The organism is Microbispora siamensis, from assembly GCF_016863095.1.
GTDB lineage: Bacteria > Actinomycetota > Actinomycetes > Streptosporangiales > Streptosporangiaceae > Microbispora > Microbispora siamensis.
Map to the genome: position 1 here is coordinate 167,431 of NZ_BOOF01000012.1, position 94,726 is coordinate 262,156.

Sequence of the window (94,726 nt, forward strand, 5' to 3'; positions counted from 1 at the left end):
CGAACGGCTCCTGCGGTTCCTGTGCCTGCATGCCGCACAGGTGCGCGACGACGTCGAGGACCGGTGTGTCGGTGCGGTCGAGCAGGAACTGCCGGGCGAGCGTGGCGCGGTTGAGGGCGCGGCTGTCGAGGACCGTCATGGTGTCAGGCCGCGGCCCGGTCGCCTGCCGGGCGTCTGCGCAGCGCCGGGTGGGTGACGGGCGGCGGGTCGTAGGAGATGTCGAGGGGGCCGACGTCGGTCCCGGGCGGGACGATTTCGTCGATCTTGTCGAGGATGTCGTCGCCGAGTGTGACGGCGGCGCCCGCCAGCAGGTCCTCGAGCTGCTCCATGGTGCGGGGGCCGATGATGGCCGCGCTGACGTCGGGGTGGGTGGTGGCGAAGGCCATCGCCATGTGGGCCAGGGACATGCCGGCTTCTTCGGCCAGGGTGATGAGCTGTTCGACGGCGTCGAGCTTGCGCTCGTCGGTCAGGTGCTTGGGCACCCAGTGCATCCTGGCGTTGTCCTCCCGGGGGGCGCCCTTGCGGTAGCGGCCGCTCAGCAGGCCCGACGACAGCGGGCCCCACACGAGCACGCCCAGGCCGTAGCGCCGGCAGACGGGCAGGACCTCTCGTTCGATCCCCCGGTTGAGGATGGAGTACGTCGGCTGCTCGGTGCGGAGCCGGTGCAGAGCACGCCGCTCGGACACCCACTGCGCCTCGACGATCTCGGAGGGCGGCAGGTTCGAGGAGCCGATGACGCGGACCTTGCCGCTGCGCACCAGATCGGTCAGCGCGGACAGGGTCTCCTCGATGTCGGTGCGGGGGTCGGGGTGATGGATCTGGTAGAGGTCGATGTAGTCGGTCTGCAGGCGGCGCAGCGAGTGCTCGACCTCGGCGATGATCCACCGCCGTGAGCTGCCGTGGCGGTTGGGGCCCTCCCCCATCCGGCCGTTGAACTTGGTGGCCAGCACGACGTCGTCACGCCGTCCTTTGAGGGCCTTGCCGACGATCACCTCGGTCTCGCTGTAGCCGTACACGTCGGCGGTGTCGACGAAGTTGATGCCGGCGTCCAGCGCCCGGTGGGTCATGCGGACGCAGTCGTCGTGGTCGGGGTTGCCCACTGGGCCGAACATCATGGTGCCCAGGCAGTAGGCACTGACCTCGATGCCGGTTCGCCCCAGCTCGCGCATTCTCACAGTGGTCCGATTCCTCTTCGATTCAGGGGAGGAGAGGGGTGCGGCAGACGGGCGGATGCACCGCCGCACCCCTCCGTGGGGGTCAGTCGTTTGTGTTCAGCCGTTGTGCTCAGCCGTTGTACGGGGCCGCGACGTCCAAGACCCAGACGACGCCGAAGCGGTCCTTGAGCATGCCGTAGAGCGGCGCCCACTGCGCGGGGCCCAGCGGCTGCACGATGGTCGCGCCGACGGCCAGCTTGCCCCAGAGGGCGGTGATCTCGTCGGTGTCGTCGCCGCGTACGGAGACGAAGACGGCGTTCTCGCCCGGGTTCCATGGCATGTGGGAGGGCACGTCGTAGGCCATGACGTGGAAGCCGTTGCCCGCGAGCACCTGGCCCCACATCACCCAGTCCGCCTCGTCCGGGTTCTGTACGTTGCCCGCGTCCTTGTAGGTCACGGCGACGAGGTCTCCGCCGAAGACGGAGTGATAGAAGTCGAGCGCTGCGCGGGCGTCGCCGCGGAAGTTCAGGTGGGTCGTGGTGGTGACGGACATGATGGCTCCCAGCATTCGATCAGTTGGAAAAGCGCCGGACGAGCTCGGGTCAGAAGCGGCCGGGCGCGCGCCGCTGGCGATCCCCGCTGTCGTCACCACCCCCGGAGTAGCGGACGGGCGCTCTCTGCCCGGGAGGATGGCGACCTGCGGTGATCGTGCTTCTGTTCGACCTCGGTCGGCGTCGATGACCTCACAGTTCCATGCGTAGAGGACAGGAAGTGTCCTCTACCGGGGCAGGATGAGATTCATGCCGAAGACGTCCGCGCGACTGCTCGCGCTTCTCTCGCTGCTGCAGACCCGTCGTAACTGGTCGGGCGAGGACCTGGCCGCGCGGCTGCAGATCAGTGCGCGCACGGTCCGCCGTGACGTGGACCGTCTCCGCGAGCTCGGTTACCCGATCACGACCTTCAAGGGGCCCGACGGCGGATATCGGCTCGACGCCGGTTCGCAGTTGCCTCCGCTGCTGTTCGACGACGACCAGGCCGTCGCCCTCGCCGTGGCCCTCCAGACAGCCGCCGCGACCGGCGCCGGCATCGAGGAGGCCGCCGCCCGTGCGCTCAACACCGTGCGGCAGGTCATGCCCGCACGGCTGCGCCACCGGATCGACACCCTCCAGGTCACCGCCGTCGAGCGGCCCGCGACGCGGCCGGAGGCACAGGTCGACAGCGGCGTGCTCATGGCGCTCAGCGCCGCCGTCCACGCCGGTGAGGTGCTGCGCTTCGACTACGCGGCCGCATCTCCGCCGGGGGCGGACGACGACGGTGTGCTGACGCCGCCGCGCCGGGTGGAGCCTCATCATCTCGTCACCTGGGGCGGGCGCTGGTATCTCGTCGCCTGGGACCTCGACCGCGAGGATTGGCGTACCTTCCGCGCCGATCGGATCACCCCGCGCTCCCCCACGGGGCCGCGTTTCATCCCGCGCGAGCTGCCCGGCGGTGACGTGGCCGCCTTCGTGACCGGCAGGTTCCGGGGCTTCGACGGCTCCGGCGACTGGCCCTGCCGCGGTGAGGTGATCCTCGGGCTGCCCGCCGCCACCGTGTCCCGATACACGCGCGACGGAGTGGTGGAGGAGCTCGGCCCGGACCGCTGCCGGCTCGTCCTGGGCTCGTGGTCATGGGTCGGCCTGGCCGCCGCCGTCGGCAGGTTCGACGCCGACATCGAGGTCGTCGGCCCGGCCGAGCTCAGGGAGGCTTTCGCGCATCTGGCCCGCCGCTACGCCAGGGCCGCGAGCGACGCTCGCCTCAACTCCGGGCGTGAGTAGTTGAGGTACAGGACATCCGGGTGAAACTGATCTCGGTTAGTCATCACACTTCGCGGTGCTGATTGCGAACCGGCTGATCAACCTCGCCCGGCGGGCCTCGGACCGGGGCCGTCTGGCGAGGCTGCCCCAGTCGGAGACAGGCGGCCCGCATTCTTGGCGAAGGTGTCGAATCCTGCAGAACCTCGACGGTGGGGTTAAGCCAGAGATGGTCGCGACCGACAACGCCTCGTACTCCGACATGGCCTTCGGCCTGTACAAGATGCCCGGCTTCCGCTTCGCCTCGCGCTTCCGGGAGCTGGACGACCAGCGGTCCTGACGTGCAGACCTGCCCGACGGGAGGGCCCGGTCGCCGGGTATGGGCCGCTGGAGGCCGTCGCCTGCACCAAGGTGAACCTCAAGCGCCACCCCTTCCGAGGACGAGCTCAACCAGACGGCACGACCGAGGACCACACGCCGAACCACTGCTCGGCGCCGTACTCCTCAAACCGCTCCACCTCGGTGAACCCCAGCTTCGCCGCCAGGCGCATCGAGCGGTCGTTGGCGGTCTGGGTGCAGAGCACCACCGGCTCGCCGGGAAGCGCGCCGGCGAACCAGTCGAGTGCCGCCGCGCACGCCTCGGTGGCGTACCCACATCCCCACGCCTCCGGCAGGAACATGTAGCCGAGCTCGGCCTCCCCGGCATCCGGACGGACGTGACCCGGACGCTCCGCGTCGCGACGGTCGAACGTGATGATGCCGATCATCGCTCCGTCGAGATCGACCACGAAAAGGCCGGGGCGCCGCCTGGGCACCTCAGGCACCGCGCGCTCGAACTCATCACGCGGTCGAGGGCCACCGATGTAGGTGCCCACCTCTGGCGAGGTGAACAGCTCGATGATCGCCTCACGGTCCTGGGCCTCGGGCTCACGGAGCAGGAGCCGCTCGGTCCGTATCGGGGCAGGTGGCCAGGCAACGGGTCCAAGGTCAGTCATGGCGGGCAACCTATCGGCAGCATCCCTGGCCGACGCCCGCCGTCGCCTGACGTCCCTGCTCAGCGCGCGCGTCCCACGTTGCCCGAGTCAGGGCAGGGGTGCGACCTCGACGCCCGGAGCCACGATGCGCAGGTCGACCAGGCGGTCGCTCACAACCGGCCAGCCATAGTGGACCCTGAAGGCGACGTGCGCGAGCGTCGCGTCAGCCGCGCCGAGGTCGGCAAGCGCAACGATCCGGAGCGGTGGCGTCGGCTGGACGAGGCCGCGGCCGCCGCTATCGCTGCGGGGGCCAGGAGCGAGGGGTGTCGGAGCGAATAGGGGCACCGGGCGCCGGATTGGTGCCTTTGTCTCATAACGGGTAAAGCGGAGGTGCCGCCGCCGAGAACCCGGCCGTCGAGCACTTTTTCATTCCGGCGCGAGCGCTGTCCCGGATTCCATTGATAGATCTTCTGCCGGGTGTCATATTCGCCATGCAGGCCGCTACGCGAGTGCCGTGGGAGCAACATGTCGTGGACTCCATGGACGGAAATCGACGGACTCTGGCAAAGTGCTCCGGCGGCCGCGCGGGAGCGCACGGCGGTCGTCCATCTGTTCGCCAAAGAGCACGAACCCGGACAGAACTGGTGGCACAGGGAGTTTCCCTGGGACGACAGCCGATGGGAGAACATCGGCCAGCCGTACGCGGTTTCCACATACGCTCAGGGTGCCGCGGCGGCCTGGGGCGAGCAGTTGATGCTGTTCGTCAACGGCGGATCGAGACTGCAATACGTGTACCGGGACGGCGGCTGGCACGGCTGGCAGGATCTAGGCAGACCGGCCGAGGCCTGGCTCGCCTCCTCACCGGCCGCGTGCTCCTGGGAGGGGCGCTACGACGTTGTCGCCGTGGGTTCCGACCTCGCGATGTATCACCGGACGTATGCCAACGGATGGTCCGATTGGGAGAACCTCGGCGGGCACTTCCGGAGGGCCACGCCGGCGATCGCGTCGTGGGGACCCGGCCGCCTGGACGTATTCGCGGTAGGCGACGATCGCGGTATTCACCACAAGTGGCGTGACGGCGGCGGCTGGTCCGGCTGGGAGTTCATCGGCGGCATCACCGACCTGGGATTGGCCGCCTGCTCCTGGGGACCCGGGCGTATCGACGTGTTCCACACCGGTACTGATCAAGCTGTCTATCACAAATGGTTCGAGAACGGCTGGTCCGGCTGGGAGAACCTCGGCGGGATCACCTTCCAGGGACCGACGTGTGTTGCTCCGTTCTCGCAGGGACTGCAGGTGTTTCACCTGGGCCGGGAGAGCACCATCTGGCGTCGGTCTTTCCCTTTCTAGAGCCCTCGCTCACGATCGAGGTCCTCACGAGGAAGGCGTCGGCCTGGCCCACCCTGTTGGCTTGAACGCGGCCACGGTGATGGCGGTACGGCCGGGGCCGGCGCGGGCCGTTCCGGGGATGACAGCCCCGGCTACTCGCTCCGGGACTTCGTGGGCGCCTCGCCGGGAACGGCCGCGCTCGCCTGGATGCCGTCCAGGAGCCACTGGAGGCCGAGGGCGAAGCTGGTGTCCCAGTCACCGTCCACGACCAGGGGACCATGGGCGGCGAGGACGGGATACCGGTCGCTCTCGGCGCGGAACCGCTCACGGGCGGCCTGTCCTGTGGCCTGCTCTCCCCCGGCCGTCCAGGTCGCCTGCATGAGCGCGGACCCGATGACGTAGTTGGACAGCCCGTACGCCGCGGCGGTCAGGTGGGGTTCGGCGACCCCGGCGTTCACGAGGGTGGCGTACAGGAACTCGCTGCGGGCGAGCACGTTGGGGCCGAGCATCGGGCGGCCCAGCAGCGCCGCCGACCAGGGGTGGTCCAGGAGGACGGCGCGCCACCGGGTGATCAGTGCGGTGACGGCGGCACGCCAGTCGCGGCCGTCGTCCGCGGGGATCTCGACCGCCGCGAAGATCGCGTCGAGGGCGAGGTCGAGGACGTCGTCCTTGGTCTTCAGGTGCCAGTACAAGGTGGTCGAGCCGGTGCCGAGGCGCTCGGCGAGCCGGCGCATGGTCAGCCGGTCGGTGCCCTCCTCGTCCAGGAGTGCGACGGCCTCCTCGATGATCCGTTCCCGGCTGAGCGGGGGTGCCTCGCGCGCCGCCCGCGCGGGCGGCCGCAGCCACACGTCCCCGGCCGATCCCGAACCTTTCCCCGCCACTTCGCTCCTCCTCCTCGCTCCGAGGCGAGTCTAGTATGGTGATCGAGCACTGGATCATTGATCCGGTGACTGGAACGTCGGTCCGGATGGTGGGGAGGAACGACGGTGGCGGGACATGTGGAGGTGGACCGGCTCACCTACGTGCTGCCGGACGGGCGGCTACTCCTGCACGAGGTGTCGTTCCGCGTCGGCGAGGGCGTCAAGGCCGGGCTGGTGGGGCCGAATGGCGCGGGCAAGACCACGCTGCTGCGGCTGATCGCCGGAGATCTGCGCCCGGACGACGGCCGGGTGAGCCACTCGGGCGGGCTGGGGGTGATGCGGCAGTTCATCGGTGGTGTCCGTGACGACCGGACCCTGCACGACCTGCTGTTGTCCGTGGCTCCGGAGCGGGTCAGGACCGCCGCGGTGGCCCTCCGGCGGGCGGAGTCGGCGCTGGCGGAGCGTGACGACGAGGCGGCGCAACTGGCCTACGCGCAGGCGATCGGCGACTACGCCGACGCCGGCGGCTACGACATGGAGGTGGTGTGGGACACCTGCGCGACGGCGGCGCTGGGCCTGCCTTACGATGCGGTCCGGCGGCGGCCGGTGAGCACCCTGTCGGGCGGGGAGCAGAAGCGGGTCGTGCTGGAGGCGCTGCTGCGCGGCCCCGACCAGGTGCTGCTGCTGGACGAGCCGGACAACTACCTGGACGTGCCCGCCAAGCAATGGCTGGAGGGGCGGCTGCGTGCCACGTCGAAGACGGTGCTGCTGGTCTCCCACGACCGGCGGTTGCTGGCCGAGGTCGCGGACCGCATCGTCACGGTGGAGTCGCGCGGCGTGTGGGTGCACGGCGGGGGTTTCGCCACCTACGCCCAGGGCCGCCGTGACCGCATCGACCGGCTGGAGGAGCGGCGGCGCCGCTGGGACGAGGAGCACGCCAAGCTCAGGCGCCTGGTGCAGACCCTCCGGCAGACGGCGGCCAACAACGACGCGCTGTCGTCCGCCTACCGGGCCGCCCGCACCCGGCTGGAACGGTTCGAGCAGGCGGGGCCGCCCGAACGCCCGCCCAGGCGGCAGAACGTGCGGATACGGTTGCGCGGCGGCCGGACCGGCAAACGCGCCGTGGTCTGCGAGGGCCTGGAGCTCACCGGGCTGATGCGGCCGTTCGACGTGGAGATCTGGTACGGCGAGCGCGTGGGCGTCCTCGGGTCGAACGGCTCGGGCAAGTCGCACTTCCTGCGGCTGCTGGCCGAGGCCGCCGACAGCGCGGTCCCCAGAGGCGCGGCTCCCCCGGTGCGCCACAGCGGTTCCGTACGGCTGGGCGCGCGGGTGGTGCCCGGCCACTTCGTGCAGACCCATGCCCGGCCCGAGCTGCATGGACGCACCCCCGCCGAGCTGGTGACGTCCGGGCATGCGCTCACGCTGAACGATGCGATGGCCGCGCTGGCCCGCTACGAGCTCGCGCCGGCCGCCGGGCAGCCGTTCGAGACCCTGTCCGGCGGGCAGCAGGCGCGGTTGCAGATCCTGCTGCTGGAGCTGTCGGGGGCGACCCTGCTGCTGCTCGACGAACCGACCGACAATCTCGACCTGGCCAGTGCCGAGGCCCTGCAACAGGGGCTGGCGTCCTTCTCCGGCACGGTCCTGGCCGTCACGCACGACCGCTGGTTCGCCGCCGACTTCGACCGCTTCCTCGTCTTCGGCGCTGACGGGACGGTGTACGAGAGCGCCGAGCCGGTGTGGGACGAGGCCCGGGTCAGGCGTGGACACTGACGCCGTGCCGTCAGGACGGGCAGGCGCGCGCACGGCCGGCCGGGCACACCGTGCGCGGCGGGCCGGGCGCGGGAACCGCGGCCAGGGCCAGCTCGTTCCGCGGCCGCGTCAGGAGACGCAGACGCAGAACTCGTTGCCCTCGGGATCGCGCCAGACCTGCCAGAGGTTCTCGTGCATCTCCCCTACCGGTGTGGCTCCGAGCGCGGCGGCGCGGGCGACGGCGCCGGCGAAGTCGTCGGCGACCAGATCCAGGTGGATGCGGTTCTTCACGGTCTTGGGTTCGGGGACCCGTTGCAGGGCCAGATCGGGACCGAGACTGATCCAGTCGTCCTCGCGGCGGGTGATGTCCCGCTCCAGCAGCCGGCTCCAGAACCCGGCGAGCCCGTCGAGGTCGTTGGCGTCGATGACCACGCCACCCAGGCGAATGCTCATTCTTCCCCCTCGGCGTACCGATTGATCGTGGCTGGACCCGTTGTCCAGGCCGGTACGGATCTCGACCATGGCAGAAGGAGGATCTTCCGAGGAAGAGGCAGGGATCGCACGCATGAACCCGGTTGTCATACGCCGTCTCGGCGGCGAGGACTGGCCTACCTGGCGCCGTCTGCGGCTGGCGGCACTCGCGTGTCCCGGCGGACCGGGCCGGGGCCGTCGAGCTCTTCGGCATGTGGGTGCGTCCCGAGGTCATACCAACTCCATCCGCGCGACCCGGGCCTGCGCAAGTACGTCATGGTCAAGGGCGTCGGCGAACGCTGACGCCTGTTTCCCCGGTGGCTCGCACGGGTGGTGCCGTCGATGCCGGGCAGTGCGCCGTCCGGGCATGGGGCTGTGGGCGGCAGTCGCGCGGCCGGGTTGGCCTGCGGGCGTACGTCTCCGGGCCGATGCCGCCTCTGCGGCGGCCGGTTAGTCTCGCGGCATGGACCCCCTAACGGCCACCCCGTCGCCTGCGCGCGCCGCTCGCCGCGGCGTTGTTCGCGAGAGGGCACACCGGCGATGACGAGAACGAAGGCCGCGGCCTGGGCGGGGGGTGTCGCCTACCTCCTCATGGTGGGCCTGCTGGTGGGGGGCGCGACGGGGGCGCCGGGCACGGTCCAGGCTGCCGGTTCCCTGCTCGCCGTGAGCCTGCTCGCCGGTATGGTGCGGCGGAAGCCGCTGCTGGCACTGGCGATGGCGCTGTTCGGATCCACTGCTGTGGTGGTGGGCAGTCGGGGCTCCGTCTATGAGAGCCTGGCGACGGCGTACCAGGGCCGGTTCCTGTCGTATCTGGCGGTGGAACTCGTCCTGGGCTTCGTCGTCGCCACCTGCGCACGCCGGGCTTCGATCGTCGCCTCGGCCGTGTCTTTCACCGTGCAACTCCTGGTGATCGGCGGCTTCTCAGGCGGGAACGACCTGACCGTCAACGGGGTCATCGCGCTCCTGGCGATGGCCGCATCGTGCATGGCCGGCCTCCTGATTCGCGAGCGCCGCGAACACGCGGCGGCGCTGCGTGCGCAGGAGGTGGCCGAGGCCGTGACCGCCGAACGGCTGCGGATCGCACGGGAGCTGCACGACATGGTCGCGCACAGCATCGGCATCATCACCATCCAGGCCGGTGTGGGGAGCCGGGTCATACAGACCCAGCCGGCGGAGGCCGGCGAGGCGCTGCGCGCCATCGAGGCCACCAGCAGGCAGACCCTGTCGAGCCTTCGGCGCACGCTTGTGGCGCTCCGTCAGGCCGGCGGGGGCGCGATCGGCTCGGAGCGGTCGCCGCTCGCACCCTCGCCGGGCCTGGCAGACGTCGAACAACTGGCGGCGGTGACCGCGGACGCGGGGGTGCGGGTCGACGTGCGCCGTAGTGGGGAGCAGCGTCCTTTGCCGGCGGACATCGATCTGGCCGCCTACCGCATCGTGCAGGAGGCGCTGACCAACGTGGTCCGCCACGCGGGCACCGGCCACTGCCGGGTGGCCATCGACTTCGGGGACGAGGAGCTGTCGGTGGAGGTCGTCGACGACGGGTGCGGCGCCACCGGAAACGGATCGGCGCACGGCTTCGGCATCGTCGGCATGCGGGAGCGGGCCGGCCTGCTCAACGGCCACCTCAGCGCCGGGCCGCGCCCCGAGGGCGGCTTCCGGGTGGCGGCCCGGCTGCCGCTGCCCGAACCCGCCCCAGTCGCGGTGGAGGCCCCATGACCGTCCGGATCCTGCTCGCCGACGACCAGCCGCTGGTGCGGTCCGGGCTGCGCGTGCTCATCGCCGACCACCCCGACCTGGAGGTCGTCGGTGAGGCCGCCACCGGCGCCGAAGCGGTGCGGCTGGTCGGCGACCTCGGCCCCGACGTCGTGGTGATGGACATCAGGATGCCCGGCATGGACGGCATCGAGGCCACCCGCCGGATCACGGCCGGCCCGGCGACGACCCGCGTCCTCGTCCTGACCACATTCGACGAGGACGACCACGTGTACGGCGCGCTCCGGGCCGGCGCGAGCGGCTTCGTGGTCAAGGACATGGCGCTGGACGACATCCTCGCGGCGATCCGCGTGGTCGCCGCCGGCGACGCGCTCATCGCGCCGAGCGTGACGCGCCGTCTGATCGCGGACTTCGTCCGGCGCCCCGGAGCCGCCCCGGGGCGCTCCCAACGGCCGATCGAGGGCATCACCGAGCGGGAACGCGAAGTGCTGACCCTGGTCGGGCGGGGCCGGTCGAACACGGAGATCGCGGAGGACCTCTTCATCACGGTGGCCACCGCAAAGTCGCACGTGTCACGGCTACTCACCAAGCTGGGCGCCCGCGACCGGGTCCAGCTCGTGATCACAGCCTATGAGCTGGGGCTCGTGACGCTGCCGCGCTGACGGCGTCCCCGGGCTCATGGCGGAGTCCGGACGCGGGTGTTCCTCAATCCCCGTCCTCGCCGGGACCGGGAGGTGGCGCGGAGGCGGTCATCCGTTCGATGATCTTCTTCAGCGCGCTGTGCAGGTGGCGCCGCTCCTCGTCGGTGAGGGTGGCGGTGGCGTGTTCGGCCAGCAGGCGCCTGGCCTCGGCGATCGGTTGTTCCGCGGCGCGGGCCTTCGGGGTCAGGTGGAGCCGGACGAGCCTGCCGTCCGCCGGGTCGCGGCGCCGTACGAGCAGTCCGGCCGCCTCCATGCGGGTGGCGGTGTTGACGACGGTCGGGGTGGTGACCTGCAGGCGGGCCGCCAGCTCCCCCGGCGTCAGCCCGTCGGTCTCCCACAGGACCTCCAGCACGAGGTTCTGTCCCACGCGCACGCCGTGGCGGCTCATGGCCTCGTCCGCCGCCGCACGTAACAGCTTCTGCGCCCGTGTGAGCAGCCTCAGCACTTCGGTCACCTGGCCATCCTACGATTCGTTTGCCTGCTAGCGATCTCGCCGTTACGCTGATCATTAGCTTGCTATCGAATGGGAGGGATCCGGATGATCCTCGTGACGGGCGGCCGCGGCTTCATCGGCGCGCACACCGTGCGGGCCCTGCTCGACCTCGGCGAACGCTGCGTGCTCGGCCAGCGGGCGGCGGGACCGCCGCCGGCCCTGGTGAACGAGCGGGAGGTGCGGGACGGGCGGGCCGTGGTGGAGCCGATGGACTGCACCGACCCCGGCAGCGTCCTGGCGGTCGGCAGACGTCACCGCGTCACCGGCATCGTGCACCTGGCCGCGGCGGGAATGGGCGCATCGGCGCCACTGGACGAGCTGTCGGCGAACACGGCCGGGCTGTTCACCGTGCTGCGCGCCGCGCGGGAGTGGGGCGTCGGCCGCGTCGTCGTCGCGAGCACGATCGGCGTGTACGCGGGGGTCGCGGGCCCCGCCCTCCGCGAGGACACCCCGTTGCCGGTCGGGAGCCCGCATCCGATCCCGGCCGGCAAGAAGATCGCCGAAATCGTCGCCGACGTCGCCGCATCATCCGGGCTGGACGTGGTCGCCGCCCGGATCGGGGCGATCTGGGGTCCGCTGGGCAGGCCGTCCTCGCCATTCTTCGCCGCGCCCCGGCTCGTCCACGCCGCCGCGCGCCACGCGGCGGCCGACGGCGGCGCGAGCGTCTCCGCCGTCTCCCCTGCCGCCCCCGGCGAGGGCGGCACCCCAGGCGAGGCGGCGCCCTCCTACGCGGGGGACGCGATCGACATGTGCTACGCGCGCGACTGCGGGCGGGCGCTCGCGCTCCTGCAGACGACCGCGGCGCTACGCCACCGCACCTACAACATCGGCGGCGGGCGGGCCGTCGCCAACCAGGAAGTCGCCGCCGCCATCGGCAGGGCCGTGCCGGGGGCGGCACCCGTACTGCTTCCCGGGCGCTCCCCGGGAGCGCCCGCCGTGGACGCCTGTCTCGACATCTCCCGGCTGCAAGAGGACACCGGCTACGCCCCCGGCTACGACCTCGACCGGGCCGTGGCCGACTACGTCGGCTGGCTGCGGGCGGGCAACTCCCGCTGATCGCCACGCGCGCGGGATAATGCCGGGCATGTACGGGGAGAGGGCGTCGCGTGTGCGGGACGCGGTGCTGTGGTGGAGCACCTCCCCCGGCTCCGGAGCCGCCGAGCGGCGCGTGCTGCCGGACGGGTGCATGGACGTGATCTGGGCGGACGGCGTGCTGCTGGTGGCGGGGCCGGACACCGCCGCACACGTGGTGACCGACCGGCCCGGCGCCCGCTACGTGGGGCTGCGCTTCGGCCCGGGCACCGGCCCGATGGTCTTCGGGGTCCCGGCGCACGAGCTGCGCGACCGGCGGGTGCCGCTGGCCGACCTGTGGCAGGGCGCCGAGGCACGGCGGCTGACCGAGCGGGCGGGCGAGGCCGCCGATTCGGGCCGTTGCCTTGGCGCGGTGTTGGAGGAGGAGGCGGCGCGCCGGCTGGGCGCTGCACCCCGCCCTGTGGACGCCGCTCTCGTCGGCGCCGTCATGGAGGGCGTGCGTGCGGGACTGCCGGTGGCGCAGATCGCCGCCGGCGCGGGGATCGGCGAGCGGCGGCTGCACCGGCGGTGCCTGGAGGCGTTCGGGTACGGGCCGCGGACGCTCGGCCGCATCCTGCGGATGAACCGGGCGGTGGACCTGGCCCGCGGGGGCACGCCGTTCGCCACGGTGGCCGCCGTGGCCGGGTACGCCGACCAGGCCCACCTGTCTCGTGAGGTGAGGTCGCTGACCGGCGTGACCCTCGGCGCGCTGATCGGCTGACGCCGTCAGCCGGCGGGCAGGGCGGCGAACAGGTCCACTCCATTGCCGTCCGGGTCGTGCACCGTCGCGTAGCGCTGCCCCCAGAATGCGTCCCACGGCGGCAGGTGTCCCTCGTATCCGGCCTTGACCAGGTCCTCGTACAGGCGGTCGACCTCCTCCGGGCTGTCGCAGCGGAAGGCGAGCCCCATGCGCGGCCCGCCGTACGCGGGAGACCAGGAAGGGTCGAACGAGCGGACGGTCGCGACGGTGTCCCAGGCGAGGCGCAGCCCGCCGGGAAGGGTCACCTCGACGTGGGGCTCGGTGTCGGCGGAGGGCGGGATGTCCAGCCCGAGCCGCCGGTAGAAGGACAGGGAGGCGGCCATGTCGGTCACGACCAGGCCGATGAGATCGAACGCAGGTGCCATGACGGCCACGGTAGGAGGCGGCCGGGTCCGCCGTCTTGAACGTATCGGACACTCAGCGCAGTCGTGGCCGTCAGCGTCCCCCCGCCGGGGCGGCCGTGGCGGCGGCGCGTCGCCAGGCGGTACCGCGCAGGAGGCGCAGGCCGTTGAGGCCCACGATGACGGTGGAGCCTTCGTGCCCGGCGACGCCGAGCGGCAGTGGCAGGTCGCCGAGCAGGTCCCAGGCCGCCAGTACGGCGATGAACGTGGCGGCGATGGCGAGGTTGGCGATGACCAGGCGGCGGGCGCGGCGGGCCAGGGCGATCACCGCGGGGATGGTGGCCAGCTCGTCGCGGGTGATGACGGCGTCGGCGGCTTCCAGGGTCAGGTCGGCGCCGGTGTGGCCCATCGCGATGCCGGTGTGTGCGGTGGCCAGGGCGGGGGCGTCGTTGACGCCGTCGCCGACAAGCGCCACCCGTGTCCCTTGCTGTTGCAGGTCGCGTACGGCGTCGACCTTGTGGTCGGGCAGCAGGCCGGCGCGGACGTCGGTGATGCCGGTCTGTGCGGCCAGGTGGGCGGCGGCGCGGGGGTTGTCCCCGGTCAGCAGCACCGGCGGCGCCGGGATGAGGGCGCGAAGGCGGGCCACGGCGTCGGGTGCGCCGGGCCGGATGCGGTCGGCCAGGGCCAGCACTGCGGCCGGGCGGCCGTCCAGCAGCATCACCACGGCGGTGTGCCCGCCGTCTTCGAGCTCGGCCGCCAGGGCGCGGGCCGGGCCGGCCTCGGCGTCCCCCTCGGGGAGCAGGTGCGCGGGGCTGCCGATCTCGACCAGGTGACCGGCGACGTGGGCGCGCACGCCCCGTCCGGGCACCGCGGTGAAGCCGGTGGCCGGGGGCAGGCGCAGCCCTTTGCCGCGGGCGGCGGCGGTGACGGCCCGGCCGAGCGGGTGTTCCGAGCCGTCCTCGGCGGCGGCCGCGAGCGTGAGCAGTTCGTCCTCGCTGAGGCCGCTGCCGGGCAGGGCGCGGATGTGGGTCAGGTGCGGGCGCCCCTCGGTGAGCGTGCCGGTCTTGTCGAAGGCCACCTGGGTGACGTCGGCGAGCTGTTCCATCACCACCGCCGATTTGACCAGCACACCGTGGCGGCCGGCGGTGGCGATGGCGGCCAGCAGCGGCGGCATGGTGGCCAGCACCACCGCGCACGGCGAGGCGACGATCATGAACGTCATCGCGCGGAGCAGACTGCCCTGCAGGTCCTGACCCAGCGCGAGGGGGATCGCGAACAGCGCGAGGGTGGCGGCGACCATGACCACCGAGTAGCGCTGCTCGACCTTCTCGATGAACAGTTGCGTGCGGGCCTTGGTGGCGCTGGCCTGCTCGACCATGGCCACGATCCGGGCGATCACCGTCTCGCCGGCCGGGCGGCCCACCCGCACCCGCAGCATCCCGGCGCCGTTGACGGTGCCGGCGAACACCTCGTCGCCGGTCTGCTTGTCCACCGGGATGCTCTCGCCGGTGATGGTCGCCTGGTCGACGTCGCCGGCCCCGTCGACCACCAGACCGTCGGCGCCGATGCGCTCCCCGGGCCGGACCACGATGACGTCGCCGACGGCCAGATCGGCGGTCTCGACGACCTCCTCCTGTCCCGCCGGATCCAGCCGGTTGGCCTTGTCGGGGGCGAGGGTCAGCAGGGTGCGTACCGAGTCGGCGGTGCGCTTGGTCGCCACGGCCTCCAGCGCACCGGAGGTGGCGAAGATGACGATCAGCAGCGCGCCGTCGAAGACCTGTCCGATCGCGGCGGCGCCGATCGCCGCGGCGACCATCAGCAGGTCGACATCCAGCGTCCGCTCACGCAACGCCCGCAGCCCGGCCAGGCCCGGCTCCCACCCACCGGCGGCATAGCAGGCCAGATACAGTCCCCACCACAGCCAGGAGGGCGCCCCGGCCAGCTGGCAGACGCCGCCGGCGGCGAACAGAACGGTCGCCGCGATGGCCCAGCGCACCTCGGGCAGTGATCCGGCCCCGGACTGCCACCAGCCCCTTGGGCGGCCGGGTGCGGCGTCGGCCCGGGGAGCGGGGCGCGTGGTCAGGTCTGTCGTCACCCTTCCAGCTTATATGCGCAGTCATGCAGGTACGCAAATAGCAGGGTTCGGGGCTATGCTGGCGGCATGCACACCTCGCTGCCCGACTTCGAGATGCCGAACGAGGAACAGGTGCACCTGGCCGCCGAGTCGTTCCGGCTGCTGTCCGATCCCACGCGCATCAAGATCTTGTGGGCGCTGCTGCAGGGCGAGTCGTCGGTGGCGTGCCTGGCCGAACTCGCCGGCGCCGCCCCGACCGCGGTCAGCCAGCACCTGGCCAAGCTGCGCCTGGCCGGACTGGTCAAAGGCCGGCGCGAGGGAACCTTCGTCTACTACAGCGCCGCCGACGAGCACGTGCGCCGCCTGCTGGCCGAAGGCCTGTTCCACGCCGACCACATCGACCGCGGCGAAGACCACGACCACGAGCCGTCGTCCGCCACTGCGGCACGGCCTGCCCGCGCCGCCTCCTGACACACCCGCCGCCGAAACCGCTCCTCCCGGTCAGCGGACCAGGGCCTCGGACGAGGCATAGGGCGTAGTGCCAGGGGCCGCCGACCGGAAGCCCCGACCGGTGGCTGGAGTCAGACCGAGAAGGGCGTGACGGCCGTGACGGCGGTCACCGGGATCGGCCCGTAGATGTGGGGGAACGCCTCGTCCGCCCCCTCGGGCACCTCCAGTCTGACCGGGCAGCCGAGCCGCTCCTCGTCGATCTGCAGCAACACCAGGGGCTCGGTGACGTGTCCGTAGTAGCGGCCCGCCACGCCGCGCGCCTGGGCCGGGTTCGCCGATGCGTGGATGTAGCCCTCCTCCTCCAGGGTCCGGCCGAGGGTCGAGACGCGGTACTCGCCCGCCATGACGGCCGCGTCCCAGTCGGCGGCCAGCGCGAGATGGAAGATCATGGGCCGACCCTAGCGGGAGGTCCGAGCGCGGCCAGCGCGCGGGCCACCGCCTCCCGGGCCCGCTGCCTGCCGTCGGGGCGGGCCTCGACGACCTCTTCCACCCACAGTCCCGACAGCAGGCCGGCGACCAGGCGGACCTCCCCCGGCCCGCAGGGGTAGCCCGCGCCGTCCAGCACCGCGGCGACGATGCCGTCGCAGCCGTCGGTCCAGGCGCGGGCGATCGCCTGCAGCGCCGGGTCGCGGCCCGCCTGCAGGTACAGCTCCCACAGGCCGAGCTGGCGCAGCCGGTCCGAGGCGTACACGCCGGTGAGCGTCTCGGCGACCGCCGGCGGCGTACGGCCCGCGAGGTCGTCCACCGCCGCCCGCATGCGGGCGAGTTCGCGCTCGACGAGCAGGGCGAACGCCTCGGCCAGCAGCTGGTCGCGGCTGGTGAAGTAGTAGGAGGTGGCGGCGAGAGGCAGACCCGCCCGGCGGGCGACGGCGCGGTGTGTCACGGCGGCGAAGCCGCCGCCGCCCAGCAGGTCGACGGCCGCGTCCAGCAGCGCCTCCCTGCGGCGTACGGCTCGCTCCTGCGGGCGCCGCGGCTGGGGTGAGGCGGCCCGCACGGCGACCCCGCGTGCGGGGGCCGCCGCCGGGACGGGCGCGGGCAGGTCCTGATCGGGCACGCCGTGATCCTCCCCTGGATCGTCGGGCTCCGCCGTCGGCCGCGGAGCCGTCCGGATCACTGATGAGTCGTCTGACAAATCATGCCCTGCGGTGGCCGGCCCAGGCGCCGCCTCACCGTGAGCCGAGCGCGTGCCCGGTCGTCGCGTCGACGTGGTCGGGGACCTCGGCGTGGCGGTCGCCGACCGTCGATGTCCCGGTGGGCTCGAACATGAGGATCGCGGCTCCGGTGGGAGCGGACGGCTTGTGCTGCGTACCGCGGGGGACGGTGAACACCGCGCCCCGGGGGAGCCGGACCGTGCGCTCCCCGCCGGGCTCGCGCAAGGAGATGCGCAGCTCCCCGTCGAGCACCAGGAAGAACTCGTCGGTGTCGTCGTGGACGTGCCAGATGTGCTCGCCCTCGACCTTGGCGACGCGTACGTCGTAGTCGTTGACGCGGGTGACGATGCGCGGGCTCCACAGGGCGTCGAAGGAGGCCAGGGCCTCGCCGAGGGCGATGGGTTCGTTGCTCACGAGGCAATCCTGGCCGGTCGGGAACGATCGGCGTGAGTGCTAGGAATAGCACATGGCGCAAGGATCCTCGCACGTCGCCCGTACGGCGGGCCTGCACCGGGTCGTCGTGATCGTCGACGCGAACTCCAACCCCTTCGAGCTGGGCTGCGCGACCGAGATCTTCGGGCTGCGCCGGCCCGAGCTGGGGCGTGATCTCTACGACTTCCGCCTGTGCTCCCCCGAACCGCGCACGCCGATGCGGGACGGGTTCTTCACGCTCGGGGGTGTCGCGGGCCTGGAGGCGGCCGAATCGGCGGACACGTTGATCGTCCCCAACCGTCCCGACGTCGAGGTGCCCCGCCGCCCCGCCGTGCTCGATGCCGTCCGGCGGGCGCATGCGCGCGGTGCCCGCCTGGTCGGCTTCTGCAGCGGCGCGTTCACCCTGGCCGAGGCCGGGGTTCTCGACGGGCGCCGGGCCACCGCCCACTGGCAGTGGGCCGATTCCTTCCGGGCCCGCTTCCCTTCCGTCCGCCTTGAGACGGACGTGTTGTTCGTGGACGACGGTGACATCCTCACCTCCGCGGGGAGCGCCGCCGCGCTCGATCTCGGCCTGTACATCGTCCGCCGCGACCACGGCACGGAGGTCGCCAACTCCGTGAGCCGGCGGCTCGTCTTCGCGGCGCACCGCGACGGCGGGCAGCGGCAGTTCGTGGAGCGGCCTGTGCCCGATGTGCCGGACGAGTCCCTGGCGCCCGTCCTCGCCTGGGCGCAGGAGCGGCTGGACGCGCCGCTCACGGTGTCCGACCTCGCGGCGCGCGCCTCGGTCAGTCCGGCGACGCTGCATCGCCGCTTCCGTGCGCAGCTGGGCACCACGCCGCTGGCGTGGCTCACAGGGGAACGGCTCGCCTTGGCGTGCCGGCTGATCGAGCGGGGCGAGTCGCGCTTCGAGATGGTCGCGCGGCACAGCGGGCTGGGCACCGCCGCCAACCTGCGGGCGCTGATGCGTCGCAGGATCGGGCTCACTCCGATGGAGTACCGGCATCGATTCGGCCCGGGCACGGCCTCCTGAGGGCGGCGCCCGGTCGAACGATCGGGGGCGACCGATCAGTGCGCGCCGGAGAGGTTGAGCACCGCGACCCCGGCGATGATCAGCGCGATGCCGGCGGCCTTGACGAGGTTCATGTGCTCCCCGAGGAAAAACGCGCCGATCAGCGCGATCGCGGCGGTCCCGGTGCCCGCCCACACCGCGTATGCGATGCCGACGGGCATGCGGAGCTTCAGCGCCCAGGCCAGCAGGATGAACGAGGCGATGTACCCGGCGGCGACCACGATGGTCCAGCCCCAGCGGGTCAGGCCGTCGCTGAGTTTGAGCGCGGAGGTGGCCAGGACCTCCGAAGCGATCGCGGCGACGAGCAGGAGCCAGGCCATGAGAACCTCTTCGGTAAAAACTGTACGCTTGTCCCAATTTTACGCGGCACGGCTCCGCAAAGCCATGGGCGGGACGACCAGGTGCTCCAGGTGTGTGAACCGATCGTGCGCCGACGGCGCGAGCGGCGCGGGTCAGCGGATGACGGCGCGGGCGAGCAGGCGCCGCAGGACGTCCTGCTCCTCGGAGGCCAGGGGGGCCAGCGGGGAGTCCTCGGAGAGCAGGCCGAGGAGGCGTTCACGGAGCTCGGCGCCCGCGGGGGTGAGGACGAGCTGCTTGGCGCGGCGGTTGCCGGGGTGCGGGTGGCGTTCGAGATAGCCCTGCTCTTCGAGGCGGTCGGCGACGAAGGTGGCGTTGGAGGGCTCGCAGCTCATCCGCTCGGCGAGCTCGCGCAGGGTCATGGGGCGGGTCAGCTCACGCAACGCGGCACCCTGCGAGGCGGTCAGGCCGAGGGTGGCCGCGCGAACCCGCAGGTGGGCCTCGATCTGCTTGGCGAGACCGTTGATCAGCCCGCACAGCTCTCGATCGGTCTGGGCTCGGGTCTCGCGCTCGGTGGTCACGGCAGGAGTCTACTGCAACTCGAATGATTGCAATTAGAATAGTTTGAGTTGTAGCTTTTGCTTCGCGTCGCCGCCCGGCGGCGATCCATCGAGCGCAAGGCAGGGTCCATGACCACGACCACCGTTTTCGACCGGGCGCGGCTGAGCAGCGCGCCGCGCATCCGTACGCTCCGCCTGGGCGAGCTGACGATCAGCTACGTCCCCGACGGGCTGGTCCGGCTCAAGCCGCGCGGCTGGCTGCCCGCCGCCACCGCCGCCGACTGGGCGGCCGACCGCGACCACCTCGACGACGGCGGCTTCCTGGTGGCGGGCATCGGCGCGCTGATGGTCGAGCGAGGCGAGCACGCGCTGCTCATCGACACCGGATTCGGGCCGGAGTCCCACCCCGATGACCCGGCCAACCCGTTCCTGGGCGAACTGTACGGCGGGCGGCTGCTGGACAGCCTGCGGCGGCTGGGCCGGGAGCCGCGTCAGATCGACGCCGTCGCCATCACCCACCTGCACACCGACCACCTGGGCTGGGCCTGGAGCGCCGCGCCCGGCACCGGCACACCGCCCTTCGCGCACGCCACCCACTTCGTCGCGGCGCCCGAGTGGGAACGGCGCGACCTCGCCGCCGAGGGCGGGGCGACCGAGGAACGCCTGGCCGTCTTCGCCTCCCGCGTTCACCCGGCCGCGGACGGCGAGGAGATCTTCCCCGGCGTCCGGGCCTCGTTCGCGGCGGGGCATACCGTCGGCCACACCACCTACACCATCACCGGCGGCGGCCGGCGGCTCATCGCGTTCGGCGACGCACTCCACTCCCCCGTCCAGGTGACCCACCCCGAATGGTCCTGCGGCATCGACCACGACCCCGGCGAGTCCGCCGAGCATCGCCGCCGCCTGGTCGAGGAGCTGAGCCGCCCGGACACCGTCGGTTACGGCGGCCACTTCGCCGACGTGGTCTTCGGGCGCGCCGAGCGCCGCTCCGACGGCCGGTTCACCTGGATCCCCGTCGCCTGACCCGGTGGTGAACCGGCGCGTCGCCCGCTCCCGGCCGCCGAGCGGGCGCCGCGCCGCGGGCCGTTTCTCACAGGGTCACCGGGAGCGCGGCCAGCCGCCAGGTGCCGGGGTCGGGGGCGCGCAGCTCGTCGGGCGGAGCGGCCATGGCCAGGCCGGGGAAGCGGCGCAGCAGCGCGGTGAGCGCGGCCTGGGTCTGCACGCGGGCGATGGAGGCGCCGAGGCAGAAGTGCGGGCCGTGGGCGAACCCCAGGTGGCCGGCGCCGGGGGCCCGGGTGACGTCGAGGCGGTCGGGATCGGCGAACACCCGTGGGTCGCGGTTGGCCGCGGCGACCAGGGCGGTGATCTTGGCGCCCCGGGGCACGGTCGCACCGTACAGGTCGACGTCCTGGCGGGCGTGGCGCGGGATCGCCAGCAGTGTGGGGCCGCACCAGCGGATGAGCTCCTCGACGGCCCCCGGCATCAGCGCGGGGTCGGCGCGTACAGCGGCGAGCTGGTCGGGGTGGGACAGCAGGGCGGCCACGGCGTTGGCGATGAGGTTGGTCGGGGTCTGCCCGGCGAGGACCAGGTGCCAGACGAGGGTGACGATCTCGGTGTCGCTCAGCCGGTCGCCGTCCTCGGCCTGGACGCGCACCAACTCGCCCAGCACGCCCCCGCCGGGCTCGCCGGAGTGATCGGCGCGGGCAGCGGCGACGGCGTCCCTGGCCCCCGCCATGATGCCCGGAATGGCCCGCGCGAAGTCCGGGCCCGCCCCGGCGGCGACGGTGGCGCCCCATTCGCGCCAGCGCGGGCGGTCCTCCTCGGGGATGCCGACCAGCGCGCAGATGACGTCCATCGGCAGCGGCCGGGCGAAGTGCCGCAGCAGGTCGACCTGTCCGCCGTCGGCCCGGGAGGGCAGGTCCTCGAGCAGGGCGTCGACGATGCCTTCGATCCGGGGGCGGAACTCGGCGGCGCGCCGGGGGGAGAAGGCCGGGGCGACCAGTCTGCGCAGCCGCGCGTGCTCGGGGCCCTCCATCTCGCTCATGGTCCGCATGTACGGCAGGCAGTCGTCGGGGACCTGCGGACGCATGAAGCTGTCGGCGGTGAGCTCGAAACGGGCGTCACCGAGCATCGCCCGAGCGCCGTCGTGCCTGGTCACGGCCCAAATCTGGCCGAGGCCGGGGATCAGCAGCCGCGCGAGCGGCCCGCGTTCGCGCGCCCGTCCGTACGCGGTGAAGGGGTCGCGCAGGACCTCGGGGTCGGTGAGGTCCACCTCGGGCAGGGTGATCACGGGCAGCTCCAGATGTTGATTCCAGATGTTCATGTCATCTGAGTGGTGACGGTATCTTGGGTCCCGCCGTACGGCAAGCGGGCGTACGCGGACGAGGAGAGGGATGGAACGCCTCACCAGGGCCGAGCTTCAGGCGCGCAACCGGGCCAGGGTGCTGGCCGCCGCCCGCGACGAGTTCGCCGAGCGGGGGTTCCGCGACGCCAAGGTGGACGCGATCGCCGACCGGGCCGGACTCACCCGCGGCGCCGTCTACTCCAACTTCCCGGGCAAGCGGGCCCTGTACTTCTCGGTGCTGGCCGACCTGGCCGAACGGGAGGCCGGGCCGGACGGCGGGTGGCGGCCCTCCCCCGCGTCCGGCGAGACACCCGGCGCGGCCACGGCCCGGGAGGCGCTCGCGGCGTTCGCCCGCGCCTGGGTCTCGCGGCTTCCGCTGGCCGGCGACGGCCCGGCCAGGCTCGGCATGGACCTGATGCCGGAGGTGCTCGCCGACCAGCGGGTCCGCCAGCCGTTCGCGCAGCTCATGAAGCTGAACGCGATCGTGCTCGGGCTCGCGCTCGAACGGCTGGACGGGGACGACTGCGCGCGGCGCCGGGTGCGGATCGCGGAGACGGCCCTGACCACCCTGCACGGTGCGAGCCAGATGGCCGACGCGGCGCCCGGGTTCGCCGAGCCGTTCGACATCGTCGCGGCGTGCGCCGCGCTGGCGGACCTCGATCTCGGCGACCGGTGGGACGCCCCTCACCTGCCCTTCGTCCCCCGTGCGCGGCCCGCGGGCGAGCCCTGGTCGCCGCCGCCCGCGGTGGACGCGCTGCGCGGCGAGCCGGCCCCGCTGACGGGTGACGGCGTGGTGGCGGTCCTCGGGCTGCACCGCCTGGGGGCCGTTGAGGAGGCGGTGCGGGCCGCGCCGCCGGGCGGCGAGGTCACCGCGGTACTGGTCACCGGCGACCCCGGCGAGCTGGGGCCGCTCGCCCGGCTGACCCTCGCCGGCCTGCGCGCCTGCCTGCGGCAGGCGCTGCCCGCGCCGGCCTGGCCGCGCCTGCGCGTGGTGCACGACGACGAGGGGGCCGTCGCGGCGGCGGCCGGGGTGACCGCCGTGAGCGACGGGACCGAGGCGGCCGTCCGGGTGCGGTCGGGCCGCGTGGTCGCGCGTGCCGACGGGTACGGCGCCTGTCACGCCGCCGCATCCGCCGAACCCTGACCGCCGCGTGGCCCCGTACGGGCGGGGACGCGCGGGCGTGGACACTTGGCGCGGGGGTCGAATGCGTGTTCTACTGAACCTCATGCGTCGCGACGCCACTTCCCGTGCGGAGGACCAGCCCGCTGCGCGGCCCCGGGAGCAGCAGCAGGCGCGGCAGCCCGAGCAAGAGCAGGAACAGCAGCCCAGGCAGCCCGTGCCGCAGCCTGGCCAGCCCGTGCGGCAGCCTGCAGGAAAGTCCGTGCAGCAGTCGCTCGTCGGTGAGGGCCCCACCCGCCCGCGCATCGAGCGGCAGGCCGTCACGCGCGTCTTCGACGGCATCACCTGCTTCGAGGTGCCGGCCCGCGCGGCGCTCGAGCGGGTGCCCGAGGCCGCCGAGCTGCCCTTCACGTGGGGCGCGAGCCCCTATCGCGGCTGCGAGGCGGGCTGCGGCTACTGCACCGCCCGGCGCGGTCACCGCTACCTCGGCCTGGACCCGGGCCGCGACTTCTCCACGAAGATCGTCGTCAAGACCGACCTGGCCCGCCGCCTGCGGCGCGAGCTGGGCTCCCCCCGCTGGGGCGGCGAGCCGGTCGCGCTGGGCCTCACCGGCGACTGCTACCAGCCGGCCGAGGAGATCTACCGCCTGATGCCCGGCGTCATCCGGGCCCTGGCCGACGCGGCCAACCCGTTCACCGTGCTCACCAAGAGCCCCCTCGTCCTGCGCGATCTGGACCTGTTACGCGACGCCGCGAAGGTGACCCAGGTCGGCGCCCTGGTGTCGGTCGGCTTCGTCGACGACCGCCTGCGGCGCGCCGTGGAGCCGGGAGCCGCCACACCGCAGCGGCGCCTGGAGATCTGCGCCGCGCTGAACGAGGCCGGCATTCCCTGCGGTGTGCTGATGGCGCCGATCCTGCCGCTCATCACCGACTCCACCGATCACCTCATGGCGACCGTACGGCGGGCGGCCGAGGCGGGCGCGGTCAGCGTGACGCCCGTCGTGCTGCGCCTGCCGGCCGGCGCGCGGGAGTGGTACATGGGGTGGCTGGAGCGAGAGCATCCCGGTCTCGTGCCGCGCTATCAGGCGCTGTACGGCAGGGGCCAGGTCGCCGAGGACGGCTACCGGCGGCGGATCGCCGAGCAGGTGCGCGTCCTCGCCGAGACCTACGGCATCGGCAGGGACGCCCGGCGCTGGCGGCGGCGCCGCTCCCCCGACCGCCAGCTCGCCCTCGTCTGACCGGAGCCGCCGCCGCGGCGGAACTCCTGTCACCGCTGTACGGCCGCACTGGTTAAGCGGTCGGACAGCTTGCGAAGGTGCCGGGCGAGTTCCGGCGGCGACTCGACGTCGAAGTCGAAGTCGACGTCGAGCATGCCTGCCACGAGCGGAACCGGTTGGCGATCTCCAGCGCGGTGAGAGGGCCCGGCGCTGTAGCTGTGTGACCTGGCGTTTGCGAGGGTGAAATCGAGATCCGGTCGGTGGTGCTCGAGGCCGCCGAGTACGCCGTGCTGAGTCCGGAACGCGAGGACCACCTGCGGACGCGGATCGCGCACCGATTAGGTTTCCGCGCCGCGCCCGTCTGTATGTGTGCGATCGACTCACGAGAGGCTGGCACGATGCGGAAACTGATCTTCGCCATGAACGCGACCCTGGACGGCTACATCGCCGCGCCCGGCGACGACCTCGGCTGGAGTGGAGGGGAGGGACCGGACTCGTCGCCGAGCGACGAGCTGTTCCAGTGGTGGTCCGACCGGGTGGACGCGACGGGCCTGGCGCTGTACGGGCGCAAGCTGTGGGAGGCGATGAGCTCCCACTGGCCGACAGCCGACAAGCAACCGGATGCCACACCGGCGGTGATCGAGTACGCCGGCCGCTGGCGGGACATGCCGAAGGTGGTGTTCTCCTCTACGACCAGCACGGTCGACTGGAACACCCGCCTGGTCACCGGCGACGCGGTCACCGAGATCACCAGGCTCAAGGCCGACGACGGCGGCCCCATGGACATCGGCGGTGCCACACTCGCCGCGGCGGCCATGCGGGCCGGACTGATCGACGAGTACGCGATCGTCACCCATCCGGTCCTGGTGGGCGGCGGCACGCCGTTCTTCACAGCCCTGGACAACTGGGTGAACCTGAGCCTGGTGGAGACCCGGACGTTTCCCGGCGGCGTGGTGCTGACCAGGTACGAGACGAGGCGATGAGCACGGGCCGAATGCTCGGCTCGTGAGGCCAGGTCGAAATCCTTCCTGGCGTGCTCACCGTGGCCCTCGGCTATGAGGGAACCTTCCCCGGCCCCTTCCTCGCGTGCCAAGTGAGCTGTTGACCGACTCGCCGGAGATGAGGACGACGGCGTCGTTGATCACGATGATGATCTTCGGGCATGAGGATGCCCCGCCGGCAACGCCGGCGGGGCTGTGGTGTTCGCGTTGCCGCGTTGGTGTTCAGCTGGTCGGGGTGCTCATTCCGCGGTGACTTCGGTGACGGCGGCCCCTGCATTGGACTCGTCGACGACGGGGACTTGCCTGATCACAGTGTCGGGGGCAGGCCCAGCCATGGTTTGTCGGTGGCGTCGAATCCGGTGAGCTCGGCGATCTTCCTGTCGACGATGTGCAGGACCGCGATGTTGAACAAGCGGTATTCCGGGTCGCCGGGGGTGCGGAGGTACAGCGCGGCGGCAGGCATGCGGTTGACCGTCGTGGTGATACAGCGCCAGTCGTCGTAGCCGCGCTGGAAGAGCCCATTGGAGACCCAGCCGTCCACCGCGTCCTTGGCCGTCATGATCAAGGTGCCCGGCTCGGGCAGCATCGCGAAGCGCAGGTCGTCGCGCAGCAGGGCCATCAGCCCGTCGAGGTCGTTGCGCTCATGGGCGTCGATATACGACTTCACCACGCTGCGCTCGTCATTCGACAGCTCGTGGGTGGCGGGGCTCCGCCAGTCGAGGCGGCGGTCGGGCAGCTGCTCGCGCATCGTCACGCGCGCCCGCTGCAGTGCGCTGGTCACCGATGCGACGGTCAGCTCGAGGGCGTCGGCGGCCTTCGACGCGGGCCAGCCGAGGACGTCGCGCAGGATGAACGCCGCCCGCTGCCGCGGCGGCAGGTGCTGGACGGCGACGATGAACGCCAGCTCGATCGTCTCCCGCGCCACCACCGATTCCTGCGGGTCCTCCGGGAGCATCCGGTCCGGGTAGGGCTGCAGGTACGGCACCTCGGAGCCGGGGTCCGGCAGCTCGGCAGGTGCGGGTGTGCGGTCGTTGCGCTTCTCCAGGAAGTCGAGGCAGGCGTTCGTCGCGATCCGGTACAGCCAGGTCCGCAGGGCCGCGTGGCCCTTGAACGACTCCCGCTTGTTCCACGCCCGCAGGAACGTCTCCTGCGTCATGTCCTGGGCGTCCTCGTAGTTCGCGAGCATCCGGTAGCAGTGCACCTGCAGCTCACGCCGGTGGCGCTCCGTGATGAGCGCGAACTGTGCTGGGTCCGTTGAGCGGGCCGCCGCGATGAACGCGGCCTCGTCGTCGCCCAGCAGTCTGGCGTCGGTCATGGTCGTCAATCCTTACGCAGGTGGCGAGGGGCTACCAGAACTGACGACGTGGCGGAGGATTTCTGAGCGGTGAAGCCGCTGACACCGGGCCGTTCGTCAGGCCGGATGGGTCGGGTCGATCCAGGGGACGTGTTCGGGTCGGGCACACCCTCGATGTCGAGGTGGGGTCAGCACGGCCAAGCGTTGTTTTTCGGCGCCTGCTACGCCGGGAGGGGTGCCGACCGCGGAGGCGCTCGCCTTGTTCCTGCGCCACCTCGCTGGCCGACGCGGCCGGTCCGGCCGAATCACCTCGCCGGAGACCGTGCGCGCCTGCACCTCGGCCCTGCCGACCGCGTTCACCGGGATCGTGCACCTCGGCGAGCTCGCCGGCGTCGGCCGAGAGCGGCTGCACGCCAACATCCGCGTCCACGGTGGGCCCGCCGCGCGCAGTGGGCCGGGGTTTGCAACGTTCGTCCATGGTGACGGATGTTTAGGACCGGAACTGTCCTACACGGGCGGGAGGCTGACTGGCGTGAGCACACCAGAACCGTTTCGCATCGACATTCCGCAGGCCGAGCTCGACGACCTGGCCGGCCGTCTGGCCCGCACCCGCTGGCCGGACGAACTCCCCGGCGTCGGCTGGTCCTACGGGGTGAACAAGGACTACTTGATGGAGCTGGTCGAACACTGGCGCACCGGCTACGACTGGCGCGAGCACGAGGCCCGCCTCAACAAGGTCCCGCAGTTCACCACCGAGATCGACGGCCAGAACATCCATTTCCTGCACGTACGCTCCCCCGAGCCCGACGCCACACCGCTGATCCTCACGCACGGGTGGCCGAGCACGGTGTACGACTTCCTGGACATCCTCGGACCGCTGACCGACCCGCGGTCGTACGGCGGGGACCCGGCGGACGCCTTCCACGTCGTCGCGCCCTCGGTGCCGGGCTTCGCGTTCTCCGGCCCGACCCGCGAGACCGGCTGGGGCGCCGGCCGGGTGGCGCGGGCCTGGGCCGAGCTCATGCGGCGCCTGGGATATGAGCGTTACGGCGCTCAGGGGGGCGACTTCGGCAGCATCGTCTCCCCGGAACTCGGCCGGATCGCGCCGGAGCGCGTGATCGGCGTCCATGTCAACGCGCTGGCCACCGCCTCGACACCGATCGACCCCGGCGAGCTGGACAGGCTTTCCGACGACGAGCGCGAACAGGCCAGGCGGAATCAGGCGTGGTGGCAGGCCCACTCTGGCTACGCCATCCAGATGTCCACGCGGCCGCAGACCCTGGCGTACGCGCTCAACGACTCCCCGGCCGGGCAGCTGGCCTGGAACCTGGAGTGGTTCGTGGACTGGGACCCCACCCGCACCGAGCGAACCCCCGTCGACCGCGACACCGTCCTGACCAACGTCACGATCTTCTGGCTGACCGCGACGGCGGGATCGGCCGCGCGGCTGTACCTGGAGATCGGGTCGCAGGCGTGGGGCCGGCGCCCCGCGCCTTCGCCGGTGCCGACGGGGGTGGCGAACTTCCTCGGCGACCGGGCGATCCGCGGGCTGGCGGAGCTGTCGAACACGGTCGTGCACTGGTCGAGCTTCTCCCGCGGCGGGCACTTCGCCGCGCTGCAGGCTCCGGACCTCCTGGTCACCGACATCCGGGACTTCTTCCGGAAGCTGAGAGCCCAGTAGGGGCGGCCGGGAAGCAAGGCAGAGACACCCCCCGGGGGGCTGACGGCGGGATCGTCAGGGTGATCGTCGTCTTGCCGGTGGCGGTCGTGAACGTCGGCGGTCTTGGCGGTTGGCGGCGCCACCGTGGCCCGGTCGCGCCCGGTCGTGGCCCGGCTCCGGTCCGTGGGCTAGCATCCTGCTGTGCCCATCGCCATCCGCCTCGCCCCTGGGTGCCGTCCGCGCGGCTGCCGTGCCCCCGCGCGGCGTGTGCTCGGACGCAAGGTGCGGTATGTGCTCGGCGCCGAGGCTGGCCAGGTGAACGGGATGCGCTGGTCCGGCACTCCCTGTGCCGTGCGAGGTATCTGAGCGAGATCGCTCTCCTCGGCTCCGTCGTTCCTGTCGAGGATCCGGGACGACGAGGCTCACTCACACATCCCCTTACCAGCCACCTAGAGCCGGGCGTGGCCCGTGCCAGGAGCGTATGCGCGATGAACAGCCAATTCTTCTTCCCGGCGTTGCCGGGTGAATCCCCCAGTGAGCACGGATATTTCGGTGCGTTCGGCGGCACGTTCATCCCGGAGGCGCTTGTCGCCGCCGTGGACGAGGTCGCCGTCGAGTACGAGAGGGCCAAGGCGGATCCCGCGTTCGCCGCCGAGTTCGAGCAACTGCTCGCCCACTACGCAGGCCGTCCGAGTGCGCTCACCGAAGTGCCCAGGTTCGCCGGCCATGCCGGCGGCGCACGGGTGTTCCTCAAACGCGAGGACCTCAACCACACCGGCTCACACAAGATCAACAACGTGCTCGGGCAGGCCCTGCTGACCAAGCGGATGGGCAAGCCGCGCGTGATCGCGGAGACGGGAGCCGGCCAGCACGGGGTGGCCACCGCGACGGCATGCGCGCTGTTCGGCCTGGAATGCACCATCTACATGGGGGAAACCGACATCCGCCGGCAGGCGGTCAACGTGGCACGGATGGAAATGCTCGGCGCCACGGTGATACCGGTCACCTCTGGCTCCCGCACCCTCAAAGACGCCATCAACGAGACGTTCCGGGACTGGGTCGCCAACGTCGAGACCACGCACTACATCTTCGGCACGGTCGCCGGGCCCCATCCCTTCCCCGCCATGATCCGCGATTTCCAGCGTGTCATCGGCGTGGAGGCCCGCCGCCAGATCGTCGAGCGGGCCGGCCGCCTGCCCGATGCCGCGATCGCGTGCGTCGGAGGCGGATCCAACGCCATCGGCCTGTTCCACGCTTTCCTCCCGGATACCGACGTACGCCTCATCGGCTGCGAGGCCGCCGGGCATGGCGTGGAGAGCGGGAAGCACGCGGCGACGCTCACGGCGGGCGAGCCCGGCATCCTGCACGGCTCGCGCTCCTACGTGCTGCAGGACGACGAAGGCCAGATCACCGAGCCCTGGTCGATCTCGGCCGGGCTCGACTACCCGGGCGTCGGACCGGAGCACGCATTCCTTCACGACACCGGCCGCGGCGAATACCGCCCGGTCACCGACGCCGCCGCGATGCGGGCCTTCCGGCTGCTCGCGTCGACCGAGGGCATCATCCCGGCGATAGAGAGCGCCCACGCGCTCGCCGGCGCCATCGACGTCGGCACCGAACTCGGACCGGACGGGCTCATCGTGGTGAACCTGTCGGGCCGGGGCGACAAAGACATGGAGACCGCAGCGCGGTACTTCGAGCAGGACGCCGAGGCGGCCAGGGCAGGGAGAGTCCAGAAGTGAGCGGAAACCTGCGGCTTCTGGCCGACACACTGGCCCGGGCGAAGCAAGAGAACCGGGCCGCCCTCATCACGTACATGACAGCCGGCTTTCCGACCGTCGACGACGGCATCGCCGCAACCCAGGCGATGCTGAACAGCGGAGCCGACATCGTCGAGATCGGCCTGCCGCACAGCGACCCGGTGCTCGACGGCCCGGTGATCCAGACCGCCGACGAGATCGCCCTGCGCGGCGGTGTCCGGATCGCCGACGTCATCCGCACCGTGCGAGAGGCGTACCAGGCCACCGGCAAGCCGGTCCTGGTCATGTCGTACTGGAACCCGATCGACAGGTACGGCGCCGAGCGCTTCGGCGGCGAGCTGGCCAAGGCAGGCGGCGCAGGATGCATCCTGCCCGACCTGCCCGTGCAGGAGTCCGCGCTGTGGCGCGAAACCGCGGCCAGGCACAGTCTCGCCACCGTCTTCGTGGCCGCGCCGAGTACGACCGACGAGCGGCTGCGGGAACTCACCGCGGCGGGAACAGGGTTCGTCTACGCCTCGGCGCTGATGGGAGTCACCGGCGTCCGGGACGCTGTCAGCACGGCCGCCGGCTCGCTGGTGCGGCGCATCAGGGCGGTCACCGAACTCCCCGTCTGCGTCGGAATCGGAATCTCCGACGCCGCACAGGCTGGCCGGGTGGCTCGCTTCGCCGATGGCGTGATCGTCGCGTCCGCACTGGTCAAGGCCGTCCTCGACGCACCCGATGCCGCCGCGGGAACCGCCACCGTGGCGGAACTCACCACCGAACTCAGCCGTGCGACCCGCCGGCACGCGGATTGACCGGCGACTCACTCCGGGTCCGGCAGGTCCATCGCCGCGAGCCTGGCCGGGTTGGCCACGACCGCGATGTCGGTGATCCGGCCGTCGGTGACGGTGAACGCCATGACCGACAGCGGGGTGCCGTCCTCGCGCCATGCCACGAGCCCGGGAAGGCCGTTGACGAGCACCGCTCGGCCTCGTGCGGCCGCGCCGGCGCGCAGACGGAGTTGCGCGCCGGCGGCGACCTCGGTGGCGCCGAGGACGACGACCACACCGCCGGGGGTGTCGGCGGTCAGCTTCACCTCGGGGTCGAGCACGCGCAGCAACCCCTCGAAGTCGCCGCGGCGAGCCGCCGACAGGAAGGCCTGGATCACCTCGCGCTGCTCCGGCCGGGCGGACGTGGGGTGCTCGGCCGTCTGCACCTTCCTGCGGGCGCGGCTGGCGAGCATCTTGGCGGCGGCGGTGGACTTGCCGAGGATCTGGCCGATCTCGTCGAACGAGACCGCGAACAGGTCGTGCAGCACGAACGCCAGCCGCTCGCTCGGCCCGAGCGACTCAAGGACGACGAGGAGCGCGAGCCCGACGGTGTCGGCGAGCGCCACGTCGTCCTCGGGCGCGGGGCCGTCGTCGACCGTCACGACGAACTCGGGCAGCCGGTCGTCGTAGGACGCCTCGGGGCGGGCCTGGCGCGATCGCAGGACGTCGAGGCTGATCCGGCCGACCACCGTGGTCAGCCAGCCGGCGAGGTTGTGGATGGCCGCCGTGTCCTGGCGGGACAGCCGCAGCCAGGCCTCCTGGACCACGTCCTCGGCGTCGGCGTGCGATCCGAGCATGCGGTAGGCGACCGCGCGCAGCCGGTCGCGCTGGGCCTCGAACGTCTTGGTCACCAGGTCCGCCGGGCTGGTGTCGGACATGTTTGTTACCTTCCTCGAATCTGCTCCGTCATGGGGATGACGGGCCCGGACGGGCCGAGGTAACCGATGAAGGAGCAGTACAGATGGAAGCACGTATGAAGAGCCCGGCGAACCCCGACGTGACCACGGCGATCCAGCACCTCTACAAGGCGATTCACTCCGGTGGCGCCGACCCGCGCGTCCTCGAGCTGGTCCACCTGCGCGCCAGCCAGATCAATGGCTGCAGCCCGTGCGTCTTCGCCGGGGTCGCGTCGGCGAAGAAGCGCGGAGAGACCGACGAGCGGCTGCACAACGTGGTGACGTGGCGCGAGACGCCGTTCTTCACCGAGGCGGAGCGGGCGGCGCTCGCGCTGACCGAGGCCGCCACCCGGATCCAGGACGGCGCGCCGGGAGTGACCGACGAGATCTGGGACGCCGCCGCCGCCCACTTCGACGACAAGCAGCTGTCCGCGATCATCCTGAACATCGCGATGACCAACTTCTTCAACCGGATCAACCGTACTATCCGGGAGCAGGCCGGCAAGACCTGGTGAACCGGGCGGGGCGTCATCCGCCGGGATGACGCCCCGGCCCTCACATGCCCTGGGGCGGCGTCCTGCCGGATCCTCGCCGGCGGCTCGCCTTCCAGGTCTCGGCGTTCCGGCCCTTGCCGAGATCACGGGCCGGCTGTGCCGGGATTAAATCGATCGACACCCGTGCGGGAGGTCGTTAGCGTCCGGCCATGGCTGTTTTCACCGACGCCGACCTCGACCGGTTCGTCACCGAGGGCTTCCTCAAGGTGGAGGAGGCGTTCCCGCGCGAGACCGGGGACCGGATCAGGGATCTGCTGTGGCGGCAGATCGGGCTGTCCCCCGACCGGCCGGACGACTGGACGCAGCCGGTGGTGTGGGCCGCCCCCGACCCGGCGGGGCGGGGCCCGTTCGGGGAGGCGATGCGCGGCCCGCGCCTGACCGAGGCGCTGGACCTCGTCGCGGGCAAGGGCGGATGGGTGCCGCGCGGCACCATCGGCAACACGCCTGTCCGCTTCCCCCACCCCTCCGACGCCGGGGACACCGGCTGGCACATCGACCAGAACGACCCCGGACCCGACGGCGCCTGGGGGACCGTCACCCTCAGGTCCCGCACAATGCTCGTGCTGGTGCTGCTGTCGGAGGTCGGCCCCGACGACGCGCCGACCCGCATCAGGATCGGCTCACACCTCGACACCGTCCGCGTCCTGGAACCGTACGGCGAGCAGGGGCTGGAGTTCTTCGCCTCGGGCCCGGTGCTGGACGAGGCGACCGCGCACCGGCCCGAGACCCGGGCCACGGGACTGCCCGGCGACGTCTACCTGTGCCACCCGCACCTCGTCCACGCCGCGCAGCCCCACCACGGCGCCCGGCCTCGCTTCATGTCCCAGATCCCGCTCTTCCTGACCGAGGCGCTGGCCCCCGGCGACGCCACCCCCCTCGCCCGGGCCGTACGGCTCGGGCTCGGCGGCTGACCGGCCGCACCGTCGCGATCCGATACCTCCGGTGAGCTAGGCTGAGTTTAGGCCTAAACTCAGAGAGGGGATCGCAATGACGCGCACGATAGTGGTCAGCGGCGGCGGCACCGGCATCGGCAAGGCCGTGGCGGCGCGCTTCGCCGCCGACGGGGACCGGGTGGCGATCATCGGCCGCCGCGCCGACGTCCTGGAGAGGACGGCGAAGGAGATCGGCGGCACCGCACTGGTGGCCGACCTGAGCGAGCCCGCGGAGGTCGAGCGGGTGCGCGCCGACCTGGCCGGGCGCTTCGGCACGATCGACGTGCTGGTCAACAACGCGGGCGGCAACATCGAGAGGCACGGCGGCTCCGGCGGCTCCGACGGCGTCGCGGAGCGGTGGACCGGAAACTTCCGGGCCAACGTGCTGACGGCGGTGCTGCCGACCGAGGCGTTCCGCGATCTGCTGAACCCGCACGGGCGAGTCGTGTTCATCAGCTCGATCGCGGCCTTCCGCGGGTCGGGCGGCACCTCGTACGGCCCGATGAAGGCGGCTCTGCACCCGTACGCGTTCGACCTCGCCTCCGCCCTCGGGCCGCGCGGCATCACGGTGAACGTGGTCGCCCCGGGGTTCATCGAGGACACCGAGTTCTTCCGCGACACCATGGACGACGAACGCCGCACGATGCTCGTCGGGCAGACCCACACCGGCCGGGCCGGGACGCCGCAGGACATCGCCGAGACCGTGCACTGGCTCGCCTCCCCCGGCGGCGGGCACGTCACCGCGCAGATCATCCAGGTGAACGGCGGGGCCGAGCGTGGCCGCTGAGCCGCCACGCGACGGCGCGGACGCCATCCAGGACGCCTGGCGGCGGGAGCTGCCGGGCGTCCCGGTGGAGTCGATCGGGGTCATCACCCGGATCTGGTGGGCCGCCAAGTTCTTCGGTGACGAGCGCCGCCGTCTCCTCGCGGACCTGGGCGTGGACGTCGCGACCCTGGATCTGCTGTCCACGCTGCGGCGCTCCGGCCCGCCCTACCGGATGAGCCCGGGCGAGCTGGCCGAGGCGTGCATGGTGACGCGCGGCGCGATCACCCAGCGCGTGGAGCGGGCGGCCAGGGCCGGGCTGGTCGAACGGACCACCGCCGGGTCGGGCTACCACGCGCGCGCGGTCGCCCTCACCGACGCGGGCAACGCCCTGCTCGACCGCGTCGTCGCCGACCTGCTCGTGGCCGAGGACCGCCTGGTCGGCCATCTGTCGCCCGAACGCCGCGAGCAGCTCGCCGGCCTGCTGCGCGAACTGCTCGCCGGACTCGGCGGCCCGAGCCTGACCGGGCAGGTCGGGGACTGACCCGTCACGTCTCCTTCCACGTCGGGCAGCCGACAGCGCCGGGTGCTGTAGCGGCGATACAGCCGGCGGCCGCCGAGCCGGTGGAGCGTCGTCACGGCGCTACCGCCGCCGCTCCAGTCCAGTCCAGCAGCGCCTGCTGCTCGGCCTCGATCGGCCCTGCCCAGGCGAGGTGCCCGTCCGGCCGGACGAGTAGCGCCTCGGCCTCCTCCAGGTCGGGCGAGGGCTGCCAGGCCGTGGCGGTGACCGTCTCCACGCGGTCCTCCCGGCCGGACGCGCCGGCCTGCTTCCCCGTACGGACGAGCAGGAACCGCCCGTCGTGCAGCAATTGGTACAGGCGCTCGACCCCGGGCCGCTCCGCGACGCTGATCGCCAGGTCGGGTAGCCGAGCCCCGGCCGGGGAGCCGTCGCCGTAGTGGGTGCCGATCGCCGAGACCGACGCGGCCAGGTTGCGGTTGACCTCCCCGATGCGCAGGAGGCCGTCGAGCATGCCGCGCAGCGCCATGACCGGCCGGTGGTACTGCGGCACCAGCGTCAGTTCCATCAGCAGCGTCTGCACCTCGGTGTTGGCGGTGACGGCCGCGCCGACCGGCCGGCGCTCGGCGTCGTAGGAGTCCAACAGCCCTTCCGGGGCCCAGCCTTTGACCTGGGCGGCGAGCTTCCAGCCCAGGTTCATGGCGTCCTGCAGACCGGTGTTGAGGCCCTGCCCCGCCGCCGGGAAGTGGATGTGGGCCGCGTCACCCGCCACCAGGAGCCGGCCCTGCCGGTACCGCCCGGCCAGGCGGGTCGCGTTGCCGAACCGCGACAACCAGTGCGGCTCGGCGACGTCGAAGTCCGTGCCGGCGACGTTCGTCAGAGCCTGCCGGAACTCCTCGTACGTCAGGGGCTGGTCAGACGGCACCCGCATGCGTTCGGGATCGACGACCACGAACCGGGTCAGCCCGCCCTCCAGCGGCACGGCCAGCACGCCGTGGGCCTCGGCCGAGCGCGCGGCGTCCGGACCGGTGACGGCGAAGTCGCCGAGCATACCGGACAGCGTCTCGTCGGTGCCGTCGAAGGGGATGCCCGCCGCCTGCCGGACGATACTGCGTCCACCGTCGCAGCCCACGACGTACGAGGCGCGTAGCGCCTCTCCCCGCGCTGTTTCGACGACGACGCTGTCCGGCTCCTGCCGCACGGCGGTGACCTGACAGCCGCGGACGATCTCGGCGCCCAGCTCGCGGGCGCGGGCGTCGAGTAGTTCCTCGGTACGGGCCTGCTCCAGGAACAGGGTGTAGCCGTGCCGGGTGTCCAGGGCGGTGAAGTCGAGGCGGGTCTTCAGACCCGCGAAGTGCCACCCGGGCAGGGTGTGACCGCGGGCCAGGAAACGGTCGGCGATGCCGCGCAGGTCCATCACCTCGATGCTGCGCGGATGCAGCGTGAGCGCCCGCGACTGGCTGGTGGGCGCGTCGTTTCGTTCGAGTACGCGGACCCCCACGCCCGCCAGGGCCAGCTCCGCGGCCAGCAGCAGCCCGGTGGGGCCGGCTCCCACCACGATCACGTCGGTGTGCACGGTTTGCGTCCCTCCCATTAAATGAACATCGTTCATAAAATCGAGGTCATTAATATCACTAGGCATGGGACCCACGTCAACCTCCCCGTCCGCCCAGCGCTCCCGGGGCCGCCCCCGCAAGTTGGCCGTGCCGGAGGCGGTCGCCACCGCCCTGCGCCTGGTGGACGAGGACGGGCTCGACTCGCTGACCATGCGCCGCCTGGCCGCGGCCCTCGACGTCCAGGTGGGCACGCTCTACCGGCACTTCGCCACCAAGCAGACGCTGCTCGCCGCCATGGCCGAGGAGATGCTCGCGGGCTGCGCCGGCCCGCTGCCCGACGGGCTCACCTGGCGCGAACAGATCACCGAACTGGCCGGGCGGCTGCGTATGGCGTTGCTGCGTCACCGCGACGGCGCACGTGTCTACGCGGGCACCCACTCCGTCGGCCCCAACACGCTGAGCTATACCGACACCCTCGTGGGCGTGCTGCGTGAGACATGCCTGAGTCCTGAGGCGGCCACCCGTACGGCACTCACCATCGTCCACTTCATCGTCGGCCACACGCTGGAGGAACAGGCCGCCCAGGCTCTCGCCGAGTCCGAGTTGCCCGCCACGCTGGCCCTGCTGCACGCGGCCCTCGACCCGGGTACCTACCCCAACCTGGCAGCCGCCGAGGCCACGCTGACCAGCACCGACTTCGTCGGCCACTTCGCCCACGGCCTGAACCTGATCATCAAAGGACTGGCCGGTGAGTGACGCCGCTCGATTGGCTTCCGGCCATGGTCGTCACGCGACCGGCTCTCGGCCCGCACGCGGTGGACCTACTGGAGCGCTTCCCGGAGATCCTCGCCGGCCATCCGGCGCCCGTCTCGCGCAAGCGGGAGGCGTTCGGCCTCCTCAACGCGATGACCGCGATGTTCGTCCAGAACGAACTGGCCGCGGTGCGCAGTCGGGCAGGTTCGACCGGTGTCAGTCGCCGTCGAGGATGAAATCGGCTATAGCGGCAGCGACGGCTTCGGGCTGCTCATCGGGGATGAAGTGTCCAGCGTCGGGCACGACGACTCCGGTGACATCGTCGGCCCATGGGCTGATGGAGGCCGCCATGTCCGGGATGGAGCCATGGCTGCTGGAGATTCCGAGGATGGGCACAGTCAGGTGCTGCCGCTTGAGCGCCTCGTGGTTCTTGCGCGCCGACTCGGCGGCGTCTCGGTAGTAGGCGAGGGAAGCGCGGAGGCCACCGTCGACGGCGACGGCCGCTGCGTAGTGGTCGATCTCGGTGTCGTCGAACGTGTCGGGAGAGAGGGCCTTCATTTTCAGGAACCAGCCGACGTAGTCCCGTTCGCGGCCGGCAAGCAGCGTCTCGGGCAGGTCGGGCACAAGGTGGAACGCGAAATGCCAGGTCTTCCACGCCCGATCCGGGTCGGTGGGAATCGCTTCGGGGAGGGTGATGCCGGGAATTCCGGCGTCGAGCAGAGCGACGCCGCGCAGTTGGCTCTCGAATTCGAGTGCGAGGGAGAAAGCGACCCAGGCGCCGATGTCGTGGGCGACCAGCCAGTAAGTCGGCACTCCGAGAGCCTTCACGGCGGCGTGGACGTGCGCGGCGACCGTGTGCGTATCGTAGCTGCGCTCCGGACGCTCGGAGTGGCCCTGACCCGGCAGGTCGATCGCGATGACGTGGAAACGGCCGGCGAGGCTGGGCATCACCTTCCGCCAAGCCCACCAGGTTTGCGGGAATCCGGCGAGCAGGACGACAGCCGGGCCGGCCGGCTGGCCGCCTTCGACGGCATGAAGGCGGACGCCGTCCGCGTCGACCCAGCGGTGAGTGAATCCCGCCAGGTCGTGCAGGGGCAGGTCGCGGACAGGGTTACTTTCGCAGACATGCCAAGCGCTGGTCGCCGGGTCAGTCACGGGATCCTCCATCGGTGTTAGGTGTGCTGGTTCGATGCTTCGCACGAGGGTTAGGCCCACGAGCGCGGTACAGATGACCAGAGCGGCCAGCGTGGTGCTCGAAATCCGGGTCCCGACGGCCCGGCCATGACCATGCTTGGACGCTAGCACATCTTGAACTGATTGGTTCAAGATAGGATGGTGTGCAGCGCAGCCCGAGACATCGACACACCGGCAAGGAAGCGCCACGTGGCAGGCAAGAAGCAATTCGACATGGAGACGGCACTTGACGCCGCGATGATCCAGTTTTGGCGCGCCGGCTACGCCGACACGTCAGTGGACGATCTGTCCCGGGCAACCGGCCTCAACCGCAGCTCCATCTACTCCTCGCTCGGCGACAAGGACACGCTCTTCCTACGCTGCTTGGATCGCTATGCCGCGCGCTACGGCGAAAAGTACGACGCCGCCCTGTCGTGTGCGGCCTCCGATCTCCTTACAGCCGTTCGTGCGTTCTTCGACGTCACCCTCGAACGCATCGCCGATCCCGAACTGCCGGATGGATGCCTGGTCGCCCAGTCGGCCATGGCAATCCCGGTGCTGAGCCCGAGCGTCGCGGCACACGCGAAGGAGGCGTTGGGCTTCCAGCGCTTGCGTCTACGCGCCGCACTGAAGGCAGGCCGATTGACCGACCAGGACGCCGAGGCCTTCGCTGAACACGTGGCGGCCGTGAACCAGTCTCTTGCCATCATGAGCAGAGCTGGGGCGAGCCCGGCGCAGCTCCTGGCCATTGTGGGCGTAACCGTCGACGCGCTCTCACAGGCGTTGCGCACGCGCGAATAGCACCCAGGGCAACATCAGCCGGACCAACCACCCGCGAAGTACGGGACCAGCTGCCCGAGCCTGTCGCCTTCCTGGAGGGTCCCATGCCGATCGAACGTGATCAGGCTCGACATCAAGGAACACGCTAATGCCCGGCGGTCAGGTCACCGTGGGTGTCGAGACGGCCGTTCGGCTCAGCCGTTTGTGATCCGACGCCCGTCCCGGTGGGTGTTGTCCCGGCCATGGAGGCGAGGAGGCGTAGTTTCTCGTCGCTCTCGCTACCCTGATCGGCGTAGTAGAGGACCAGGAGGAGGTCGTCCACAGGGAGCTTGTCTCGGTGCAGGCGCAGCTCCCCGACGACGGGATGGTTCACGGTAGTGGTGCCGCCCTCGAGGTTGCGGATGTCGTGGCGCGCCCAGAGGGTTCGGAAGCGCTCGCTCGCCAGGGAAAGCTCGCCCACCAGTTCCACGAACCGCGGGTTGTCGATGTCGTCCCCGACGGACTTCCTGAAGGCGGCGACGAATCCTTCCGCGGAGCGCGTCCAGTGCTGCTGGAACGCCTGTTCCTCGGGATCGAGCAGCAGCGACCGCAGACGGTTGTACCCGGGCTGGAGGCGCGGCGACAACGCGACCGCGAGCCGGTTGGACGCGAGCACGTCGAACGCGCGCCCCTCCACGAAGGCGGGAACCTGCACGCTCGCCAGGAGCTGGTGCAACCGTGCGGGGACACGTTCGGGCTTCCTACGCCGCTGAGGCCTGGGGCGCGCGGCGGCCAGGCCGAGAAGGTATTCCTGTTCGAGCTCGTCGAGGTGCAGGACCCGCGCGAGCGATTCGAGGACCTGCGATGAGGGATTCTTGTCGCGGCCGCGTTCCAGCCGCAGGTAGTAGTCGGCGCTTATGCCCGCGAGCATGGCGACCTCTTCACGGCGAAGCCCCGGAACGCGCCGGTTCGTACCCGGCGCGAGCCCGACCTGCTCCGGGGTGACCAGGGCGCGCCGGGCCCGGAGGTAACTGCCGAGCAGGTTGGCGCGTTCGTCGTCGCTCATATCCGCCATCGTATTTCGGGCTCTCCCGGCCAAGGGGGCCCTGACAGGACCCCGGAAGACGGGGGCACTGCCTCCAGCCGGAGAACGGCTCAACACTGAAGGTGCCGCCGCGGTACCGGCGTACGCGGCCCCGATCGCGACGTGCGTTCAGGCGGGCGGCAACGGCCGGTTTTCCGTCCGCGTGACGCGGCCGACGGAACCACTGGCGTGTCGCTGACCGGCGCGCCCTGAGCAGGAGCAATCAATGGACATCACCAACCGCACCGTCTTCATCGCCGGCGCCACCTCGGGAATCGGTCTCGAGCTCGCCCGCCGCTTCGCCGCGGCCGGCAGCTCTGTCGTCGTCGGCGGCCGGCGAGCCGACCTGCTCGACCGACTCGCCGCTGAGGGGTTCGGCACCGTTCCCATCGACGTGACCGACCAGGACAGCGTCGGCCGTGCCCGCGACACGATCCTCCGCAGCCACCCGGGTCTCGACACGATCGTGACGATGTCGGGGATCATGGTTCCTGAGGATCTGCGCGATCCCGCTCACTTCGGTGTCGCACAGCAAACGATCGACACCAACCTCCTTGGCACCATCCGCGTCATCGACGCGTTCACCCCGCACCTGGTCGGGCGCGGCGCCGGCACCATCATCACGGTCACCTCCGGCATCGGGTTCCTGCCGTTCCCGCCCATGCCGACCTACGCAGCCTCGAAGGCCGGCGTGCACGCCTACTCCGAGGCGTTGCGCGCGCAACTGGACGGCACAGGCATCGAGGTGTCCGAACTCGTCCCCCCGGCTGTCGCCACCACGCCGGAGCAGGCTCAGCTCAACCCCCGTGCGCTCGACCTGGCCGAGTTCGCCACCGAGGTGATGGACCTGCTCCAGACCAACCCCACTCCGCACGAGCTCCTCGTCAAGGGCGTGCTGATGCACCGGTGGGCCGAGCGCGACGGCACCTACGCCGATCTGGTCGCCCAGCGGTCGCAGGCGCTCGCGATGCTTCCGAGCCGTCAGTAGGCACGACAACCGCGCGGGGCGCCGAGACACGGCCTCAATGCGGCCGAGGGCGGGCCCCCGGCGCCGGTCGGGGATGTTACTTCTCGGCGGTGCCGGGTTTCCCGCTGATGGACTCCTGATAGACGTCCGCGAAGGTGCGCGAGTCCTTCATCAGATTGTCACAGAAGGCGGCGACATCGTTGCCGAGGAGTTCCAAGACTCCTTTGTCGGCCGCGACGCCCTCCTCGAAGAAATCGACGATCCCTGAGAGCAGAGGCCCGTCAAGCAGATCGATCGGTCCAACCTTGAAGATGTACCTCTGAATCTCCTTGTAGACGATCTGATAATCCGGCGGAAGCGCCTTGACCCGCGCCATGTGCGCCCGCCACTGCTTCTTGCCCTCGATGATGTCGCGGATGCCCACGTCAGCCTCCTAACCGGCCCAATTTCTTCGCGACGTTCCTGTTCAACTGCTCGCGCCACCGGTCGCGATAGCTCCGAGCCCCTTCTCCACCGGCCAGCGCCGCACAGAAGCCCGCGATGTCGTCACCCAGCACCTCGCGAACGCTCTGCCCATCGGATGCCGTCTCTTCGAGCAATCCCAGAGCGTTGTCGAGAATCGGCATCAGGTTTCGACCTGTGAAGTCCGAGTAGGGAAAAAGACGACCCTTGATCTCTTCCCACGCCGCCCGGTAGTCAGCCGGCAATGCCTCGGCCCGGGCTTCAAACGCCTTCCATTCCCTGGTGAGATCGCTGCCTGTCACGGTCTCCCAGAAGTTCATCTCCCGCCCTCCTTGAGCTTGTCGATCCGTGATGTGATGTACTCCCACTTGGCCCAGAACGTTGCGAGTTCTTCGCGCCCCGCATCGGTGAGCGCATAGAACTTGCGCGGCGGGCCCAGCTCGGACGGTCGTTTCGTCGCCTGGACGAGCCCGTTCTTCTCCAGTCGCAGCAGAATGGTGTAAACCGTCCCCTCGACGACGTCGGCGAAGCCGAGTTCGTTCAGCCGGCGCGTGATGGCGTACCCGTAGGTCTCCTCTCCGCTGATGATTTCAAGCACGCAGCCTTCAAGCGTGCCCTTCAGCATCTCCGTCAGGTCGTCCATCGTGGGTCCTCTTCGGTCTCCTGGTACTTTGTAGTACCGAGTACCACTACAAAGTATCACAGAGTAGTGGATCACGGAAGCGATCATCGGCCCGCGACGTTGGCCTGCCCGCTCGGGCGGGGACTGCCGGGCGGCCAGACCTTGGCCACGCAGGTCACCTCGGAAACGCGGCTCTCGGCGTGGTCGACGAGTACCGGCTGTGGGTGCTGCCCGCCGTCACCGGCAAGGGTGCGCCGCTGTTCCCCGAGCTGGATCAGGCTGTGAAGCTGCGTTTGGTGAAAAGCACGGCATTCCCGTCGGGAATCCTCGAGCTGGTGTACGCGCCAGCCGACAAGTGAGACCCAGCAAGCGACACACAGTCACGGTGGTGCCCGGGGCGGGCGCCTGCGGGGAGGCGAGGGGCCTGGCGGCCGAGGTCAGGCCGAGGTCGTCAGAGGGGCCGAGCGACGCGGGCAGTAGTGTGCGTTCATGTTCCACCGCAAACCCCTCGAAGAGCGCATCGCCGAGCGCGTCGCCAAGCGCCCTCCGCTGAAGGAGGGCAAGCACTTCGAGCACCGCCCCGCGCTGATCGTGTTCTGTGTGATCATCGCGCTCGTCGCGCTGAAGATCGTGGGCGCCTTCGTCCTCATGAAGTGGGGCGTCCAGTAGGACCGCGGCCTCTTCTCATGCCGTGGATCGGACGCCGGCGCCCTGGTACACGTCACGGGGCAGCAGGGCGTCGCCGAGCATCCGCCAGTACGGCATCGCGGACCGCCCCGGCTCGATCCCGATGACCTGGATCGCGACGTGGTCGGCGCCGGCGTCGAGGTGGGCACGAAGTTTGGCCACGACGGTGTCCACGTCGCCCCAGAACACCAGGTCGTCGATGAGACGGTCGCTGCCGCCGCCCGCGATCTCCTCGTCCGTGTAGCCCAGCCGCCGGAACTTCGCGATGTTGTACGGCGTGTTCAGGTAGGGGTGGAGGTGCTCGCGTGCGGCCGCACGGGCCCTGGCGGGGTCCGACTCGAACAGCACCGGGTGCTCGACGCCCAGGAACGCCTCCGGCCCGAGGATCTCCCGCGCCCGCGCGGTGTGTGCCACGGTGACGTGATAGGTGAGGGCGCCGGCGGAGCGGTCTCGGGCCAGTTCGAGCATCTTGGGCCCGTACGCCGCCAGGATGCGGCGCATCGGCGTCTGCGGCAGAGGGTTGGACGTCTCCAGCCCGTCCATCTCGTCGAGGTATCCGGCCATGGCCGCCAGCGGCGTGATCCCCGGCCGCGGCACGCCGCCGAATCCCAGGCCGAGCACGTGCCGCCCCGGGTAGGCATCGGCCAGGAGCAGCGCGGCGCCGTACGCCCACGGGGCCTCGCGCGACCAGATCTGCGCGATGCCGTTGACGACGGTGATCCGCCGGGTGCAGGAGAGCAGGTAGCCGGCGTGCGTGAACGCCTCACGCCCCGTCAGTTCGGGGATCCAGAACGCCGGCCATCCCCGGTCCTCCAGTTCCTGTATCGACTCGCGCATCCGCGCGGCGGACTGGTGCTCGAAGTCGAAGGTGTAGATCCCGAACCTGCCCAGGTCCAGGCCGTCGAGGTCGCCCATGGCTGATCTCCTCGTGCTCGTCGCTTGTCACATCGAAATATCGCATATTCACGATATGACATGCAACGTGAGATCGCTGCGCGAACGGCGCCCAGCCTCTGCCTGCCGTCAACTACAGGTTGACGACCGACCGCCGTCAACCTACGGTTGACGCATGAGCCCACTCAACATCGGCCTCGCCGACCTGATCGCCCGTCTCGACGAGGAACTCCCCGACGCCGGCGACCTGGCCCGCATCAGCGAGGCGCGACTACGTGCCCAGACCCTGTCCGACCTCGGTGACCAGCTCGTCGACCACTACGTCCGCAAGGCCAGGCAGGCCGGCGCGTCGTGGAGCGAGATCGGCGACGCCATCGGGGTGTCCAAACAGGCCGCCCAGCAACGCCACGCACCCAACGCGTTCGAGCGGTTCACCCACCTGAACCGGCACAGCATCGTGCTGGCGCAGGAGGCCGCCCGAACGCACAAGCACGACTTCATCGGCACCGAACACATCCTGCTCGGCCTGCTCGGCGAACCGCGGGGCCTGGCGTACGAGGTGCTGATCGCGAAAACCGAGTCGGAGCAACGCATCCGCGACGCGATCGAGGAGGCGATGCCGCCGGCCGGGCAGAAGGTGCTGCGGGGCCACATCGCGTTCCGGCCGGAGAGCAAGGAGGCCATCGAGCAGGCATCCCGCGCGTCGGCCGACCTCGGCCACGACTGGGTCGGCACGGAACACATGCTGCTGGGCCTGATCCGCGCCGAGGAGAGCCTGGCCGCGCAGATCCTGCGCAACCTCGGCTTCACCTCGGACGAGCTGCACGAGACGGTCAAGACCGAGATCGCCGAACGGTCCGCCGCGCGCGACAAGCAGTAACGAGACGATCAGCCGCCGCGGCGGGCCGGGCCGAGGGTCGCCTGCTCCCGGGGGTCGTTCCGCTTGCCCGCGGAGTCAGAGCGTCTTCCCCAAGGTGGCGACGAGCTGGGCGATGCGCTGCTCGTCGCGCTTGTAGTGGGTCCACTTGCCCACTCGCGTGGCCTTCACCAGGCCCGCTCGCTGCAACTCGGCCATGTACGCCGACACCGTCGACTGCGCGAGCCCCGCCCTGGCCTGGATGTGGCTCACGCACACGCCGACCTCGGCCGGGTCGGCGATGGCTTCCTCCAGCGGGAAGTGGCGCTCGGGCTCGCGCAGCCACATCAGCAGCTGCAGCCGCATCGGGTTCGACAGCGCACGCAACGCCTCGACCAGCCCGGGATCCGGTGAGGTCACGGTCTCCGCCATGGGCCCAGGCTACCGCTCCCCCACCGACCTTTCGAGGATCCTCGATATGAGTGGAGGATCACGATTCCAGGGCGCTGCCCTGCTTCCACTTGCTGAACGGCATCTGCCAGAAGCCCCAGCCGTTGTTCCACTCCAGGATCCGGTTGGTGCCGACGATCTTGACGATGTCGCCCCGGTGGAAGTTGTCGTAGAACCACTTGGCCTGGGCGGGGCTGGCGTTGACGCACCCGTGGCTCACGTTGGCCCGGCCCTGGGAGCCGACCGACCACGGCGCGCTGTGGACGTACTCGCCGCTGTTGGAGATGCGCACCGCGTGGTTGACGACCTCCTTGTAGTACCCGGGGTCGCCCTCCTTCTTGCCCGGGGAGATCATCGTGACCGGGTTGCCGCGTTCCATGGTCAGGTGGATGCCGCTGGTGGTGGTGTATTCGCGGGTGGTCGCCTTGCCTGCGCTGATCTTCATGGTCTGCACGACCTTGCCGTCGCGCCGGACCACCATCATGTGGGTCCTGGTGCTGACCGAGCTGATCCAGGCCGCGCCGATCTTGATGGTCGTGGCGTGGTCCTCGACGCCGTACGTGTCGGGGCCGGCCTTCACGCCGGTGAGGTGCGCGGTGAACTTCACCTTCTGGTGGGCGGGCCAGTACTTGGCCGTCCGGTAGATCACGTACTTGTCGTCGATCCACCGCCAGGCGCCCTTGACCGGCTTCTCCGCGTCCACCTCGAGAGCCTGCTCCACGGCGGCCTTGTCCTGCACCGGCGCGTTGAACCGCACCATGATCGGCATGCCGATGCCGACGGTCTCCCCCTTGATGCCGGGGGTGACGTCCACGACCTCCAGCCCGACCTTGGGCTTGAGAGTGGTGAACCGGCTGGTCGCGGTGGCCGGGCCGCCCTTGCCGGCGGCCTTGGCCGACACCGTGTATCTGGTGGAGGGCTTGAGCGGCTGCTTGGAAGTCCACTTGGTGCGGGTGGAGTCGAACTCGCCCTCGACCGTCTCGCCGCCCGCCTGGACGGTGACCTCCTGCAGCTCGCCGTTGGCGGCCGTGACGACCACGGTCTTGTCGGGGCGCACCTTGGTGGTGTTCGCCGCAGGACTGATCTTGATAGAGGGGGCCGGGGCGGCGGGCGCGGCGTCCCCGGAGCCTCCGCCCGCCGAGCCTGGCGCGCCCGATCCGCCGGAGCATGCCGACAGAGCCGCGGTCAGCGCCACGGCGACTCCGGCGATCGGCCACCTCGAACGACTTCCAGTGCTCAGCACAACTACTCCCCCATGAGCGCGAAGGGCACCATAAGACCTTATTCGGGGTTGCCTCTTATGTTGGCATTTTCTCCTGTGCTTAGGTCACATTTCGGTCGCTTCTCCGGTGGACTCGTCTCTGTAGACGGTAAGGTGCGCGTCAAGACTGATCAAGCGGGGAGTAAGGCGCGCCCCCGGGTCTCCGCTCATGAGCGGCCCACACGCGCGCATGCGGCCTCGGTGGGCTTGCGTCTCAGGGGCGCAGCGTGATCTTCCCGGTGGTGCGGCGGGCCAGGAGGTCCTCGAAAGCGCGGCGCGCTTCGCGCAGCGGGTACGCCGCGTCGGTCAGGGGGCGGAGCGAGCCTCCGGCGACGAGGGCGAACATCTCCCGCAGCGGTCCGGTCAGCGCGCCGGGGACGGTGAGCGCGGGCCGGAGCCAGAAGCCGGCCACGGCGGCGTTGCGGTCGGCGAGCCAGGCGGGGTCGACGGGCGGGCGCGGCTCGCGCGAGGCGTTGCCGAACGTGACCAGCCGGCCGAAGTTCGCCAGGACGCCGAGCGCGGCGGCGAACACCCTGCCGCCGACCGAGTCGAGGACGACGTCCACGGGGGCGCCGTCGTTGGCCGCCAGGATCCGCTCGGCGTAGCCGTCGGGATCGGAGGACACCGCCGCGTCGGCGCCGAGCGAGCGGGCCAGGTCACGGCGGGACGGCGTGGAGGCGGTGGCGATGACGCGCGCGGCGCCGGCGTGCTTGGCCAGTTGCACCGCGAGAGAACCCACCCCGCCCGCCGCGGCGTTGACGACGACGGTCTCCCCCGGCCGCATCCGGGCGCTGCCGTGCAGCACGTGCCAGGCGGTCAGCCCCTGCACGAGCAGCGCCAGCGCCTGCGCGTCGGCGACGCCTTCGGGCACCTCGACGGCGTCCGCGACGCGCACGACCGCACGCTCGGCGAAGCCGCCGCCGTCGAAGGCGGCGGCGAGCAACCGTCGGCCGTCGGCCGTCCACCCGACGACCTCGGTACCGGGCACGAACGGCGGCTCGGGCGCCGGCCGGTAGGACCCCGCGATCCGGCTGGTGTCCGCGAAGTTGACGCCGGCGGCGCTGACCTCGACGAGCACCTCGCCGTCCCCGGGCCGCGGATCCGGCACCTCGGCCGGCTCCAGCACCTCGGGACCGCCGATCCGCGCGCACACTATCGCCAGCACGATCGGTGATCGTATCCGGCGCCCCGCCGTACGCCACGCGCGGCCTGCCGGGCGGCGCCTCGGCGCGCGCTCAGCTCACCGCGAGAGCCTGCACGTCCCCGTACGACGGGAGGCCGGCGGGGATCTGCCCGCCTGCGGCGACCGCCCGGGCGGTCTCGGTCACCGCGTGCAGGGCGGCTCGCAGCAGCAGTGACCCGGTGCTGATCCGGCGGACGCCGAGCGCGGCCAGACCCGCGACCGTGTGGCGGCCGGGTAGGAACAGCACGTTGAGCGGCAAATTGACCGCGTCCACCAGCGCCCGCACGTCGTCGTCGGCGGCGACCCCGGGGACGAACACCCCGTCGGCCCCGGCCTCGGCGAAGGCCCGCAGCCGGGCGATGGTCGTGCCCGGATCCCCGGCGCCCAGCCAGTAGGTGTCGGTGCGGGCGTTGACGAACAGTCCCGGCGCCTTCGACTTGACCGCCGCGATCGTCTCGCACCGCTCGGCGAGGTCCGCCAGCGTCCCGTCCGGCCGTCCGTCCTCGATGTTGACCCCGGCCACGCCGAGGGCGGCCAGTTCGGCGGCGATCTCGGCCACCCCCTCCGGCGTGTCCGCGAAGCCGCCCTCGATGTCCACCGACACCGGGCACGGCAGCCCGGCCAGCCGCCGGGCCAGCGCCAGCGTCTCCGCCGCGGTGTCGCCGGTCGCGTCGGGTTTGCCCGCCGCCGCGGCGACGCCGAGGCTCGTGGTCCCGATCGCGGCGAACCCGGCGGCGGCCAGGACGGCCGCCGAGGCGTAGTCCCAGGCGTTGGGCAGCACCAGGGGGTTCTCGGCATAGTGCAGCGCACGGAAATTTGCGGAGTGCAGCGCTCGGAAATCGGCATCGTGCAGCGCACGGAAATCGGCAGAGTGCAGCGCACCCAAATCGGCAGAGTGCAGCGAACGGGACGTCTCGGCGTGTGTGCTCATCGGGGTCCTTCCGTGGTCTCGGCGCCCTCCAGGTGGAGGCCGGCGGGCACGCGCAGGTTAGGCGACGGCTCGTACGGGATCTCGGGATCGGCGAGGCGGTGCCCGAGAGCGGCCGCCACGACGCCCGCCGCCAGGGCGAGCGCGGCCCGCTCCCCCGGGCAGGGCCTGATCCCGCTGCCGAACCCCAGGTGCCCGCCGCCCTCGCCGCGGACCTGCCGGAAACCGGCAGGGTCGAAGCGGGCAGGGTCGAAGCGGGCAGGGTCGAAGCGGTGTGGGTCGGGGAAGACCTCGGGGTCCCGGTTGGCCGCCGCCAGGTCCAGCACGAGAAAGGTCCCCGCGGGCACGGGAACTCCCCCGGCCGTCGCGTCCTCGGCGGCCACCCGGCGCGTGAGCCGTACGGGCGGGTCCCACCGCAGGGTCTCGGCGAGCAGCGCCTCGATCGGCCACCGTGCGGCCACGCCGGCGGGCAGGCGGGTCACGGCGGCGAGGGTGTTGCCCACCAGGCCCGCGGTGGCGTCGCACGTCTGCACGAGCATCCCCGCCACCGCGGCCAGAAGGCCGGGCCCGGGCTCCTCCCCGCCTTCGCCCAGCGCGGCCGCCAGCACGCCCACCGCCGCGTCCCCCGCGGACGCCTCACCGGGAGCGGACGGGAGGTGGTAGGCGGCGGCCATGGTCGTCACCGCGGCGATCACCTCCTCCCGCCGGTCCTCCGGGACGCCGAGGCGCGTGGCGAGGACGCCGATCGGGACGCGGCGGGCGATCCTGGCCATCACGTCCACGCGGGCCCCGCCCGCAAGTTCGGCGCTCGTCCGCTCGCAGGCCTCGCGGCGGAGCCGTACGGGGTCGAGGGCATCGAGCGACTCCACAACCCGCGCGCGGCGGCGGGCGTGCTCGTCCCCGTTGCTGAACCTGCTGACCGCTCCCCGCAGCCAGGCCATCCCCGTTCCCGGCGGCGCGGCGGGGGCGGCGGGGACGAGGAAGCGGGGATCGGCGAGCACGGCGCGCACGTCGGCGTGCCGGGTGAGCCGCCGGTCCCCTCCGGCGGGCGGATCTGCTGTCATCGGTGGCCGGGGGCGCGTGGAGGCCTGCCCCCTTCCCCCTTCCGTGGTGGTCGTCGCCTCTCCGGCAGGCTAGGGCCGCGATCCTTCGGCTCCGGTCGAACGATGAACGTTTCACGGCCGGGCTGGCGCCCGGCGGCCCGGGGGCATTTGGGCCTTCTCAACGATCGGCGCGCGGGTTATCACAGGGCGGGAGGGCGATTGTGATCCCCGCGCCCTCCCGAGAGCGTTCCACGGCTCCACGACTGGGCACCACGCGCCGGGCCACTCCGGCGTCGACATCTCGTACGCCCGCTGGGCACCACCGCGATGGAGGACGGCATGCGCCTGTTACGATCCGTGGTCACTCGATTACTCCTGCTGTGTGCGATGGTCGCCGCGGGCACCGCCGCCGGCGCGGGGGCCGCGAACGCGGCGGTTCCCGACGTGTGGGGATTCGCCTACGTCGACGTCACCTCCGGGGTGCCGAACCTGGCCTACCAGGCGGGCAGCTGGGCGCCCGGGCCGACAGTCAGCGTCTCGCCCGGCGGCACCGGCGAGTACTTCGTGCGGTTCCCGAAGATCGGCATCCCCAAGGGCGGGATCGCGCACGTGACCGCGATCTCGCAGTCGGCCGAGTGGTGCCAGATCGAGAAGTGGGGGCAGGCCGGCTCCGACGAGATCGTGGCGGTGCGCTGCTACAAGTACGGCGGAACCCCCGTCTACGCGCGCTTCTCGATCGTCTTCGCCAGCAGCAGCGGGGCGCTGGCCTCGGCGACGCAGGCGTACGGCTACGTCTACTGGGACGGCACGTCCATCGCCTCCGACTACAACTCCGCGCTCGGCGCGAACGCCGTCTTCCCCAACTCCACCGGCAACTGGACCGTCTGGCTGCCGGGACTCGGTTCCTTGGTGCAGGCCGGGAACATCCAGGTCACCGCGGTCGACTCCAGCAAGCCGGCGCGGTGCAAGGTGGGAGACTGGGGCTGGTCTCCCAACGGGCAGAAGATCCAGGTGCTGTGCCACGACGTGGCCGACAAGCCGTACGACACCGGCTGGACCCTCACCTACCATCGCGAGCGGGCGATCACCGGGGCGTTCGCGCCGCCGAAGCTGTTCGCCTACACCTTCGACAACACCCCGGCCAACCCCGGGCCGTACGCGCCGGTCCCGCCCGGGGTCAACTACAACTCCCAGGCTGGGGTCAACACGGTGCGGACGGCCGGGACCGGCATGCGCCTGGTGTACTTCCCCAGGGTCGGGGCGACGCCCAACAACGTGCAGGTGACGGCGTTCGGCCCCGGGCCGGAGTACTGCAACCTGCTCACGTTGTGGACGACCTCGGGTTCGGATGTCTACGTGCGTGACGTGGTCTGTTACAAGGGCACCACCCAGGTCGACCAGCCGTCGTTCGTGACCTACACCTCGGCGTACTGACGAGGCCCGGGGCGGGCGCGCCGGCCAGGACGCAGATCAGGGCACGCGGAGGCGGTGGGTGAGCCCCGTGTGGCGGCGGCCCGCCCCCCGCGTGCGCACGGCCTGGCCGAGCGCCCGCCGCGACCCGACGATGACCACGAGCTTCTTGGCCCGGGTGATGGCGGTGTAGAGCAGGTTGCGCTGCAGCATCATCCAGGCGCTGGTGGCCAGCGGGATGACCACGGCCGGATACTCGCTGCCCTGGGAACGGTGGATGCTGACCGCATAGGCGTGGGCGAGTTCGTCGAGCTCATCGAAGGAGTAGTCGACGTTCTCGTCCTCGTCGGTGAGCACGGTCAGCTTGCTCTCCTCGGGGGTGATGGCGGTGACGACGCCGACCGTGCCGTTGAACACCCCGGCCGCGCCCTTGTCGTAGTTGTTGCGCAGCTGGGTGACCTTGTCGCCGACGCGGAAGACCCGCCCGCCGTACCGGCGCTCCGGCATGCCCTCACGGGCGGGGGTCAGCGCCTCCTGCAGGGCGATGTTGAGCGCGCCCGCGCCGGCCGCGCCGCGGTGCATGGGCGCCAGCACCTGTACGTCCCTGCGCGGGTTGAGGCCGAACTTCCTGGGGATGCGCCGGGCGACCACGTCCACGGTCAGGGCGGCGATCTCCTCGGGTTCCTCGCAGGGGAACAGGAAGAAGTCGGGGAACTCCCTGACCAGGGGGTGCTGGCCGGTGTTGACACGGTGGGCGTTGACGACCACCCCGGACTCCTGCGCCTGGCGGAAGATCTGCGTCAGGCGCACCCGGGGGATGCCGGGGGCGGCCAGCAGGTCGCGCAGCACCTCTCCGGCGCCGACCGAGGGAAGCTGGTCGACGTCGCCGACGAACAGCAGGTGCGCGCCCGGGGCGACCGCCTTGGCGAGCTTGTTGGCCAGCAGCAGGTCGAGCATGGACGCCTCGTCCACCACGACCAGGTCGGCGTCGAGGGGGTTGTCGCGGTCGAAGGTGGCGTCCCCGCCGGGGCGCAGCTGGAGCAGCCGGTGCACGGTGGTGGCCTCGTGGCCGGTCAGCTCCGCCAGCCGCTTGGCCGCCCGGCCGGTCGGGGCGGCGAGGATGACCTTGGCGCGCTTCGCGCGAGCGAGGGTCACCACCGAGCGCACGGTGAAGCTCTTGCCGCAGCCGGGGCCGCCGGTCAGGACGGCGACCTTCTCCGTCAGCGCGAGCCGTACGGCCTGGGCCTGCTCGGGCGCGAGGTCGGCGCCGGTCCGGCCGCGCAGCCAGTCGAAGGCGGCCGGCCAGTCCACGTCCGCGAACGCCCCGAGCCGGTCGTGGCCGGAGGTCAGCAGCGTGCGCAACGTGCCGGCCAGCGACAGCTCGGCACGGTGGAAGGGGACGAGGTAGATCGCGGGGACGGTGCTCTCGCCGTTCTCGTCGCCGTTCTCGCCGTTCCCCCTGGCCGGGACCTCCTCACGGACCACGCCCTCCTCGGCGACCAGCTCCTCCAGGCAGGCGGAGGTCAGGTCGGGCGGCACCTCAAGGATCTTGACGGCGTCGGCGACCAGGTTGGGGGCGGGCAGGTAGCAGTGGCCGTCGTCGGCGGCCTGGGAGAGCGTGTAGCGCAGCCCTGCCTTGACCCGCTCGGGGCTGTCGTGCGGGATGCCCACGGCCTGCGCGATCGTGTCGGCGGTCTTGAACCCGATGCCCCACACGTCGTCGGCGAGCCGGTAGGGCTCCTTGCGGACCACGTCGATGGAGTCCTCGCCGTACTGCTTGAAGATGCGTACGGCGATGGAGGTGGACACCCCGACGCCCTGCAGGAAGATCATCACCTCCTTGATGATCTTCTGTTCCTCCCAGGCGGCGGCGATCATCTTGGTCCGCTTGGGCCCGAGGCCGGGGACCTCGACCAGGCGCTTGGGCTCCTCCTCGATGACCCGCAGCGTGTCGGTGCCGAAGTGGTCCACGATCCGCTCGGCCATCTTCGGGCCGATGCCCTTGATCAACCCGGAGCCCAGGTAGCGCTGAATGCCCTGGATCGTCGCCGGCAGGACCGTGGTGTACGACCAGACTTCGAACTGCCTGCCGTACTTGGGGTGGGAGCCCCAGCGGCCGGTGAGCCGCAGCGACTCGCCCACCTGCGCCCCGAGCAGCGGCCCGACGACGGTCAGCAGCTCGGTGCCGGACCGTTCGGTGGCGACCCTGGCGATCGTGTAGCCGGTCTCCTCGTTGGCGTACGTGATCCGCTCCAGCACGGCGTCGAGCTGCACGCCGGGCGGCCTGCCCGCGGCGCCTCCGGGAGGATTCGTCATGGGTCGCATTGTCTCCCACATGGCGGGACCTTCCTGACCGGAACCGGCGCCGCCGGGGACGGCCGTCGAAGAGCCCTACGGCCGCGACATCGAAGGTCTCCGTAACCTGCAAGAATCCCGCCACGCGCGAAGGCAGCGGCCGCCGAGCCGGGGGCGGACCGGCCCGGCAGCTCCCGCAGGTCCTGGAGGTCGAACGTGTCCATCAGCGCCTGGACGGGCATGTCGGCGTGAACGGGATGGCGCAGGTGCTGGGTCAACTGCTGGTGGGTGGTGCGGGTGAGGGCCTCTGAGGAGTGGCGGCCCAGGAGGCGAGCAGGCGCAGACCCGGCACCCGGCGCCGGGAACCCGACGGCAGCCCGGCCTGTTCGGGGATGATCTTCACGCGCCGCGAGGTCAGGAACTCGCGGACCTCGTCACGGTTGTCCACCCCTCGACGGTACGTCCTGCCTGCGGTTCTAGGGGTGGACTGCCAGTACACCCCTTGGCTGTGCCTGGTTACGCGCGGCCACAGGGGGTTACCTACAAGGTGTGCTCCTCTGGCCGGATGAGAAGCCGGTGACCGGAGGGGCTCCTACCCGGTCCTGGCGGTCGGCTACCTGACGCCTTGGGCTCCCACCCGCACGCGGCGCCGCCACGCACCCGGTCGAGGACTGGGCTGGCGCGCCCGTCCCATTACGCGAAGGACCCTCTTTCATGCGCAGAGCACTGATCCACGCCCCGGCGACATCCGTTTGGAGAGCCTGGACGACCCGAAGATCCTCCACCCCACCGACGCGATCATCCGCACCGCGGTGACATACGTGTGCGGCTCGGACCTGCGGCCCTACCGCGCGTCGAGCCGACCGGCGAGCCGCATCGGATGGGGCACGAGTACGTCGGCTGGGTGGAGGAGGCCAGCTCGGAGGTGACCGCGGTCAAGCCGGGACAGTTCGTCGTCGGGTCGTGCGCGACCTCGGACAACACCTGCGCCGACTGCCGCAACGGCTTCCAGTCCAACTGCCTGAACCGCGAGTAAATGAGCACCTGCCAGGCCGACTACGTCCGCATCCCCAACGCCCAGGGCACACTGGTCGCCACCGACGGCGTGCCCGGTGAGAGTGTGTCTTCGACCGGGTCCTGACCGGCGCCATCGACCCGGGCAAGGTCTTCGACCTCACCCTCTTCCCCCGGACCAGGTGGCCGAGGGCTACCGGGCGATGGACGAGCGCCGCGCGATGGGACCGCCGCGCGTCCGGGAGAACGCCGAGGCCCCTGCCCCACACCTCGCACAGTGAAGGAATCCATGCCATGAGCACGTGGAACAGCGACGAGTTGGACCGCATCGCCACTGCCGACGAGCTTCGCGTCGCGCCTCGCCGCAGCGACGGAAGCCTCCGCCGCCCGACCACCATCTGGGTCGTGCGCTATCGCGACGACCTGTACGTACGTTCCTGGCGCGGCGTACGGGGCGGCTGGTGGCGCACCGCCCACGACACCCACGAGGGCCGCATCTCCGCAGGCGGCGTGGACGCCGAGGTCACCTTCTGCGAGGTGGCCGATCCCCGCGTGAACGACCAGGTCGACGCGGCGTACCGCGCCAAGTACGGGCACTACAGCGGCTACGTCGAGCCGATGGTCGCCGACGATGCCAGGGCGACGACGCTGCGTCTCATCCCTCGGCCCTGACCATCCATCGATACGACCACCCACTTACCTCACTCCGTGAGATGAAGGAGCACCAAAAGTGAATCCCGCCTACGACTTCTCCGGACAGGTCGCCTTCGTCACCGGCGCCTCCTCGGGCATGGGCCTGGCCGCCGCCCGCGCCTTCGCCGCCTCTGGCGCCGCTGTCGCCCTGGTCGACATCAACGCAGGCGCCGTGGAGCAAGCCGCCAAGGAGCTCACCGACGCCGGCCGCCAGGCCTTGGCCCTGGTCTGCGATGTCACCGACGAAGACCAGGTCGCCGCCGCCGTCGACCGCACCGTGGAAACCTTCGGACGCCTGGACATGGCCTACAACAACGCCGGCGTCCAGGCCCCTCCGGCCGACGCCGCCGACGAGACGGCCGCGGACTTCGACCGTGTCAACGCGGTCAACCTGCGCGGCATCTGGACGTGCCAAAAGCACGAACTGCGGCAAATGCGCACCCAAGGCTCCGGCGCGATCGTCAACTGCTCCTCCCTCGGCGGCCTCGTCGGCCTGCCCGAACGCGCCGCGTACCACGCCTCCAAGCACGGCGTCATCGGCCTGACAAAGAGCGCCGCGGTGGAATACGCCCCCAGGGGCATCCGCATCAACGCCGTGTGCCCCGGCGTCATCGAGACCCCGATGGTTGCCGACATGCTCGAAGGCCAGGCCGAAGCCATGGCCGAAATCATGAAGCAGCAGCCCATCGGCCGCCTGGGCACCGCCGACGAGATCGCCAACGCCGTCCTGTGGCTGTGCAGCCCGGCCGCCGCCTTCGTCATCGGCGTCGCCCTGCCCGTGGACGGCGGATTCACCGCCCACTGAGATCGCGGCGAACGTCCGGGCGGCTAGCGCGGCAGGCGTAGTCCTGCGATGAGCAGTCCGGCCAGCCGGCGCGCGTCGTAGTGCGGGTCGTTTTCCGCGCCGATGCAAAGGTTTCCGACGCCGCGCATGAGTTCGATGGCCGGGATGTCGGCGCGGATCTCGCCGGCGGCGGCCGCGGCGTCGAGCAGCCGGGTGCACACGGGCACGAGGCGGTCGAGGAAGTAGGCGTGCAGGGCGTCGAAGCCGGCGTCGTCGGAACGCAGCACGGCGGCCAGTCCGTGCTTGGTGACCAGGAAGTCGACGAAGAGGCCGATCCATCGCTCCAGTGCGGCGTAAGGGGTCGCGCTGGTCTCCAGCAGTGCAGGCCCGGCCTCGGCACATGCCTCGACCTGGTGCCGGTAGACGGCGATGATGAGGTCCGCTCGCGTCGGGAAGTGGCGGTAGATCGTGGCCGTCCCGACGCCGGCCTTGGCCGCGATGTCGCGTACGGGCGCGTCCACGCCTGAGGCGACGAAGACCGCGGCGGCCGCGTCGAGCAGGGTCTTCTCGTTGCGCCGTGCGTCCGCCCGTCTGGGCCGGGCCGCACGCCCCGCGCCCCGGTCGCTGTCGTTCATCGCGCGGCTCCCTCCACTACCCGAGTTGCTAAACGGGACATGGTTCCGTATCGTCAAAACGGGACACGGTCCCGTTTGCTCATGATGCCAGAGCAGGAAGCCGACGACCAAGCCATGTGTCGCCACCACGCTTCCGCATCCCCTCGCTCGGACCCCCGGTGGCCCCCCTCACTCGGCGCTGCCGGTGTTCGAAAAGACTGAAAGGAAGACCATCCATGAGCGAAGCAACCTTGGCGGTTCCGGACCTGGCCGTCAGCGTGCCCAATCCGGTCGTCTCCGTGAAGCCGGTGGTGCTGCCGGCCCCCGGCCGTGGCGAGGATCTGCGCGTACGCGTGTCCGCGCCGACGATCGGACGAGAACTGCCGGTCATCGTCTTCTCGCACGGCTTCGGCGGGTCGCTGGACGGCTACGGCCCGCTGGTCGACTTCTGGGCCGCCCATGGCTTCGTGGTGATCCAGCCCACCCATCTCGACTCGAGGACGCTGAACCTTCCTCCCGACGATCCCCGTACGCCGCTGATCTGGCGTTTCCGGGTCGAGGACCTGAAGCGCGTCCTCGACGGGCTGGAGCTCGTCGAGGATTCCGTTCCCGGCCTCGGCGGGCGTCTCGACCGAGGCCGCATCGCGGTGGCCGGGCACTCCTGGGGCGCCCAGACGGCGAGCATGCTCCTGGGCGCGCGCGTGCTCGGCGCCGAGGGCGAGCCGGGAGAGGACATGTCCGATTCACGGATCAAAGCGGGTGTGCTGCTCGCCCTCCCCGGCACGGGCGGAGCGGACCTGACTCCGTTCGCCGCCGAGCACTTCCCGTTCATGAACCCGAGCTTCGCGGAGATGAGCACACCGGCCCTCGTGGTCGCGGGAGATCGCGACCAGTCCCTGCTGTCGGTCCGGGGGCCGGACTGGTTCACCGACGCGTACTTCCTGAGCCCGGGCGGCAAGAGCCTGCTCACTCTGTTCGGGGCGGAACACTCGCTCGGCGGGATCTCCGGATACAACGTCACGGAGACGACGGACGAGAACCCCGGACGAGTCGCCCTGATCCGGCGGCTCACGTGGGCCTACCTCCGAACCGTGCTCGGCATCGAGGATTCGAGCTGGCCGGCGGCGCGCGCCGCTCTGGCGGAGGCCGATGATCCGCTGGGCCGGATCGAATCCCGGTGATTCCCCGGCGAACACACCGCGCGCCCCTTCACCGGGTGGGGAACGCGCCTCCGGAGACGACGTACGGGCGGCACGGTCAGTAGGGGGACGCCGAGTTGCTCCGAGCCCAGAGCTTCTCGGCGTCCGAGCCAGCCGGAGGCGGCGCGATCCCGTTGATCATCCACAGGTCGTCGCTGGTCTCGTCGACGTGGAACTCCCAGTGCAGCCCTGCGTTCCGTTCGAGGTGGGGCTGCAGCATGCCCTTGATCCACTGGGCGGTCCTGCGCCGGCTCTCCCGATCGGGGTTGCGGCGGGCGATGTGGTCGACGACGATGCGGACCCCGACCGGGGTGGGCTCCCCGCCGACGTAGAAATCCTCGGGCCGGGTCTCGTGGAACAGCGTTATCACGTAGAACCGGGGCAGCCCGACCCGTTCGTAGTGGTCGGTGATGTGGGAGGCGAGTTGCTGCTTCTCCTCATCGGTGAAGATTCCGGGCGTGTGATGAATGGTCCACAGTGGCATGGCGGTTCGCTACTCCGTCGGGTGTCGGGATGCGATGTCAGCGGGCGGCCGAGATGGTCAGGCGCTCCACGGGGCCGGACAGCGCGGCCTTGGCGGCGACGGTGACGTCGTCGGCGAGGACCTCCGTGGCCCCCGCCTCCAGGCCGTCGACGATCCGCGCGGCCACCTCGGCCGGCGTCGCCTTCGGCAACTCGATGGCGGAGACCATGTCGGTGTCGATGAACCCCGCGTGGACTCCGACGACCTGGGTGTTCTGCCGGGCCAGTTCGAGCCGGAGCGAGTTGGTAAGGGACCACGCCGCCGCCTTGGACGCCCCGTAGGCGCCGCTGCCGGCCAGCCAGGACAGCACGGAGTGCATGTTCACCAGTGCGCCGCCGCCGTTCGCGGCCAGGATCGGCGCGAACGCCCGTGCCATCCGCAGCGGCCCGAAGACGTTGACGTCGAACGTCTCGGTGGCGCGTTCGAAGTCACCCGTCAGCAGTGGAGCCGGCAGCAGGATCCCGGCGTTGTTGAAGACGATCTCGACGTCGGTGGCGACCTCCGCGAGGGCGGCGACCGACGCCGCCGAGCGGACCTCCAGTTCGGCGGTGACCACCTCCGGACGGTCGTCGGTGTACGCCGAGCGCGCGGTCGAGTACACCTTTCGCGCCCCGCGCGCCAGCACCTCGTCGACCAGCGCCGCGCCGAGTCCACGCCGGCCCCCGGTCACCACAACCACCTTGCCCGCTACCGCGACCACGGCCATCTCCCCCTGAGTAACGATTCCGTTAGTGAGGGGATTCAAGCACGCCAGGCTGGATAACGCAAGCGTTAGTTACAATGGCGGGGTGACGATGGAGTTCGAGGAACGGCTGCGCGACCGGGACGCATGGTCGATCGGCGACGGATGCTCGGCGGGGCGGGTGCTGGACCTGCTCAGCACCAAGACGGTGTTCCTGGTGGTCCGCGAATGCTTTTATGGCACAACCAGGTTCGACGACTTCGTGACGCGGATCGGGGCCTCGGCGCCTGCGGTGTCGCGGGCACTCAAACAGCTGAAGGCCGCGGGGATCGTCGCGCCCGTCGTCTATCGGGAGCCGGGGAGCCGGGCCCGCGACGAGTACCGGCTGACCGAGGCCGGCGAGGACCTGCTGCCGGTGTTCCTGTCGCTGATCCAGTGGGGCGACACCTACCTGCAGGAAGGCCGCCCGCCCCTGTCGTTCGTCGAGGCCGGCACCGGCCGCCCGATACGGGTCCGCGTAACTGCCGAGCCGACGCCGGAGGCCACGTGTGACGACATCGAGATCCGGCTGAACCCCGCCTGGCGGCGCGACTGGCAGGGGTCCCCGTAGCAATCCCCCAGATGAACGGTCCCGCCGTTGACCTGGGACGCCGCGACCTCCCTGTGATTCTTCACCTGCCGGTGTGCGGGGCTGCCGCGGGTAGCTCCACAGAGATGCGGATCCCACCGGCAGGGCGCGGGGTGAGGGTGAGCGTTCCGTCGTGTGCCCGGGTGATGGTTTTGACGATCGCCAGGCCGAGACCGACGCCTGCGTGGTCGGTGTGTATGCGCTCGGTGCCGCGCCGGAATGGTTCGGTGAGCGTCGAGACCAGCTGTGGGGTGAGCTTCTCGCCGGTGTTCTCGACGGTGAGCACCACAGTCTTGGGGCGGACGCTGGTATTCACCCACACGGTGCCCTGTTCAGGCAGATTGTGGACGATCGCGTTCTGCACGAGGTTCATGGTCAGCTGCAGCAGGAGCGCTTGTGATCCGATGGCGGGGGTGATGTCACCGGAGGTCTCGATGGTGACGCCGCGCCTTTCCGCCAGGGGGAGAAGGGTCTCGGCGGCTTCTTCCGCCAGGAGAGACAGGTCGACGGGTTCCCGGGTGAAGGATCGCTGGTCGGCGCGGCTGAGCAGGAGCAATGCTTCAGTGAGGTCGATCGCCCGGGTGTTGACGGCGTGGAGGCGTTCGATGACTTCGCCGGTGTCCTGGTCCGGATCGGTGCGGGCCACGTCGAGAAGTGCCTTCGAGATCGCCAGCGGGGTGCGCAACTCGTGAGAGGCGTTGGCTGCGAATCTCCGCTGTTCGGCGACGTGCGCTTCGAGCCGCTCGAGCATGCCGTCGAAGACGTCGGCGAGTTCGCGGAACTCGTCTTTGCGGCCCGGTAGCCGGATTCGGTGGGAGAGTGACCCGTTCGTGGCCATGCGTGTGGCGTCCGCGATGCGGGCCAGCGGGGCGAGCATCCGGCCGGCGAGGATCCACCCTCCGACGAGGCCGAACATCAGCAGGAAGAACAGCACCGCGCCCGCGGCCGACCCGAAGTCCCGCAGGAGGGTCGAGCGGACCAGCACTCCCCCGGGCACACTCGTGTAGCCGGGCAGGTGGCGCAGGATGAAGATCCACACCGCCGCGAGCAGCAGAGCGCCGGCGAGCATGAGGAATCCGGCGTAGCTCAGGGTGAGCTTGAGGCGAACGCTCAACCCGGGCGCTCTATCCACGGTCGCCTCCCTCGTGTCCGGCCTCTGGTTGCGTGTCGATGCGGTAGCCGACGCCGGGAACGGTGGCGATGATCCAGGGTTCGCCGAGACGCTTGCGCAGTGCCGAGACCGTGATGCGCACGGCGTTGGTGAACGGGTCGGCGTTCTCATCCCACGCCCGCTCCAGGAGTTCCTCGGCGCTGACGACACCGCCTTCGGCGGCGACGAGGACTTCGAGCACGGCGAACTGCTTCCTGGTCAGCGCGACATAGCGGCCGTCCCGGTAGACCTCTCTGCGGAACGGGTCCAGCCGCAGACCGGCGATCTCTCGCACGGGCGGCCTGTTGTGGGCACGTCTGCGGTCGAGCGCTCTGAGCCTGAGGACGAGCTCCCGCAGTTCGAAGGGCTTGGTGAGGTAGTCGTCGGCGCCGAGCTCGAACCCGGAGACCTTGTCGTCGAGACGGTCGGCAGCGGTGAGCATGAGGATCGGCATGCCGCTGCCGGAGGCGACGACCTGTTTGGCGATCTCGTCACCGGACGGCCCGGGGATGTCACGGTCGAGGACGGCGATGTCGTAGGCGTTGACGCTCAGCAGTTCCAGAGCGGTGTCACCGTCGCCCGCGATGTCGGACGCGATCGCTTCCAGGTGCAGGCCGGCGCGGATGGCCTCCGCGAGAAAGGGTTCGTCCTCGACGATCAACACACGCATACGATCGATGCTACGGGCCGGCGCATATCGTCGGCATATCGAAAATTCCATACGTGCCGGCAACTTCACGCTGCCTTGACTGGCAGCATGTCTCACTTATCAGCCTCGACGCGAAAAGCGTCCCGCGGGATTTACTGGATTCTCGGCGCCGGCCTGATATTCGTGATCGCGTTGATCGGCGCGGCCCTCGGCCATCAGTCGCGGAATTCCTCGCCCTCCTCGGCCGCGTCGCGGTCCTTACCCGCGGCATCGCCTTCAAATGTTCCTCGCCGTGAACACCGTGGTCCGCTCGGCGAGGCCGACGGTGTCGTCCCCGACGGTGTCACGGTTTTCGACGACGCGATTCCGGCCGTGGCCAACCTCAATCCCGATCTCCTCGAGGCGCTCCGCCGGGCCGCGACGGACGCCGCGAATGACGGAATCAAATTCTACGTCAACAGCGGCTGGCGTTCCCCGGCGTACCAGAATCAGCTTCTTCGCGAAGCGGTCGCCAAGTACGGCTCCGAGAAAGAGGCCGCCCGATGGGTGGCAACCGCGGCGACCTCGTTACACGTGAAAGGAGAGGCGGTCGACATCGGGCACCCCGATGCCGCGGTGTGGCTGTCGAAAAACGGGGCCGAGTACGGGCTGTGCCAGATCTACAGGAACGAACCCTGGCACTACGAACTACGCCCAGAAGCGGTCGATCACGGCTGCCCGCGCATGTACGCCGACCCCACCCAGGACCCGAGGATGCGGAATTGACCGACAGGATGCGAGGACAGGCAATGGTGGGCAGGGCGGAGTCCGGGCAGGGCGGCGCCGGCCGCCGGCGCGCGGGCGTCCGCCGGGTGATCCTGGTCGGCTCCCGGCCGGAACCCTGGAGGCGTGGCCTGGTGCTTGCAGCGCTGGCGCTGCTGCTGGGCCTGCTCATGCTGCTGCACGCGAAGATCCCGAACCGGCCCGGGAACCTCGGCAGCCTGGTGGAGACCTTCCTGCCGTGGTTCGGCCTGGGCGTTCCGGTGCTGCTGGCCGGGGCGCTGTGGCGCCGCTCCGCCTCTGCGGTGGCCGCGCTGCTGCTGCCGGTCGTGGTGTGGGTGCATCTCTTCGGCGGGCGGTTCATCGGCAAGTCCCACCCGGTCGCCGACCTCACCGTGGCCAGCCACAACGTGGGCGCCGCCAACCCCGACCCCGCCGGCACCGCCCGCAAACTGGCCGCCTCCGGGGCGGATGTGCTGGCGCTGGAGGAGTTGATCCCGCAGACGACGGGCACGTACGAGAAGGAACTGGCGAAGACCTACCCCTACCACACCGTGCTGGGCACGGTCGGGCTGTGGAGCACGCTGCCGCTGTCGGACACCCAACCGATCGACGTCATGAACTACGGGCCACTGGCGGAAACCATACCGGCCGGCAAGAAGACGGCCCCGAACCGGGCGTTGCGCACCACGGTGGCCACGGACCACGGGCCGCTGACGGTGTATGTGGCGCACCTGGGGTCCGTACGGGTGAATCCCAAGGCGGGCTTCTGGACGGCCTCGCGGAACATCGGCGTGCAGGCGCTCGCCGAGGCCATCGCCGCCGAGAAGAACACGCGGGTGGTGTTGCTCGGCGACCTGAACGGCACCATGGACGACCGCGCGTTCGCCGGCATCACCGCACAGATGCGCTCTGCCCAGAACGCGGCCGGGGACGGCTTCGGCTTCACCTGGCCGGCGTCCTTCCCGGTGGTGCGGGCCGACGAGATCCTGGTCCGCGGCGTGGAGCCGGAGAGCTCGTGGGTGCTGCCGGCCACCGGCAGCGACCACCTGCCGGTGGCGGCCGGAATCAGCTGGTGAACCACCCACGCCGCACCGGAACCGAAGTCCGCAGCACCCCGTGTGGATCTGCCGGCGTAGAGACTTGCAGTAGCTAAGTTAGAAGGCTAAGTTATGAGCCATGGAACGGAACCTCAGCCTCAATCTGCACGTGCTCACCGCCCGGCTGGACCGGGCGGCCGACCGGATCCTCCGGGCGGAGCACGACATCTCCTACAGCCGCTTCCTGGCGCTGACCCTGGTGGGAGAACTGGGGGCCTCGACGCAGCGGACCCTGGCCGAATACCTCGGCGTGACCGAGCCGTCGGTGAGCCGCATGACGGCCGTCCTCGCCGCCGACGGTCTTCTCGACGTCCGGCCTGACCCCGGCGGGGGGAACCGCCGGCGGCTGAGCCTCACCGACGAGGGAAAGCGGCGGGTGGCTTCCATCCGGCAGGAGTTCGAGGACCGGCTGGCCGCGGTCGTCGCGGAGAGCGGTGTGCCGTACGCCGAGTACGCCGAGCACACCGCGCGCCTGCTGGCGACGTTCGACCGGCTGGAGCGGGAGGCGGGCAAGTGAGCCGGAACATCGACATCCCGGCCTTACGCCGGGGCACGGTCCGGTCGGCCGACGGCACGGCGATCGGTTATCAGACGACGGGCGCCGGGCCGGATCTCATCGTGCTGGGCGGCACGCTGCGAACCTCGGACGACTACCTGCCGCTGGCCGCCACGCTGGCCCGCTCGTTCACGGTGCACGTCGTCGACCGGCGCGGACGCGGCGCCAGCGGGCCCCAGGGACCCGACTATTCCCTGGCCAAGGAGGTGGAGGACCTGCGGGCCGTCCAGGCCGCGACCGGGGCCCGGCTGGCGTTCGCACACAGTTACGGCGGGCTCGTCGTCCTGGAGACCGCGCGTTCGTTCCCGCTGTTCGACCGCATCGCGGTCTACGAGCCCGGAGTGCCCTGCTCCCCCGTCCCCACCGGCTGGATGGCCCCGTTCCGGGAACGGCTGGCCGCAGGCGACCATTACGGCGCGTTCGTCCACTTCATCCGAGGTTCCGGCGGCGCGCCGGCCTTCATGACCATGCTGCCGCACTGGTATCTGCGCACGGTGATGCGCCTGGTGGTGCGCGGGCCGAGTTGGGAGCGCATGCGGTCCCTCCTGGGGGAATGCCTGGCCGAGCACGAGCAGCTCGCCGCGCAGCATGGCCGGCTCACCGAGTTCGCGGAGGTCACCACCCCGGTGCTGCTCCTCGTCGGCGGCCGCTCCAAGCCCGAGCACCGGGCGGAGTTCGCCATGCTCCGCGACACCCTTCCCGACGCCGCCCTCGAGACGATCGACGGCCTCGGCCATCTGTCGCCGACGGAACCGAAATCGGGCCCGGTCGTGGCCGAGCGGGCTCTGCCGTTCCTCCTATGAGGATCAGTCCGATCGGCCGGACACCTTCTTCGCCCAGGATGCCTTCAGCCTGCCCACCGGACGCCGGCCCTTCGCGGAGGAGGCGACGAACGGGTCCCGGCGCGCGTCCGCCCATCGGCTGAGCGGCGTCGCCGGTTTCCGCGCACCAGCCGTGCGCGGCCGACGTTTCCGCAGGTCAAAATCATGTCCGTACGGCGGACGCCGATTGCTTAGGGTTCTGCCGTGAGAGATCTCCGCCTGTTGCCCAAGGCTCACCTGCACACTCACCTGGAGAGCACCGTCCGTCCCGCCACGATCCGCGATCTGGGAGGCGAGCCGCCCGTCCAGGACCGGCCGTTCATCGGTTTCAGGGAGTTCGCCGACCAGCGGGCCACGGTGCGCGCGCTGCTGCGCGACTACGAGCACTTCCGTCGTATCGCCGAGGAGTTCTGCCAGGACGAGGCGGCTCAAGGCGTTCGCTACGCGGAGGTCACCTTCACGGCGGCGGCTCACGGGGAGCGTCTCGGCGATCCGGACATGCCGCTGGAGGGCGTGGTGGAGGGACTCGCCATCGGTGCGGAGCGGTACGGCATCCAGACGCGGGTGATCCTGGACCACTCCCGCCGCCGCTCCGCCGAGCGGCTGTGGCGCAGCCTCAAGCTCGCCGCTCGGCACCCGCAGGTGATCGCCATCGGCCTGGCGGGAGACGAGGCCTATCCGGCGGCGCCGTTCGCCGAGGTGTTGCAGGCCGCCCGCGAGGCGGGGCTGCACCTGGTGCACCACGCCGGAGAGACGGCCGGCCCGGCCAGCGTCTGGGAGGTCCTGACGGTGGGGCACGCGGAACGGATCGGCCATGGCATCCGGGTGCTGGAGGATCCGGATCTGGTGGCCGAACTGCGGAGACGCCGCCTGCCGCTGGAGGTCTGCCCCTCCTCGAACGTCCTGCTCGGGCTGGTCCCGTCGTTGGCGGAGCACCCGCTGCCGCGCCTGGTCGAGGCCGGTCTGATGGTCACCCTGAACACCGACGGGGAGACGTCGTTGGCGGCGGAGTACGAGCGCGCCCGGGAGATCTTCGGGTGCGGCGACGCCGAACTGGCGGACCTGGCCCGCGCCTCGGTCGAGGCGAGCTTCGCACCTGCGGAGGTGAAGGCACAGGTCAACGCCGAGATCGGCCACTGGCTGAGCGGATGAAAGCCCGCTCCCCCGCGCCGCGTCCCCGAGGCGATGCGCGGTCTGGGCCGACTCCGGGGCCGCACGGGCGGCGGGACGCTAGCCTGGTGCGGATCACGGAAAGGGGACGACCGGAAATGGTGCTGGAGGGGACGGCCCGCGCACTGCTGCGCAGGCTGGCGGCCGAGCAGGCGGAGGCACGGGTGCCGTCGCTGGTGGCGGCGATCGTGCGGGGCGGTGAGATCGCCTGGTTCGGGGCGCGCGGCCGGGTCGGCGGGGAGCCGCCCACCCGGGACACCCAGTACCGCATCGGGTCCATCACCAAGACCCTCGTGGCGACCGCCGTCATGCGGCTGCGCGACGAGGGCCGGCTCGACCTGCTCGACCCCCTGGACAAGCACGTGCCCGGCACACCGCTGGGCGACGTCACGGTCGCCCAGTTGCTGTCGCACAGCGGCGGGCTGACCGCCGAGTCGCCCGGCCAGTGGTGGGAGCGCACCCCGGGCGTGCCGGTGGGCGACCTGGTCGCCGCGCTCGGCCCCGAGTCCGCACGGCACCGGCCCGGCCGCCGCTACCACTACTCCAACCTCGGGTTCGCCCTGCTCGGCGAGCTGGTCGCGCGCAAGCGGTCGGCGCCGTGGGACGAGGTCGTACGCGAGGAGATCCTGGAGCCGCTCGGCATGCGCGACACCACCCCGCGCCCCCGTGCGCCGCACGCCACCGGATATGCCGTGCACCCGTGGGCCGACGCACTGCTGCCGGAGCCGGAGAACGACCACGGCGCCATGGCCCCCGCAGGGCAGATGTGGTCCACGGCGGCCGACCTGGCCCGGTGGGCGGCCTTCATCGGCGGCGACACCGGCGAGGTGCTGCGCCCGGCCACGGTCGCGGAGATGCGCGAGCCGGCCGTCGTGGAGGACGGCGACACCTGGACCCGCGGTTACGGGCTCGGCCTCCAACTGGCCCGGCACATCGGGCCCGGCGGCCCGCGGCGGCTGGCCGGCCACACCGGGTCGATGCCCGGCTTCCTCGCCACCGTGTGGGCCGACCCCGCCGACGGCGTGGCCGTGCTGTGGATGGCCAACACCACCTCGGGCGTGCGCAACCTCGACACCGCCCTGCTGGACATCCTGGCCGAGCACGAGCCGCCGCTGCCGGCCGAGTGGTCGCCCTCCCCCGTGGACGAGGACCTGCTGGCGCTGACCGGGCCGTGGTACTGGGGGCCGACGCCGTACGTGCTCCGGGTCCTGCCCCAGCGGGGCCTTTCGCTGACCCCGGTGAACGGGCAGGGCCGCGCCTCCCGGTTCACCGCCCGGACCGACGGCACCTGGGTGGGGCTCGACGGCTACTACGCCGGGGAGACCCTGCGGGTGGTCCGCTCCCCCGGCGGGGTGACCCACCTCGACCTCAACACGTTCATCTTCACGCGTGAGCCGTACGACCCGGCGGCCCCGGTGCCGGGCGGCGTCGACCCGGCCGGCTGGCGGTGACCCGTCGCCTGACCGGCCAGGCGACCGGTCAGGTGGTGGCCAGCGCGACCGTCGGCGACAGCCGGGCCGCGCGCATCGCCGGATAGAGGCCGGCGAGGGTGCCGATGACGAGCGTGGCGCCGACGGCGCCCGCGAACGCCCAGGCCGGGACCACCGGCGGCCAGCCGCGCGACAGCGCGTAGCCGGCGGTGGCCAGGCCGCCCAGCACCGCGCCCGCGATCCCGCCGAGCGCCGACAGCAGCAGCGACTCCGCGAGGAACTGCAGGCGCACCTGCCCGCGGGTGGCGCCCAGCGAGCGGCGCAGGCCGATCTCCTTGCGCCGCTCCAGCACCGAGATCACCATCGTGTTGGCCACGCCGACCCCGCCGACCAGCAGCGCGACCGCACCGAGGCCGAGCAGCAGGTTGGTGAACGCGCTCGCGGCCGCCGCCCGGGCCGCCAGCGCGTCGGAGGGCCTGCTGACCGTGACCTCCTCCGGGTTCTCCGGATTGACCGTGCGCGGCAGCACGGCACGTACGGCCTCCACCGACTCCTCGGCGGACCGCTCGTAGATCGTGGTCGGGTGGCCGTCGAAGCCCAGGTACTTCTCGGCGGCCGGGAACCCGACGAGCGCCGAGCGCTCGATCTCCGGGGCGAGCGGCATCGGGCCCAGGACGCCGACGACGGTGAACCACCGCTCACCCATCCAGACCTGTACGCCGATCCTGGTGATGCCGAGCCGCTGTGCGGCCTTGGCGCCCAGCACGACGGCGGGCCGCGCCTCGGTGGCGGCGTTCAGCCAGGCACCCTTGACGACCCGGCCCTCCAGGGTGGTGAGCAGGTCGGCGGTCGCGGCCTGGACGGCGATGCCGCCGGTCACGGCCTTGGGGATGCGGTCGGTGCGGCGGATGGTGGTGTCGACCGTGCCGGTGGCCGAGGCCGTGCGGACCGGTCCGATGCGCCGGACCATGCCGAGCGCCTCCACGGGCAGCTTGGCCTCCTCGCCGAACATCGTCTGCCCCGGTGCGACGGTGAGCAGGTTGGTGCCGAGCCGGTCGAGCTGGCGCAGCAACTGCTCGCGGGAGGAGGACGAGATGCCCAGCACCGCGATCATGGTGGCGATGCCGATGGCGATGCCGAGCGCGGACAGCACCACCCGCGCGGGGCGGGTGCGCAGCCCGGCCGCGCCGGTCCGCAGGACGTCGGACGGCCCGAGCCTGGCGGGGGTCAGCCGCTGACGGTTCATCGTGGTGCTCCCTTCGCCGCCCCCGCGGTTTCGGCATCCGGCAGCTTGGGGTTCGCTCCGGGAGGGCGGCGTCCGGCGCCCGCCCCGGCGTCGGCGACGACGCGGCCGTCGCGTACGCGCACCTGCCGGGGGCACCATTCGGCGATATCGGGGTCGTGGGTGATGACCGCGATCGTCGTGCCGGCGGCGTGCAGGTCGCGCAGGACGCCCAGCACCTCGGCGCCCGCCGCCGAGTCCAGGTTGCCGGTCGGCTCGTCGGCCAGCAGCAGCGGCGGGTCGCCCGCCACGGCGCGGGCCACCGCCACCCGCTGCTGCTCGCCGCCGGACAGCTGGTTGGGGCGGTGGCCCAGCCGGTGGCCGAGGCCCACCCGCTCCAGCGCGGCGGCGGCGCGTTCCCTCCGCGCCCGCAGCGGCGTGCCGGTGTACAGCAGGCCGTCGGCGACGTTGTCCAGCGCGCTCACCCCGGGCGCGAGGTGGAACTGCTGGAAGACGAAGCCCAGGTGGCGGGCGCGCAGCGCGGACAGCTCGCGGTCGGATAGCCCGGCCACGTCGTGCCCGGCGATCCGTACGGTGCCCGTGGTGGGCCGGTCCAGGGTCCCGATCAGGTGCAGCAGGGTCGACTTGCCGGAGCCGGACGGCCCGGCGATGGCGACCAGTTCGCCGGGTTCGACCAGCAGGTCCACCCCGCGCAGGGCCCGTACGCCGCCGCCGTAGTCCTTGGTCACCTCGCGCAGCTCCACCACGTAGGGCTGCTCGGGCTGCGGGATGCTCATGTGGCGGGCACCCCGACCTTCATGCCCTCGGTGAGCCCGGCGCCGGTGATCTCGACCATGCCGCTGCCGAAGGCGCCGAGCTCCACCGGGACCACGCGGGTGGAGGCGCCCTCGACCACCTCGACGCCGAAGCCGCCCTCCCGCAGGGCCAGCAGCGCCTCCACCGGCACGGCCAGCACGTTCTCGCGCCGCTCGCTGACCAGCTCCACCTCGACCGGGGCCTTGTCGAGGCGGGTCTTCGGGGTCTTGCTCAGGGTGATGTCGACGTCGATGGTGCTGCCCTCGTCCTGGCCCTGTCCGGAGGGGACCGCCTCCGCCACCGTGCCGACCGTGGTGATCTTCCCGGTGACCCGCTCGCCGCCGGGCAGTTCCACGGTGACCTTGGCGCCCTTCCTGGCCAGCGACTGGTCGTCGGTGGACAGGTCCACGTGCACCAGCCGCCGTACGCCCGACACGGTGAGGGCCGGACGACCGGGGGTGGTCCTGTCGCCGACCTCGACCTTGGCGTCGGTCACCCGGGCGGCGGCGGGCAGGAAGACCACCTGGGAGGCGTCCACCTGTCCGGTCTCGGGCAGCCCGGCGTCGTCCTGCCACTCCTTGACGGCCAGGTAGGTGGCGTAGCTGAAGTGGTCGTCCACGGTCAGGTCGTCGCCGTAGCCGAGGACCTTGAGGTTGCGTTCGAGCTGCTCGACGTCGGGGCCGTCGTCGACGCCCTGCCGTAGCGGGCGGTACATCGGCAGCGAGCCGTACATGAGGACCACCGGCCTGCGGTCGACCCTGAGCAGCGCGCGGCCGCGCCGTACGACCGCGCCCTCGGCGGGCACCCAGGTCACGGTGCCGGAGGCGTCAGTGCTCACCTGCCGCTCGCCGGAGTAGGTCAGCGACCCCTCGACGGTCTTGGTGTCGACCAGGTCCTGACGGGTGATCGACGCGGTGGCGGGCACCGGGGGCGAAGACGGCTCGGCCGCGCCGGCGCCGTCGCCGCCCGCCATGGCGACGGCGGTTCCCGCGGCGGCCAGGGCGAGGACTCCGGCGCCCGCGATCACCAGGCCCTTCCTCACGGCTTCCTCCCCGGCGCGAACTCCTCGCAGGCCTTCTGCGCCTCTTCCATCGCCTTCTCCTGGCCCGGTTTGATCTTGACCTGGAGCCCCTTTCCGGGTTCGGGGTCGGGCATGTCGACGCCGTGCTCGCGCATGCACTGGGCGAACTTGAGCATCCGGTCGCGCGCCTGGGGATCGTCGCCGCCGAGCTTGTCGCCGACCGCGTCCTTCATGAAGTGCTGGCAGGCCTGCATGGCCTTCTGCATCGTGGCCTCGTCGCCCTTCTTGCCGATGATCCGGACGCGGCCGTCGGGATCGGGGTCGGGCATGTCCACGCCGTGCTCGCGCATGCACTGGGCGAACTTGAGCTGGGCCTCCTGGCGGTCCACGGTGGCCGACGGCCTGGCCGTGGCGCCCGACGTGGTGCCCGACGTGGCGCCGCCCGCGCTGGCGATCCCGTCGTCCGCGGGGGCCGCGCCGCAGCCGGTCAGCGCCAGTGCGAGCCCCAGTGTGAGACCCAGTGTGGACCCCAGTGCCGGGCCCAGGGGGCGCAGCGGTCGTAAGCGCATGGGTCGTTCCTCCTCTGTCGTTCCTTCTCATCCGGGGCGTTCGCCCGGGACGGGGCCCAACTTCAGCGGAGGCGGTGCTAAACGCGGATAAGCGAGATCCGCTTATCCGCGGCTAACACCGACTGCGCCACTCTCGGAGCCGAGCGGGAGGTTGGGATGCGGGTGCTCGTGGTCGAGGACGAGGAACAGCTGGCCGAGGCCGTCGCCCGGGGGCTGCGGCTGCACGCCATCGCGGTGGACGTGGCCTACGACGGTCAGGAGGCGCTCGAGCTGGCCGCCTACGTCGATTACGACGTGGTCGTGCTCGACCGCGACCTGCCCGAGGTGCACGGCGACGACGTGTGCCGGGAGCTGGTCACGGCCAGTGGGGCGAGCCGCATCCTCATGCTGACGGCGGCCGGGCGGGTGCGGGACCGGGTCGGCGGCCTGTCTCTGGGCGCCGACGACTACCTGGTCAAGCCGTTCGCGTTCGCCGAGCTGGTGGCCCGGATCCGGGCGCTGGCCCGACGCTCGCCCCGGGCGGTGCCTGCGGTGATCGAGCGGGCCGGGATCCGGCTCGACCCGGCCCGCCGTACGGTGACGCGGGACGGGCGGCAGGTGGCGCTGGGCCGCAAGGAGTTCGACGTGCTGCACGAGCTCATGCGGGCCGGCGGAGGGCTGGTGACCTCGGCCCGGCTGCGCGCGAACGTGTGGGACGAGCACGCCGACGCCGGCACGGGCGTGCTGCGCGTCACGATCACCTCGCTGCGCCGCAAGCTGGGCGAGCCCGCCGTGATCGAGAACGTGCCGGGCCGGGGGTATCGGCTGTGATCCGTGTCCTGTCCCTGTGGAGCAGGCTCGGCCTGCGGATGCGGCTCACCCTGCTGTACGGCGGGCTGTTCTTCCTGGCGGGGTCGGTGCTGCTGTGGTTCACCCACCTGCTGACCGCGCGGGCGCTCAACCAGCGGTTCGTGGTGGCGGTGGCGTCGAAGGTGACCGGCGCCCCCGATGCCGTGTTCAGGGGCAGGTTGCCCGACAGCGACGTGCTCGCGCAGCAGGTGCGCAGCAACGTCGAGCAGGGGGCGGCCGACGTGCTGAGCGACGTGCTCCGCTCGTCGGTGATGGTCATGATCCTGGTCGGGGCCGTCGCGGTGGTGCTGGGCTACCTGGTGGCCGACCGCGCGCTGCGCCCGCTGGACCGGGTGACCGAGACCGCGCAGCGGCTGTCGGAGAGCACGCTGCACGAGCGGATCGCGCTGCGCGGCCCGCAGGACGAGGTCAAGCGCCTCGCCGACACCTTCGACGCGATGCTCGACCGGCTGCACCGGGTGTTCGACGCCCAGCGCCGTTTCATCGCCAACGCCTCCCACGAGCTGCGCACCCCGCTCGCGGTCAACCGTACGGTCCTGGAGGTGTCGCTGGAGGAGCCCGCGGCGTCGGAGGACCTCAAGGCGCTGGCTCGCGCGCTGCTCGGCACCAACGCGAGGTATGAGCGGCTGATCGAGGGCCTGCTCATGCTGGCGCAGTCGGAGCAGGAGCTGACCGCCCGCAAGCCGGTCGACCTGCGGCACATCGTCCGAATGGCGATGGAGCAGATCGACCTCCAGCCGCGCCGCAGGAAGGTGGTCGTCCACGAGGACCTGTGCCCGGCGGTCGTGCACGGCGACCCGCTGTTCCTCGAACGCTGCCTGGTCAACCTGCTGGAGAACGCGATCAAGTACAACGTGCGCGACGGAGAGGTCTGGATCCGGCTGCGGGAGGACGAGGCCGGGGTGAGCGTGACGGTGGAGAACACCGGGCCCCTGGTCTCGCCGTACGAGGTGGACGACCTGTTCGAGCCGTTCCGGCGGCTCGGCGGCGACCGCGTCCGCTCCGCCCGAGGGGCGGGGCTGGGCCTGTCCATCGTCCGGGCCATCGCCGTGGCGCACGGCGGCGGGGTGGAGGCGCTCGCCCGGCCGGAGGGCGGCCTGGCGGTGACCGTACGCCTGCCGAGGTGAGCCGGGTTCTCCTGCAATCGATGATCGCTCTGCGGCCGGTTACCCGGCTCTGCCGGGTTTGCTCCCTACTGATCAGTAAAATATGGGTTGTTCTAACTTGACCGGTTTGACCTGGTCTATTACGTTTTAGGCAGCTCAGGGCGCACTTGCTCATCTCAATGGTCAAGAAGCCCTCCTCAGACCGACGCGGCAAGCCGATCCCGGCCTGCCGCCCGGCCGCCGAGTCCGCGTCCGCGCGGAGCCGGGGACCCACCTCTCCTGGGGTGAATCGGCATACCTGCCGTAGGGCGACTTCCAGCCCGAACCCGTCAGCTAACCCGGTAGGCGGCATGGAAGTAAGGGAGTACGCCCCACCATGCACGTCCTCAACACCTGTGTTCGCGCTGCCCTCGCGGGCGGGGCCCTCGCCTCGGCCGTGCTGCTCGCGTCGCCGGCCGCGCACGCGGACAACCCGGCCACCGGCAAGGGCCCGACGGCCGCGAAGTCCATGGCCGAGATCGCTTCCACGCTGCCCAAGGTCAGCGCGGCCGACGTGCTGAACCTGGCCAGGAGCCAGATCGGGATCAGCGAGAACGCCAACGGCGGCGGAACCAAGTTCCAGCACTGGTACATGTCCACGCCGCGTGCCCGCGAGACCCTCGCCCGCGACGGCGGCACGATCGACGGCTACCTGAATGCCCCCTGGTGTGACATGTTCGTTTCCTGGGTGGGCCAGCAGCTCGGCATCGCGCCGGTCATGGGCTCCGACGCCTACACGGTGCAGCACGCCCAGTGGTTCGCCGACCACGGCCGCTGGGGCCACACGCCCAAGCCGGGCGCGGTGGTGTTCTTCAACTGGAACGGCAGCAAGGACATCGACGACGTCCAGCACGTCGGTTTCGTCGTCAAGGACAACGGCGACGGCACGATCCGGACCATCGAGGGCAACACCGGCGACGGCGGCGCCGTCGAGGCCCGCACCCGTCCCACCTGGCAGGTGGCCGGGTACGGCTACCCGATGTACCCCGCGGACACCTCCGCGTCCACCACCGCCTCCTCCTGAGAGACGGCCTCTGAAGCGCGCCGGTGATCCCGGCGCGCTTCGCCGTCCCCGCCGAAAGCCGCCCGACTGCCGCAAATTGACCTACAAGAGCGTGGGCTGCGAGCCTGGCGGCATGCACGCGTTCGACGTCCTCGGCGATCCGGTGCGCCGCCGGATCCTGGAACTGCTCGCCGAGGGCGAGCGCTCCGCCGGAGAGATCGGCGCGATCGTGCAGGAGGAGTTCGGGATCTCCCAGCCCGCGGTGTCGCAGCACCTGCGCGTGCTCCGGGAAAGCGGCTTCACGACGGTCCGCGCCGAGGGCACCCGGCGCCTGTACGCCGTCGATCCCACGCCGCTGCGCGAGGTCGACACCTGGCTCGACCACTTCCGCAGCTTCTGGAACCAGCGCCTGGACGCCCTGGGCACCGAACTCGCCCGCGGCAGGCGGGAGCGCCGTCTGCGGGACGACGCCCGACCGTGAAACGGCGGGTGCCGGCGGCGACGGCTCCTGTCAGGCGAATGATCGCGACCGGCTCGCCGGCAGGCTGTCGGCAAGAAAGCTCAGCGCGGCTGGTTGGTGGGATGGGTTGCCTGTTGGCGCGGCCGTGCTCGGTGGTGGTGGGGCTGTCGAAGACCGGTGCGTGCAGGGCTCGGGCCAGCGGGTTGCCGGCGACGATGTCCTGGCGGCCGTTGCGCACGAACGCCGAGGACATCGTCATGGAGTCCAGCAACCACTGGACACGCGGCGGGACCTGGACGTCCTTGCGCCGGGAGGGTGCACGGCGGGCGGGCCGTGCGGCGTGGCCAGGTCGAACAGGTAGGTGCGTTCGTCCTGGTCCAGTCGCAGTGCCTGGGCGACCGCGTCGAGCACGTCTTCGGACACGCCGCCGATGTGCCCCTTCTCCAGCCGGGTGTACCACTCGGTGCTCACTCCGGCCAGCACCGCGACCTCTTCGCGACGCAGCCCTGGGACCCGGCGCCGGCCGCTGGCGGGCTGCCCGACCTGCTCCGGTGTGAGCTTCGCGCGCCGGGTGGCGAGGAAATCCCGGATCTGGTCGCGGTTGTCGGGTCGCTGATCCATGCCCTCCACGGTAGCCGCAGGGTTTCCGCAGGTGGCCGGGGTAACGGGGGTGAGCTTGTCCCCCCTATAAACGCGCTCTGCCTCGCGTGCGGCCAAGCGGGTTTCCTGGATCAGCACGGTGAACGCGACCCCGATACGGAGATGGATATGAGCACGCGAGGAGAGGTCGTCGAGCGGGCCGCCGACGCGTTCGGCGCGCGCGGGCACTCGCCGGCGCGGCTCCCGCTGGTGGTCCATGTGCTGGCGGTGGGCGCCTTCTTGATGCTCACGACCGAGTTCGTGGTCGCGGGCCTGCTGCCGGAGATCGCCGGCGACCTGCGGGTGAGCGTACCCGAGGCGGGACTGCTGATCACGGTGTTCGCGGCCGGCATGATCATCGGCGCGCCGTCGATGGCGATGCTGACGCTGCGGCTGCCCAGGCGGTTGACGCTGATGCTCGCCTTGGGCGTGTTCGCGGCCGGGCATCTCGTCGTCGCGGTCGGCTCCAGCTTCGCGCTGCTCCTGGCAGCACGGTTTGTGACGGCGCTGGCGACCGGGGGCGTTCTGGGCGGTGGCCAACGTGACCGCCAGCCGCACCGCGGGCCCTGGGGCAAGCTCCCGAGTTTTGGGCCTGGTGAGCGCCGGAGGCATGCTCGCCAACGTCGTCGGGGTGCCTCTCGGCGCGTTCGCCGGGCAACTGGTGGGCTGGCGAGGCCCGTTCTGGGCGCTGGCGATCCTCGCGGTGGCGGCTGCCGCTCTGATCGCCCGCACCGTCCCGCACGATGGCGGCGATCACCGGGCACCACGGTCCTGCTGCCGACGATCTGCCTGCTGTCCGGGCAGGCCTGGGCCATGGTCGTTCTGGTCGTGCTGCTGGGGTTCTTCGGGCTCGGCGCCAATCCCGTGCTGATCTCCATGTCGGTTCGCTTCGCCGGTCAGGCGCCCACCCTGGCGTCCGCCCTGAGCGTCTCGGCGTTCAATTTCGGCACCGCCGTCGGCACCTGGATCGCCGGGCGCGCCCTCGACTCGTCCCTGGAGACCACCGGACCCGCTGTGGTCGGCACCGCCATCGCCGCACTGACCCTGATCCCCACGATCACGATCGCCCTGACTCAGCGCCGCCGCGTCGCCGCACCCGTCCACTAGGTCCCCGCCACCGGGTGTATGGCCAGGTCAGCTGGGGGAAGGCGGCAAGGAGCCACAACGCTGGAACCCGTTCGCGGCCACGGCCCGGGGCAGCGCCCTGCCGCCACCACCTGAGAAACACAACCATCTGAGAATGGAGCATTTCGATGCGTGCAACCTTGATGTACGGCGCCGGCGACGTCCGGGTCGAGGAGGTGCCGGACCCGGTCGTCAAGCTGCCCACCGACGCGCTGGTCCGCGTCACCGCGTCCTGTATCTGCGGCAGCGACCTGTGGCCCTACGGCTCGATGAAGCCAGACGACGGCCCTGCCCGGATGGGGCACGAGCTGATCGGAATCGTCGAGGACACCGGCTCCGAGGTGACGACCCTCAAGCGGGGCGACCTGGTCGTCGCGCCGTTCGCCATCTCCGACAACACCTGCGACTTCTGCCGCGAGGGCCTGCACACCTCCTGCGCTCACCCGCAGGCCACCTTCTTCGACGGCCTGTCCGACGAGGGCGGACAGGCCGAAGCGGTCCGTGTCCCGCTCGCCGACGGCACCCTGGTCAAGCTCCCCGTGGAAGCGGACTCGGCCCTCATGCCGTCCCTGCTGACACTCTCGGACGTGTTCGGCACCGGCTACCACGCCGCCGTGGCCGGCGGCGTCACCCCGCGCACCCGCGTCACCGTGATCGGTGACGGCGCTGTGGGCCTGCTGGCGGTGCTGTCGGCCAAGCGCCTTGGCGCCGAACAGATCATCCTGATGGGACGCCACCAGGCGCGCACCGACCTCGGCCGCGAGTTCGGCGCCACCGACGTCGTCTCCGCCCGGGGCGAGGAAGGCATCGAGGCGGTCCGCGAGCTCACCGGCGGGCACGGCACGCACGTGGTCCTGGAGGCCGTCGGCACCTTGCCCGCCTACCGGCAGGCCCTCGGCGTCGTACGCCCTGGCGGCGTCATCAGCCGCGTCGGCGTCCCGCAGTACGAAGATGCGCCGATCGGCATGGGCGGCCTGTTCCGCCACAACATCCGACTCGCCGGAGGACCCGCGCCGGTCCGCGCCTACATCGAAGAGCTGATGCCCGACATCCTGAACGGCACCATCGAACCGGGAAAGGTCTTCGACGCCACCACCGACCTGGACGGCGTCCCGGCCGGCTACCGGGACATGGCCGACCGCAAGAGCCTCAAGGTCCTCATCACACCCTGAGTTCCACTGCGGTTTGCTCGCCGCACCTTCATGCGGCGAACCGCTAGGCGCCGGGGTCGACCTCGCCACCACCCAGGCCCTGGTCAGGGGCGCTCGTGGTGGGGGCGATCCTCATGCGCGAAGGTCGTAACTGATGTGGGTGACCCGGTCGCTTTGCACGATACGCGGGTTGTCCAGCATGGTCACGGGAACCGTGTGCTCTCCGAAGAACCGGATCCCGTCACCGAGCAGGACCGGAACGACGTACATGTCGATCTGGTCCACCAGTCCGGCAGAGATCGCCTGCCCGGCGAGATCGCCCGCGGGCAGGGAGACGTCGCGGTCGCCGGCCGCCTGCTTGGCGCCCGCCACAGCTTCTTTCAGGTCCCCGACGAAGTGGAACGGGGCGCCGGGGTGGCGGCTCGGCCAGTCGCCGGGGGAACGGTGGGTGACCACGAAGACATGGTCGCCCACGGCGGGTTTGCCGCCCCAGCCGTCGGTGAGGTCGAACAGACGGCGTCCCATGATGGTCGCACCGACGCTCGCCCAGGTGGCGCGGAGGAAATCGGCGCTGGCGGCGGCCGGCCGGTAGCCGCCCTTCGGCCGGTACTGGTGCGGTGCGACAGGCACCTCCTGGGGGCCGTTGAAGTACCAGTCGAACAACGGTCCCACGCCGTCGTTCCGGTCGGCGATGAAACCGTCCGCGGACACGGCCGCACCGATGATCACCTTGCTCATGCGCGTTCTCCTGCCTGGACACGTCCACTCGGTTCGGGGTGGCGCCGACCGGGCGCTGATCGGCCCGCCCTGATCGGCCCGCCCTGATCGGTCTGCTCAGCGGACTCGGTCGTAGACCATGGCGATCTCGCCCAGCTCTCCGGTCTCCTGGTGGGTGAGCGTCCACTTCGTCGCCGGCAGGCCGTCGTCGAACAGGCGTCCCCCGCCTCCGGCGATCTGAGGGAAGATCATGAGATACAGCCGGTCGAGCAGGTCCGCCGACAGGAGCGGCTTGATGACGCTGACGCTGCTGTTGACGAGGATGTCGCCTCCGCCGGTGGCCTTGAGGTCGGTGACGACATCGGCGACGGGAGCGTTCACGATGCGGGTGCGTTCCCATGGCGCTTCGGTCAAGGTGGTCGAGAAGACCACCTTCTCGGTGTCGACCAGCCACTTGGCGTATCCGCGGTCACGCGGGTCGGCGTTCTCGTCTTCCGCGACCGACGGCCAGTACCCCAGGAATCCCTCGGCGTTGATCCGGCCGAGCACCGCCGTCGTCGCGCCCTCCCAGATGCGGTTCATCTGGTCTCGCGCGACCTCAGTGATCACGTAGGGAGCGAACGCAGCGAAATCGCCGGGCCCGCCGGGACCGTGGTAACGCCCGTCGAGGGTGAGACTCAGGTTCGCGGTCACTCTGCGGCCGGTCGAGTTGGTCATTGCGTGCTCCTTGTGTCGGTGTCGTGTGCATTCGGGGCAAGGGTCGCCGCGAGCTTGTCGAGGCTCTGGCCGAAGCCGATCTCGATGCCTGCGATGAAGTCCGCGGATTCGACGGTGCTGTCGGTGATGCGGAAGCGGACCTCGAGGTCCGTACCGGTGCCGGTGGGCCTGAGGTCGAGGTCGAGGTGGGCGGTGAAGGCCCGGCCGCCCTCGGGAAGCAGTGGGGAGAGCCGGTAGGCGAGGTGCTCATAGGGGCGCACCTCGTCGACGACTCCCTCCGCGCGCCCGGCGATGTGGTCGGAACCGTCGGTGTCCTCGGCGTCGCGGTACTCATGCGCGATTCGTCCGCCCGGTCGTGCCTCGAACACGAGCTCGGAGACGCGCAGGTCGTCGGGCGTCCACCAGCGGGCGAGCAGGGAGGCGTCGGTCAGGTGGCGCCAGACCAGCTCGGGCTGCCCCGCCAGCGACCGGTGGAACCCGAACGAGCGGCCGTCGGCCCATCCCGGCCCTTCTGCGGCGAGTCGCTCTTCGTGGAGGCTGAGCCCGTAGCGATCGTAGGTCTCGCGTGGGCCGCCGACCCGGTCCGCGGTGTCGGCGAGCCGGCTGAGCGCAGCCGCGAGCTCCCTCAGCGGCTCGGAACGGAGCGCGTAGATGCGGCGCTGACCGGTGCGCCGGGAGGTGACGATGCCGGCGCGTTCAAGGGTCTGCAGGTGCTTGGTCGTCTGCGGCTGACGTGCCTCGGCGAGCTGCGCCAGGACGCCGACCGGCCGGGGCCGCTCGGCCAACAGACTCACGAGCCGCCATCGGGCCGGGTCGGCCAGCGCGGTGAGGAGTACGTCCACGAGGAAAAGTATTCGCCATAGAGAATATTCGTGTCAAGGAATATCTTCGGCGAGGTGTCGTCGTAGCCGTGCTCTGCCGCCGGTCGAGCCGATGCGTCAGCCGGATCTGTCCCAGTCGGCTGCGCTCCGACGTCCACAAGCTGAAGGAACGCCGCTTGTCGCAACCGCCGCCCGCACGGGCTCAGAACCGGTAGCGGAGAATGCGTGCCCCTTGCCGAGACAAGGCCGTGCTGCGGGCGGTGAGACGGGTCAGCGCGCGTAGGGGTTGCGGGAACCGGGCTATTTCCGGTGCGCGGGTGAGGATCTGCTCCTCGATCAGTTCGAGGCCGGCGTCCCAGGACTCCGGTTCGTGTGGGTCGTCGAAGCCCTGGGCGGCTTTGATGCCGAGTGCCTTGATGGTCGGGTGGTACTTCATGGCCCAGGCCGCGAAGCGGGTGTAGCCGTTGAGCGCGAGCTCGCCCGAAGGGAAATGGCCGGCCAGCGCGCGGGTCATCGTCTGGAAGGAGTCGCCGGGCATGAAGGGGAGCAGTCCCTCGGCGACGATCACCGCAGGCCGGTCGCCGGGGATGGCTGCAAGCCAGTCGGAGCCGGTGAGGTCGGCTCCGACCAGGTGGGAACGTCCGGGCAGACATTCGGCCCGCAGGTGCACCACTTCCGGGAAGTCGATGTCGTACCAGTCGACGCCGGGCGGGGGATCACAGCGGAACATCCTGGTGTCCAGGCCGCAGCCCAGGTCGAGCACCACGCATCCGGGATGAGCGGCGATGTAGGCGCGGACGACGCCGTCGAGCTTCTTGGCGCGCAGTGCCGTGGTGAGGACGAGGTTGGGCTTGACCTTCAGCTTGCCGAAGTCGTAATCGATGTTGGCGGCCAGGTCGGCGGAGAGCGTATCGCCGAGGATCGGGCTGGGCAGCCCGGCGTCCAGGGCTCTGGCGTGGAGAGTGAGCAGCAGCGTTTCCTGGATCAGCCCGAGTTCGGGTTGCCAGCGGTGCATGGGGTTTCCTTAACGGCGTAGCGGATGGCGGGCCGCGAGGTTCTGCAGCCACGTCAGGGAGTCGTGGGCGGCCTTGATGCGCTCGGTGCGGTGCCCCTCGCCGCCCACGATGTCGAGCCCTTCGTCGGCGATCTCGCCGAACGCGCTCAGGCTTTCGAGCTTGCGCTGGATGACCTTCTGCCAGGCGTCGTCTTCGATGCGGTAGTAGGAGGTGCGATCCCCGGGCCTTCTCACCTTCTTGACCAGGCCGATGGCCGTGAGGAAGCGCATGTTCGAGGTGAGCGAGGCCCGGCTGGCCTGGATGACCTCCGCGATCTGGCCGGCGGACTGCTCGGCCGGATCGCAGATCATGAGCCAGCCGAGGATGCGTCCGGTGATGGGCGGCAGCCCCCACTCCTCGACGCAGAAGGCGGCCACCCGTTCCACCCAGCGGAGCAGCCGGTCCTGCTGTTCCTCAGTGCTCATCGTCGCATCCTCCGTCGTTGATCGTGTGCCGGTTCACTGTGTCATGGCGGCCACCGACTCGTAGGTGGGTGTCGGGGTGATGTCCGCGAGCCGGGTCCTGCGCAGGTGAAGGTCGAACCAGTCGATCGCGAGCGCCATCGCCTCCTTCAGGCCCGGGCCGGTGTAGAGGCCGAGCACGTCGTAGGGCAGCACCGCGAGCCGCTTGGGCTCGCCCGCCTTGGCGAAGGCGCTTTGCGCCTCCTCGAGCATGTGGTACGGATCCCAGCCGCCGTTGGCGATCATCAGCAGCGGCGTCGGTGCAAGCCGGTGGATGAGGTTCTCCGGTGCGAAGGTGAGCAGGTGCTCGGCTGAGTCGAGGGTCTTCTCGTTGCGGTAGGTGGGAAACAGGCGGGTCGACATGTCCGGGGTGTCCTTCACGCTGTCGCCCTCCAGCGTCAGGTGCGGCACGCGAGCGCTCTGCCCGCCTTCGTAGCGCCGCTGCCAGTCCTGCTGCAGTTGGTCGAGCAGCGCATGGACACCGGCGCGGCCGAGGAGGCGTTCCATGTACCGCCATCCGTTCCACACGCTGGGGCTCTGCACGACGACGCACTTGATGCGCCGATCGAGCACGGCGGCCTGGGCCGCAACCGATCCGCCGATGCTCACCCCCCACACGCCGATCCGCTCCGGCTGCACTTCGGGACGGGTCTGCAGGTAGGACACGGCGCTGCGGAAGTCCTCCACCTGCCGCTCCGGGTAGTCCAGGCCGCGCGGCTCGCCTTCGCTGGAGCCGACCGTGCGGTAGTCGATGGCCAGCACCGCGAAGCCGGCCTTGACGAAGTACGGAGCGAAGAACGCCAGCGCCTCTTTGACCATCACCCCGCTGTGCCCGAGCACCAGCCCGGGGACCGGGTCGCTCGTCTCGGGCAGGTAGAGATCGCCCGCGCAGCGGGTGCCGAGGCTGTTGAAGGTCACGTGTTCCATGGCTTGCTCGCACTCCCTCGCTAGATATTTCAAACATGACTGAAATATCTAGCAATGTCAACCTTGAAGGCTGTACAGGGAAGTGCCAAGTCCCGCCTCCAGCACCTGGCCAGCCTCGGCCGCCACGTACGCCTGGGCGAGGAGACCTCCGCCCGCATCACCGCTGAGCACGACCCCGCTGCCCGACGGCGCAAGCACCGACACCACGGCGCCTTCACCACGCGGTGGTGGCGGCGGGCCAGGCCCCCTCGCGGGTACCGGTGCGCGGGACTCGTCGGGACGCCGCGGCGTGTCCGGCACGTCTGCCGCGAGCAGTGGACCCGCGGATACCCCGTCAGTGGCCGATCTTGTCCAGCTCGGCGAGCTCCTCGTCGGAGAGCGAGAGTCCGGCGCCGGCGACGTTCTCGCGCAGGTGCGCCACCGAGGAGGTGCCGGGAATCAGCAGGATGTTCGGCGACCGCTGCAGCAACCAGGCCAGGGCGACAGACATCGGCGTCGCATCCAACCGGGCGGCTACGGCCGACAGCGCCGAGGACTGCAGCGGGCTGAAGCCGCCGAGCGGGAAGAAAGGCACGTAGGCGATGCCCTCTTCGGCGAGCTCGTCGATCAGCTCGTCGTCTTGGCGATAGGCGAGGTTGTACATGTTCTGCACGCACACGATCGGCGCGATCGCCCGTGCCTGGGCGACCTGTTCCGCCGTCGCGTTGCTGACTCCGAGGTGGCGGATCAGGCCCTGCTGCTGGAGTTCGACGAGCGTCTCGAACGGTTCGGCGAGCGAACCGGGTTGGGGTCCCTGGGCGTTGCCGAGCCGGAGGTTGACCAGGTCGAGCACCTCGAGGCCGAGGGTTTCAAGGTTCTCGTGTACGGCGCGGCGCAGGTCCTCGGGCTGTCGGGCCGGAGGCCAGCCGCCGTGCTCGTCGCGAATCGCGCCGACCTTGGTCACGATGTGCAGCGATTCTGGATATGGGCGCAGCGCTTCGTGAATCAGCTGGTTGGTCACGCGCGGCCCGTAGGCGGCGGCGGTGTCGATGTGGGTGATTCCGAGGTCGATGACCTCGCGGAGGACTGCGAGTGCGCCGTCGCGGTCGGCGGGCGGGCCCATGACCCCGGGACCGGCGAGCTGCATGGCGCCGTAGCCGAACCGGGTGACGGTCAGGTCGCCGAGGGTCCAGGTGCCGCCGGGAAGCGATGTGGAGAGCGTGCTCATGCCTCTGTCTTTCGTGTCGAGCTGGGGGTGGGGTGGTGCCTCACGGGCCCTTGCTGCAGTATTGACACGTAACTTCCTGACGGGAAGTAGGCACTTCGGAGTGCGTAAGCCACCCACGGGTTGGAGGAGCGGTCGATGGCGACGATGACGGCGGCCCAGAAGAGGGCACAGGCCAAGGCGGAATATGACGCTTTCGTGGCGGCGTGTCCTAGCCGCAAGCTGCTCGACCGGATCTCCGACAAATGGGTCACGTTGATCCTGGCCGCGCTGGGCAGCGGCGGCGGCTCGCCTCAGCCGGGCGCAGACTGTGCCGGCGAGCCCCGGTCGATGCGCTACTCGGAGCTGTCCCGCCGGCTGGCTGGCGTCAGCCAGAAGATGCTCACTCAGACGCTGCGCTCCCTGGAGCGTGACGGTCTGATCACCCGCACCGCGACGCCGACCGTGCCCGTCACGGTCACCTACGAGCTGACCGACCTCGGTCTCTCACTGCACCAATTGATGCGCGGCATCAAGACCTGGGCCGAGACGCACATGGACGATGTGCTCGCCAACCGTGCGACGTACGACACCCGCACCGCCTGCACCAAGGAGCTGCCTTGACCTCGATGACCAGCGGCGGCTCGACGACGATGACGGTGCTGGGTTCGTAGGGTCGGCGGCCGCCCCGGACCCGCCCGCACGCCCGCCACGGCCGGCCTGCGCCCCGGACCCGGGGCGGCTCTCCTTCAAGCGGCCGGCCGTTGCACGATGTTCCGGGACGGCGTGGGTCAGGCTCCGACGTAGGCCGCGAGGTGCTCGCCGGTGAGGGTGGAGCGGGCGGCGACGAGGTCGGCCGGGGTGCCCTCGAAGACGATCCGGCCGCCGTCGTGACCGGCGCCGGGACCCAGGTCGATGATCCAGTCGGCGTGCGCCATGACCGCCTGGTGGTGCTCGATCACGATGACCGACTTGCCGGAGTCGACCAGCCGGTCCAGCAGGCCGAGCAGTTGCTCGACGTCGGCGAGGTGGAGGCCGGCGGTCGGCTCGTCGAGGACGTAGACGCCGCCCTTGTCGGCCATGTGAGTGGCCAGCTTGAGCCGCTGCCGCTCGCCGCCGGAGAGCGTGGTGAGCGGCTGGCCGAGGGTGAGGTAGCCCAGCCCGACGTCGGCGAGCCGGTCGAGGATGGCGCGCGCGGCGGGCGTGCGCGCCTCGCCGGAGCCGAAGAACTCCTGGGCCTCGGTCACCGGCATCGCCAGCACCTCGCTGATGTCGCGCCCGCCGAGCCGGTGCTCCAGCACCGCCGCCTGGAACCGCTTCCCCTCGCACTCCTCGCAGGTGGTGGAGACGCCGGCCATCATCGCCAGGTCGGTGTAGATGACGCCGGCGCCGTTGCAGGTGGGGCAGGCACCCTCGGAGTTGGCGCTGAACAGCGCCGGCTTCACGCCGTTGGCCTTCGCGAACGCCTTGCGGATCGGGTCGAGCAGTCCGGTGTAGGTCGCCGGGTTGCTGCGCCGCGAGCCGCGGATGCCGCCCTGGTCGACCGACACCACGCCCGCGCCTGCGGGGATCGACCCGTGGATGAGCGAGCTCTTGCCCGAGCCGGCGACGCCGGTGACGACGACGAGCACCCCGAGCGGGATGTCGACGTCGACGTCGCGCAGGTTGTTCGCCGTCGCGCCGCGGATCTCCAGCGTGCCGGTGGGCTTGCGCACCGTCTCCTTGAGAGCGGCCCGGTCGTCGAAATGGCGGCCGGTGATGGTGCCGCTGGTCCGCAGCCCCTCGACGCTGCCCTCGAAGCAGACCATGCCGCCCGCCGTGCCGGCGCCGGGGCCGAGGTCGACGACGTGGTCGGCGATCGCGATCATCTCCGGCTTGTGCTCCACGACCAGCACCGTGTTGCCCTTGTCCCGCAGGCGGAGCAGCAGATCGTTCATCCGCTGGATGTCATGAGGGTGCAGGCCCGTCGTGGGCTCGTCGAAGACGTAGGTGACGTCGGTGAGCGAGGAGCCGAGGTGGCGGATCATCTTGACGCGCTGCGCCTCGCCGCCCGACAGCGTGCCCGACGCCCGGTCGAGCGACAGATAGCCCAGCCCGATCTCCACGAACGAGTCGAGGAGCTGCTGCAACGTCGTGAGCAGCGGCGCGACCGACGGCTCGTCGAGGCCGCGGACCCAGTCGGCCAGGTCGCTGATCTGCATCGCGCAGGCGTCGGCGATGCTGATCCCCTTGATCTTGGACGACCGGGCTGCCTCGCTGAGCCGGGTGCCGCCGCAGTCGGGGCAGGTCATGAACTTCACCGCCCGCTCCACGAACGCCCGGACGTGCGGCTGCAACGCCTCCTTGTCTTTGGACAGCATCGACTTCTGGATCCGCGGGATCAGACCCTCGTAGGTGAGGTTGATGTTGTCGACCTTGATCTTGGTCGGCTCCTTGTGGAGCAGGTCGTGGAGCTCCTTCTTGGTGAACTCGCGGATCGGCTTGTCCGGGTCGAAGAAACCGGATCCGCTGAAGATGCGGCCGTACCAGCCGTCGACGCTGTAGCCGGGGATCGTGAGCGCGCCCTCGTTGAGCGACTTGGAGTCGTCGTACAGCTGGGACAGGTCGATGTCGGAGGTCCGGCCCATGCCCTCACAGCGCGGGCACATGCCGCCGGTGACGCTGAACTCGCGCCGCTCCTTCACGGTCTTGCCGCCGCGCTCGAATTTGACCGCGCCCGCTCCGCTGACCGAGGCGACGTTGAAGGAGAACGCCTGGGGCGAGCCGATGTGCGGCCGGCCGAGCCGGCTGAACAGGATGCGCAGCATGGCGTTGGCGTCGGTGACGGTGCCGACCGTGGAGCGGGGGTTGGGGCCCATCCGCTCCTGGTCGACGACGATCGCGGTCGTCAGCCCGTCGAGCACGTCGACCTCGGGACGGGACAGCGTCGGCATGAAGCCCTGCACGAACGCGGAGTAGGTCTCGTTGATCAGCCGCTGCGATTCGGCGGCGATCGTGCTGAACACCAGCGAGCTCTTGCCCGAGCCCGAGACACCCGTGAACACCGTGAGCCGGCGCTTCGGGATCTCGATGCTGACGTCCTTGAGGTTGTTCTCGCGCGCGCCGTACACGCGAATCAGGTCGTGGGTGTCGGCAACGTGCGGCGCAGGGGACTGCGCGTCCGTCCTCGTGGCCATGCTTATCGTGTTCTCCATTTGATCAGGTGGGGGCCGCCTTCGCGGTCCCGTCGGCGTCGCCAGGCTCGATCTAACCAGCTCTGACCAGTACGTCTGGTCCTCTCGCCGGTGCGGGCGGACGCGGACCAGCGGTCGGGGCGTGGCCGGCTCAGCGCAGCTCGTTGATGCGGATCAGGTTGCCGGCGGGATCGCGGACGGCGAAGTCGCGCACCCCGTACGGCTGCTCGATCGGCTCCTGCACGATCTCGGCGCCGCTGGTCTGAAGCCGGTCGAAGAAGCCGTCGAGGTCCTCGGTGGCCAGGGTGATCATGGCGTAGGTACCCTTGGCCATCATCTCGGCGATGGTGCGACGCTCGTCTTCGGTGATCCCGGGGTTGCCGCCAGGCGGGTAAAGGACGATGGACGTGCCGGGCTGGTTGACGGGGCCGACCGTGATCCAGCGCATCCCGCCGTAACCGGCGTCGCCCCGGACCTCGAAACCGAGGACGTCGCGGTAGAAGGCCAGGGCCACGTCCGCGTCGTCGTGCGGGAGGAAGGCCGAGTGAATGGTGACGTCCATGGCACTCACGCTAGCTGCGGCTCGGTGACCGGCACTTCTCGATTCCTGACCGGCCTGGTCACCTGTTTCGCCACGCACGGCGGCATCCCGGCCGTAGCGCCCGCCGCCTGGCGCCGGTAGGTGCTGGGCGGCACACCGACCAACTCGGTGAAGCGCGTGCTGAAGGTGCCCAGCGACGAGCAGCCGACCGCGAAACAGACCTCGGTCACGCTCAGGTCGCCGCGACGCAGCAGCGCCATCGCGCGCTCGATCCGCCGCGTCATGAGATAGCTGTAGGGCGACTCACCGTAGGCGAGCCGGAACTGGCGGCTGAGGTGCCCCGCGGACATGTTCACGCCACGGGCGAGCGCCTCGACGTCCAGCGGCTGCGCGTACTCCCGGTCGATCCGGTCACGGACCCGGCGCAGCAGCGCGAGGTCGCGCAGGTGCTGGGCCGAGGCGGGTCTGCTGCTCACGCGAGAATCGTACGTCGCGCCACCGACAATTCAGCGTGCCGGCGACCCGCACCCGTTGCCTGACCTGCGGCGCGTCCGGGCCGCCGCGACGCCACGCGACCGGAGTCCTCCTGAGATCACGGCATGCGAGAAGAGATCGCGCAGGTGCTCGGCGGCCCGGCCGCCGCCCGGTGCCGCCGGTCAGCCGGCACGCTCGTGGACCGCTTCTGCGGCGGCGCTCGCGTAGAGGATCTCGCGCATGCCCGGGAGGGCCTCACGGTCGGCCCGCCACACCAGGCGCAGGCTCAGGCCGGGGACGTCCAGCGCGAGCCGGGCGAGCGCGCCGGCGGCGACCTGGTCGGCGACCGCGAACCACGGCAGCAGCGTGATCCCGAGGCCGCGCTCGGCCCACGCCCGCATGACCGGCACGCCGCCCGCCCGCACCCGCTCCACCCGGTCGCCCAGCAGCCGCTCCCCCGCCAGCCAGAACGAGCAGGCCGGAACGTTGACCAGCAACCGCTGGCCGTACAGGTCCTCCTCCCGCAGCCGTGACGCGGCGGCCAGCGGATGGTCCGGCGCGGCGACCAGCGCGAGCGGCACGGGATCGAGGTCGAGGAAGGCCAGCGGCGCGTCCGGCGCGCCGAAACCGAGCCCGCCCAGGTCCTGCCCGGTGTCGAGCAGCAGCGCCGTGTCGAGGTCCGCGGCGGCGACCGCGTCGAGGAGACGGTCGCGGGCCCCGTCTGACCGCACCTCCACCACGAGGTCGGGACGGCGCTCGGCCAGCCGGGCCAGGACCGCGGGCACGTACACGGCCGCGATCGTCTCCAGGGCGCCGAGTCGCAGCACCGGGCGGGCCTCCACGACGTCGCGCCGGGCCTGGTCGGCCTGGTCCAGCAGGCGGCGCGCCCAGCCGCGCAGGCGCTCACCGGCCGCGGTCAGGCGCATTCCCCGGGGACCCCGCTCGAACAGCGCGACTCCGAGGTCCCGTTCCAGCGTTCTGATCTGCTCCGACACCGACGACGGCGCGAGACCCAGGGCGACGGCGGCGTCGGTGACCGTCCGATGTGCCACAACCGCCTCGAAGGTGCGCAACTGCCGCAGTTCCATGCCCCCCGAACGGGCCCGGAGCGTTCGGTTATTCCGAACGCTCCCTGCGGCCGGGCCGGTGGAGCCGTACGGCGGCGGGCTCCACAGTGGGCCCAGGTTGTCTACCTTCTGGAGATCCCTTGATGACGTCCCCCGTCTCTGCCCCGGCCGCGCCACCCGTACGGCCCGCACCCGCCCGGGGCCGCGCGCTGGCCGGGATCGCGCTCGGCTACTTCATGGTGCTGCTCGACACCACCGTGCTGTCGGTCGCCGAGCCCGACCTCGCCCGGTCCTTCGGCGGCGCGGGCGTCGCCGGGCTGCAGTGGACCGTGACCGGCTACACCCTCGTGTTCGGCGCCGCGCTGCTGACGGCCGGGTCGGTGACCGACCGGTACGGCGCGCACCGCGTGTTCCGGATCGCCGTCGCCGCCTTCGGCCTGGGCAGCCTGCTGAGCGCGTTCGCGCCGTCGCTGTGGGCGCTCGTCGGCTTGCGGGCGCTGCTCGGTCTGGCGGCGGCGGGCTGCGTCCCCGCGTCGATGGCGATGATCGCCCGGCTGTACCCGGTGCCCGCCGAGCGGGCCAAGGCGGTGGCCGTCTGGGCGGCGACCAGCGGCGCCGCGCTCGTGGCCGGTCCGGTGGCGGGCGGAGCGCTGACCGACCTCGCGGGCTGGCGGGTGATCTTCCTGGTCAACGTCCCGCTCGCCGCCGTCACCCTCGCGCTCACGGCAGGAGCGGCCGTACGCTGCCCGCGCGGCGACCGGCGTATCGACTGGGCCGCCCAGATCCTGGCCTGTGCGGCGGTGGCGCTGCTGACCGACACACTGATCGCGCTCGGCGCCCACTCCTTCGTCCATGCCGCCTGGTCGGCGGCCGCCACAGCCGTGGCGGTGTGCGCCTTCGCCGTACGGGAGCGGCGCGGCCACGCCCCGGTGCTGGCGCCCGCCGTGCTGCGGACACCCGGCGTCCCCGGCGCCCTGCTGGCGGGGGCGGCGGTCAACTTCGCGATGAGCGGGGTGCTGTTCGTGCTGCCGCTGCTCTTCCAGCAGGCGCTGGGCCTGACGCCGGGGAAGATCGGGGCGGCGCTCCTGCCCATGACGCTGCCCTTCGCCGTCAATCCGCTGCTGACCGGCAGGATCGTCGCCAGGTCCGGGCCGAGGCCGCCGGTGCTGGCGGGGCTCGGCCTGCTCACGGCCGGCGGCGTCGCGTTCGGCGCGGCCGTCTGGGCGGGCGCCTCCTACCCGATCCTGCTGGCCGGGCTGGTGGCCACCGGTTTCGGTGTGTCGTTCGCGCTGCCCGCCCTGGCCACCTGGATCGTGACCGCGGCTCCCGAAGGCTCCGCCGGCGTGGCCGGTGGGCTGCTCAACGCGGCCCGGCAGTGCGGCGCCACGATCGGCGTCGCCGTGACGGGTGCGTTCGTGACCGTCGGCGTCGCCGACCAGGGACACCACGGCGCGGCGTACGCGCTGGTCGTGCCTGCTGTGGTCTGCGCCGCGGCGGCCGTCGCCGTCGCGCGGGCAGCCCAGCGGGCGGCCCGGCGCCCGGCCGGGTGAGGCACCGCTCGTAGGCGGTCCTCGCGATCGCCGCGGGCGCGTTCATCGCCTTTTCCGTCGCCGTTTCGGGGCCGTAGCCCGTTGACAAGCAGCCTCTCGGGAATGGGAGACAGCAGGGCCGCGGGACGGGCGGCCGGGAGTCATGCCGACTGCGGGAGCTAAAGACGGGGTGTGGAAAGGGCTGCACCGTGGTCACGAGGTCAGAGATCGACTATGAGGCGGTGTTCAGGGCCAGCCAGGCCCCGTCCATGCTGCTGACCGCCGACTTCGTCGTGCTCGCCGTCAACGACGCCTGTCTCGAACTGGCGGGGCGCAGCCCGCAGGACGTGTTGGGCCGCAACCTGTTCGACGTCTTCCCGCCCAACCCGGTGGCGCCGCAGGACGCCGAGCAGCAGGGTGCGCGGATGCTGCGGAACTCCCTGGAGCAGGTGGTGACCACCCGCCGCCGGGACTTCATGCCCCTGCAGAGGTACGACATCGAGGCGCCGGGTCGGCCCGGCGTGTTCGAGGAGCGGTACTGGAGCACGGTCAACACGCCCGTGCTCGGCCCGCACGGCGAGGTCCGCTGGATCGTCCTCAGCAGCGAGGAGGTCACCGACTTCGTCCGCGCGCTGCGGCGCTCCGGTGCGGGCGGCGAGCAGGACTCCCTGGCCCTGCAACTGCAGACCCTCAACGACCAGCTCAGGCGGGCGCACCGGGAGCAGCGCGAGACGACCTCCGCCCTGCGCGAGGCCATCGAACGGCAGCGGCGGCTGGTCAGCGACGCCTCCCACGACCTGCGCAACCCCATCACCGGGCTGCTCACCGAGCTGGAGGTCGCGCTGTCCGAACCCGGCATCGACCTGCAGCGGATCTTGCGCAAGCTGCTGCGCGACGCGGAACGGCTCAACGACATCGTGGCCGACCTGCTCGACCTCGCCCGCCTGGACAGCGAGGCGCACGAGGACGAGCAGCTGATCGACCTCGCCGAGTTCGTCAGCGAGGAACTGGACCGCCGCACCCCCCGCACCGCCGTCCTCACCCGCCTCGACCCGCAGGTGTACGTACGCGCCTCGGCGATCCGCCTCGCCCGCCTGCTGGGCAACCTGATGACCAACGCCGAGCGGCACACCCACACCAAGATCGAGGTCGTGGTCACCGCCGACCCTCCCGACGCCGTCCTGGAGGTCCTCGACGACGGCCCCGGCATCCCGCCGGAGGACCGCGAACGCGTCTTCGAGCGCCGCTACCGCCGGGAGGAGGCCCGCGTACGGGATCCCGGCGGGTCCGGGCTCGGCCTGTCCATCGCGCGGGAGATCGCCCAGGAGCACGGCGGCCGGCTGTACGTCGCCGAACACCACAGCGGAGCCCGCCTCGTCCTGCGTCTCCCCCTCGCCGGCGAGCGGTGCTGCGGAGAAGACGCCGCTGAAAGACGCCCCTGAGGAAGCGTCCCTTCACCCGGCGAGGGCCTCCCGGAGGAACCCCGGCGAGCTCCACCCGCGCGGCCTTCGCCTGCGACATATACAGCGGCCATGATCGGCCACCGGGCCGGGGCCGGCCCGCTCACGACGCGTACGGCGAACGGCCGCACGGATGCGGCGGCGGCCGGTCCGGGCCTGGCGTCCTAGGATCGGGGTCATGTCCCTGACCGCGGAGTACGTCGACCGGTTCGAGGCCTCCAGGCCGCGCCTGGAAGCCATCGCCTACCGCCTTCTCGGCTCCGCCGGGGAGGCCGAGGACGCCGTGCAGGAGACCTTCCTGCGCTGGCAGGCCGCCGGCGTCGATCACATCGAGGTTCCCGAGGCCTGGCTGACGAAGGTCCTCACCAACCTGTGCCTCAACCAGCTCACCTCCGCGCGGGCGCGCCGCGAGACCTATGTGGGCCGGTGGCTTCCCGAGCCGCTGCTCGCCGGGGACCCGATGCTCGGCCCGGCCGACACCGCCGAGCAGCGCGAATCGGTCTCGTACGCGGTCCTCACCCTCATGGAGCGCCTGTCCCCCAGTGAACGGGCGGTGTACGTGCTGCGGGAGGCCTTCGACTACCCGCATCGGGAGATCGCCGAGATCCTCGACATCACCGAGGCCGCCAGCCAGCAGATCTTCCACCGTGCCAAGAAGCACATCGCGGACGGCAAGGCCCGCACCGAGATCGGCGAGGCCGCCACCCGGCGCATCGTCGAGGAGTTCCTGGCGGCCGCCACCACCGGCCGGATCGAGCCGCTCGTGCGCCTGCTCACCGAGGACGCCATCGCGATCGGCGACGGCGGCGGGAAGGTCCCAGCCCGTGCCAAGGCGTTCGAGGGCGCCCTCGCGGTCGCGAAGTTCCTGCGGGGCCTGTTCATACCCGCCGAGGCCAAGCGCGCCTTGGTCGGTGGCACGGCCGAGGTATACCTCTGGACCGCCAACGGCGACCCCGCCGTCGTGGCCGTCGTGGACGGCCAGGTCGTCGGCGTCATGTGCCTGGAGGTCACCGCCGAGGGCATCGCCGCGTTCCGCAGCCAGGTCAACCCCGACAAGCTCGAACGCGCGACCGCGCAGTGGGCGGCCGCCGACCACGGAGAGCCCCTGTTCTCCGTGTGAGGCGCTTCACATCTCGTTCCTGTCAGGAAACCGCGTGCTGCCCGGTTCAAGTGGCACATCGCGCAAGACAGGAGCAAGGGGCATGCAGCACCGCATCATCGTCCTCGGAGCCGGATACACCGGAGCCATCGCCGCCGGGCGCCTGGCCAAGCGGCTCCACCGCGAGGACGTGGCCATCACCCTCGTCAACGCCGAGCCCGACTTCGTCGAACGCGTCCGCATGCACCAGCTGGCGACCGGCCAGGACCTCAAGCCCCGGCCGTTCAGCGAGATGTTCGCGGGCACCGGTGTCGAGCTGAGGCTCGCGAAGGTCACCGGCGTCGACGTCGACCGCAAGACCGTCACCGTCGTCGACGCGAACGGCGCCGGCGTGATCACACCCGAGTCCGGCGCCGAAGAACTCCCCTACGACACGCTCGTCTACGCCCTCGGCAGCGGCTGGAACGACCAGGCCGTCCCCGGGGCCGCAGAGCACGCCTATGAGATCGCCAGCCGGCCCGGAGCACTGCGGCTGCGCGAGCGCCTGGCCCGCCTCGGCGCCGGGCAGACCGTGGTCGTCGTCGGCGGTGGCCTCACCGGACTGGAGGCCGCGACCGAGATCGCAGAGGCCCGCCCGGACCTCGACGTCGTCCTCGCCTCCGGCGGCGGTCTCGGCGACTGGCTGTCGCCCAAGGGCCGCGAGCACCTGCGGAAGGTCTTCGGCAGGCTCGGGATCACCGTGCACGAGCACACCACCGTCACCGGCGTCGAAGCCGACCGCGTCGTCACCGCCGACGGCACGGCCATCCCCGCCGCGGTCACCGTGTGGACCACCGGCTTCGCGGTCCACCCGATCGCGAAGGCGACCGCTCTGGAGGTCAACGGCGCCGGCCAGATCGTGGTCGACGGGACCATGCGCTCGGTCTCGCACCCCGACGTGTACGCCATCGGCGACGCGGCCATGGCGATGGGCCCGGGGAACAAGCCGCTGCGCATGTCGTGCGCCTCGGGCACCCCGGCCGCGTGGCAGGCAGCCGACGCGATCGCGGCGCGCCTGACGGGCGGGAAGCTCCCCCATGCGCCGATCCGCTACTTCAACCAGTGCATCTCGCTCGGCCGCAACGAGGGCCTGATCCAGTACGTCACCGCCGACGACCGCGCCGTGCGGGCCGTCCTGACCGGCCGGTTGGCCGCCGTCTACAAGGAGTTGGTCTGCAAGAGCGCCGCCTGGGGCGTCGCCAACCCGACGCTCGGGCTGCCGACCCGGCGCCGCCGCGTCACGCCGGGATCTGCCGTGAAGGAGCCTGCGTAGGACGCACCAGGCGGCCGGAGGAGATGACGGAGCGTCGTCGTCACGGCCCGTGCGGGGGCTCGGGAGACTCCTGACGCAGCCGCAGCTCGGCGGCGACCGCGCGTTCGCGCAGCTGGGCCGCCTCGGCCCGGGCCACGTCGAGCTGCGCGCGCAGGTCGGCCAGCCGGGCCCGTTCCAGGGACAGCTCCGCCTGGATCCGCTCCCGCTCGGCGGTGGCGGTCCGGGCGTCCTGCTCCGCCCGGGCGGCTTCCGCGTCAGCGGCCCCGGCACGCGCTTCGGCCTGCGCCGCCTCCGCGCGCAGCCGGGCGGCCTCCGCGACGGCCTGCTCGCGGGCCGCCTCCGCCGCCTCGGCTCTGGCCAGCACCCGGTCGCGCTCGTCGTGGGCCTGCGCCACGGCCCGGTCGCGCTCGGCCTCCGCACGCGCGACCGCGCGGTCGCGTTCGGCCTCGGCCGCCTGGGCGCGGGCCAGCGCGGCGGCGCTCGACTGCTCGGCCTCACGATGCGCCCGGCGGGCCAGCTCCGCCTCCGCCCGCGCGGCACGCGCGTCGGCCTGCGCCTCGTCGCGTTCCTGGACGGCCTGCTCGGCCTGCTCCCGGGCCAGGCGGACCTCGGCCGCGGCCCGGTCCACCCGGTCGGCCAGCTCGCGTACGGCCTGCTCGCGGGCGGCCTCGGCGACCTCGGCCCGGCGGACGGCCTGGTCGGTCTCCTGCCTGGCTCGGCGTTCAGTGCTCGCCGCCTCCCGCAACGCTGCCAGGGCCTGCTCGCGGGCGGTTTCCGCGTCGGCGAAGGCGGTGTCCCGCTCGGCGTAGGCCTCCTCCGTCCGGCGGCGGGCCTCCTCGGCCTCCCTGCGTGCCTCCTCGGCGGCCTCGCGGGCGAGCCGTACCTGCTCCAGAGCCTGCTCGCGCTCGGCGCGGGCGATGGCGACGCTCGTGTGCGCCTCGGCCTGGATGGCGCTCAGCTTCGCCTCGACCCCCGCCGGGCTCAGCTCCTGGGCGAGCACCTGCGCCAGCGGCTCGATCGCCGCCGCCAGGCCTTTCTCCATGCGTTCGTACAGGTCTTCCACGCGCGCCAGCGCGCCCTCCAGGCCCGGTGTAGCGCGGCGGAGCTCCCGCTCCCTCTTGGCCGCCGCCTGGCAGTCGCCGTCCGGGCAGTACTCCCGCGGCCTGCCCCGCCGGATCGGCTGCTCGATGGGCGCGCCGCAGTGCTTGCACGCGGTGATGGTCACAGAGCTCGTCACGGCGGCCCAGCGTACCGAATTTCTGAATTTCTAGAAATAGAAAACAGAAAATATTCATCTGTTGCGCGGCCATGCCACTCAGATCACTTGGGAGATGGGTAATTCTCGCAAGCTATCGACCGGGCACCGATCCTCCTGCTGCGTCCAGAGGCATCTGTTGAGCGCCAGGTTTTGTCACTGGCCCTGAACGGGACTCCGGAGCCCTGGACGTGCGCTGACGCAAGTGATCGTTTCGGTGCCTCTGTGCGACGCATAGCGCTGGGGAACCGCTGCCAGGATGTGAAGCTGCCGGGAATCCGCAGGGGTAGCTCCCCCGGGGCCTGGCCTGCCCGACCGATGACACGCTTCACGATGATGCCCTCGACCAGCGGAGACGCCAGGTTGTGTCACTGGGAGCGGCGAGTTTGGCAGTGGAGGCGCCAGTTTTGTC

General features: G+C 71.2%; 105 protein-coding genes and 1 riboswitch (1 of these 106 cut by a window edge). Of the genes, 52 read left to right on the top strand and 53 right to left on the bottom strand.

Annotated elements, in window-relative coordinates; translation table 11 throughout:
* The 3 genes from Msi02_RS13205 to Msi02_RS13215 all read right to left on the bottom strand — a co-directional run.
* Positions 1-139, bottom strand: partial view of a winged helix DNA-binding domain-containing protein gene (locus tag Msi02_RS13205; RefSeq protein WP_204048612.1) — the 5' portion only. It extends 962 nt beyond the left edge of the window; only the first 139 of its 1,101 coding nucleotides appear in the window; it begins with the start codon at positions 137-139; its stop codon lies off the left edge, out of view.
* A gap of 4 nt (positions 140-143) precedes the next feature.
* A complete protein-coding gene (locus tag Msi02_RS13210; protein ID WP_239108389.1) occupies positions 144-1,169 on the bottom strand; it encodes an aldo/keto reductase in 1,026 nt (341 codons plus the stop codon).
* 115 nt (positions 1,170-1,284) lie between these two features.
* A complete protein-coding gene (locus Msi02_RS13215) occupies positions 1,285-1,707 on the bottom strand; it encodes a VOC family protein (protein WP_204048614.1) in 423 nt (140 codons plus the stop codon).
* A 247-nt stretch (positions 1,708-1,954) separates the two neighbouring features.
* Between Msi02_RS13215 and Msi02_RS13220 the strand changes: the two genes are divergently transcribed.
* Complete coding sequence (locus Msi02_RS13220) at positions 1,955-2,968, top strand: helix-turn-helix transcriptional regulator (RefSeq protein ID WP_204048615.1); 1,014 nt, start codon at positions 1,955-1,957, stop codon at positions 2,966-2,968.
* Between the two features lie 55 nt (positions 2,969-3,023).
* Positions 3,024-3,284, top strand: coding sequence for a Tn3 family transposase (locus Msi02_RS43955; protein WP_275414129.1), 261 nt, complete (start codon positions 3,024-3,026; stop codon positions 3,282-3,284).
* A 106-nt stretch (positions 3,285-3,390) separates the two neighbouring features.
* Here the strand turns inward: Msi02_RS43955 and Msi02_RS13230 are convergent, their stop codons facing one another.
* Positions 3,391-3,939, bottom strand: coding sequence for a GNAT family N-acetyltransferase (locus Msi02_RS13230; protein WP_204048617.1), 549 nt, complete (start codon positions 3,937-3,939; stop codon positions 3,391-3,393).
* 504 nt (positions 3,940-4,443) lie between these two features.
* Between Msi02_RS13230 and Msi02_RS13235 the strand changes: the two genes are divergently transcribed.
* Positions 4,444-5,268, top strand: a complete 825-nt coding sequence (locus Msi02_RS13235; RefSeq protein WP_204048618.1) for a DUF8189 domain-containing protein — start codon at positions 4,444-4,446, stop codon at positions 5,266-5,268.
* Between the two features lie 131 nt (positions 5,269-5,399).
* On the opposite strand, the gene Msi02_RS13240 is transcribed toward Msi02_RS13235, so the two are convergent.
* Positions 5,400-6,128 carry a TetR/AcrR family transcriptional regulator gene (locus Msi02_RS13240; RefSeq protein WP_204048619.1) on the bottom strand — a complete coding sequence of 243 codons (729 nt, stop codon included), beginning with the start codon at positions 6,126-6,128 and terminating at the stop codon, positions 5,400-5,402.
* A 105-nt stretch (positions 6,129-6,233) separates the two neighbouring features.
* Between Msi02_RS13240 and Msi02_RS13245 the strand changes: the two genes are divergently transcribed.
* Positions 6,234-7,877: an ABC-F family ATP-binding cassette domain-containing protein gene (locus tag Msi02_RS13245; protein ID WP_204048620.1), complete on the top strand. Its 1,644-nt coding sequence runs from the start codon at positions 6,234-6,236 to the stop codon at positions 7,875-7,877.
* 108 nt (positions 7,878-7,985) lie between these two features.
* On the opposite strand, the gene Msi02_RS13250 is transcribed toward Msi02_RS13245, so the two are convergent.
* The gene (locus tag Msi02_RS13250; protein ID WP_079314060.1) at positions 7,986-8,309 is read right to left on the bottom strand and encodes a VOC family protein; all 324 of its coding nucleotides are present in this window, start codon (positions 8,307-8,309) and stop codon (positions 7,986-7,988) included.
* 558 nt (positions 8,310-8,867) lie between these two features.
* Between Msi02_RS13250 and Msi02_RS13255 the strand changes: the two genes are divergently transcribed.
* Both Msi02_RS13255 and Msi02_RS13260 read left to right on the top strand, forming a co-directional pair.
* A complete protein-coding gene (locus tag Msi02_RS13255) occupies positions 8,868-10,043 on the top strand; it encodes a sensor histidine kinase (protein WP_204048621.1) in 1,176 nt (391 codons plus the stop codon).
* Entirely contained in the window at positions 10,040-10,702 is a 663-nt protein-coding gene (locus Msi02_RS13260) for a response regulator (protein WP_204048622.1), read from the top strand. The genes Msi02_RS13255 and Msi02_RS13260 overlap by 4 nt, the downstream gene beginning before the upstream one ends.
* A gap of 43 nt (positions 10,703-10,745) precedes the next feature.
* On the opposite strand, the gene Msi02_RS13265 is transcribed toward Msi02_RS13260, so the two are convergent.
* The gene (locus Msi02_RS13265) at positions 10,746-11,195 is read right to left on the bottom strand and encodes a MarR family winged helix-turn-helix transcriptional regulator (RefSeq protein WP_079314056.1); all 450 of its coding nucleotides are present in this window, start codon (positions 11,193-11,195) and stop codon (positions 10,746-10,748) included.
* A gap of 84 nt (positions 11,196-11,279) precedes the next feature.
* Between Msi02_RS13265 and Msi02_RS13270 the strand changes: the two genes are divergently transcribed.
* Positions 11,280-12,290 carry an NAD-dependent epimerase/dehydratase family protein gene (locus Msi02_RS13270; RefSeq protein ID WP_204048623.1) on the top strand — a complete coding sequence of 337 codons (1,011 nt, stop codon included), beginning with the start codon at positions 11,280-11,282 and terminating at the stop codon, positions 12,288-12,290.
* 28 nt (positions 12,291-12,318) lie between these two features.
* Positions 12,319-13,026, top strand: coding sequence for a helix-turn-helix transcriptional regulator (locus Msi02_RS13275; RefSeq protein ID WP_204048624.1), 708 nt, complete (start codon positions 12,319-12,321; stop codon positions 13,024-13,026).
* Positions 13,027-13,031: 5 nt separating this feature from the next.
* On the opposite strand, the gene Msi02_RS13280 is transcribed toward Msi02_RS13275, so the two are convergent.
* Both Msi02_RS13280 and Msi02_RS13285 read right to left on the bottom strand, forming a co-directional pair.
* Complete coding sequence (locus Msi02_RS13280; RefSeq protein ID WP_079314075.1) at positions 13,032-13,430, bottom strand: VOC family protein; 399 nt, start codon at positions 13,428-13,430, stop codon at positions 13,032-13,034.
* 70 nt (positions 13,431-13,500) lie between these two features.
* Positions 13,501-15,501, bottom strand: a complete 2,001-nt coding sequence (locus Msi02_RS13285) for a heavy metal translocating P-type ATPase (RefSeq protein ID WP_275414130.1) — start codon at positions 15,499-15,501, stop codon at positions 13,501-13,503.
* 66 nt (positions 15,502-15,567) lie between these two features.
* Here Msi02_RS13285 and Msi02_RS13290 point away from each other — a divergent pair, with 66 nt between their 5' ends.
* The gene (locus tag Msi02_RS13290; protein WP_079314054.1) at positions 15,568-15,951 is read left to right on the top strand and encodes an ArsR/SmtB family transcription factor; all 384 of its coding nucleotides are present in this window, start codon (positions 15,568-15,570) and stop codon (positions 15,949-15,951) included.
* Between the two features lie 110 nt (positions 15,952-16,061).
* Here Msi02_RS13290 and Msi02_RS13295 read toward each other — a convergent pair whose 3' ends face one another.
* The 3 genes from Msi02_RS13295 to Msi02_RS13305 form a co-directional block, all read right to left on the bottom strand.
* The gene (locus Msi02_RS13295; protein WP_204048625.1) at positions 16,062-16,379 is read right to left on the bottom strand and encodes a DUF952 domain-containing protein; all 318 of its coding nucleotides are present in this window, start codon (positions 16,377-16,379) and stop codon (positions 16,062-16,064) included.
* The gene (locus tag Msi02_RS13300; protein ID WP_204048626.1) at positions 16,376-17,044 is read right to left on the bottom strand and encodes a TetR/AcrR family transcriptional regulator; all 669 of its coding nucleotides are present in this window, start codon (positions 17,042-17,044) and stop codon (positions 16,376-16,378) included. The genes Msi02_RS13295 and Msi02_RS13300 overlap by 4 nt, the downstream gene beginning before the upstream one ends.
* A 112-nt stretch (positions 17,045-17,156) precedes the next feature.
* Positions 17,157-17,555 (bottom strand): cupin domain-containing protein, encoded by a 399-nt coding sequence (locus Msi02_RS13305; RefSeq protein ID WP_204048627.1) that lies wholly within the window; start codon positions 17,553-17,555, stop codon positions 17,157-17,159.
* A gap of 52 nt (positions 17,556-17,607) precedes the next feature.
* Here Msi02_RS13305 and Msi02_RS13310 point away from each other — a divergent pair, with 52 nt between their 5' ends.
* Positions 17,608-18,603, top strand: a complete 996-nt coding sequence (locus Msi02_RS13310; RefSeq protein ID WP_204048628.1) for a GlxA family transcriptional regulator — start codon at positions 17,608-17,610, stop codon at positions 18,601-18,603.
* 35 nt (positions 18,604-18,638) lie between these two features.
* Here Msi02_RS13310 and Msi02_RS13315 read toward each other — a convergent pair whose 3' ends face one another.
* Positions 18,639-18,962, bottom strand: a complete 324-nt coding sequence (locus Msi02_RS13315) for a DMT family transporter (protein WP_079314050.1) — start codon at positions 18,960-18,962, stop codon at positions 18,639-18,641.
* Between the two features lie 132 nt (positions 18,963-19,094).
* Positions 19,095-19,520: a MarR family winged helix-turn-helix transcriptional regulator gene (locus tag Msi02_RS13320; protein ID WP_204048629.1), complete on the bottom strand. Its 426-nt coding sequence runs from the start codon at positions 19,518-19,520 to the stop codon at positions 19,095-19,097.
* Positions 19,521-19,628: 108 nt separating this feature from the next.
* On the opposite strand from Msi02_RS13320, the gene Msi02_RS13325 reads away from it, so the two are divergent.
* Complete coding sequence (locus Msi02_RS13325) at positions 19,629-20,522, top strand: MBL fold metallo-hydrolase (RefSeq protein ID WP_204048630.1); 894 nt, start codon at positions 19,629-19,631, stop codon at positions 20,520-20,522.
* Between the two features lie 67 nt (positions 20,523-20,589).
* On the opposite strand, the gene Msi02_RS13330 is transcribed toward Msi02_RS13325, so the two are convergent.
* Positions 20,590-21,822 (bottom strand): cytochrome P450 family protein, encoded by a 1,233-nt coding sequence (locus Msi02_RS13330; protein WP_239108373.1) that lies wholly within the window; start codon positions 21,820-21,822, stop codon positions 20,590-20,592.
* Positions 21,823-21,892: 70 nt separating this feature from the next.
* Between Msi02_RS13330 and Msi02_RS13335 the strand changes: the two genes are divergently transcribed.
* The 3 genes from Msi02_RS13335 (at position 21,893) to Msi02_RS13345 (ending at position 25,162) form a co-directional block, all read left to right on the top strand.
* Entirely contained in the window at positions 21,893-22,987 is a 1,095-nt protein-coding gene (locus tag Msi02_RS13335) for a TetR/AcrR family transcriptional regulator (RefSeq protein ID WP_204048631.1), read from the top strand.
* Between the two features lie 238 nt (positions 22,988-23,225).
* Positions 23,226-24,200 (top strand): radical SAM protein, encoded by a 975-nt coding sequence (locus Msi02_RS13340; protein WP_239108374.1) that lies wholly within the window; start codon positions 23,226-23,228, stop codon positions 24,198-24,200.
* A gap of 377 nt (positions 24,201-24,577) precedes the next feature.
* Positions 24,578-25,162, top strand: a complete 585-nt coding sequence (locus Msi02_RS13345; RefSeq protein ID WP_204048633.1) for a dihydrofolate reductase family protein — start codon at positions 24,578-24,580, stop codon at positions 25,160-25,162.
* A 325-nt stretch (positions 25,163-25,487) separates the two neighbouring features.
* Here Msi02_RS13345 and Msi02_RS13350 read toward each other — a convergent pair whose 3' ends face one another.
* The gene (locus Msi02_RS13350) at positions 25,488-26,495 is read right to left on the bottom strand and encodes an RNA polymerase subunit sigma-70 (protein WP_204048634.1); all 1,008 of its coding nucleotides are present in this window, start codon (positions 26,493-26,495) and stop codon (positions 25,488-25,490) included.
* A gap of 511 nt (positions 26,496-27,006) precedes the next feature.
* Between Msi02_RS13350 and Msi02_RS13355 the strand changes: the two genes are divergently transcribed.
* The 4 genes from Msi02_RS13355 (at position 27,007) to trpA (ending at position 30,691) form a co-directional block, all read left to right on the top strand.
* Entirely contained in the window at positions 27,007-28,155 is a 1,149-nt protein-coding gene (locus Msi02_RS13355) for an epoxide hydrolase family protein (protein ID WP_204048635.1), read from the top strand.
* Between the two features lie 180 nt (positions 28,156-28,335).
* Entirely contained in the window at positions 28,336-28,500 is a 165-nt protein-coding gene (gene trpM / locus Msi02_RS44505; RefSeq protein ID WP_372974656.1) for a tryptophan biosynthesis modulator TrpM, read from the top strand.
* Positions 28,501-28,622: 122 nt separating this feature from the next.
* Complete coding sequence (gene trpB, locus Msi02_RS13360) at positions 28,623-29,876, top strand: tryptophan synthase subunit beta (RefSeq protein ID WP_204048636.1); 1,254 nt, start codon at positions 28,623-28,625, stop codon at positions 29,874-29,876.
* The gene (gene trpA, locus Msi02_RS13365; protein WP_204048637.1) at positions 29,873-30,691 is read left to right on the top strand and encodes a tryptophan synthase subunit alpha; all 819 of its coding nucleotides are present in this window, start codon (positions 29,873-29,875) and stop codon (positions 30,689-30,691) included. The genes trpB and trpA overlap by 4 nt, the downstream gene beginning before the upstream one ends.
* Positions 30,692-30,699: 8 nt before the next feature.
* Here trpA and Msi02_RS13370 read toward each other — a convergent pair whose 3' ends face one another.
* Positions 30,700-31,584, bottom strand: a complete 885-nt coding sequence (locus tag Msi02_RS13370) for a sigma-70 family RNA polymerase sigma factor (RefSeq protein WP_204048638.1) — start codon at positions 31,582-31,584, stop codon at positions 30,700-30,702.
* 83 nt (positions 31,585-31,667) lie between these two features.
* On the opposite strand from Msi02_RS13370, the gene Msi02_RS13375 reads away from it, so the two are divergent.
* The 4 genes from Msi02_RS13375 to Msi02_RS13390 all read left to right on the top strand — a co-directional run bounded on the left by Msi02_RS13375 (position 31,668) and on the right by Msi02_RS13390 (position 34,395).
* On the top strand, positions 31,668-32,117 hold the full coding sequence (locus Msi02_RS13375) for a carboxymuconolactone decarboxylase family protein (protein WP_204048639.1): 450 nt from the start codon (positions 31,668-31,670) through the stop codon (positions 32,115-32,117).
* A gap of 188 nt (positions 32,118-32,305) precedes the next feature.
* Complete coding sequence (locus Msi02_RS13380) at positions 32,306-33,067, top strand: phytanoyl-CoA dioxygenase family protein (protein WP_204048640.1); 762 nt, start codon at positions 32,306-32,308, stop codon at positions 33,065-33,067.
* A 76-nt stretch (positions 33,068-33,143) separates the two neighbouring features.
* On the top strand, positions 33,144-33,875 hold the full coding sequence (locus Msi02_RS13385; protein WP_204048641.1) for an SDR family NAD(P)-dependent oxidoreductase: 732 nt from the start codon (positions 33,144-33,146) through the stop codon (positions 33,873-33,875).
* Positions 33,865-34,395, top strand: a complete 531-nt coding sequence (locus tag Msi02_RS13390) for a MarR family winged helix-turn-helix transcriptional regulator (protein WP_204048642.1) — start codon at positions 33,865-33,867, stop codon at positions 34,393-34,395. Before Msi02_RS13385 ends, Msi02_RS13390 begins: the two co-directional genes overlap by 11 nt.
* A 91-nt stretch (positions 34,396-34,486) precedes the next feature.
* On the opposite strand, the gene Msi02_RS13395 is transcribed toward Msi02_RS13390, so the two are convergent.
* On the bottom strand, positions 34,487-35,944 hold the full coding sequence (locus tag Msi02_RS13395; RefSeq protein WP_239108375.1) for an FAD-dependent monooxygenase: 1,458 nt from the start codon (positions 35,942-35,944) through the stop codon (positions 34,487-34,489).
* 64 nt (positions 35,945-36,008) lie between these two features.
* Between Msi02_RS13395 and Msi02_RS13400 the strand changes: the two genes are divergently transcribed.
* Together Msi02_RS13400 and Msi02_RS13405 are read left to right on the top strand one after the other, a co-directional pair.
* Positions 36,009-36,680, top strand: a complete 672-nt coding sequence (locus Msi02_RS13400) for a TetR/AcrR family transcriptional regulator (RefSeq protein WP_204048644.1) — start codon at positions 36,009-36,011, stop codon at positions 36,678-36,680.
* On the top strand, positions 36,677-36,913 hold the full coding sequence (locus Msi02_RS13405) for a hypothetical protein (protein WP_204048645.1): 237 nt from the start codon (positions 36,677-36,679) through the stop codon (positions 36,911-36,913). The genes Msi02_RS13400 and Msi02_RS13405 overlap by 4 nt, the downstream gene beginning before the upstream one ends.
* On the opposite strand, the gene Msi02_RS13410 is transcribed toward Msi02_RS13405, so the two are convergent.
* Positions 36,894-37,832, bottom strand: a complete 939-nt coding sequence (locus tag Msi02_RS13410; protein WP_239108376.1) for an alpha/beta fold hydrolase — start codon at positions 37,830-37,832, stop codon at positions 36,894-36,896. The two genes, Msi02_RS13405 and Msi02_RS13410, sit on opposite strands and share 20 nt — an antisense overlap.
* Positions 37,833-38,060: 228 nt before the next feature.
* Here Msi02_RS13410 and Msi02_RS13415 point away from each other — a divergent pair, with 228 nt between their 5' ends.
* Positions 38,061-38,651, top strand: coding sequence for a TetR/AcrR family transcriptional regulator (locus tag Msi02_RS13415; protein ID WP_204048647.1), 591 nt, complete (start codon positions 38,061-38,063; stop codon positions 38,649-38,651).
* 124 nt (positions 38,652-38,775) lie between these two features.
* Here the strand turns inward: Msi02_RS13415 and Msi02_RS13420 are convergent, their stop codons facing one another.
* The gene (locus Msi02_RS13420; protein WP_204048648.1) at positions 38,776-39,675 is read right to left on the bottom strand and encodes a helix-turn-helix domain-containing protein; all 900 of its coding nucleotides are present in this window, start codon (positions 39,673-39,675) and stop codon (positions 38,776-38,778) included.
* Between the two features lie 244 nt (positions 39,676-39,919).
* Between Msi02_RS13420 and Msi02_RS13425 the strand changes: the two genes are divergently transcribed.
* Entirely contained in the window at positions 39,920-40,681 is a 762-nt protein-coding gene (locus Msi02_RS13425; protein ID WP_204048649.1) for an SDR family oxidoreductase, read from the top strand.
* A gap of 76 nt (positions 40,682-40,757) precedes the next feature.
* Here the strand turns inward: Msi02_RS13425 and Msi02_RS13430 are convergent, their stop codons facing one another.
* Genes Msi02_RS13430 through Msi02_RS13440 form a run of 3 tightly spaced genes read right to left on the bottom strand, consistent with a single transcriptional unit; the run spans position 40,758 to position 41,765 of the window.
* On the bottom strand, positions 40,758-41,084 hold the full coding sequence (locus Msi02_RS13430; protein WP_204048650.1) for a DUF1048 domain-containing protein: 327 nt from the start codon (positions 41,082-41,084) through the stop codon (positions 40,758-40,760).
* A 1-nt stretch (position 41,085) separates the two neighbouring features.
* Positions 41,086-41,442, bottom strand: coding sequence for a DUF1048 domain-containing protein (locus Msi02_RS13435; RefSeq protein ID WP_204048651.1), 357 nt, complete (start codon positions 41,440-41,442; stop codon positions 41,086-41,088).
* Positions 41,439-41,765: a PadR family transcriptional regulator gene (locus tag Msi02_RS13440; RefSeq protein ID WP_079314029.1), complete on the bottom strand. Its 327-nt coding sequence runs from the start codon at positions 41,763-41,765 to the stop codon at positions 41,439-41,441. The genes Msi02_RS13435 and Msi02_RS13440 overlap by 4 nt, the downstream gene beginning before the upstream one ends.
* 179 nt (positions 41,766-41,944) lie before the next feature.
* Here Msi02_RS13440 and Msi02_RS13445 point away from each other — a divergent pair, with 179 nt between their 5' ends.
* Together Msi02_RS13445 and Msi02_RS13450 are read left to right on the top strand one after the other, a co-directional pair.
* Positions 41,945-42,103, top strand: a complete 159-nt coding sequence (locus tag Msi02_RS13445) for a dihydrofolate reductase family protein (RefSeq protein WP_204048652.1) — start codon at positions 41,945-41,947, stop codon at positions 42,101-42,103.
* 130 nt (positions 42,104-42,233) lie between these two features.
* Positions 42,234-42,413, top strand: a complete 180-nt coding sequence (locus tag Msi02_RS13450) for a hypothetical protein (protein ID WP_204048653.1) — start codon at positions 42,234-42,236, stop codon at positions 42,411-42,413.
* A gap of 15 nt (positions 42,414-42,428) precedes the next feature.
* Here Msi02_RS13450 and Msi02_RS13455 read toward each other — a convergent pair whose 3' ends face one another.
* Complete coding sequence (locus Msi02_RS13455) at positions 42,429-43,346, bottom strand: TIGR03620 family F420-dependent LLM class oxidoreductase (protein ID WP_204048654.1); 918 nt, start codon at positions 43,344-43,346, stop codon at positions 42,429-42,431.
* A gap of 154 nt (positions 43,347-43,500) precedes the next feature.
* On the opposite strand from Msi02_RS13455, the gene Msi02_RS13460 reads away from it, so the two are divergent.
* Positions 43,501-44,205, top strand: coding sequence for a Clp protease N-terminal domain-containing protein (locus tag Msi02_RS13460; protein WP_204048655.1), 705 nt, complete (start codon positions 43,501-43,503; stop codon positions 44,203-44,205).
* A gap of 75 nt (positions 44,206-44,280) precedes the next feature.
* Here the strand turns inward: Msi02_RS13460 and Msi02_RS13465 are convergent, their stop codons facing one another.
* From Msi02_RS13465 to Msi02_RS13485, 5 genes are all read right to left on the bottom strand, one after another.
* Complete coding sequence (locus Msi02_RS13465) at positions 44,281-44,613, bottom strand: ArsR/SmtB family transcription factor (protein ID WP_204048656.1); 333 nt, start codon at positions 44,611-44,613, stop codon at positions 44,281-44,283.
* 58 nt (positions 44,614-44,671) lie between these two features.
* Positions 44,672-45,826 carry a L,D-transpeptidase gene (locus tag Msi02_RS13470; protein WP_239108377.1) on the bottom strand — a complete coding sequence of 385 codons (1,155 nt, stop codon included), beginning with the start codon at positions 45,824-45,826 and terminating at the stop codon, positions 44,672-44,674.
* 280 nt (positions 45,827-46,106) lie between these two features.
* On the bottom strand, positions 46,107-47,057 hold the full coding sequence (locus tag Msi02_RS13475) for a quinone oxidoreductase family protein (protein ID WP_239108378.1): 951 nt from the start codon (positions 47,055-47,057) through the stop codon (positions 46,107-46,109).
* A gap of 70 nt (positions 47,058-47,127) precedes the next feature.
* Positions 47,128-48,006: an isocitrate lyase/PEP mutase family protein gene (locus Msi02_RS13480; protein ID WP_204048657.1), complete on the bottom strand. Its 879-nt coding sequence runs from the start codon at positions 48,004-48,006 to the stop codon at positions 47,128-47,130.
* Positions 48,003-49,067 (bottom strand): cytochrome P450, encoded by a 1,065-nt coding sequence (locus Msi02_RS13485; RefSeq protein WP_204048658.1) that lies wholly within the window; start codon positions 49,065-49,067, stop codon positions 48,003-48,005. Before Msi02_RS13485 ends, Msi02_RS13480 begins: the two co-directional genes overlap by 4 nt.
* 318 nt (positions 49,068-49,385) lie before the next feature.
* On the opposite strand from Msi02_RS13485, the gene Msi02_RS13490 reads away from it, so the two are divergent.
* Positions 49,386-50,480: a hypothetical protein gene (locus Msi02_RS13490; RefSeq protein WP_204048659.1), complete on the top strand. Its 1,095-nt coding sequence runs from the start codon at positions 49,386-49,388 to the stop codon at positions 50,478-50,480.
* 36 nt (positions 50,481-50,516) lie between these two features.
* Here Msi02_RS13490 and recD2 read toward each other — a convergent pair whose 3' ends face one another.
* Both recD2 and Msi02_RS44510 read right to left on the bottom strand, forming a co-directional pair.
* A complete protein-coding gene (gene recD2 / locus Msi02_RS13495; RefSeq protein WP_143737131.1) occupies positions 50,517-52,772 on the bottom strand; it encodes an SF1B family DNA helicase RecD2 in 2,256 nt (751 codons plus the stop codon).
* A 253-nt stretch (positions 52,773-53,025) separates the two neighbouring features.
* On the bottom strand, positions 53,026-53,199 hold the full coding sequence (locus Msi02_RS44510) for a hypothetical protein (RefSeq protein WP_373308267.1): 174 nt from the start codon (positions 53,197-53,199) through the stop codon (positions 53,026-53,028).
* Between the two features lie 375 nt (positions 53,200-53,574).
* Here Msi02_RS44510 and Msi02_RS43215 point away from each other — a divergent pair, with 375 nt between their 5' ends.
* The 3 genes from Msi02_RS43215 (at position 53,575) to Msi02_RS13515 (ending at position 55,263) form a co-directional block, all read left to right on the top strand.
* The gene (locus tag Msi02_RS43215; RefSeq protein ID WP_239108379.1) at positions 53,575-53,787 is read left to right on the top strand and encodes an alcohol dehydrogenase catalytic domain-containing protein; all 213 of its coding nucleotides are present in this window, start codon (positions 53,575-53,577) and stop codon (positions 53,785-53,787) included.
* 272 nt (positions 53,788-54,059) lie between these two features.
* Positions 54,060-54,437, top strand: a complete 378-nt coding sequence (locus Msi02_RS13510) for a DUF2255 family protein (RefSeq protein WP_204048660.1) — start codon at positions 54,060-54,062, stop codon at positions 54,435-54,437.
* Between the two features lie 58 nt (positions 54,438-54,495).
* Positions 54,496-55,263, top strand: a complete 768-nt coding sequence (locus Msi02_RS13515; protein ID WP_204048661.1) for a glucose 1-dehydrogenase — start codon at positions 54,496-54,498, stop codon at positions 55,261-55,263.
* Positions 55,264-55,286: 23 nt separating this feature from the next.
* Here Msi02_RS13515 and Msi02_RS13520 read toward each other — a convergent pair whose 3' ends face one another.
* Positions 55,287-55,877, bottom strand: coding sequence for a TetR/AcrR family transcriptional regulator (locus tag Msi02_RS13520; RefSeq protein WP_079314013.1), 591 nt, complete (start codon positions 55,875-55,877; stop codon positions 55,287-55,289).
* A gap of 215 nt (positions 55,878-56,092) precedes the next feature.
* Between Msi02_RS13520 and Msi02_RS13525 the strand changes: the two genes are divergently transcribed.
* Positions 56,093-57,037, top strand: coding sequence for an alpha/beta hydrolase family protein (locus Msi02_RS13525; protein WP_204048662.1), 945 nt, complete (start codon positions 56,093-56,095; stop codon positions 57,035-57,037).
* 76 nt (positions 57,038-57,113) lie between these two features.
* On the opposite strand, the gene Msi02_RS13530 is transcribed toward Msi02_RS13525, so the two are convergent.
* Positions 57,114-57,539, bottom strand: coding sequence for a tautomerase family protein (locus Msi02_RS13530; RefSeq protein ID WP_204048663.1), 426 nt, complete (start codon positions 57,537-57,539; stop codon positions 57,114-57,116).
* Positions 57,540-57,576: 37 nt separating this feature from the next.
* Complete coding sequence (locus tag Msi02_RS13535) at positions 57,577-58,278, bottom strand: SDR family oxidoreductase (RefSeq protein ID WP_204048664.1); 702 nt, start codon at positions 58,276-58,278, stop codon at positions 57,577-57,579.
* 94 nt (positions 58,279-58,372) lie between these two features.
* On the opposite strand from Msi02_RS13535, the gene Msi02_RS13540 reads away from it, so the two are divergent.
* Entirely contained in the window at positions 58,373-58,870 is a 498-nt protein-coding gene (locus Msi02_RS13540; protein ID WP_239108390.1) for a winged helix-turn-helix transcriptional regulator, read from the top strand.
* Between the two features lie 61 nt (positions 58,871-58,931).
* Here the strand turns inward: Msi02_RS13540 and Msi02_RS13545 are convergent, their stop codons facing one another.
* Positions 58,932-59,957 carry a sensor histidine kinase gene (locus Msi02_RS13545; RefSeq protein WP_275414132.1) on the bottom strand — a complete coding sequence of 342 codons (1,026 nt, stop codon included), beginning with the start codon at positions 59,955-59,957 and terminating at the stop codon, positions 58,932-58,934.
* Positions 59,958-60,012: 55 nt separating this feature from the next.
* On the bottom strand, positions 60,013-60,708 hold the full coding sequence (locus Msi02_RS13550; protein WP_204048667.1) for a response regulator transcription factor: 696 nt from the start codon (positions 60,706-60,708) through the stop codon (positions 60,013-60,015).
* 162 nt (positions 60,709-60,870) lie between these two features.
* Between Msi02_RS13550 and Msi02_RS13555 the strand changes: the two genes are divergently transcribed.
* From Msi02_RS13555 to Msi02_RS13580, 6 genes are all read left to right on the top strand, one after another.
* Positions 60,871-61,452 (top strand): M15 family metallopeptidase, encoded by a 582-nt coding sequence (locus Msi02_RS13555; RefSeq protein ID WP_239108380.1) that lies wholly within the window; start codon positions 60,871-60,873, stop codon positions 61,450-61,452.
* Positions 61,453-61,475: 23 nt separating this feature from the next.
* Complete coding sequence (locus Msi02_RS13560) at positions 61,476-62,525, top strand: endonuclease/exonuclease/phosphatase family protein (protein WP_204048669.1); 1,050 nt, start codon at positions 61,476-61,478, stop codon at positions 62,523-62,525.
* Between the two features lie 100 nt (positions 62,526-62,625).
* On the top strand, positions 62,626-63,063 hold the full coding sequence (locus tag Msi02_RS13565) for a MarR family winged helix-turn-helix transcriptional regulator (protein WP_079314004.1): 438 nt from the start codon (positions 62,626-62,628) through the stop codon (positions 63,061-63,063).
* Entirely contained in the window at positions 63,060-63,905 is an 846-nt protein-coding gene (locus Msi02_RS13570) for an alpha/beta fold hydrolase (RefSeq protein ID WP_204048670.1), read from the top strand. Before Msi02_RS13565 ends, Msi02_RS13570 begins: the two co-directional genes overlap by 4 nt.
* A 222-nt stretch (positions 63,906-64,127) precedes the next feature.
* Positions 64,128-65,075: an adenosine deaminase gene (add, locus tag Msi02_RS13575; protein WP_204048671.1), complete on the top strand. Its 948-nt coding sequence runs from the start codon at positions 64,128-64,130 to the stop codon at positions 65,073-65,075.
* 86 nt (positions 65,076-65,161) lie between these two features.
* Entirely contained in the window at positions 65,162-66,544 is a 1,383-nt protein-coding gene (locus tag Msi02_RS13580) for a serine hydrolase domain-containing protein (RefSeq protein WP_239108381.1), read from the top strand.
* A gap of 28 nt (positions 66,545-66,572) precedes the next feature.
* Here Msi02_RS13580 and Msi02_RS13585 read toward each other — a convergent pair whose 3' ends face one another.
* From Msi02_RS13585 to Msi02_RS13600, 4 genes are read right to left on the bottom strand one after another with little or no spacing between them, the layout of a single operon-like run.
* Positions 66,573-67,769 (bottom strand): ABC transporter permease, encoded by a 1,197-nt coding sequence (locus Msi02_RS13585; RefSeq protein ID WP_204048672.1) that lies wholly within the window; start codon positions 67,767-67,769, stop codon positions 66,573-66,575.
* On the bottom strand, positions 67,766-68,542 hold the full coding sequence (locus tag Msi02_RS13590; protein ID WP_204048673.1) for an ABC transporter ATP-binding protein: 777 nt from the start codon (positions 68,540-68,542) through the stop codon (positions 67,766-67,768). Before Msi02_RS13590 ends, Msi02_RS13585 begins: the two co-directional genes overlap by 4 nt.
* Positions 68,539-69,603: an efflux RND transporter periplasmic adaptor subunit gene (locus Msi02_RS13595; protein WP_239108382.1), complete on the bottom strand. Its 1,065-nt coding sequence runs from the start codon at positions 69,601-69,603 to the stop codon at positions 68,539-68,541. Before Msi02_RS13595 ends, Msi02_RS13590 begins: the two co-directional genes overlap by 4 nt.
* Complete coding sequence (locus Msi02_RS13600; protein ID WP_204048674.1) at positions 69,600-70,151, bottom strand: hypothetical protein; 552 nt, start codon at positions 70,149-70,151, stop codon at positions 69,600-69,602. Before Msi02_RS13600 ends, Msi02_RS13595 begins: the two co-directional genes overlap by 4 nt.
* A 156-nt stretch (positions 70,152-70,307) precedes the next feature.
* Here Msi02_RS13600 and Msi02_RS13605 point away from each other — a divergent pair, with 156 nt between their 5' ends.
* From Msi02_RS13605 to Msi02_RS13620, 4 genes are all read left to right on the top strand, one after another.
* A complete protein-coding gene (locus tag Msi02_RS13605) occupies positions 70,308-70,961 on the top strand; it encodes a response regulator transcription factor (protein WP_204048675.1) in 654 nt (217 codons plus the stop codon).
* Positions 70,958-72,127 carry a sensor histidine kinase gene (locus Msi02_RS13610; protein WP_239108383.1) on the top strand — a complete coding sequence of 390 codons (1,170 nt, stop codon included), beginning with the start codon at positions 70,958-70,960 and terminating at the stop codon, positions 72,125-72,127. Before Msi02_RS13605 ends, Msi02_RS13610 begins: the two co-directional genes overlap by 4 nt.
* 207 nt (positions 72,128-72,334) lie before the next feature.
* Positions 72,335-72,468: riboswitch (cyclic di-AMP (ydaO/yuaA leader) on the top strand.
* A 14-nt stretch (positions 72,469-72,482) separates the two neighbouring features.
* On the top strand, positions 72,483-73,169 hold the full coding sequence (locus tag Msi02_RS13615; protein WP_204048676.1) for a CHAP domain-containing protein: 687 nt from the start codon (positions 72,483-72,485) through the stop codon (positions 73,167-73,169).
* A 112-nt stretch (positions 73,170-73,281) separates the two neighbouring features.
* Positions 73,282-73,629: an ArsR/SmtB family transcription factor gene (locus Msi02_RS13620; protein ID WP_204048677.1), complete on the top strand. Its 348-nt coding sequence runs from the start codon at positions 73,282-73,284 to the stop codon at positions 73,627-73,629.
* Between the two features lie 234 nt (positions 73,630-73,863).
* On the opposite strand, the gene Msi02_RS13625 is transcribed toward Msi02_RS13620, so the two are convergent.
* Entirely contained in the window at positions 73,864-74,229 is a 366-nt protein-coding gene (locus Msi02_RS13625; protein WP_308441805.1) for a helix-turn-helix domain-containing protein, read from the bottom strand.
* Between the two features lie 147 nt (positions 74,230-74,376).
* Between Msi02_RS13625 and Msi02_RS44785 the strand changes: the two genes are divergently transcribed.
* Both Msi02_RS44785 and Msi02_RS13635 read left to right on the top strand, forming a co-directional pair.
* Entirely contained in the window at positions 74,377-75,354 is a 978-nt protein-coding gene (locus Msi02_RS44785) for an MFS transporter (RefSeq protein WP_444543490.1), read from the top strand.
* Between the two features lie 146 nt (positions 75,355-75,500).
* Entirely contained in the window at positions 75,501-76,544 is a 1,044-nt protein-coding gene (locus Msi02_RS13635; RefSeq protein WP_204048678.1) for a zinc-dependent alcohol dehydrogenase family protein, read from the top strand.
* 111 nt (positions 76,545-76,655) lie between these two features.
* Here Msi02_RS13635 and Msi02_RS13640 read toward each other — a convergent pair whose 3' ends face one another.
* The 7 genes from Msi02_RS13640 to Msi02_RS13670 all read right to left on the bottom strand — a co-directional run bounded on the left by Msi02_RS13640 (position 76,656) and on the right by Msi02_RS13670 (position 82,428).
* Positions 76,656-77,261: a dihydrofolate reductase family protein gene (locus Msi02_RS13640; protein ID WP_204048679.1), complete on the bottom strand. Its 606-nt coding sequence runs from the start codon at positions 77,259-77,261 to the stop codon at positions 76,656-76,658.
* A 96-nt stretch (positions 77,262-77,357) separates the two neighbouring features.
* Positions 77,358-77,957, bottom strand: coding sequence for a dihydrofolate reductase family protein (locus Msi02_RS13645; protein ID WP_204048680.1), 600 nt, complete (start codon positions 77,955-77,957; stop codon positions 77,358-77,360).
* Positions 77,954-78,799, bottom strand: coding sequence for a metalloregulator ArsR/SmtB family transcription factor (locus Msi02_RS13650; RefSeq protein ID WP_204048681.1), 846 nt, complete (start codon positions 78,797-78,799; stop codon positions 77,954-77,956). The genes Msi02_RS13645 and Msi02_RS13650 overlap by 4 nt, the downstream gene beginning before the upstream one ends.
* Before the next feature lie 181 nt (positions 78,800-78,980).
* Positions 78,981-79,793, bottom strand: a complete 813-nt coding sequence (locus Msi02_RS13655) for a class I SAM-dependent methyltransferase (RefSeq protein WP_204048682.1) — start codon at positions 79,791-79,793, stop codon at positions 78,981-78,983.
* Positions 79,794-79,802: 9 nt separating this feature from the next.
* Positions 79,803-80,258 (bottom strand): GbsR/MarR family transcriptional regulator, encoded by a 456-nt coding sequence (locus Msi02_RS13660; protein WP_204048683.1) that lies wholly within the window; start codon positions 80,256-80,258, stop codon positions 79,803-79,805.
* 33 nt (positions 80,259-80,291) lie between these two features.
* A complete protein-coding gene (locus Msi02_RS13665) occupies positions 80,292-81,254 on the bottom strand; it encodes an alpha/beta hydrolase (RefSeq protein ID WP_275414133.1) in 963 nt (320 codons plus the stop codon).
* Between the two features lie 301 nt (positions 81,255-81,555).
* Complete coding sequence (locus tag Msi02_RS13670; RefSeq protein ID WP_204048685.1) at positions 81,556-82,428, bottom strand: aldo/keto reductase family oxidoreductase; 873 nt, start codon at positions 82,426-82,428, stop codon at positions 81,556-81,558.
* 135 nt (positions 82,429-82,563) lie between these two features.
* Here Msi02_RS13670 and Msi02_RS13675 point away from each other — a divergent pair, with 135 nt between their 5' ends.
* Complete coding sequence (locus Msi02_RS13675; protein WP_204048686.1) at positions 82,564-83,028, top strand: winged helix-turn-helix transcriptional regulator; 465 nt, start codon at positions 82,564-82,566, stop codon at positions 83,026-83,028.
* 167 nt (positions 83,029-83,195) lie between these two features.
* Here the strand turns inward: Msi02_RS13675 and Msi02_RS13680 are convergent, their stop codons facing one another.
* From Msi02_RS13680 to Msi02_RS13695, 4 genes are all read right to left on the bottom strand, one after another.
* Complete coding sequence (locus Msi02_RS13680) at positions 83,196-85,580, bottom strand: ATP-binding cassette domain-containing protein (protein WP_204048687.1); 2,385 nt, start codon at positions 85,578-85,580, stop codon at positions 83,196-83,198.
* Between the two features lie 148 nt (positions 85,581-85,728).
* Positions 85,729-86,139 carry a VOC family protein gene (locus Msi02_RS13685; RefSeq protein ID WP_204048688.1) on the bottom strand — a complete coding sequence of 137 codons (411 nt, stop codon included), beginning with the start codon at positions 86,137-86,139 and terminating at the stop codon, positions 85,729-85,731.
* 5 nt (positions 86,140-86,144) lie between these two features.
* Positions 86,145-86,594: a helix-turn-helix transcriptional regulator gene (locus Msi02_RS13690; RefSeq protein WP_079313987.1), complete on the bottom strand. Its 450-nt coding sequence runs from the start codon at positions 86,592-86,594 to the stop codon at positions 86,145-86,147.
* Positions 86,595-86,774: 180 nt separating this feature from the next.
* Positions 86,775-87,680, bottom strand: a complete 906-nt coding sequence (locus tag Msi02_RS13695) for a LysR family transcriptional regulator (RefSeq protein ID WP_204048689.1) — start codon at positions 87,678-87,680, stop codon at positions 86,775-86,777.
* A gap of 122 nt (positions 87,681-87,802) precedes the next feature.
* On the opposite strand from Msi02_RS13695, the gene Msi02_RS13700 reads away from it, so the two are divergent.
* From Msi02_RS13700 to Msi02_RS13715, 4 genes are all read left to right on the top strand, one after another.
* Positions 87,803-89,209: an MFS transporter gene (locus tag Msi02_RS13700; protein ID WP_204048690.1), complete on the top strand. Its 1,407-nt coding sequence runs from the start codon at positions 87,803-87,805 to the stop codon at positions 89,207-89,209.
* 188 nt (positions 89,210-89,397) lie between these two features.
* On the top strand, positions 89,398-90,630 hold the full coding sequence (locus tag Msi02_RS13705; protein WP_204048691.1) for a PAS domain-containing sensor histidine kinase: 1,233 nt from the start codon (positions 89,398-89,400) through the stop codon (positions 90,628-90,630).
* 196 nt (positions 90,631-90,826) lie between these two features.
* Positions 90,827-91,768: an RNA polymerase sigma factor SigJ gene (gene sigJ, locus Msi02_RS13710; protein ID WP_204048692.1), complete on the top strand. Its 942-nt coding sequence runs from the start codon at positions 90,827-90,829 to the stop codon at positions 91,766-91,768.
* An 82-nt stretch (positions 91,769-91,850) separates the two neighbouring features.
* Positions 91,851-93,059 (top strand): NAD(P)/FAD-dependent oxidoreductase, encoded by a 1,209-nt coding sequence (locus Msi02_RS13715; protein ID WP_204048693.1) that lies wholly within the window; start codon positions 91,851-91,853, stop codon positions 93,057-93,059.
* A gap of 40 nt (positions 93,060-93,099) precedes the next feature.
* On the opposite strand, the gene Msi02_RS13720 is transcribed toward Msi02_RS13715, so the two are convergent.
* Positions 93,100-94,296, bottom strand: coding sequence for a coiled-coil domain-containing protein (locus Msi02_RS13720; protein ID WP_204048694.1), 1,197 nt, complete (start codon positions 94,294-94,296; stop codon positions 93,100-93,102).
* Between the last annotated feature and the right edge of the window lie 430 nt (positions 94,297-94,726).

Excerpts from the sequence above, each read along its gene's own strand:
- Msi02_RS13210 (WP_239108389.1), bottom strand. The coding sequence starts at position 1,169 with ATGCGCGAGCTGGGGCGAACCGGCATCGAGGTCAGTGCCTACTGCCTG.
- Msi02_RS13215 (WP_204048614.1), bottom strand. The coding sequence starts at position 1,707 with ATGTCCGTCACCACCACGACCCACCTGAACTTCCGCGGCGACGCCCGC.
- Msi02_RS13220 (WP_204048615.1), top strand. The coding sequence starts at position 1,955 with ATGCCGAAGACGTCCGCGCGACTGCTCGCGCTTCTCTCGCTGCTGCAG.
- Msi02_RS13230 (WP_204048617.1), bottom strand. The coding sequence starts at position 3,939 with ATGACTGACCTTGGACCCGTTGCCTGGCCACCTGCCCCGATACGGACC.
- Msi02_RS13235 (WP_204048618.1), top strand. The coding sequence starts at position 4,444 with ATGTCGTGGACTCCATGGACGGAAATCGACGGACTCTGGCAAAGTGCT.
- Msi02_RS13250 (WP_079314060.1), bottom strand. The coding sequence starts at position 8,309 with ATGAGCATTCGCCTGGGTGGCGTGGTCATCGACGCCAACGACCTCGAC.
- Msi02_RS13255 (WP_204048621.1), top strand. The coding sequence starts at position 8,868 with ATGACGAGAACGAAGGCCGCGGCCTGGGCGGGGGGTGTCGCCTACCTC.
- Msi02_RS13260 (WP_204048622.1), top strand. The coding sequence starts at position 10,040 with ATGACCGTCCGGATCCTGCTCGCCGACGACCAGCCGCTGGTGCGGTCC.
- Msi02_RS13270 (WP_204048623.1), top strand. The coding sequence starts at position 11,280 with ATGATCCTCGTGACGGGCGGCCGCGGCTTCATCGGCGCGCACACCGTG.
- Msi02_RS13275 (WP_204048624.1), top strand. The coding sequence starts at position 12,319 with ATGTACGGGGAGAGGGCGTCGCGTGTGCGGGACGCGGTGCTGTGGTGG.
- Msi02_RS13280 (WP_079314075.1), bottom strand. The coding sequence starts at position 13,430 with ATGGCACCTGCGTTCGATCTCATCGGCCTGGTCGTGACCGACATGGCC.
- Msi02_RS13290 (WP_079314054.1), top strand. The coding sequence starts at position 15,568 with ATGCACACCTCGCTGCCCGACTTCGAGATGCCGAACGAGGAACAGGTG.
- Msi02_RS13295 (WP_204048625.1), bottom strand. The coding sequence starts at position 16,379 with ATGATCTTCCATCTCGCGCTGGCCGCCGACTGGGACGCGGCCGTCATG.
- Msi02_RS13310 (WP_204048628.1), top strand. The coding sequence starts at position 17,608 with ATGGCGCAAGGATCCTCGCACGTCGCCCGTACGGCGGGCCTGCACCGG.
- Msi02_RS13315 (WP_079314050.1), bottom strand. The coding sequence starts at position 18,962 with ATGGCCTGGCTCCTGCTCGTCGCCGCGATCGCTTCGGAGGTCCTGGCC.
- Msi02_RS13325 (WP_204048630.1), top strand. The coding sequence starts at position 19,629 with ATGACCACGACCACCGTTTTCGACCGGGCGCGGCTGAGCAGCGCGCCG.
- Msi02_RS13330 (WP_239108373.1), bottom strand. The coding sequence starts at position 21,822 with ATGAACATCTGGAATCAACATCTGGAGCTGCCCGTGATCACCCTGCCC.
- Msi02_RS13335 (WP_204048631.1), top strand. The coding sequence starts at position 21,893 with ATGGAACGCCTCACCAGGGCCGAGCTTCAGGCGCGCAACCGGGCCAGG.
- Msi02_RS13345 (WP_204048633.1), top strand. The coding sequence starts at position 24,578 with ATGCGGAAACTGATCTTCGCCATGAACGCGACCCTGGACGGCTACATC.
- Msi02_RS13350 (WP_204048634.1), bottom strand. The coding sequence starts at position 26,495 with ATGACCGACGCCAGACTGCTGGGCGACGACGAGGCCGCGTTCATCGCG.
- trpB (WP_204048636.1), top strand. The coding sequence starts at position 28,623 with ATGAACAGCCAATTCTTCTTCCCGGCGTTGCCGGGTGAATCCCCCAGT.
- Msi02_RS13370 (WP_204048638.1), bottom strand. The coding sequence starts at position 31,584 with ATGTCCGACACCAGCCCGGCGGACCTGGTGACCAAGACGTTCGAGGCC.
- Msi02_RS13375 (WP_204048639.1), top strand. The coding sequence starts at position 31,668 with ATGGAAGCACGTATGAAGAGCCCGGCGAACCCCGACGTGACCACGGCG.
- Msi02_RS13380 (WP_204048640.1), top strand. The coding sequence starts at position 32,306 with ATGGCTGTTTTCACCGACGCCGACCTCGACCGGTTCGTCACCGAGGGC.
- Msi02_RS13385 (WP_204048641.1), top strand. The coding sequence starts at position 33,144 with ATGACGCGCACGATAGTGGTCAGCGGCGGCGGCACCGGCATCGGCAAG.
- Msi02_RS13400 (WP_204048644.1), top strand. The coding sequence starts at position 36,009 with ATGGGACCCACGTCAACCTCCCCGTCCGCCCAGCGCTCCCGGGGCCGC.
- Msi02_RS13420 (WP_204048648.1), bottom strand. The coding sequence starts at position 39,675 with ATGAGCGACGACGAACGCGCCAACCTGCTCGGCAGTTACCTCCGGGCC.
- Msi02_RS13425 (WP_204048649.1), top strand. The coding sequence starts at position 39,920 with ATGGACATCACCAACCGCACCGTCTTCATCGCCGGCGCCACCTCGGGA.
- Msi02_RS13435 (WP_204048651.1), bottom strand. The coding sequence starts at position 41,442 with ATGAACTTCTGGGAGACCGTGACAGGCAGCGATCTCACCAGGGAATGG.
- Msi02_RS13440 (WP_079314029.1), bottom strand. The coding sequence starts at position 41,765 with ATGGACGACCTGACGGAGATGCTGAAGGGCACGCTTGAAGGCTGCGTG.
- Msi02_RS13450 (WP_204048653.1), top strand. The coding sequence starts at position 42,234 with ATGTTCCACCGCAAACCCCTCGAAGAGCGCATCGCCGAGCGCGTCGCC.
- Msi02_RS13455 (WP_204048654.1), bottom strand. The coding sequence starts at position 43,346 with ATGGGCGACCTCGACGGCCTGGACCTGGGCAGGTTCGGGATCTACACC.
- Msi02_RS13460 (WP_204048655.1), top strand. The coding sequence starts at position 43,501 with ATGAGCCCACTCAACATCGGCCTCGCCGACCTGATCGCCCGTCTCGAC.
- Msi02_RS13465 (WP_204048656.1), bottom strand. The coding sequence starts at position 44,613 with ATGGCGGAGACCGTGACCTCACCGGATCCCGGGCTGGTCGAGGCGTTG.
- Msi02_RS13480 (WP_204048657.1), bottom strand. The coding sequence starts at position 48,006 with ATGAGCACACACGCCGAGACGTCCCGTTCGCTGCACTCTGCCGATTTG.
- Msi02_RS13485 (WP_204048658.1), bottom strand. The coding sequence starts at position 49,067 with ATGACAGCAGATCCGCCCGCCGGAGGGGACCGGCGGCTCACCCGGCAC.
- Msi02_RS13490 (WP_204048659.1), top strand. The coding sequence starts at position 49,386 with ATGCGCCTGTTACGATCCGTGGTCACTCGATTACTCCTGCTGTGTGCG.
- recD2 (WP_143737131.1), bottom strand. The coding sequence starts at position 52,772 with ATGACGAATCCTCCCGGAGGCGCCGCGGGCAGGCCGCCCGGCGTGCAG.
- Msi02_RS13510 (WP_204048660.1), top strand. The coding sequence starts at position 54,060 with ATGAGCACGTGGAACAGCGACGAGTTGGACCGCATCGCCACTGCCGAC.
- Msi02_RS13520 (WP_079314013.1), bottom strand. The coding sequence starts at position 55,877 with ATGAACGACAGCGACCGGGGCGCGGGGCGTGCGGCCCGGCCCAGACGG.
- Msi02_RS13525 (WP_204048662.1), top strand. The coding sequence starts at position 56,093 with ATGAGCGAAGCAACCTTGGCGGTTCCGGACCTGGCCGTCAGCGTGCCC.
- Msi02_RS13530 (WP_204048663.1), bottom strand. The coding sequence starts at position 57,539 with ATGCCACTGTGGACCATTCATCACACGCCCGGAATCTTCACCGATGAG.
- Msi02_RS13540 (WP_239108390.1), top strand. The coding sequence starts at position 58,373 with ATGGAGTTCGAGGAACGGCTGCGCGACCGGGACGCATGGTCGATCGGC.
- Msi02_RS13545 (WP_275414132.1), bottom strand. The coding sequence starts at position 59,957 with ATGCTCGCCGGCGCTCTGCTGCTCGCGGCGGTGTGGATCTTCATCCTG.
- Msi02_RS13550 (WP_204048667.1), bottom strand. The coding sequence starts at position 60,708 with ATGCGTGTGTTGATCGTCGAGGACGAACCCTTTCTCGCGGAGGCCATC.
- Msi02_RS13560 (WP_204048669.1), top strand. The coding sequence starts at position 61,476 with ATGGTGGGCAGGGCGGAGTCCGGGCAGGGCGGCGCCGGCCGCCGGCGC.
- Msi02_RS13565 (WP_079314004.1), top strand. The coding sequence starts at position 62,626 with ATGGAACGGAACCTCAGCCTCAATCTGCACGTGCTCACCGCCCGGCTG.
- Msi02_RS13585 (WP_204048672.1), bottom strand. The coding sequence starts at position 67,769 with ATGAACCGTCAGCGGCTGACCCCCGCCAGGCTCGGGCCGTCCGACGTC.
- Msi02_RS13590 (WP_204048673.1), bottom strand. The coding sequence starts at position 68,542 with ATGAGCATCCCGCAGCCCGAGCAGCCCTACGTGGTGGAGCTGCGCGAG.
- Msi02_RS13600 (WP_204048674.1), bottom strand. The coding sequence starts at position 70,151 with ATGCGCTTACGACCGCTGCGCCCCCTGGGCCCGGCACTGGGGTCCACA.
- Msi02_RS13605 (WP_204048675.1), top strand. The coding sequence starts at position 70,308 with ATGCGGGTGCTCGTGGTCGAGGACGAGGAACAGCTGGCCGAGGCCGTC.
- Msi02_RS13615 (WP_204048676.1), top strand. The coding sequence starts at position 72,483 with ATGCACGTCCTCAACACCTGTGTTCGCGCTGCCCTCGCGGGCGGGGCC.
- Msi02_RS13620 (WP_204048677.1), top strand. The coding sequence starts at position 73,282 with ATGCACGCGTTCGACGTCCTCGGCGATCCGGTGCGCCGCCGGATCCTG.
- Msi02_RS13625 (WP_308441805.1), bottom strand. The coding sequence starts at position 74,229 with ATGGATCAGCGACCCGACAACCGCGACCAGATCCGGGATTTCCTCGCC.
- Msi02_RS44785 (WP_444543490.1), top strand. The coding sequence starts at position 74,377 with ATGAGCACGCGAGGAGAGGTCGTCGAGCGGGCCGCCGACGCGTTCGGC.
- Msi02_RS13635 (WP_204048678.1), top strand. The coding sequence starts at position 75,501 with ATGCGTGCAACCTTGATGTACGGCGCCGGCGACGTCCGGGTCGAGGAG.
- Msi02_RS13640 (WP_204048679.1), bottom strand. The coding sequence starts at position 77,261 with ATGAGCAAGGTGATCATCGGTGCGGCCGTGTCCGCGGACGGTTTCATC.
- Msi02_RS13645 (WP_204048680.1), bottom strand. The coding sequence starts at position 77,957 with ATGACCAACTCGACCGGCCGCAGAGTGACCGCGAACCTGAGTCTCACC.
- Msi02_RS13655 (WP_204048682.1), bottom strand. The coding sequence starts at position 79,793 with ATGCACCGCTGGCAACCCGAACTCGGGCTGATCCAGGAAACGCTGCTG.
- Msi02_RS13660 (WP_204048683.1), bottom strand. The coding sequence starts at position 80,258 with ATGAGCACTGAGGAACAGCAGGACCGGCTGCTCCGCTGGGTGGAACGG.
- Msi02_RS13670 (WP_204048685.1), bottom strand. The coding sequence starts at position 82,428 with ATGAGCACGCTCTCCACATCGCTTCCCGGCGGCACCTGGACCCTCGGC.
- Msi02_RS13675 (WP_204048686.1), top strand. The coding sequence starts at position 82,564 with ATGGCGACGATGACGGCGGCCCAGAAGAGGGCACAGGCCAAGGCGGAA.
- Msi02_RS13680 (WP_204048687.1), bottom strand. The coding sequence starts at position 85,580 with ATGGCCACGAGGACGGACGCGCAGTCCCCTGCGCCGCACGTTGCCGAC.
- Msi02_RS13685 (WP_204048688.1), bottom strand. The coding sequence starts at position 86,139 with ATGGACGTCACCATTCACTCGGCCTTCCTCCCGCACGACGACGCGGAC.
- Msi02_RS13695 (WP_204048689.1), bottom strand. The coding sequence starts at position 87,680 with ATGGAACTGCGGCAGTTGCGCACCTTCGAGGCGGTTGTGGCACATCGG.
- Msi02_RS13700 (WP_204048690.1), top strand. The coding sequence starts at position 87,803 with ATGACGTCCCCCGTCTCTGCCCCGGCCGCGCCACCCGTACGGCCCGCA.
- sigJ (WP_204048692.1), top strand. The coding sequence starts at position 90,827 with ATGTCCCTGACCGCGGAGTACGTCGACCGGTTCGAGGCCTCCAGGCCG.
- Msi02_RS13715 (WP_204048693.1), top strand. The coding sequence starts at position 91,851 with ATGCAGCACCGCATCATCGTCCTCGGAGCCGGATACACCGGAGCCATC.